The 115,343-nt window shown below is 60.1% G+C and carries 98 protein-coding genes and 1 pseudogene (2 of these 99 running past the window's edge); 45 read left to right on the forward strand and 54 right to left on the reverse strand.

The features are described from left to right. On the reverse strand, positions 1-766 hold the 5' portion of the coding sequence (locus LUA85_RS15230; RefSeq protein WP_231471104.1) for a LysR family transcriptional regulator. The gene continues 131 nt to the left of window position 1, outside the view; the window shows 766 of its 897 coding nt (coding positions 1-766); the start codon lies at positions 764-766; its stop codon lies off the left edge, out of view. Positions 767-972: 206 nt separating this feature from the next. Between LUA85_RS15230 and LUA85_RS15235 the strand changes: the two genes are divergently transcribed. Continuing rightward, complete coding sequence (locus LUA85_RS15235) at positions 973-1,725, forward strand: NYN domain-containing protein (protein ID WP_231471105.1); 753 nt, start codon at positions 973-975, stop codon at positions 1,723-1,725. A 92-nt stretch (positions 1,726-1,817) separates the two neighbouring features. On the opposite strand, the gene LUA85_RS15240 is transcribed toward LUA85_RS15235, so the two are convergent. Genes LUA85_RS15240 through LUA85_RS15275 form a run of 8 tightly spaced genes read right to left on the reverse strand, consistent with a single transcriptional unit; the run spans position 1,818 to position 17,782 of the window. Further along, positions 1,818-4,589, reverse strand: coding sequence for a DEAD/DEAH box helicase (locus LUA85_RS15240; protein WP_231471106.1), 2,772 nt, complete (start codon positions 4,587-4,589; stop codon positions 1,818-1,820). Positions 4,590-4,598: 9 nt separating this feature from the next. Beyond that, complete coding sequence (locus tag LUA85_RS15245) at positions 4,599-5,099, reverse strand: hypothetical protein (protein WP_231471107.1); 501 nt, start codon at positions 5,097-5,099, stop codon at positions 4,599-4,601. Then, positions 5,096-8,308 carry a hypothetical protein gene (locus LUA85_RS15250; RefSeq protein WP_231471108.1) on the reverse strand — a complete coding sequence of 1,071 codons (3,213 nt, stop codon included), beginning with the start codon at positions 8,306-8,308 and terminating at the stop codon, positions 5,096-5,098. Before LUA85_RS15250 ends, LUA85_RS15245 begins: the two co-directional genes overlap by 4 nt. Positions 8,309-8,320: 12 nt before the next feature. Beyond that, positions 8,321-9,310: a hypothetical protein gene (locus tag LUA85_RS15255; protein ID WP_231471109.1), complete on the reverse strand. Its 990-nt coding sequence runs from the start codon at positions 9,308-9,310 to the stop codon at positions 8,321-8,323. Beyond that, positions 9,310-12,054 (reverse strand): DUF499 domain-containing protein, encoded by a 2,745-nt coding sequence (locus LUA85_RS15260; RefSeq protein ID WP_231471110.1) that lies wholly within the window; start codon positions 12,052-12,054, stop codon positions 9,310-9,312. Before LUA85_RS15260 ends, LUA85_RS15255 begins: the two co-directional genes overlap by 1 nt. Next, positions 12,054-13,079: a WYL domain-containing protein gene (locus LUA85_RS15265; RefSeq protein WP_231471111.1), complete on the reverse strand. Its 1,026-nt coding sequence runs from the start codon at positions 13,077-13,079 to the stop codon at positions 12,054-12,056. The genes LUA85_RS15260 and LUA85_RS15265 overlap by 1 nt, the downstream gene beginning before the upstream one ends. Continuing rightward, positions 13,057-16,542 carry a YhaN family protein gene (locus LUA85_RS15270; protein ID WP_231471112.1) on the reverse strand — a complete coding sequence of 1,162 codons (3,486 nt, stop codon included), beginning with the start codon at positions 16,540-16,542 and terminating at the stop codon, positions 13,057-13,059. Before LUA85_RS15270 ends, LUA85_RS15265 begins: the two co-directional genes overlap by 23 nt. Beyond that, entirely contained in the window at positions 16,529-17,782 is a 1,254-nt protein-coding gene (locus LUA85_RS15275) for a DNA repair exonuclease (protein WP_231471113.1), read from the reverse strand. Before LUA85_RS15275 ends, LUA85_RS15270 begins: the two co-directional genes overlap by 14 nt. A gap of 235 nt (positions 17,783-18,017) precedes the next feature. Between LUA85_RS15275 and LUA85_RS15280 the strand changes: the two genes are divergently transcribed. The 6 genes and pseudogenes from LUA85_RS15280 to LUA85_RS15305 all read left to right on the forward strand — a co-directional run bounded on the left by LUA85_RS15280 (position 18,018) and on the right by LUA85_RS15305 (position 23,647). Further along, positions 18,018-18,995, forward strand: a complete 978-nt coding sequence (locus tag LUA85_RS15280) for an ArdC family protein (protein ID WP_231471114.1) — start codon at positions 18,018-18,020, stop codon at positions 18,993-18,995. Further along, a pseudogene (locus LUA85_RS15285) lies at positions 18,992-19,390 on the forward strand (DUF2958 domain-containing protein). Before LUA85_RS15280 ends, LUA85_RS15285 begins: the two are co-directional and overlap by 4 nt. Positions 19,391-19,528: 138 nt before the next feature. After that, positions 19,529-21,646: a ParB/RepB/Spo0J family partition protein gene (locus LUA85_RS15290; protein ID WP_231471115.1), complete on the forward strand. Its 2,118-nt coding sequence runs from the start codon at positions 19,529-19,531 to the stop codon at positions 21,644-21,646. A gap of 134 nt (positions 21,647-21,780) precedes the next feature. After that, complete coding sequence (locus tag LUA85_RS15295; RefSeq protein ID WP_231471116.1) at positions 21,781-22,287, forward strand: hypothetical protein; 507 nt, start codon at positions 21,781-21,783, stop codon at positions 22,285-22,287. A 71-nt stretch (positions 22,288-22,358) separates the two neighbouring features. Beyond that, positions 22,359-22,835, forward strand: a complete 477-nt coding sequence (locus LUA85_RS15300) for a hypothetical protein (protein WP_231471117.1) — start codon at positions 22,359-22,361, stop codon at positions 22,833-22,835. After that, positions 22,832-23,647, forward strand: coding sequence for a hypothetical protein (locus LUA85_RS15305; RefSeq protein ID WP_231471118.1), 816 nt, complete (start codon positions 22,832-22,834; stop codon positions 23,645-23,647). The genes LUA85_RS15300 and LUA85_RS15305 overlap by 4 nt, the downstream gene beginning before the upstream one ends. Before the next feature lie 176 nt (positions 23,648-23,823). On the opposite strand, the gene LUA85_RS15310 is transcribed toward LUA85_RS15305, so the two are convergent. Genes LUA85_RS15310 through LUA85_RS15320 form a run of 3 tightly spaced genes read right to left on the reverse strand, consistent with a single transcriptional unit; the run spans position 23,824 to position 26,333 of the window. Next, a complete protein-coding gene (locus LUA85_RS15310; RefSeq protein WP_231471119.1) occupies positions 23,824-24,378 on the reverse strand; it encodes a toll/interleukin-1 receptor domain-containing protein in 555 nt (184 codons plus the stop codon). A gap of 54 nt (positions 24,379-24,432) precedes the next feature. Beyond that, complete coding sequence (locus tag LUA85_RS15315; RefSeq protein WP_231471120.1) at positions 24,433-25,881, reverse strand: SIR2 family protein; 1,449 nt, start codon at positions 25,879-25,881, stop codon at positions 24,433-24,435. A 5-nt stretch (positions 25,882-25,886) separates the two neighbouring features. Next, positions 25,887-26,333 carry a TIR domain-containing protein gene (locus LUA85_RS15320; RefSeq protein ID WP_231471121.1) on the reverse strand — a complete coding sequence of 149 codons (447 nt, stop codon included), beginning with the start codon at positions 26,331-26,333 and terminating at the stop codon, positions 25,887-25,889. A 542-nt stretch (positions 26,334-26,875) separates the two neighbouring features. Between LUA85_RS15320 and LUA85_RS15325 the strand changes: the two genes are divergently transcribed. The 4 genes from LUA85_RS15325 to LUA85_RS15340 all read left to right on the forward strand — a co-directional run bounded on the left by LUA85_RS15325 (position 26,876) and on the right by LUA85_RS15340 (position 36,142). Next, on the forward strand, positions 26,876-29,179 hold the full coding sequence (locus LUA85_RS15325) for an AAA family ATPase (protein WP_231471122.1): 2,304 nt from the start codon (positions 26,876-26,878) through the stop codon (positions 29,177-29,179). Between the two features lie 306 nt (positions 29,180-29,485). Beyond that, positions 29,486-33,832: a strawberry notch-like NTP hydrolase domain-containing protein gene (locus LUA85_RS15330; protein WP_231471123.1), complete on the forward strand. Its 4,347-nt coding sequence runs from the start codon at positions 29,486-29,488 to the stop codon at positions 33,830-33,832. A gap of 11 nt (positions 33,833-33,843) precedes the next feature. Beyond that, a complete protein-coding gene (locus LUA85_RS15335) occupies positions 33,844-34,887 on the forward strand; it encodes a toprim domain-containing protein (protein WP_231471124.1) in 1,044 nt (347 codons plus the stop codon). Positions 34,888-35,206: 319 nt separating this feature from the next. Beyond that, positions 35,207-36,142 carry a DUF2493 domain-containing protein gene (locus tag LUA85_RS15340; protein ID WP_231471125.1) on the forward strand — a complete coding sequence of 312 codons (936 nt, stop codon included), beginning with the start codon at positions 35,207-35,209 and terminating at the stop codon, positions 36,140-36,142. 181 nt (positions 36,143-36,323) lie between these two features. Here LUA85_RS15340 and LUA85_RS15345 read toward each other — a convergent pair whose 3' ends face one another. After that, positions 36,324-36,674: a helix-turn-helix domain-containing protein gene (locus tag LUA85_RS15345; RefSeq protein WP_054109466.1), complete on the reverse strand. Its 351-nt coding sequence runs from the start codon at positions 36,672-36,674 to the stop codon at positions 36,324-36,326. Positions 36,675-36,721: 47 nt separating this feature from the next. On the opposite strand from LUA85_RS15345, the gene LUA85_RS15350 reads away from it, so the two are divergent. Next, the gene (locus LUA85_RS15350) at positions 36,722-37,204 is read left to right on the forward strand and encodes an NADAR family protein (RefSeq protein ID WP_054109467.1); all 483 of its coding nucleotides are present in this window, start codon (positions 36,722-36,724) and stop codon (positions 37,202-37,204) included. Here the strand turns inward: LUA85_RS15350 and LUA85_RS15355 are convergent. From LUA85_RS15355 to LUA85_RS15385, 7 genes are all read right to left on the reverse strand, one after another. Beyond that, positions 37,183-38,157, reverse strand: a complete 975-nt coding sequence (locus tag LUA85_RS15355; RefSeq protein WP_054109468.1) for a PfkB family carbohydrate kinase — start codon at positions 38,155-38,157, stop codon at positions 37,183-37,185. The genes LUA85_RS15350 and LUA85_RS15355 overlap by 22 nt on opposite strands. After that, a complete protein-coding gene (locus LUA85_RS15360) occupies positions 38,154-40,094 on the reverse strand; it encodes an HAD hydrolase family protein (protein WP_231471126.1) in 1,941 nt (646 codons plus the stop codon). Before LUA85_RS15360 ends, LUA85_RS15355 begins: the two co-directional genes overlap by 4 nt. After that, entirely contained in the window at positions 40,091-41,179 is a 1,089-nt protein-coding gene (locus LUA85_RS15365; protein ID WP_054109470.1) for a hypothetical protein, read from the reverse strand. Before LUA85_RS15365 ends, LUA85_RS15360 begins: the two co-directional genes overlap by 4 nt. Then, complete coding sequence (locus LUA85_RS15370) at positions 41,172-43,091, reverse strand: hypothetical protein (RefSeq protein ID WP_054109471.1); 1,920 nt, start codon at positions 43,089-43,091, stop codon at positions 41,172-41,174. The genes LUA85_RS15365 and LUA85_RS15370 overlap by 8 nt, the downstream gene beginning before the upstream one ends. Before the next feature lie 4 nt (positions 43,092-43,095). Further along, entirely contained in the window at positions 43,096-44,238 is a 1,143-nt protein-coding gene (locus tag LUA85_RS15375) for a hypothetical protein (RefSeq protein WP_231471127.1), read from the reverse strand. A 197-nt stretch (positions 44,239-44,435) separates the two neighbouring features. Beyond that, on the reverse strand, positions 44,436-45,119 hold the full coding sequence (locus LUA85_RS15380) for an RES family NAD+ phosphorylase (RefSeq protein WP_054109473.1): 684 nt from the start codon (positions 45,117-45,119) through the stop codon (positions 44,436-44,438). Positions 45,120-45,122: 3 nt separating this feature from the next. Further along, positions 45,123-45,521 (reverse strand): antitoxin Xre-like helix-turn-helix domain-containing protein, encoded by a 399-nt coding sequence (locus LUA85_RS15385; protein ID WP_197274702.1) that lies wholly within the window; start codon positions 45,519-45,521, stop codon positions 45,123-45,125. Between the two features lie 438 nt (positions 45,522-45,959). Here LUA85_RS15385 and LUA85_RS15390 point away from each other — a divergent pair, with 438 nt between their 5' ends. Then, positions 45,960-46,280 (forward strand): DUF736 family protein, encoded by a 321-nt coding sequence (locus tag LUA85_RS15390; RefSeq protein ID WP_006966713.1) that lies wholly within the window; start codon positions 45,960-45,962, stop codon positions 46,278-46,280. Positions 46,281-46,670: 390 nt separating this feature from the next. Here LUA85_RS15390 and LUA85_RS15395 read toward each other — a convergent pair whose 3' ends face one another. Together LUA85_RS15395 and LUA85_RS15400 are read right to left on the reverse strand one after the other, a co-directional pair. Then, positions 46,671-47,066: a type II TA system antitoxin MqsA family protein gene (locus LUA85_RS15395; protein WP_054109476.1), complete on the reverse strand. Its 396-nt coding sequence runs from the start codon at positions 47,064-47,066 to the stop codon at positions 46,671-46,673. A gap of 104 nt (positions 47,067-47,170) precedes the next feature. Next, complete coding sequence (locus LUA85_RS15400) at positions 47,171-48,451, reverse strand: site-specific integrase (RefSeq protein ID WP_231471128.1); 1,281 nt, start codon at positions 48,449-48,451, stop codon at positions 47,171-47,173. A 383-nt stretch (positions 48,452-48,834) separates the two neighbouring features. On the opposite strand from LUA85_RS15400, the gene LUA85_RS15405 reads away from it, so the two are divergent. Then, on the forward strand, positions 48,835-49,614 hold the full coding sequence (locus LUA85_RS15405; RefSeq protein ID WP_231471129.1) for a hypothetical protein: 780 nt from the start codon (positions 48,835-48,837) through the stop codon (positions 49,612-49,614). Positions 49,615-49,668: 54 nt separating this feature from the next. After that, the gene (locus tag LUA85_RS15410) at positions 49,669-50,187 is read left to right on the forward strand and encodes a hypothetical protein (RefSeq protein ID WP_231471130.1); all 519 of its coding nucleotides are present in this window, start codon (positions 49,669-49,671) and stop codon (positions 50,185-50,187) included. A 221-nt stretch (positions 50,188-50,408) separates the two neighbouring features. Here LUA85_RS15410 and LUA85_RS15415 read toward each other — a convergent pair whose 3' ends face one another. Together LUA85_RS15415 and LUA85_RS15420 are read right to left on the reverse strand one after the other, a co-directional pair. Next, positions 50,409-50,831 carry a hypothetical protein gene (locus LUA85_RS15415; protein WP_231471131.1) on the reverse strand — a complete coding sequence of 141 codons (423 nt, stop codon included), beginning with the start codon at positions 50,829-50,831 and terminating at the stop codon, positions 50,409-50,411. Between the two features lie 206 nt (positions 50,832-51,037). Then, positions 51,038-53,431, reverse strand: a complete 2,394-nt coding sequence (locus LUA85_RS15420; RefSeq protein WP_231471132.1) for a TonB-dependent receptor — start codon at positions 53,429-53,431, stop codon at positions 51,038-51,040. 364 nt (positions 53,432-53,795) lie between these two features. Between LUA85_RS15420 and LUA85_RS15425 the strand changes: the two genes are divergently transcribed. Then, positions 53,796-54,593, forward strand: coding sequence for an SDR family NAD(P)-dependent oxidoreductase (locus LUA85_RS15425; RefSeq protein WP_231471133.1), 798 nt, complete (start codon positions 53,796-53,798; stop codon positions 54,591-54,593). Positions 54,594-54,597: 4 nt separating this feature from the next. Here the strand turns inward: LUA85_RS15425 and pcaF are convergent, their stop codons facing one another. Then, positions 54,598-55,800, reverse strand: a complete 1,203-nt coding sequence (pcaF, locus tag LUA85_RS15430; RefSeq protein ID WP_231471905.1) for a 3-oxoadipyl-CoA thiolase — start codon at positions 55,798-55,800, stop codon at positions 54,598-54,600. A gap of 8 nt (positions 55,801-55,808) precedes the next feature. Continuing rightward, positions 55,809-56,519 (reverse strand): CoA transferase subunit A, encoded by a 711-nt coding sequence (locus LUA85_RS15435; RefSeq protein WP_231471134.1) that lies wholly within the window; start codon positions 56,517-56,519, stop codon positions 55,809-55,811. A 215-nt stretch (positions 56,520-56,734) separates the two neighbouring features. Between LUA85_RS15435 and LUA85_RS15440 the strand changes: the two genes are divergently transcribed. The 9 genes from LUA85_RS15440 to LUA85_RS15480 all read left to right on the forward strand — a co-directional run bounded on the left by LUA85_RS15440 (position 56,735) and on the right by LUA85_RS15480 (position 66,191). Beyond that, the gene (locus LUA85_RS15440; protein WP_231471135.1) at positions 56,735-57,484 is read left to right on the forward strand and encodes an SDR family NAD(P)-dependent oxidoreductase; all 750 of its coding nucleotides are present in this window, start codon (positions 56,735-56,737) and stop codon (positions 57,482-57,484) included. A 190-nt stretch (positions 57,485-57,674) separates the two neighbouring features. Then, positions 57,675-59,369: an FAD-dependent oxidoreductase gene (locus LUA85_RS15445; RefSeq protein WP_231471136.1), complete on the forward strand. Its 1,695-nt coding sequence runs from the start codon at positions 57,675-57,677 to the stop codon at positions 59,367-59,369. Between the two features lie 26 nt (positions 59,370-59,395). Continuing rightward, on the forward strand, positions 59,396-60,631 hold the full coding sequence (locus LUA85_RS15450) for a cytochrome P450 (protein WP_231471137.1): 1,236 nt from the start codon (positions 59,396-59,398) through the stop codon (positions 60,629-60,631). A 149-nt stretch (positions 60,632-60,780) separates the two neighbouring features. Next, complete coding sequence (locus LUA85_RS15455) at positions 60,781-62,013, forward strand: acyl-CoA dehydrogenase family protein (protein ID WP_231471138.1); 1,233 nt, start codon at positions 60,781-60,783, stop codon at positions 62,011-62,013. Positions 62,014-62,054: 41 nt separating this feature from the next. Beyond that, positions 62,055-62,570 carry an ester cyclase gene (locus LUA85_RS15460; protein ID WP_231471139.1) on the forward strand — a complete coding sequence of 172 codons (516 nt, stop codon included), beginning with the start codon at positions 62,055-62,057 and terminating at the stop codon, positions 62,568-62,570. Positions 62,571-62,651: 81 nt separating this feature from the next. Beyond that, complete coding sequence (locus LUA85_RS15465; protein WP_231471140.1) at positions 62,652-63,179, forward strand: VOC family protein; 528 nt, start codon at positions 62,652-62,654, stop codon at positions 63,177-63,179. 16 nt (positions 63,180-63,195) lie between these two features. Next, positions 63,196-64,596 carry a Rieske 2Fe-2S domain-containing protein gene (locus LUA85_RS15470; RefSeq protein ID WP_231471141.1) on the forward strand — a complete coding sequence of 467 codons (1,401 nt, stop codon included), beginning with the start codon at positions 63,196-63,198 and terminating at the stop codon, positions 64,594-64,596. Between the two features lie 24 nt (positions 64,597-64,620). Then, positions 64,621-65,199, forward strand: a complete 579-nt coding sequence (locus LUA85_RS15475) for an aromatic-ring-hydroxylating dioxygenase subunit beta (RefSeq protein ID WP_231471142.1) — start codon at positions 64,621-64,623, stop codon at positions 65,197-65,199. Between the two features lie 110 nt (positions 65,200-65,309). Continuing rightward, positions 65,310-66,191, forward strand: a complete 882-nt coding sequence (locus tag LUA85_RS15480; protein ID WP_231471143.1) for an AraC family transcriptional regulator — start codon at positions 65,310-65,312, stop codon at positions 66,189-66,191. Positions 66,192-66,238: 47 nt separating this feature from the next. On the opposite strand, the gene LUA85_RS15485 is transcribed toward LUA85_RS15480, so the two are convergent. Both LUA85_RS15485 and LUA85_RS15490 read right to left on the reverse strand, forming a co-directional pair. Beyond that, positions 66,239-67,108 carry a dioxygenase gene (locus tag LUA85_RS15485; protein ID WP_231471144.1) on the reverse strand — a complete coding sequence of 290 codons (870 nt, stop codon included), beginning with the start codon at positions 67,106-67,108 and terminating at the stop codon, positions 66,239-66,241. Then, complete coding sequence (locus LUA85_RS15490) at positions 67,105-68,175, reverse strand: maleylacetate reductase (RefSeq protein ID WP_231471145.1); 1,071 nt, start codon at positions 68,173-68,175, stop codon at positions 67,105-67,107. The genes LUA85_RS15485 and LUA85_RS15490 overlap by 4 nt, the downstream gene beginning before the upstream one ends. Before the next feature lie 89 nt (positions 68,176-68,264). Here LUA85_RS15490 and LUA85_RS15495 point away from each other — a divergent pair, with 89 nt between their 5' ends. The 3 genes from LUA85_RS15495 to LUA85_RS15505 are packed head-to-tail and all read left to right on the forward strand — an operon-like array spanning position 68,265 to position 70,322. Further along, entirely contained in the window at positions 68,265-68,456 is a 192-nt protein-coding gene (locus tag LUA85_RS15495) for a hypothetical protein (protein WP_231471146.1), read from the forward strand. After that, positions 68,398-69,696 (forward strand): cytochrome P450, encoded by a 1,299-nt coding sequence (locus tag LUA85_RS15500; protein WP_231471147.1) that lies wholly within the window; start codon positions 68,398-68,400, stop codon positions 69,694-69,696. The genes LUA85_RS15495 and LUA85_RS15500 overlap by 59 nt, the downstream gene beginning before the upstream one ends. Further along, the gene (locus LUA85_RS15505; protein ID WP_231471148.1) at positions 69,696-70,322 is read left to right on the forward strand and encodes an O-methyltransferase; all 627 of its coding nucleotides are present in this window, start codon (positions 69,696-69,698) and stop codon (positions 70,320-70,322) included. The genes LUA85_RS15500 and LUA85_RS15505 overlap by 1 nt, the downstream gene beginning before the upstream one ends. Before the next feature lie 8 nt (positions 70,323-70,330). On the opposite strand, the gene LUA85_RS15510 is transcribed toward LUA85_RS15505, so the two are convergent. Beyond that, entirely contained in the window at positions 70,331-72,721 is a 2,391-nt protein-coding gene (locus LUA85_RS15510) for a membrane-bound PQQ-dependent dehydrogenase, glucose/quinate/shikimate family (RefSeq protein ID WP_231471149.1), read from the reverse strand. A gap of 249 nt (positions 72,722-72,970) precedes the next feature. On the opposite strand from LUA85_RS15510, the gene LUA85_RS15515 reads away from it, so the two are divergent. The 3 genes from LUA85_RS15515 to LUA85_RS15525 all read left to right on the forward strand — a co-directional run bounded on the left by LUA85_RS15515 (position 72,971) and on the right by LUA85_RS15525 (position 76,313). Then, positions 72,971-73,471, forward strand: a complete 501-nt coding sequence (locus LUA85_RS15515) for a nuclear transport factor 2 family protein (protein WP_231471150.1) — start codon at positions 72,971-72,973, stop codon at positions 73,469-73,471. After that, a complete protein-coding gene (locus tag LUA85_RS15520; protein WP_231471151.1) occupies positions 73,468-74,262 on the forward strand; it encodes an SDR family NAD(P)-dependent oxidoreductase in 795 nt (264 codons plus the stop codon). Before LUA85_RS15515 ends, LUA85_RS15520 begins: the two co-directional genes overlap by 4 nt. A 71-nt stretch (positions 74,263-74,333) precedes the next feature. Next, positions 74,334-76,313: an FAD-dependent oxidoreductase gene (locus LUA85_RS15525; RefSeq protein ID WP_231471152.1), complete on the forward strand. Its 1,980-nt coding sequence runs from the start codon at positions 74,334-74,336 to the stop codon at positions 76,311-76,313. A gap of 262 nt (positions 76,314-76,575) precedes the next feature. On the opposite strand, the gene LUA85_RS15530 is transcribed toward LUA85_RS15525, so the two are convergent. Both LUA85_RS15530 and LUA85_RS15535 read right to left on the reverse strand, forming a co-directional pair. Further along, positions 76,576-77,787: a cytochrome P450 gene (locus tag LUA85_RS15530; protein ID WP_231471153.1), complete on the reverse strand. Its 1,212-nt coding sequence runs from the start codon at positions 77,785-77,787 to the stop codon at positions 76,576-76,578. A 33-nt stretch (positions 77,788-77,820) separates the two neighbouring features. After that, entirely contained in the window at positions 77,821-78,144 is a 324-nt protein-coding gene (locus tag LUA85_RS15535) for a 2Fe-2S iron-sulfur cluster-binding protein (protein WP_256448253.1), read from the reverse strand. A gap of 112 nt (positions 78,145-78,256) precedes the next feature. Here LUA85_RS15535 and LUA85_RS15540 point away from each other — a divergent pair, with 112 nt between their 5' ends. Further along, the gene (locus LUA85_RS15540; RefSeq protein ID WP_231471155.1) at positions 78,257-78,640 is read left to right on the forward strand and encodes a nuclear transport factor 2 family protein; all 384 of its coding nucleotides are present in this window, start codon (positions 78,257-78,259) and stop codon (positions 78,638-78,640) included. A gap of 71 nt (positions 78,641-78,711) precedes the next feature. Beyond that, positions 78,712-79,953 carry a cytochrome P450 gene (locus tag LUA85_RS15545; RefSeq protein ID WP_231471156.1) on the forward strand — a complete coding sequence of 414 codons (1,242 nt, stop codon included), beginning with the start codon at positions 78,712-78,714 and terminating at the stop codon, positions 79,951-79,953. A 127-nt stretch (positions 79,954-80,080) separates the two neighbouring features. Here LUA85_RS15545 and LUA85_RS15550 read toward each other — a convergent pair whose 3' ends face one another. The 10 genes from LUA85_RS15550 to LUA85_RS15595 all read right to left on the reverse strand — a co-directional run bounded on the left by LUA85_RS15550 (position 80,081) and on the right by LUA85_RS15595 (position 90,333). Beyond that, positions 80,081-80,863 carry a hypothetical protein gene (locus tag LUA85_RS15550; protein WP_231471157.1) on the reverse strand — a complete coding sequence of 261 codons (783 nt, stop codon included), beginning with the start codon at positions 80,861-80,863 and terminating at the stop codon, positions 80,081-80,083. Between the two features lie 40 nt (positions 80,864-80,903). Next, positions 80,904-81,734 carry an SDR family NAD(P)-dependent oxidoreductase gene (locus LUA85_RS15555; protein WP_231471158.1) on the reverse strand — a complete coding sequence of 277 codons (831 nt, stop codon included), beginning with the start codon at positions 81,732-81,734 and terminating at the stop codon, positions 80,904-80,906. Between the two features lie 101 nt (positions 81,735-81,835). Continuing rightward, positions 81,836-82,303, reverse strand: coding sequence for a nuclear transport factor 2 family protein (locus tag LUA85_RS15560; protein WP_231471159.1), 468 nt, complete (start codon positions 82,301-82,303; stop codon positions 81,836-81,838). Between the two features lie 15 nt (positions 82,304-82,318). Next, the gene (locus LUA85_RS15565; protein WP_231471160.1) at positions 82,319-83,446 is read right to left on the reverse strand and encodes an ecdysteroid 22-kinase family protein; all 1,128 of its coding nucleotides are present in this window, start codon (positions 83,444-83,446) and stop codon (positions 82,319-82,321) included. A gap of 30 nt (positions 83,447-83,476) precedes the next feature. Further along, positions 83,477-84,199 carry an SDR family NAD(P)-dependent oxidoreductase gene (locus LUA85_RS15570; protein ID WP_231471161.1) on the reverse strand — a complete coding sequence of 241 codons (723 nt, stop codon included), beginning with the start codon at positions 84,197-84,199 and terminating at the stop codon, positions 83,477-83,479. Positions 84,200-84,226: 27 nt separating this feature from the next. Then, the gene (locus tag LUA85_RS15575) at positions 84,227-85,036 is read right to left on the reverse strand and encodes an SDR family NAD(P)-dependent oxidoreductase (RefSeq protein WP_231471162.1); all 810 of its coding nucleotides are present in this window, start codon (positions 85,034-85,036) and stop codon (positions 84,227-84,229) included. A gap of 129 nt (positions 85,037-85,165) precedes the next feature. Further along, positions 85,166-86,443: an aromatic ring-hydroxylating dioxygenase subunit alpha gene (locus LUA85_RS15580; RefSeq protein ID WP_231471163.1), complete on the reverse strand. Its 1,278-nt coding sequence runs from the start codon at positions 86,441-86,443 to the stop codon at positions 85,166-85,168. 148 nt (positions 86,444-86,591) lie between these two features. Beyond that, positions 86,592-86,993 carry a nuclear transport factor 2 family protein gene (locus tag LUA85_RS15585; RefSeq protein WP_231471164.1) on the reverse strand — a complete coding sequence of 134 codons (402 nt, stop codon included), beginning with the start codon at positions 86,991-86,993 and terminating at the stop codon, positions 86,592-86,594. Positions 86,994-87,181: 188 nt separating this feature from the next. Beyond that, on the reverse strand, positions 87,182-87,565 hold the full coding sequence (locus LUA85_RS15590) for a carboxymuconolactone decarboxylase family protein (protein WP_231471165.1): 384 nt from the start codon (positions 87,563-87,565) through the stop codon (positions 87,182-87,184). Between the two features lie 113 nt (positions 87,566-87,678). After that, on the reverse strand, positions 87,679-90,333 hold the full coding sequence (locus LUA85_RS15595) for a TonB-dependent receptor (RefSeq protein ID WP_231471166.1): 2,655 nt from the start codon (positions 90,331-90,333) through the stop codon (positions 87,679-87,681). 291 nt (positions 90,334-90,624) lie between these two features. Here LUA85_RS15595 and LUA85_RS15600 point away from each other — a divergent pair, with 291 nt between their 5' ends. The 5 genes from LUA85_RS15600 to LUA85_RS15620 all read left to right on the forward strand — a co-directional run bounded on the left by LUA85_RS15600 (position 90,625) and on the right by LUA85_RS15620 (position 95,644). Then, on the forward strand, positions 90,625-90,783 hold the full coding sequence (locus LUA85_RS15600) for a hypothetical protein (RefSeq protein WP_231471167.1): 159 nt from the start codon (positions 90,625-90,627) through the stop codon (positions 90,781-90,783). A gap of 542 nt (positions 90,784-91,325) precedes the next feature. Further along, positions 91,326-93,866 carry a TonB-dependent receptor gene (locus LUA85_RS15605; RefSeq protein WP_231471168.1) on the forward strand — a complete coding sequence of 847 codons (2,541 nt, stop codon included), beginning with the start codon at positions 91,326-91,328 and terminating at the stop codon, positions 93,864-93,866. Positions 93,867-94,196: 330 nt separating this feature from the next. Continuing rightward, positions 94,197-94,790 (forward strand): hypothetical protein, encoded by a 594-nt coding sequence (locus tag LUA85_RS15610; RefSeq protein ID WP_231471169.1) that lies wholly within the window; start codon positions 94,197-94,199, stop codon positions 94,788-94,790. Continuing rightward, complete coding sequence (locus LUA85_RS15615; RefSeq protein ID WP_231471170.1) at positions 94,787-95,371, forward strand: cytochrome c oxidase subunit 3; 585 nt, start codon at positions 94,787-94,789, stop codon at positions 95,369-95,371. The genes LUA85_RS15610 and LUA85_RS15615 overlap by 4 nt, the downstream gene beginning before the upstream one ends. Positions 95,372-95,383: 12 nt before the next feature. Continuing rightward, positions 95,384-95,644 (forward strand): cytochrome C oxidase subunit IV family protein, encoded by a 261-nt coding sequence (locus tag LUA85_RS15620; RefSeq protein ID WP_231471171.1) that lies wholly within the window; start codon positions 95,384-95,386, stop codon positions 95,642-95,644. Between the two features lie 73 nt (positions 95,645-95,717). On the opposite strand, the gene LUA85_RS15625 is transcribed toward LUA85_RS15620, so the two are convergent. From LUA85_RS15625 to LUA85_RS15635, 3 genes are all read right to left on the reverse strand, one after another. Beyond that, positions 95,718-96,698, reverse strand: coding sequence for a nuclear transport factor 2 family protein (locus LUA85_RS15625; RefSeq protein ID WP_231471172.1), 981 nt, complete (start codon positions 96,696-96,698; stop codon positions 95,718-95,720). A gap of 60 nt (positions 96,699-96,758) precedes the next feature. Further along, entirely contained in the window at positions 96,759-97,568 is an 810-nt protein-coding gene (locus LUA85_RS15630) for an SDR family oxidoreductase (RefSeq protein ID WP_231471173.1), read from the reverse strand. Positions 97,569-97,649: 81 nt separating this feature from the next. Then, positions 97,650-99,098: a hypothetical protein gene (locus LUA85_RS15635; RefSeq protein ID WP_231471174.1), complete on the reverse strand. Its 1,449-nt coding sequence runs from the start codon at positions 99,096-99,098 to the stop codon at positions 97,650-97,652. A gap of 204 nt (positions 99,099-99,302) precedes the next feature. Between LUA85_RS15635 and LUA85_RS15640 the strand changes: the two genes are divergently transcribed. Beyond that, a complete protein-coding gene (locus tag LUA85_RS15640) occupies positions 99,303-100,124 on the forward strand; it encodes a VOC family protein (protein WP_231471175.1) in 822 nt (273 codons plus the stop codon). A 48-nt stretch (positions 100,125-100,172) separates the two neighbouring features. Here LUA85_RS15640 and LUA85_RS15645 read toward each other — a convergent pair whose 3' ends face one another. From LUA85_RS15645 to LUA85_RS15660, 4 genes are all read right to left on the reverse strand, one after another. Beyond that, on the reverse strand, positions 100,173-100,898 hold the full coding sequence (locus LUA85_RS15645) for an SDR family oxidoreductase (RefSeq protein WP_231471176.1): 726 nt from the start codon (positions 100,896-100,898) through the stop codon (positions 100,173-100,175). Positions 100,899-100,929: 31 nt separating this feature from the next. Continuing rightward, positions 100,930-101,586 carry a TetR/AcrR family transcriptional regulator gene (locus tag LUA85_RS15650; RefSeq protein ID WP_231471906.1) on the reverse strand — a complete coding sequence of 219 codons (657 nt, stop codon included), beginning with the start codon at positions 101,584-101,586 and terminating at the stop codon, positions 100,930-100,932. A 41-nt stretch (positions 101,587-101,627) separates the two neighbouring features. Next, entirely contained in the window at positions 101,628-102,875 is a 1,248-nt protein-coding gene (locus tag LUA85_RS15655) for an acyl-CoA dehydrogenase family protein (protein WP_231471177.1), read from the reverse strand. A 168-nt stretch (positions 102,876-103,043) separates the two neighbouring features. Further along, positions 103,044-103,820, reverse strand: coding sequence for an SDR family NAD(P)-dependent oxidoreductase (locus tag LUA85_RS15660; protein ID WP_231471178.1), 777 nt, complete (start codon positions 103,818-103,820; stop codon positions 103,044-103,046). Positions 103,821-103,960: 140 nt separating this feature from the next. Between LUA85_RS15660 and LUA85_RS15665 the strand changes: the two genes are divergently transcribed. Continuing rightward, positions 103,961-105,061, forward strand: a complete 1,101-nt coding sequence (locus LUA85_RS15665; RefSeq protein WP_231471179.1) for a CapA family protein — start codon at positions 103,961-103,963, stop codon at positions 105,059-105,061. A 3-nt stretch (positions 105,062-105,064) separates the two neighbouring features. Beyond that, positions 105,065-106,132 carry a phosphotransferase family protein gene (locus tag LUA85_RS15670; protein WP_231471180.1) on the forward strand — a complete coding sequence of 356 codons (1,068 nt, stop codon included), beginning with the start codon at positions 105,065-105,067 and terminating at the stop codon, positions 106,130-106,132. A gap of 26 nt (positions 106,133-106,158) precedes the next feature. Here the strand turns inward: LUA85_RS15670 and LUA85_RS15675 are convergent, their stop codons facing one another. Next, positions 106,159-106,989, reverse strand: a complete 831-nt coding sequence (locus LUA85_RS15675; RefSeq protein ID WP_231471181.1) for an SDR family NAD(P)-dependent oxidoreductase — start codon at positions 106,987-106,989, stop codon at positions 106,159-106,161. A gap of 134 nt (positions 106,990-107,123) precedes the next feature. Between LUA85_RS15675 and LUA85_RS15680 the strand changes: the two genes are divergently transcribed. Further along, positions 107,124-107,951 (forward strand): SDR family NAD(P)-dependent oxidoreductase, encoded by an 828-nt coding sequence (locus LUA85_RS15680; protein WP_231471182.1) that lies wholly within the window; start codon positions 107,124-107,126, stop codon positions 107,949-107,951. Positions 107,952-108,068: 117 nt separating this feature from the next. Here LUA85_RS15680 and LUA85_RS15685 read toward each other — a convergent pair whose 3' ends face one another. Then, positions 108,069-109,202, reverse strand: a complete 1,134-nt coding sequence (locus tag LUA85_RS15685) for a phosphotransferase family protein (RefSeq protein ID WP_231471183.1) — start codon at positions 109,200-109,202, stop codon at positions 108,069-108,071. A gap of 220 nt (positions 109,203-109,422) precedes the next feature. Here LUA85_RS15685 and LUA85_RS15690 point away from each other — a divergent pair, with 220 nt between their 5' ends. Then, positions 109,423-110,991: an NAD(P)/FAD-dependent oxidoreductase gene (locus LUA85_RS15690; protein WP_231471184.1), complete on the forward strand. Its 1,569-nt coding sequence runs from the start codon at positions 109,423-109,425 to the stop codon at positions 110,989-110,991. On the opposite strand, the gene LUA85_RS15695 is transcribed toward LUA85_RS15690, so the two are convergent. Both LUA85_RS15695 and LUA85_RS15700 read right to left on the reverse strand, forming a co-directional pair. After that, the gene (locus LUA85_RS15695) at positions 110,984-111,703 is read right to left on the reverse strand and encodes a TetR/AcrR family transcriptional regulator (protein ID WP_231471185.1); all 720 of its coding nucleotides are present in this window, start codon (positions 111,701-111,703) and stop codon (positions 110,984-110,986) included. The two genes, LUA85_RS15690 and LUA85_RS15695, sit on opposite strands and share 8 nt — an antisense overlap. 213 nt (positions 111,704-111,916) lie before the next feature. Further along, positions 111,917-112,726: an SDR family oxidoreductase gene (locus LUA85_RS15700; RefSeq protein ID WP_231471186.1), complete on the reverse strand. Its 810-nt coding sequence runs from the start codon at positions 112,724-112,726 to the stop codon at positions 111,917-111,919. Positions 112,727-112,853: 127 nt separating this feature from the next. Here LUA85_RS15700 and LUA85_RS15705 point away from each other — a divergent pair, with 127 nt between their 5' ends. Both LUA85_RS15705 and LUA85_RS15710 read left to right on the forward strand, forming a co-directional pair. Then, positions 112,854-113,267 carry a VOC family protein gene (locus tag LUA85_RS15705; protein WP_231471187.1) on the forward strand — a complete coding sequence of 138 codons (414 nt, stop codon included), beginning with the start codon at positions 112,854-112,856 and terminating at the stop codon, positions 113,265-113,267. Beyond that, on the forward strand, positions 113,264-113,767 hold the full coding sequence (locus tag LUA85_RS15710; RefSeq protein WP_231471188.1) for a nuclear transport factor 2 family protein: 504 nt from the start codon (positions 113,264-113,266) through the stop codon (positions 113,765-113,767). The genes LUA85_RS15705 and LUA85_RS15710 overlap by 4 nt, the downstream gene beginning before the upstream one ends. Here LUA85_RS15710 and LUA85_RS15715 read toward each other — a convergent pair. Together LUA85_RS15715 and LUA85_RS15720 are read right to left on the reverse strand one after the other, a co-directional pair. Further along, entirely contained in the window at positions 113,764-114,825 is a 1,062-nt protein-coding gene (locus tag LUA85_RS15715) for an alpha/beta hydrolase (RefSeq protein ID WP_231471189.1), read from the reverse strand. The two genes, LUA85_RS15710 and LUA85_RS15715, sit on opposite strands and share 4 nt — an antisense overlap. A 17-nt stretch (positions 114,826-114,842) precedes the next feature. Next, positions 114,843-115,343, reverse strand: the 3' portion of a protein-coding gene (locus LUA85_RS15720) for a VOC family protein (RefSeq protein WP_231471190.1). 9 nt of this gene lie beyond the right edge of the window; only the last 501 of its 510 coding nucleotides appear in the window; its start codon lies off the right edge, out of view; the stop codon is at positions 114,843-114,845.

Genomic DNA, 115,343 nt, shown 5'->3' on the forward strand with positions numbered 1-115,343 from the left:
GTTCCGGCCATGTCACGCCCTGCGAGGCTTCGGTTGCGATGGATATGAAGCGACCGACCGACACAATGCTCAGCACGCTCTCAAGGCTGGTATTCTGCACGATGATGTTCGGCCGCCCGCCCTGTCCGGTCAGCCGCGCAGCAAGCAGATTGGCAAGAGTTGGACCAATGCCGCCGCCCGGCACCACGAACACTTCGCGGCGCAGATCACTCCAGTAGATCCGCTCGCTGTCGAGAAGCCGATGGCCCGACTGCAAGGCGACCATCAGCCTGTCAGACCAGACCGAGCGCGCCAGAATGCCGCTCTCTTCCATCCCGGCAGGTGCCACCGCGACATCGATGGTCCGCGATTGCAAGGCATTCAGCAGCTTTTCAGGGGCGGCTTCCTCGCCATCGAACTGGACGTCAGGAAATCGGGTCAGATACTCGGAGAAGGTCTGCTTCAGATTGCCTGCCATCAGCGAGGAGCTGTAACCGACAGCGAGACGCCCCTGTTCGCCATAGCTGACCGCTCGCGCGGTGGTCTGCAGATTGTCGATGTCAGTGATGATGCGCCGCGCAGACTCAAGGAAGACCTGGCCCATCTCGGTTGGCTCAGCTCCCCGCGTCGAACGCGTAAACAACTTGATGCCGAGTTTGTCCTCAAGTTGCGTGACCCGTAGGCTCAGCGTTGCCTGCTTCATGTTGAGCGCCGTGGCAGCACGGGAAAAGCTGCGGGTGTCTGCGGTCAGAACGGCGTAGCGGAGTTGCCGAACCTCGATCGTCATGCTGCTATCGCTCCCCCATTCTCTTTCTTGCCGACATTGAGGCGCAATCAGACTGAAATCGCAATATAAATTCGCGATAGTGGAATGAGGTCAGAGATCGATCCGTAAATTTACTTGCCCAGTCAGATGGATGCCGGAATTTAACTTCAAATCTGTTTGATCTATTTTGGAGACAAATTTTAACGGCGGCGTGGTAAGGATTCGATATGTCGAATGAACCCCGTGCTCCACGTCTTGCTGTCCTCATCGACGCTGACAATGCCTCCTCCCGTATCGCTACCCGTCTGTTCGAAGAGATCGCCAAAATCGGTGAAGCCAGTGTGCGCCGGATTTATGGCGACTTTTCCGGAACCCGCCTCAAATCCTGGGCAGAGGTTCTTTCAACCCACGCAATTCGGGCGCAGCAGAACTTCGCCTACACCACCGGCAAGAATGCATCTGACATTGCGCTCGTGATCGACGCCATGGACCTGTTGCATACCGGGCGCTTCGACGCCTTCTGCCTGGTATCGTCTGACAGTGATTTCACAGGGCTTGCGGCCCGCATCCGCGAGCAAGGCATCGATGTCTATGGCTTCGGCGAGCAGAAAACCCCGGAGAGCTTCCGTCAGGCTTGCCGACGCTTCATCTACACGGAAAATCTTCTGCCGGAGGCTCCGACCTCGGAAGAGCCCGAACGCGCCGATCTGCGTCCTGCGACAGCCAAACAAGCCCCAAGCGGGGCCGCCCCGCTTATTCGCAAGGCCATTGCGCAGCTGGACGATGACGGTGGCTGGGTTCCCTTGGGCCGAGTGGGCCAGCGTCTCGCTGAACTCGCGTCGGATTTCGATCCGCGTACCTATGGTCAGGCCAAGCTCAGCGATCTCGTCGACAAGGCGGGTGCCTTCGAATCTCGGAGGACGGAGTCAGGGCATGTCCAAATCCAGCTGAAAAGCGTCAACGCGAAGGGCAAAAAATAGATTCGACGCCGCAATACCGTCCCTCATTTCATTTGCGTGGTTTGGACCATCTAACGGGCGGGCCAACTCTACAGGTGGGAAACCCTCGCGTTTTATCTGCCCGAAATTTCCACGTATCCAATTAGCTCGGCAGAATAGCTTCCATCACCAGTCGCCAGCCCCTTGTGTTTGAGCTCGCGTTGCAGAGTTGGCTCAACCACATTCCTGAATAGCTCCAGCCTTTCCTCGGCCGTCAGGAAGGGTTTGGCGACCGGTGCGTTCAGATACTGGGCCGACTGCCTTTCGATCGCAGGCATCCGGGCGCCGTCCGGCTGCACCGCAATTGTCTGGATTGTGGTCCGCCGCTCACCATTCGCGACAGCGGACTCAACAATCCAGAACGACAGTAGTGTGGGGCTGATGTCATCGCTTGATACGGAAAGGCCCAGTTGTTCTGGCGCCAGCCCTCTCCAGCGACCTAGTTCTTCCTGAACCAACGGGTGGTCCAAGCCGAGCAATTCGATGCCTTCCTGGCTCGTGGCGACATCGCGATCGAGCGTGAAACGCACCTTGCGCGACCCATCAACGACCGTCAGATCGTAAGTCTGATCATCCACCTTTGCGAGCCGTTGGTGTCGGTCAGGAAGAGAGGATGACATGAACTGGACGATCCGCCCCATGCCAGTCGAGACGTCTGAAAATGGCTGATACTCGTCGAGGCTGAATCCATCGAGGTCCTGAAACAGATCAAACACGACTTCCCGAGCCTCTCTGGCATTGGATAGCGCGGCCTCGAGTTCTACTGTGGTTCGTTGCAGGGTGGGGTCAGACAGCGCCTCCTGATAGACGCGGTCGTAGTTCAACCGTTCGGATAGCTGGCCCAAAATCTGGGCCCGCAGATCCTCAGCGACATTGCCCTGATCGTCAACCTTGCCCAGTGTCCGGGCAATCTCGGTGAGCTTGTCATCCAAGAGCAGGAATATCCGCCCCTCAATCGTGTCCGAAAGAACGAGATTATAGACCTGCGCAGTGTGCGCCTGGCCGTAGCGATGGATGCGCCCGATCCGCTGCTCCATATCCATCGGATTCCAGGGTAGATCGAAATTAAACAGGATACGGGCGAACTGGAGATTAATCCCTTCACGCCCGGCTGCGGTGCAGACCAGAACACGGGGGCCATCTTTCATCCGGAAGCGGCGCTCAGCCGCGGTCTTGGCGCCATGGTCGCCGCCGCGCAGCACGACAACGCCTTGGCCAGGATACGCTTGCTCGATCTCACGGGCGATCAGATCGACCGTACCGAGATAGGTCGCAAAGATGACGACCTTCTCGCCAGGATTTTGACGCCAAAGCGTTCCCAAACCATCCAGCAGCTTCTGGACCTTGGTCTCGCGTGATGGCGGGAACGATTCGAGCAGGTCCCCGATGCGCAGCCGTTCCTCCGGCAGATGAAGATCCACGACCGACGAGGCGATATCTTCGACATGCGACGCAGCGAACTCACTGCCATAGGGATCAGAGGCCATTTCCAGAGCATCGTCGTCGAGCTTTCTTGCAAGCCGATACTTGAGATCAGCCATCACTCGGTCGACTTCGCTGCGCCCCATCGGGTCGCGGCCGAGGTCCCATTCCAGATGGATCAGTTCGCGGGCTTCATCGTACAGTCGCTCGCGACCTTCGATATCGAGCTCGCGGTCGCGGAGAAGGGCTTCCCTGAGTGTCAGCATCAAGAGTCGACGCTTCAAGGTCCGGCGGACAGCAGCGAAGCTCGAAGCCGCGATCTTCTGGAAAATCGCCATCAGAAAGCCTAAAGCCCGCCCTTGGTTACCCGTGCGCTTGGCCAGATCGAAACCGTCCTCGAGATACTCCCGCAGCTTTTCGTAAAAGTCGCGTTCCTGCTCCTGCATTAGGAAAGACTCGGTGTGCACCCAGCGCCTGGCAAACAGCGGCTCACCGTCCGGCTTGCAGGCGTCCGCCTTTGTCCGGCGGTACATGACCGTATTCAGGCGGTGCCTGTGCTCCACCATCTCCTCGGGTCCGCCAAACAAGGTCGGATTGAGCAGCTGGATCAGCATCCAGAATTGGAAGTGGTTGCCCTGGTGAGGCGTGGCCGACAGCAGGAGGAGGTCCCGCGTATGCCCCTTAAGAGCCTCCGCCAGCTTGTAGTTTTCGGTCTTTTTGACCTTCCCACCGGTCCTATAGGCGGTAAGGTGATGGGCTTCGTCAAAGACCACCAGATCCCACCTTGGGGCGTCCAAAAGGCGCTTGATCCGATTTGGTCGCTTAAGCGTGTCGATACTCGCAATCAGCAGGTCATGCTTCGCGAATGCGTTGGTCTTTCGATCTGTGATGTCACCTTCTGAACCGAAAACCTCGAAGTCGAGATTGAAGATTTCGTTCAGTTCACGATGCCAGTTGTTCACCAGCCCTGCCGGCACCACCATGAGCGCGCGGTTGAGTTCTCCGCGGCTGGCCAGCTCTCTCAAGACCAGCGCGGTCTCGATCGTTTTGCCCAGTCCCACTTCATCGGCGATCAAAAACCTACGGGGTGATGCCGTCGCAATCCGGTGTGTAAGGACCACCTGATGCGGCAAGAGGTCGATGCGAGCTGACGTCAGCGCGGAGGCGCTCTCCATCAGCGGTAAGACATGCGCCTCGTATGAAAGCCAAGCCTCGCGCGCCCTATCCTCTGTGCCTTCAACCGATCGAAGAATCCGCTCGGTGCGAGAGAGCTCGAGCCGTACCGCAGTGATCGGTACGCGGCGCTCGCCGACACTGAAAAACGCGCGGAGGTAGCCGTCACGAGCAGGGTCAAGGACAACGCCTGGGCCAAATTCTTGATGCGTAATTCGTTCGCCGGGCTGTAATTGAGATGATGAATCCACGCGCTGACCTCAGGTAATTCGCAGGTGGAAGAGTCCGGCGGGCTTGGCACCATCACGAAGAAGGATTTCCTGCGGATATTCGTTAGCTTCGCCCCACAGGATGCGCCCAAAGGCCAAAAGGCTATCGGTATGAGGTGCCGCGCAGCGCCATTCTACGGAGTCTGTGGCAGGATGAAACTTGATGCGCCCGTACCCAGAGGGTAGCCAAAAGATAAGTGCGGCTTCGCTCTCATAATGCGCTTGGAACGAGAGGATCGCGTCTTTGACCGTTTCGCCCAGCCATGCTTCCGCATCGCCGGGCACCAGCAGGTCAAGGCTTCCCTCCAGTCCCGCGACGACAAGGGTGTCGTTGCCGTTGCTAGGCAAGTCTTCTGGCCAGTTTCCTGCCGACTGGAGGAATTGCCGCAGGCTCCAGACCTCGTTTGCCATACAGACCTGGTTGCGCGCTTCTTCATCCCAAATCCAGCTGGTGCCGCGTCGCTGCCAGACGGTGTCGAGTGTATGCTTCAAAGATCATACTCCTCGAACAGCGAGCCTTGCTGGGGTTTAGTTGCCTGAGACGCAGCCCAAGAATTGTAGATGGTCACGGCGCGCGATGCGGCATTACGGTTAGCTTGGTCTGGACCATTGCGTTGCAGCCATTCCAACAGCGGTTTCAGCGCTACGTGGGGTTTGAAGTTTTCGTTTTTTAATGTGTCGGACGCGTTGATCCCGCTGCCATCGAAGCACGACCCGATGAGCACTAGCGCTTGGTCCAGGTCTGATGTTAGCCGACGTTTATGCCTCCCCGACCAGTCACGGGCAAAGTCGAGCGGGTCCACGCGGGCGAAAACCTTGCTCTTTTCCGAGCACCAGCCACGCTGTTCGAATTCATCTGGAGTAGTGATCGAGCCCTTGAGAAACTTCTGGAGCTGGTCTCGTTTCATCTCGATGGCGGTGCCGAACGTGCGGAGGAACTGGCGCGTGATTGGCTCCGCGTTGACGGGGGGCGGTTCCTTGCCCTTGTCGGCGTCCTCATCGATGAGCTGGTTAATGCCGACGAGCGCATCCTTTACGGTGATCGGCCTCCCTTCGTCGACATAGACCTTGCCATAGTGACGAGAGAAATACTCCAGGGCCTTGCCTCGCCGGATCACCTGAATGTCAGCAGCAGGCAGACCTTCCTTGGCGTGATTTTCCAGCATCGCCTGCAACTGGCGCACGTCGGCCATTACCTCGCGCCGCATGCGCCCCCAGCTGACTGGTGTCGGCTCCTCCGTGCGTTTACGGCAAACGTGGATAATGTCGTACTCAATGGTCTTTGACCCAAACTCTCCGTCGCCTTTTGTCTCGTCAGAACGGATCGGATAGGTCGCCTCAAGATAGTAGCCTGCATCGAAAAGGGACTCGAGTACGGCAACCCACGGTTCGTCTTCGCTGTGGTGGAAGGTGAACGCCAAAATCCCACCCGGCTTCAGGATGCGATGTGCTTCATGCCAGCATTCGGTGAGGAGCCGCTTATAAAAACCGTCTGGGTCGTCAGGTTCTCTAGCTCGGTTCGCCACCGCCTCCAAAGATTTCGGCGTGTGCTCTGAGCCAAAATAATCAGGATACTTTTCTTTGAGCGCGAGTCGTAGCCATACATAAAAGAAGTCAGAGAGCTCTGAGTAATGCAGAAGTCCTCCAAATGGAGGGTCGGTTATTACAAGGTCTATGCTATGACTATCGAGCCAATTTATTTCTGTTGAAGAACCGCAGAATAGTTTCGGATTTCCAACAGAATCTCCCGGCCATGTTTTTATCGATTTCCCAGGAATTTCATTTGAAAGTGAAAAACTGGTCCTCTCCAAATTCTGCTTTGAAGTGGTTTCCCAAGGATTTTCTTTCCAATCCAGAGTCTCTTCAAGAGATGAAATGCACGAATTCCAATTTCCACGGCCGTAAGGAGCGAAAACGCAATTCTCGACAACTGTAGATTTTGGGTGATAATTGTTATTTGAAAACATTGGCTCAAGCTGGTCAGCTTTGATGTTCCAAATTGTAAAAAGGCACTGATTTCTGAGATACTGCTGAAAAACGCTTAGCAAATACTCCCGTACATTCCAGTTGTAATTTCCAGTCGTCATAATCGCTTTTAGTATCTGGGTGTGAACCAAAAGCTGGCGCGGATTGAACATAGTCCACCAATGGGTGAAGCCGTGGTTCGGAACCCCTCCCTGCAAATGATGGGTCATAAAACCATAAGGCAATTCTGATTTAGGCCAATAGGCAGCCAAATCTGTGTCCTTACGTTCCTCCCACTCGGACAGCGCAGCGTCGTACTGATCTGCTAGATTATGGTCGAACGGCGCAAAGAAACGCCCGCTGTATGACGCACCGGCTGCATCTCGCGCAGGTGCATATCCGTGAATGGCGTAGCCGGCCATAGGTCCCGTCTTGCCTGATGCCTTGACGGTGTCCAGAACATCTTGAACTGTCCCACATGCACCGCAGGCGTAGTTTGACTTCTTGGGAACCGTGCCAGTATCAGGTTTAAAGGTGACCCCAGTTTCGGGGCAGGTTACCTCAGCCGGGAGTTCGCCACGCACTTCCAGTAGACGGATTTTTGAGGCGCGTTCCTGATTCCACCTCGTGGATGAAGCTACATCATCTTGCGCAGCTCCTCCATAAGAACGACTGTTGGGATCTTGCTTCGGGCTGCCCGCTAGCCATTGAGGATGAACCAGAAGGCTCAATTCGACCTTTTTGTTGGTCGCCTTGCCAAGTTTAATAAGCGCCGTATGCCCGCAGTGTGGGCATACGACACCCCTTTTTCGATCAAGAATGGAATATGGATGTTCAGACGGTGCTACGAAGAGGGGCACGTCCGGGGCCATTCGCGCCGCACTTTCTTCGACATGAAATTCTTCATGACATTTGCTGCAAGTGTGCTCCCAGTGTTTCACACTGATGGATTTGACCGCCATTAGGGACTTTGTCATAATTGGAGTGCGGTGACCGCATCCCGTCACCTGACAGGGCCCATGTTTCGCCCAAAAAGTGTAGATGATTTCTGGACCTTCGTAACTATACTCTGGGCGCTGTTCCAGGGTCAACGACAGTGGATCAAAGTCAGCCGGCATTAAGCGTTTGGTTGGCAGATGTGTCCAATTTCCCTTCTCACCGTTTGGTCCATCACAATAATAGAAGGGCATGATTTGAGGCTTCACCACAGCCTCAATGTCGGCGAGCAGACGTTTGACCTCGCCCCGATTTGCATCGGAAAGCTCTTGCTTGACCACAAACCACGCCACTGGGTTCAGGTCATTGCCAACCATCTCCATTCCTAGACGGGAGCCCTCAACAAGCGTGGTGCCCCCCCCCATAAAAATGTCGGCTACCTTCAGGTTTTTAAAAGAACCCTTCTTTTGATAATTTGCGTAGTAGTTGTCCCAGACAAGCTTGGCCGCGTGTGACTGATCCTCTGGTGCCTCTGTGGCAGCTGCAATAAGCATGGCACGAAACACACTCGGCTGTCGTCGCGCCCACCATTTTGACATTTGGTAAATCGGCTTTTTAGTCCCACCAGAAGACGCTTCTATCGCAGACAATGAGTTTATTGTGACAATAGGGAAATCTATTTCCAAGCAGGTCTTAACGCGATTCGGATCATTAAAGTCGACGGTCCGAAGCGAGACAGCCTTGCCTGCGCCGACGGCCTTCGCGACTTCCTGTGCCAACAATTCTTTTTTCGATGCCATCTGGCGCAATCCTTACTTGGTAATTTCGACAAAGGGCGACAGCACTTCGAGGAGCGAGAGGCCGCCATGGGTCAAAGTGGGGTATCCGCCCTGGCTCTTCCATTTCCAACGGCCAACGGCGAGCCGGTGTTCGCCGTGAGGGCTGTGGATTTGAAGAGCGACTGGGGGAACGAAGGGCCCGGTTTCTCCGCCTCCCTTTGAACTGCGTCTGCTGGCAAACGTCGACTTCAGAAATTGGCCGACCTCGCCATCAGCATCTGGGAAGTAGCCGGTCGCGGCGTAGCCATGGTCAGACGTAATGACCAACCGACGACCGGTTGCGAGACGTTCAACGAACGACCAGAAATCGTCGCTTGTGAGCTGATTGGTGGCGTCACGAATCAAGGTATCGAGCCCCTGACCAGCAACAGCGCCATCATGAACCTTGCTGTCCGGCCAATGGTGCCAGAAAACCCAGTTTTTTACGCCGTTGATTAGACCCGCACAGTCCTTCCAAGGCATGTCGACGCATTCCGTCGCGGTCGGTTGGAGCCTATGCGCGAGACCTCCACCATTGTTTTGCAATTGGCTCCGGCTTCCAAAGCCGAGGGCCTTCGCAAATTCATTGGTTTCGCCGGGCAGCTCAGAGGCATTTGCGGAAACTTCATGGAGGGCAAAGCCTCGCTCCTTTGCACCCTGAAGAAGCCAAGGGAGTTCGCGCAGCGATAGGCCGTCCAAGATGAGCACCGCTTTGGCGCTGTATGGTTCCACCCACCAGCGTGCGAGGCGATCTGAATTGCGTTCAACGGTTGAACCGAAGCTTTGCCAAAGATCCCACGCGCTGGACGAAAGAAAATGATCGAGCGCACCGATTTCCCGATCGCGCTTGATTACTTCGCTCGGTGCATTGCCCGCAGCCAATGGTTTTGCCGCAATCTCGACAGCTTTGTCGATGATGACACGCCACGCATCTTCGTCCGAGCCTTTGACCAGACTCTCAAGAACGGTTGCCTCAAGCGCCATCAATCGTCCTCCTTCTCGAGGCTAATCTCAAACGTCATGCCATCTGGCAGCTTCTTGAGCAGTTCCTTGAGCTGCGCACCGTTTGCCGCTGACACTTTGATCGCCACCTCGGCGACCTTCGTGGCCGGACCAATGCCCCAGCCTTCGAGTTTGCCGATCAAATTGAGCGGTGAAGTTGCCGGATTGTTGAGAGGAATGCGAGGTTTGGTGCCGGGAGTCACCGCGCCGTCTCCGAAGATACCTCCTGAAGTTGGTCGCGTCTCACCGCCTGCGCTGATCCCACCGCCGAATGGATTGGGCGGAGGAGGGAGCCCATCACCGAACAGGCCGCCGGTATCACCTTCGCCTGGGGCCGTGGGTGTAACGGGTGCACTTCCACCCGTAGTGGGTACTGCCGAAGGTGGCATGAGAGACACCTCGTCAAGCTGCCGACCTGTGAACGAAAGCTTCGAGCGCAGCCGCCTCCACGCTGTCTCTTCATCTTCGCCAGGCTGCGTTTGCAGGATTTCCATGCCGCGCAGATTGATGGCGACCTTGCCTTTCGCGCAAAGACGAACGATGCGTTCCTTCATGGCCGTCTCACCGAGCCAGGGTATACAATCCTGACCTGCGGGACGCGGTTCTTGTAGTTCACGCAGCAGTTTGCCTACGGCCGAATTGTCGGCCGCAGCCTCCAAAATCAGATCTTCAAAATCTTCAGGCACGAACAAATCATTGACCAAGGCTTCCTCAATTCCCTCGGGAATCTGAGCTCCTTGCTTCTTCAAGCTCTCCACGCTGAAGGCGCATTGGCTCGGGTCTGCAAAATTCCAGCGATGCAAAACGGCGAAGCGATCAAAACGCTTCTTCAGCATGTCCCGCAACGCGCTTTGGAATTCCGTGTGGAGCTTTTTGTATTCTGGGTTCTGACCGCTCCATTCTTGCGCCTTCATTTCTGCACGTGCCAGGATCAAGAGGTCGCGATCCTGGTAGGCATTGAGTGAACCAGAACGCGGGAGCAGAAATCGGATCGTATTCCGCCGCTTCTGCAAATGATCCTTGAGCCAACGGCCGAGCGTGGCGGTGATGTTATCCGGCTCTTCTGGCAGTACCAATATTGGCAGGCGTTCATCCCAGCGTTCGGGCTGTTCCGCTTCATCGAGCGTTGACCATGGATCGGTCTGCCAAGACTTCGGCAACGCTATGACGCGAAATAGCTTGGCCACCTCATCTGTACCACCAATGACATAGCGCACTTGTTTGGACAGTTGGGCTTGATCGGACCCGTCGGTGAATAGCTTGTCGTTCCGCGCACAGGCCATCAATTTGGCGCGAGGGTTCTCTTCCTCGCGAAAAACAAGCCGAGGTCCATCTTGGTGGATGTTGAAGCTGTTCTCAATGATGGTCGACAGTTCGACCTGAAATGCGTTGTCATCAACCGCGTGATCGCGCGTGATATCGACTTGCAGCGTCGATGGCTCTGCACCCGCCAGATTGCCGACTGCAATGGATCGCAGCCACAATGCGCTGACAATTTCTTGAAGATGCGGAGCAACGCTGGCTTGGTTTGGTACCGCTTCCGTCACGGAAATGATGTTCTGCTGCGCTTTTGCCCGCAGGGTCCGGTGATGCTCATTCGATACCGAGTCCAGCAGAGCTCCGATGCCGGATGCATCGTCATCTAGTCGGAAATCTGCAGCCGTCAAAACTGGTGAGGCTTCGCCCCGGCTTTTAAACAGATTTGCCAAGATGCGAATCATATCGCGCGTCTCTTGCGCGTCAGTCGCAATCAGAACTTGCTCTTCGAGCAACCGCAAGAGGTGCGGCGCAAAAGGCCAAGCCTCAGTGAATTCGTTGCGCTTGCGGTCTTGCTCGGACGGCGGGATATCCTGCAACCGGAAATATTCCACAACATGCTGCGCGATCAGTGCCTCGATCGTTCCACTCGCGATCTGCAACCGGTTGTCAAAAAGGCGATGCAAAAGCATCCGCCGGCGATCTTGTTGGATCCGTTCAGCGTTGCCTCCAGCCTTGAAGTCGATAGCAACCGGATTGACGCGATGCACCTGCTGGTAAGCGTCGCTACCGCCGTTGCGGACGGAAATCACGAGGACCAAAAGATCGGGGCGGTCCTTGGCAATCTCGGATAAAATCTGAATGAAATTGAATGCCCAATTTTTCCATGGGTACTGCTTAGTATTCGTAAGCCCATCGTACCAAGTTTGGAATTCGTCTAGCAGCAGCATAGTTGGTGCAGCTTCCAGCAATTCAAGAATGAGCTGGTCGGATGGGATATCGGTCTTCGCCGCGCCCATACCTTCCCACTTGCCCTTGATGTAGGTGCCGTGCGGGTGGCGATCAAAGAGCAGGTCCCAAAGAAACTTGTAGCGCTGGCGGTGAAGGCTCTCACCAATCACCAGCATCCCGTCGCGCAACGCAATGCTTCCAATATGTGGATCGCCGAGCGTGCCTGCCCAAGAGTTTAGCCAAGCGCCAGTCGATGTCGCATCATTCACGGCGTGGTAGAGCGCAGCCATCAAGTGTGACTTACCGAGCCCACGCTCACCAATGACGACCACTGGCCTTCCCTGGCCTGGGCCGACTGCCTCAATACCTTTCAACAGATCGTGAGTAGGGTATGTGATATCGAGGAATTCCTGAGCAGCGATCTGGGTCGCGCCGGTATTGCTATCGTTTGAGAGCTCAATCGCGGTCCCCTTGAGGCGCTTGCTCTGAAATTCCCCCCTGAGAGTTAGCCCCAACATTACCGAATCCTTCCGCTCATCGAATTAGCGCCCTGAGATAGATTTGGGTCACTTAATAATACTATCTGTTGATCTTGTGGTTTTCGTGCTGATGGGTCGGTGTCTAAACCTAGCCGTTTCAAAGCGTAGTAAAGAAGCGCGCGTCTAACTGGGATCGAAACCCGACCGCTGTGCATCCCATAGTCCAGCTCGATCGCACGCTTTTGGGCCGCACTGAGCTCAGGATGCGGCCCAACAGCAAGTTCAACGATTTCCTCCCAGGCGATGTCGGACATTGCTTGTTTTTGGGGAGCGCGCGTCTGACGAGTGTCCAAAATGCGCGAGATTACAAAATCCCGAAATTCGCCGCTCTTTTCGCAACAGGATCGAGCGTGCCAGCGAAATCCATCGAAGGCTAATGCATGCGGTGCTATCCAACGCCACTCTGGATCCTGTGCAGACATTGACTGATACCGGACTTCAATCGCCTCCACGCGCCTGATCGCAATGAGGATTGACCGAAGTATGGTAGGGTCAATCCCGCGGGCTGGCGCCGGAGTTGCATCAAACACCGGCAAATTGCCGATCCAGGCATCATTTGGGCTGACGACGCCTTCAGCAACTGAACGGATTTGGGCTAAATATTGCGTAGAGTCTGGCTTCAGGAACAACGGGCTGAAACACGATGAGCGGACATAGGTCTTTCCGCTCTTGTCGTAGATCATGTTGTTCTCTGCCAATGCGATATAGCGATTGAGGTCACCTGACGCCTGATTGGGTGACACCCCAAACTTTTCGATTAGGTCACTTCGGTTGACGTGTCCCTCCCAGAACAGGCGGAACTCGATGAATTGAAGCTTCTGCTCCACACCCCATCGCAAACTTGGTCGTTCTTCGCCCATTGCCAGCCTTTGCCCACCTGCTTGAACCACCCAAAAAGTGGATGGATACAACAATAGGGGGCAAGGCGGCCTGTCCGCAACAAGTTTCTCTTTTGATTCAATATGGGCAAAAATCTGACGTTTACGAACCGCGTTCCAAGTCAATTATGTTGGCAAGGCCTTGTTGCGCCAGCGGTTCAGCAAGCGCCCGGACGCCGCGATGGTGTGTGAACAGCAGGACCTGGTTGGTCTTGCCAAACTCGGCGAGCAGGTCGAGCGTGGACCGGCTGCGCTCATCATCGAAATGCACCAGAATGTCGTCCGCAATGAAGGGCAGCGGCTCCGTCGCACTGGCATAATTCTCAAGACTTGCCAGCCGGAAGGCGAGGAAAAGCTGGTCGCGAGTGCCGTCGCTCATGGTGGCAACCGCAGCGATACCGCCATTGGTTCGCCGTCCAACCACGACTGGATGGCCTTTGTCATCGATATCGGTTTCGATACCGGCAAACTCACCGAGCGTCGTTGCCGTGAACAGTTCCCCGGCCCGCGCAATGAGCGGATCTTGCTGTTCTGCGCGGATCGTTGCCATGGCCGACGTCACCAATTCGCGCGCAACCGATAGCTCGAGATAGCGTTCGAGGGCGAGATGCATCTGCGCTGCCGCCGCTTCGCGTTCGGCAACGGCGTGATTGACCTCGCTCTGGCTCAGATAGGCAGCAAGGTCGTCCTTTGCCGCCTTCTCGGCGAGAATGGCTGCCTCGATTTCGCTCTCGATCTCGCTAGCACGCGATGTCTGCTCGGACAGTTCCGCGCGAACCTCATCGAGGTCGCGTTCATCCCATTCCGCCCGCAAGGAAGCGAGATCAAGCTTGTCGCCCACGTCCGTCGCGGTGCGTTCCGCCAGAGCGATCTCATTGCACAAAGCCATACGTGCTTCACACCGTGAAGCTGCGTCCAGAAGGGCCCCATCATCGCCGCCATCAAGTTTTGCCGAAGCCGCGAGCCGAGCCAGCTCCTCGCGAGCGGTGCCAAGGGCCTCTTGCGCCTGGTCGGCCTCGACCTTCGCCTCTTCAAAGTCGGGCAGTACCCCGTCATATTGCGTTTGCGCTGTTGCGTTGTCGGTAAATCGGGCCAGCACCATCTGCGCTGCAACCACACAGTCTTCGCCGATCTCGATGGCGAGTTCGGTCGCGAGGCTGCGGACATCCTTCGCAAGGCTCGTCTCGTCGTCGTCCATGCGCTTTAGCCGCTGGCGGGCCTGCCCTATTGCCGTAAGCACACCGCGTGCGCCCACCCATTCGGTGACCGCACTGTTGGCATCTGCCGGCGAAATGTCGGGTTTGAGCCCCAGTGCACCTGTTGCCGCAGGCCATGCCGCATCCCAGGCGGCCTGTGCGTCCGACAATTGTTGCACTTCCGCCTCAACCAGCTTGTGCTGCCGCGCCAAGTCCTCCCGGTCCCGCGTGTCCCTGCCATATTCGGCATGTGCTTGTTCGTGCCGGGAAATGGCGTTTTGCACCGCGCTGACCCGGGCCGCGAACGACAATGTGGTGTCGAGCTTGCGGCTCTGTTCGATTCGCTCGAGCAGCTCCACGGCCGGCGCAAGCTGGGCCTCTTCCAAAGCCAGTGCATTTGCCGAATTCCGCAAGCGTTCTGATTCATCCAGCACCAAATGTCGGGCCTGGGCAAATTGGAGCAGCGACGCCAGTTCCGGGTGTTTGACCAGAACTTGCGGAAAACTGTTCCCCCATTGCGCGATGCGCACTTCGCCTTGCGCGACAAGCGCGGCCGTCTCGGCCTCTGCCGCCGTGACCGCAGCCCTTGCCTCCGCGACGCGCCGCAACGCGAGTGCGAGCGATGCAGCCCGTTCTGCCTCTGCCGCGCGGCGATCGGCAAGCTCGTCCGCAGACACGATTGCCGTTTCCAGACCGTCAGCAACGGCAAGGCGAGTAGCGCCGTCATCGGGCAGCTGTCCCGCGACATATGCCGTCTTTATCGGCCTCCAGGCATCGGCGCGCAGGCTGCGCGCCTCGGCAAGAGAGGCATCACTTGCAATGGTCCCGGATGCCTGAAGCGCGCCAATCTCAGCCTCACCGGCTGGAATCTCGCGCTCGGCCTGTCGCTTCAGCTTGGCCTGATCCTCGATCTGCGAGGTCAATGTCTCGCGCGCGGCCTGCTCACTGCGAATATCGTCAACGCTGGGGCATGGCAGGGTGGCAAGCGCATCGATGGTATCGAAGCCAAGCGCCTTGAGCCGTCCGGTCAATGTTGCGCTGTCAGTTTCCAGCGCCTGCTGACGTGCCTGGTGCGCCGACTTCTGGGCCGCAAGGCTGGCAAAGGCCGATGACGACGCCTCGGGCGGAGCATCATGCCCCGCCAGGCGTGCCGCGTCCAAACGATTGTCAATCACCGCAAGCGAAGCCACCAATTCGCCAAGGCGCTTTCTGGCAGAAGCCAGACTTGGACGGCGCTCCACCATCTCGTCGGCAGCCGAGCGCACAAGATTGAGGGCAGACTGGTCCGGGATCAGTGGTGCAAGGTCCGCATCGGCCGGCAGGCCAAGCATCCGGCGCAGCGCCGCCAGTTGAGCCTCGCCGTCATCAATCTCGCGCTGACGATTGGCACGATCGGACCGGGCCTTGCTGACGTGAAGGGCGCGTTCGCTCAGATCACGCACCCGCTGTTCGGCGGCTTTGAGACCCGGATTCACCACCAGCGCATCAAGCCGTGCCTTCAGGCGGTCCCGCCGCTCGATCGCGCCTTCGAGCCGCGTTTCAGCCCCGTTGCGCTGGTCCAGAGCAGTCCGCATCTTGGCCGCGAAATCATCCGGGAAGGACGCGACATCGTCGTAGCCGACCAGATCCAGTGTAAAGTTGGCCAGCTGACGCAAATAGGGCACGACTCGCAGGACGCGCTCCAGCCGGGACGTCGATGCGCCGAGGCTGCGCCTCTCTGATCGCATGGCCTCGAGCTTTTCCGCGGCTGCGAGCGATGCCTTGCGCGTCTGCTCAAAGGTTTCCCGGGTCAGTTGCCCGCCGCGTGCCGTCTTTTCGGCTGCCTCGAATGCCGTCAGCTGCTGGTAGAAAACACGATTTACCGACCGCCTCGTATCGAAGAGCTTGTCCGCTTCGCCGTCGATCCCTTCGAGGCGAGATACCAGCGTGCGCAAGCCGCCGCCTGCTTCGACGATCAGACGCCCGATGTCGCCATCGGCGTGAAGCAATCGCTCCCCGCCGTTGCGCAAGGTTTCGTGGTTCAGACCAAAGAGGGTTTCGAACCGCTCCCGTGTGATGGCACCCAGCACCGGCGCAAGGACGGTGTCATCGAGCGCCGTTCCAGACAGGTCAGCCAGTGTCTTGCCGTTGCCCTTGCGGCGCTTGAGCGTCACCGTGCTACCATCCGCCATTAACATCGTGGCCCCGATGCGCATGCCATCGTAGCCGAACAAACTGCCGCGCTGGGTATTCTTGGGGATCGAGAACAGGAAGTCGCTAATCGCCTCAAGACAGGTGCTCTTGCCCGCTTCATTGGCACCGTAGACCACCGTGAGGCCCGCTGTTTCAGGAATGGCGAGCTCGCGACTGGCGCAGCCGCCATATTTCTCAAGGCTGAGTTCAGTCAGGCGCATGACCAGCCTCGCTGACTAGACTGCGCGCAAGGGCTGCGGCGCGCTCGGGTATCTCGGCGCGCATCTGCTCAATGAATGCATCGGCATGCGCTCCAGCGGGCAGTTTCGTCCGAATCTCGGCAAGCCGCGCTTCGAGAACTTGCGCAATCGCGCTGCCCTGGCTGAGGCGGGTCACTTCCTGATCAAGCTTTCCAGCCACCGTTGGATCGACGGCGTCCGGGGCTTCAGGATGGGCCGTTTCCAACCTCAGCTTTTCGAGCCACACGTCATCCGAGAGCGTTGCCAGCAGTGTTTCCACGTCCTCCCGGAAAGCGGTGCGCTCGAGGATCAATCTGGAATGGAGCGGTGTCGTTCCAGTCACCGTCAGGCGCAGGGCAATAGGCCGTCCATCGGCTTGCTCAGCGCCTTGGGCGATATGGCCGCGAATGAGATCCAGTAATTCGGGGTGTTCGCTCGTTCCCGACACATCAACTGTGATCGATGCCCAGCGCACCACATCCAGCGCGCGATGCTCAAGGCTGGTGACTCTGCCGTCATTGACCTTGACCAGGACGGCTCCCTTGGGCCCCGTCTCTCGTGGGTGCCGGCCCTGAAGATTGCCGGGATAGACGATGTGCGGGTGCTCCCCGAGCACGGCATGGGCGTGGACGTGGCCTAGCGCCCAATAGTCATAGCCATGATTGGTGAGCTGCTCGGGCGTGCAGGGCGCATAGCGGGCGTGATGACCTTCGCTGCCCGCACAGGCCGTATGGAGAACGCCGATATTGAACAGTGCTTCGGTTGCTGCCGGATATTCGCGCGCCAGATCTTCGGAGACGTCCGGGCGGGGGAAGCTCCGCCCATGGATCGCGACCCCGACATCATCGAGACGATGTGTGGCGGCCTTGGTCTTCGGAAAGACATGGACATTACCCGAGAGAGACAGCTTGTCGGCAAAACGATTGGCGGAGTCATGGTTTCCAAGGACCATGAACACCGAGATGCCGGCTTCGTCCAGCCGGCGCATTCCCTCCATGAAGTAAAGACCCGTCTGGAAGTTACGCAGATCGCCATCGAAAATGTCACCGGCCAACAGCATGAACCGGCAGCCCTCATCGATCGCAAGGGCCACCAGGTTATCGAAGGCCTCACGCGACGCCGCCTCGACGCGCGCGGCATATTCCGCAGATTTACCCGCCAATCCAAGTAATGGACTGTCGAGGTGAAGATCAGCGGCATGTACAAAGGTGAATTCGGTCAATCGAAGGCCTCCCGTCGCTAGCATGGCACGAACCACCCTAAAATGTCTCGATAAAATCGGTTCAGAGCATGTGGGGAAAGCCTTCCCCTGCTGCTGAGCCCGCTCGGTCTCATCAGACCCCTTCGTGCGGGACTGGCGCCCCGCAACGCCCCGCAAGAGGAAGAGGGCGGGATTGTCCCGTGACGGGCTGAGAGCGGCGAGAGAGGCTCGCTGTGGTCCGCCGCGGAGACCTGCCATGGCGCAACGACATGTCGCCCGCTCAAACCCTGAGCGGATCAATCTTTACCAGCAAATCACCGACCGGATCATCGCTGATCTCGAGGCTGGGCGCGTCCCATGGGTTCAGCCCTGGGGAACGGCCAAAGCCGGCATCGGCATGCCGCACAATGCTGTCAGTTCCCGCCGATACAGTGGCATCAATGTGCTTACCCTCTGGCATGCCGTCGTCTCCCGAGGGTTTTCGAGCCATGCCTTCCTGACGTTCCGGCAGGCTGCGGCCTTGGGGGGCTCGGTGCGTCGCGGCGAACGGGGGGTCGGTATCATCTACACCCGCCGGTTTGTGCCCAGCAGCGAACGTCGCCGAGCGGATACCGAAGGCACCGCAACCAGTGGCGGGATTCCGTTCCTCAAGCATTTCACGGTGTTCTCGGTCGACCAGTGTGACGACCTGCCCGAACATATCTGTCTCCCGCCGCCGCCCATCCCGGATGGCCTGATCCTGCCGCACGCCGAGGAACTGATCACTGCTACGGGCGCCGATTTTCGCATCGGTGGCCCGTCCGCTTTTTACAGCCCGTCGCATGACTATGTCGCGGTGCCGCGCCCCGACGATTTCCATGAGCCGATCAACTGGCATCGCACGGCTTTTCACGAGCTGGGCCATTGGACTGGCCACGCCACCCGGCTTGGCCGCGATCAGACCGGCAGCTTCGGCTCCAAGGACTATGGCCGCGAAGAATTGATCGCCGAAATGGCCGGAGCCTTCGTCTGCGCCGCACTTGGGATTGTGCCAAGCGTCCGCCACGCTGACTACATCGGCTCGTGGCTCCAGATTATCCGGGAAGACAATCGCGCCATCCTGCGCGCCGCCAGCGCTGCCTCCAAGGCGGCAGATTATATCCTCGCCTATCGTGACACCGCATCGACTGGCCTTGATGTCGCTGGTGAGGACGAAGTCGACGGCTTCGACCTGGAAGGGAGGTTGGCGGCATGAACCTCCTCACCCCCGAAATCCGTGCGGCCTTGCTCGCGAACATGCTCGCGCGCCGCAATGCGTAGGCACAAGGCGAACGAGAGCCTGATCCGGTTCCCGTTGTCCGCTTCTTCAATCCGCTTGGCGCGGCCACCTGGCTTGCCACCGAACTCGACGAGGACGACATCCTGTTCGGCCTTGCCGATCTCGGCCTTGGCTGCCCTGAACTCGGCAGCTTTTCGTTGCGGGAATTGCAGTCGCTGCGCCTCCCGTTCGGCCTTGGTATCGAGCGGGATATCCTCTTCGACACCGCGTTGCCCATATCGGCCTACGTCGCGGCGGCCCGTCAGGCCGGTTCGATCCTGGGCGCTGAAAAGCTGCTGAGGGAACGCGCCATGCCAGAAGGGTATGGCTGAAATCTGGTGGCCTGGCGGCCTGCCAGATCGCGGGTTGGTCCGCCTGCGGCGGCCCTAGAGGAAGAGGAAGGCATGGCCTTCGTGACGGGCTTGGAAGCCGAGAGAGTGTCTCGCGGCGGCCCGTCATGGAGACCTGCCATGGCCAAACAGCCTGCAAAAATTACCCTCAGCCCGTCGCGTGACATTCCCTTCGACCAGCTGATTCTGTCACAGTCCAATGTCCGCCGCGTGAAGGCCGGCGTGTCGATCCCCGAGCTTGCTGAGGATATCGCGCGCCGGACTCTGCTACAGAGTCTCAACGTGCGCCCGGTGCTTGATGCGGAAGGTCAGGAGACCGGCATCTTCGAAGTTCCTGCCGGTGGCCGACGCTACCGTGCCCTTGAACATTTGGTGAAACAGAAGCGCCTGGCGCGCACGGCTCCCATTCCCTGCATCGTCAAGGCGGCGGACAATGACGTTTCGGCGGAAGAAGACAGCTATGCCGAAAACGCGCACCGAGAACAGTTGCATCCGCTCGACCAGTTCAGGGCAATGCAAGCCATGGTCGACAAGGGTAGCGCCGCCGAAGACATCGCCGCGCATTTCATGACCACGCCCGCTGTCGTCCGCCAGCGTCTCAAACTGGCGTCGGTCTCGCCCAAACTCCACGACATTTACGCTGAGGACGGCATGTCGCTGGACCAGTTGATGGCGTTCACCGTGTCCGAAGATCATGAGCGCCAGGAGCAGGTGTGGGAAATGCTCACCCACAGCTTCAACAAATCCGCCGCCTACATCCGCCAGCGCTTGACGGAAAACAGCGTCCGGGTTGCCGACAAGCGGGTGCGGTTCGTGACCGTCGATGCCTATGTCGCGGCAGGTGGCGGCGTGATGCGCGATCTGTTCGAGGACGATGACGGGGGCTGGCTCACCGATCCCGCACTGCTCGACCGCTTGGTCGACGCGAAACTTGCCGCCGAGGGCAACCGCATTGGCACTGAAGGCTGGAAATGGGTGGCGACTGCCGTCGACCTGCCATGGAATGCGACCAACGGACACCGTGAGATCGTTGGCGCAGAATTACCCATGACTGAGGATGAGCAGGCAAGACTAACGGCGCTTCAGGCTGAAATCGAGCAGATCGAGACCGAATGGGCCGACGACCCCAACGTGCCGCAGGACGTCTATGCGCGGATCGAAGGGCTTGAAACGGAAATCGGCCAGCTGGTCGACCGGCCCATGGTTTTCGATCCTGCCGAAATGGCAATCGCCGGTGCCTTTTTGACGATCGAGGCGGATGGTTCGCTTTGCATTGAACGGGGCTACGTCCGAGCCGAAGACGAACCGGTGGCGGAAGTGGGCGGGGAAGACGATGGCTCCGGGGTCGATCCCGTTTCGGGCGAGCCAATACCTGGCGTAAACCACAGCGGGACCGCACCAAGCGCCAGCGGTTCGGCATCTATCGGAACTGATGAAGAAGATGCCGACGATGACATCCTCAAGCCGTTGCCCGACCGGCTGGTTGCCGACCTGACCGCCTGGCGCACACTCGCGTTGCAGGATGCCTTTGCCCAAAGCCCCGCCACCGCCTTCGCGACGGTGCTGCACGCGCTCGTGCTCGACACCTTCTACAGCTCCAGCCGCGAGAGCTGTCTGCAACTGTCGCTCAACCGGGTGTCCTTTGCCAATCCACCTGCAGGTCTGCGCGACAGTGCTCCCGCGCGGGCCATCGCCGAGCGCATGAAGCGCTGGGAGGATCGACTGCCGGAGTCCGACAAGGAACTTTGGGACGCGCTTCTGGCCTTTGACGCCGATGAGCAGGCCAGTCTGTTTGCCCATTGCACATCGCTGGCGGTGAACGCGCAGGCCGAAATCGTCCCCAAATACGACAATGGCCGGGTGTCGACGCACAGCGTTGCACGCCGCATCGCTCACAGCCATGTCCTGGCGCATGCCGTTGGTCTTGATGTCGTGGCGGCAGGGTGGAAGCCCACAGTCGATGGCTATTTCCGCAGCGTGACCAAACCGCGCATCCTTGCAGATGTGACCGAAGCGCGCGGGGAGCAGTTCGCTGGCATGATCGATCACCTGAAAAAAGGCGACATGGCCCGCGAAGCGGAACGGCTGCTGGAAGATGCCCACTGGCTTCCAGAGCCGCTGCGGACGCCCGACGCCGACGATGGTCATGGCGCTACGCCTGACGTTGATCGTGAAGGGCTCGAGCTACCCGCGTTCCTTGATGATGACGAGGCGGCTTACGCGATCGCCGCCGAATGATCCGAACCGCGCGGGTTCAACATCTCGATTGTTTTTATCTCACTCAGGCCCGGCCACCGCGCCGGGCCGCCTCTTTTTGAGGAGACCTCACATGCCGCAAACCAGTGCTCCCGTGCCCTGCTGGGGAGGACGCCATGGCTGACTATCATTCACCAACGGTCGTGCAACCCGACATACCAGTCGCGGCGATGACCCCGCTCGAACGCCGTTTGCTGTGCGAACTGTTTGAACATGAGGGCAATAACCAAACGGTCTACTTTTTCGCCAGCGATAATGTCGCCGACACGGCTTGGATCGCGACCGCTGAGCTGGTCGAATTGCTCGGTCAGGATAATGGCATGGTCAGTCGCATCGCTGACGTAGTGCGCGCGGAAATCGCCAAGGGTGATCTTGGCGAAGACGAGTTCGAGCTCGATTTCTCGATGATCGGCTACGATCTGATCTTCCAGGACATTGTCCGGCGATCGCCTGACCTTGACCATGTGCAGATCATCGCAGCGTGGACCTGCACGAAGATGCGGCCCGACGGCTTTGGCGGGATGGCGACCGTCATAACGGCTGACGAGGTCCATTCGATGTCGACCGCGTCCTACATCGAAGAGGTGCTCGGGCGTTTGGGCGAGCCACCGCCCTCCACCTGAAATTTCCCGTCCAATCATCCCACGAAGCCCGGCCAATGCGCCGGGCTTTCGCGTTTTAAGGAGACCTGAAAATGTCAGCGCAATACATCTACGACACCGCCCCCTTGGGCAGCCTTATCCGCTATTCGAATGGCGAGCCGCGCCCGCCTGAGCGTTTTCGCCGCAAACTTGCCGCTTGGAAAAACGACAACGGCACCGGCCGGCTCGTTGAACGCTACCCCGGCCAGGTTACCGACAACTACCGTTCGCCGGCGCATTTCATGCTCCATCTGGCAACCTACGGCAGTCAGGGCGTCATCGTCATGACCGTGCGCCGCGCCTACAGCGTCGAAAGCCCGCTCAATTTCGAGATCATCGACGTGCCGAAACCTGGGCAAGTGCGTGTCTTGACCACGTTTCGGGATAAGGACGAATTGCGCCACCTCGCGGCCGACATGACATCGGCAGAAGCATGGATGCGCAACAATCCCTATTCCGGGATGCGCGCCGAGATTGTGACCGATGCTGATCTGGCCGTTCTGCCCACTGAACTCAGGAGGGCGGCATGAGCGACATCATCGTCGAACATGGCACGACCAGCGACGGATTGATGGCAGCGCGCGTTGACGGGCTCGCCTATATCGCCGTTCCGCTCAAGGTAGGCTTCTCGATCGTGTCCGGCTGGAAGCTCAACCGGCCGATTTGCGAATGGTCCCGGTCAGACGTCTATTGCGCCGAAGGCGCCGTGGCTGATGAAGTCTCCTTCCGCGCCTATATTGCCGACATCGCGCTGCATGTCCGCCAACGCAACGCCCTCGGCCGCGTCGATACGATCCTGCGTGTTTCCACGCCTTGGGGCATGTCCCAATCGGCGACCATCTACGCTGAGGGGATCGTCTTTCATTCCACTGCCGGTCATGGCGGCTTCAAGCTCGACCGGGCACGCAATGCGGGGATGCATCCCGCGTTGCGACTATCTGGCGGCTGGTATGAAGAAGACGCCGAATGGGCGCTCGTCGCCGCAGGTTACCCGGACCTGTTCACCTACCGCGAACAGGCGATGGCGGACAGGGCGTTACGGGATTGGTATCCTGACGCTTGGGAGGCCGTCCATGGCCGCACGTTGTCAGCGGCGGAATCATTCACTCGCGACCGCCAGCAGTTTGCCCGACGCCACGCAAAGGACTGGATAGTGATTTCTGCCGTTCGATCATCCAATCATCTTGGCATGGTAGAGGCGCTGGCCACCGTCGGAGGGGATCGGAATAGCCAAGAAACGCGACGATTTCTGGTGCGGGTCGGAGAATATGCGGCCGGACGCCATGGGTTTGTTATTGTTCCAGCATTCCACCAAGAGATGACATGCTTGGGGATTTTCTAACGGCAAGGTGTGGAACAGAGCTGCCAGTTGGCGCAGCGAACCGGAACATCCGGTTACGCCGACACCGTTCGTTCGTGAATCCGCTTAAATCTTTTCCTAGGCCCGGCCTGCTGGCCAGTCGGGAAAGTCTGGTATTATGCGAGAACATCATGAAGCCGCCATTGGCCTCGCCCCCCTTACGGGCCGCGCAACCAATCACTCAGTGGTATCGCGCTGAAACGACGGTGGTCGAGTACCATCCACAGAGGATCGGTCCGGCCCTTGATGTTGCCCCACACAATCCGGTGATAAAGACCGAGATATTCCCACGACGCCCAATCGGGTTCGGAACTGTTTTCAGCGGCCGGGAACAGGGCAATCTTGTCCAGGCCCTTGTAGCCATCCGCTACGCCAAGCTCCCACGGCACCCAGCGGCTATCCTTGCTATTGGCGCTCGCCAGAAGAACAAATCGCTGAGTTTGCCGGATTCTGGACTTCAGGATACCTGCAGTTTCCTCGCTCGTGTAGGGTGGCATCTCTGGATCGATCTCGTCGATATAAACCCGGGCTCCATGGCCTTCGAGCACCTGAATTGCGCCAACGACCAGCTCCTTGTCCTTGCTCGAATGCGACAGGAAGGTCGCGCTCTCGAGTGGTCGAGAACTGGCGGATTTCCTCAGGCTCGCCTGCTCGGTGATGGTCAGATCAGCCGCATATCTGCGAAGTTCAGCCTTGGTGACAAATCTGATCACGTAACGAGCCCCAACTGTCTGTCGATGAAATCCTCGCCCGATATCGAACCGGAGCTAGCCAGCTTTGCCAACCCGCTTGAGAATGGTGGCGACAAGATCGACAAGATCGCCGGTGCTGGTCGATGCGTCTGACAGCGCTCGCAGTTCATCATCGGTTGGCCGCTGCGCGCCAAAGCCATCACACGCGAGACCGGAGCCAATCATTTGCTCTGTAAGTTGTCTGGCGGCCCCGCCAGTCGCGCCAATCGGCAACAGGAAGGCCCCGGCAGCTTCGGCCAATCGGGCCTCCTCAAGCACGCCATCGGCAATGACTACAGTACCGTCAACGGTCTTGGCCCCCCCGACAAAAATCACAGCCCCTGACAACCGTGCCAATTCTTCACGCAAGGCGGTCCATTGAGCTCGGTTCGCCGGTTGACCCGCTAGCGGCTGCGGGAAAGGGCGTGCGATCAGCCGGCGCTCGAGATCCCATCCGCCGCCCGCGCGCAGCGTATCGAGAAACCCGGAGATCGTTGCCGAGCCAACAACCAGCCCAGCGCCGCTAACTAGGGAGCGCCCCAATTTGCCTATTGCCCGGCCGGCACCCTCTGCAATCGAGTAGATTCTGGCGGTTCCGCTATCGACAGGTTCGGTGGGCCAACTGCCGCTTACCCATACCCGGTTCATAGCTACCCGCCGTTCGACTGCACGCAGGAGTTCGGGAACCTCGGAATAGTCGTCGATTTCCACGGCCACGAGGCCATAGCGCCGCAAATCCTTGGCCCAAAGCCGGTGCTGGGCCGAGCGCGCCTTGAATTCCTCTTCGGTCTTGTAGTCCCCTTTCTGAGGCGGCCTGACAATGGCAAAATGTTCAGGCGGAGCCTCCGCAAAGCTCTCCCGAATGAGGGACAGGACATGTCGGACATTGGGGTCGGTAAAGCTCAGCCCAACGAACAACATCGACATGCTGGTGAGATGAGCTTGCAGCAGAGGCAGATAAGAGCCGCGCGTTGAACGATAGAGCTCGTAATCGTCTGTCGAAATGACAACATCATCGAGGCGGTCAATGGAACCGTGCATCTTGTAAAGCCGCGTCGCTCCAGGCGTAGGCCGAAGCGCCAAATCTTTCGTTCCGGAAATCGGATCGATCGGTCTGTCGATTGCTTCGAACGCTCTTTCAACGAGGCGGTCGTAGTTCGTCGTCCAGATATGCCGAACCGGAAAACGCGCGATGATCCTGAGTGACTCTGGCACATCGAGGTTCTTCCCGATCTGCTCTTTCAATACATTACGAACGCGCGTCGCGCCGCCACTTTCCTGAATGCTCCACTGCGCCAGCGCAGCCAAGTCTTGAACGTCGCTGGACCCGACCCCCAATTCCTCGCCGATTTCCCGCAGCAATTCAGCCCAAGAGGGATAACCCGCGCCCATTGAGACGCCGGCACCAATGAACACCGCACCGGCTTCATTTACCAAGGCATCAGGAAATTCCTTGAGGAACCGGGCCTTTGCGGTCTTCATCATGTGGCCTATTTGCCCGCGGCCTTTGCGGCTTCCTCGATCCGCAGCTTCAGCTTGTCATGACTGACATATTTGAAGACTGGGGTGCTAGCATTGACTAACAAAGCAGGAGTGACACCAACGACATCAGTATTGCCGTTCTTGTCCTTCAATTCGTGAATCTGGATGCCGAGCAGCCCGTTGCCGCGAGCTATCGACTGATTGATCTCATAGTTGATGTACTTTCGGCCAGATGTTGCGCCGCCGATGCAGACGACGGTGACCGAGGTGTTTTTGAGGCCCTCGTCGATCATGGCCTTGATCGCGGCATCGCCCTTCTTCTTGGCTTCTTCCCAGAGCGAGGCGTCATGAAAGCCAGCGGCGGAAGCCCCGACAATCTCCCCGATGTTGCGAATTTGATTTACGCGCCAGATATCACGCTGATAGTGAAAACTGAAAAATACGCGGCGAGCCATTTTGTCCCTCGATGCTTGAATTCCCCGTGATTGCGCAACATAGTGGCGACTGCTTGGATGTTCCAGAGAGCTGGGGCGTATTTTCTTTAGCCGGGACCATACCGGGTAGAAAGCTTTGCACTGAGGTGCAAAAGGCTTGTTAAACCGCATAAGCAGCTAAAACCCCAGCCCGCAACCCAGCGAGTAGTCGTTCCCCTGGCTAAACGCGAGTTTGCAGCCCAGTGCAGGGCCAATGCCCGATGAGATGTCCAACTCGCGCTTGCAGACGGCTGTTAACGGGAAGACTCATCGGGCCTCATAGCGGCAGCGAAGTCGGCGCGTGCTACTGGAAGGTCATGGGACAATACCGTCGATCCGAACGAATGGATTGAATGACGGCTTGGATGCCTGAAGCAGCCGTTACCCGATAAGCACAGGTCCTGCCGCAGATGGGCAATTTTTGTATGCACGAGCCTTTTTCTCCACGAGAACCGATTCAGTGGGCAATGCGGCTAGAAGCAAGGTGCGCAGACGGCTAGATCGGTTGCAGGAAGTACTATTTCTTGGGGGCGAAAGTGCTAATTTCAATTGGGGTTTCTGGCGAGGCCACATATCCTGCCGCAGGTGAGACACTCACTGACCTCAAGAAGATCAACTATCTCTTCGGTCACAACGGCTGCGGTAAGACGACTATATCCCGCGCCATCCACGATCCTTCGGCCCGTGCCGGCTACAACGTCACGTGGAAAGATGGCCGGGCAATAGCGACCCTTGTCTACAACGGTGATTTCGCCGAAGCCAACTTCGGAGTGCAGATGAAAGGCATCTTTACGCTCGGCGAGGATTCGACGAAAGCCGTCGAGGAGATTGAGAACCTGCAGCAGCAGATCGGCAATCTAGATCGCGAAATCGGCGGACTACGCCAGAAGCTCGAAGGTGACGACGGCACTGGAGGTTGCCGCAAGGATCTCGCAGACGCTCGCTCGCTGCTTGACGAGGCTTGCTGGAAATCTCAGCAGGCACACAAGGCGGTGTTCGAGGAAGCCATGACCGGCCACCGCCAGGGAAAGGTCGCCTTCTGCAACAAGGTGTTGAAGGAGGCAGCGGAGAACAATACCGACGTCGAAACCCTAGAGGATCTCACTGCGCGCGCCGCGGCCGTTTTTCGGGATGCGGCGCCGCCAGAAGCCTCTATCCAGCCGATCTCATTAACCGCCTTTCCCATTTTGGAAAAATCGGCAATTCTTAGACGGAAGGTTGTCGGCCGTGACGATGTCGTCGTCGCCGCCCTGATAGGTCGCCTGGGCAACAGCGACTGGGTCAAGCAGGGAGTGGAATATCTTACGGCGGCGGACGGCTCGTGCCCATTCTGCCAGCAGGTTGCCCCGGCGAATCTGCTGGTAGACTTGAACGCATTCTTCGACGAGCAATATGAGGCGGATCTCTTGGAGGTCACACAACTGTCCACGCGGTACGAAGCGGCGACGAAGGTCGTGCGGGAACGCCTTGATGCCCTCGTAGCCTCGCCTGGCAGGTTCATCAATCCGGAGACGCTCACCGAGCGCTACCATGCGCTGAAGACGGCGTTCGAACTCAACCTCGAGCGGTTGGTAGCGAAGCGTCGCGAACCCAGCAGCGAGATTACGCTCGACGATACGAAGGAGTTCGCCGACGCGATCAGCGATCTTCTGATGCAGGCGAACACGGCGATCGATGCATACAACGAAACCATCCGTGACCTGTCAAAGTCGAAACGCACCCTGACCTCGCTGGTATGGCGTTTCATCGTCGAGGAGCGCCGGACCGACCTAACAACCTATGAGGCGTCGGCGACCAAGCTTGGCAAGATGATAGAGGGCCTTGAAGCTAAGATCGCGGAAAAGAGGGGCGAGCGTTTCCGGCTCGATGTCCAGTTGAAGGCCAAAGAGGCCAGCATCACGAGCGTCAAGCCGACGGTTGATGAGATCAACCGAATTCTCGCCTCATTCGGCTTCACCAGCTTTAAGCTAGCCGTCGCTGGGGAGCGCGGGGATATGTACCGAATCGTCCGCCACGATGGTTCAGACGCCGCGAAGACGCTGAGCGAAGGGGAGCGGTCGTTTATCACCTTCCTTTACTTCTATCACATGCTAGCTGGCAGCACGTCCGGCACAGGCACCACAGTTGATAAGGTGGTGGTATTCGACGATCCCGTCTCAAGCCTCGATTCCGATGTTTTGTTCATCGTGAGTGCGCTCATCCGGAAGGTGATCGGCGATGTTCGCGCCGGAAAGGGCTGGGTCCGGCAAGTCTTTGTACTCACGCATAACATCTATTTTCACAAGGAGGTGAGCTACGATCGGGATCGCCCCCCATCGGGTTGCCGACGGGATGAGTCGTTCTGGGTGGTGCGGAAGCGCGATAACTTCTCGTCGCTTCACCACTACGCGTTCAATCCGGTAAAAACCTCCTATGAGCTGCTCTGGGAGGACGTGCGCAATTCCGAGCGCGCCAACCTTACCATCCAAAACACTGTGCGGCGGATCGTAGAGAACTATCTCGTCGTTCTCGGCGGCTGGCGACAGGATGCCATTGTTGCGCTATTCAACGGACGCGACGCCCAAGTCTGCGCTTCATTGTTCTCATGGATCAATGACGGGTCCCACAGCGCGCACGACGACATCTACCTCGCAGCCGACGACAACGCCGTCCAAAATTACCTTCGCGTGTTCGAGCAGGTCTTCGAGAAAACCGGCCATATTGCTCACTACAGGATGATGATGCGGATCAGCAACGAGAACGAACCGACGGAGGGCGACGTGAATCCGGTCCCCACCCGAGCGTCACTTCCAGCGAATGGCACACCATTATCTGCCCCAGCGGCGTGAGGCGGCGGCGATCGATTACATCTGTGTCAACCTGGGGGACCGCCCGCTTGGCGATGTAACAACGGCAGCTTCGGCAAGGAGCTGACGTTCGTGATGGTTGATCTGAGCGACATGTCTGGTCGAAACCTTCCGCAAAGCAAAATTGATGTACCCATCGTTTGTTGCAAGCAATTTTCGGTAGCCTCCGTGGATGTAGGGTAGCCGAATTCAGAGGCAGAGCCTTGCCGGGAGCGGGCGAACCGCCCGGGTTTGAGAGAGAGTGTCTGGGCGTGATCCGCCCTTCCTGCTCTCCCGGAGATCCCACCAATGGCCCATATCCTAACGGACGCAGCGCTTGGCGCTGCGCCGCTCGCCCCGCATTGCGCATTTGATGAGCGTGCGCGTGCGCTGCTAACCGCAGCCACCTCGCTTCTACCCCTACTCGAAACCGGGCAGCTTGTTGAATCCGCCTGCCTGCGCGATGCGATGTCGGTAGCCTTTGGCGGCACCGATGCTGAAGGTGCATGGGATTGGAAGAGCGCCTACGATGCCTGTGAGGTTGCTCAAATCCTTTTCCTGCGCCGTTTTGGCCCGGCAATCTTGTCACGCAGCGGCTCCCGATCTCGCTCCCTTGCGCTGATTGAGCGGGTAGCGGCTCTTATGCCAACCCACACCCGGCGCTCTGAAACCAGCCAGGCCTTGCAACAATATTCGACGCCCGCTGGCCTGTCCTTCGTCGCCGTTGTCGCTGCTTCGATCGGCGCAGGCGAAACTGTGCTCGAACCTTCTGCTGGCACAGGCATGTTGGCGATCCAGGCCGAACTGGCCGGTGCACAGCTCGTGCTGAATGAACTCGCTGAAGGCAGGGCAACACTGCTGTCACGCTTGTTCTCGGGCGTGGCTGTCAGCAGACATGACGCCGCGTCGATTGATGATCGCATGCCCATTTCGGCACGCCCGAGCGTTATCCTCATGAACCCGCCATTTTCGGCTGTCGCGCATGTTGAGCGGACGATGAAGGACGCCGCGTTTCGTCACATCGCTTCCGCCCTGGCCCGGCTCGAGAATGGGGGCCGGCTGGTGGTCATTACCGGCGCTGGCTGTTCTCCTGATGCTCCAGCATGGCGCGATGCTTTCATCCGGTTGCAGGGGACCGGACGTGTGGTCTTCACCGCAGCCATCGACGGCAAGGTCTATCGCAAGCACGGCACGACGATCGACACGCGATTGACGGTGATCGACAAGCTGCCCGCTTCCGATCCCACGACTTTCGTTCCAAGTTCAGGAACCGCTCCTGACACAGCGACCTTGCTCAAATGGGTCGAAGCGCAGGTGCCGCCGCGCGGACCGATTGCCCCATTGCCCGGTGCAGGACTGCATTGCGCTTCTTCGCCGTCGCCCGCGAGCCGCGCGGTTGCTCGGACTGCCCAGATCAATCCCTTGGTCGATGCCGATGCGCCTGAACTCACCTATTCAACTGCTGACTGGTCTCCGCCCGAGGGGCAACTCGGTGACAGCATCTACGAACGATATGGACTTCAATCGGTCATCATTTCCGGCGCATTGCCGCACCCGACGCCGCTGGTTCAATCGGCGTCGATGGCCTCGGTGGCCCCGCCCAAACCAACCTATCGCCCGCACTTGCCCGAGCACCTGTTGGGTGACGGCGTGTTGTCCGACGCGCAGCTGGAATCCGTAATCTACGCTGGCGAGGCCCATACCGGGCATCTGGCAGGCGCATGGACCGTTGACGAAACATGGGATCTGGTCTCGGCGGCAGCTGAGAAAAACGATGCTGCCGTCCGCTTTCGCCGGGGCTGGTTTCTGGGTGACGGCACGGGCGCGGGCAAAGGCCGTCAGGTCGCAGGCATCATCCTCGACAACTGGCTCAAAGGCCGCCGTCGTTCGCTCTGGGTTTCGGTATCGGACCGCCTGCTAGAGGATGCTCAGCGCGACTGGTCGGCTTTGGGGCAGGAACGTCTGCTGGTGACGCCGTTGTCACGCTACCGGCAGGGTTCACCCATCAAGCTGACGGAAGGCATCTTGTTCACGACCTATGCGACCCTGCGTTCGCAGGAGCGGGGCGCCAAGGCGAGCCGGGTCCAGCAGATCGTCGAGTGGCTTGGCCGTGACTTTGACGGTGTCATCATCTTTGACGAGGCGCACGCCATGGCCAATGCCGCAGGCGGAAAGGGCATGCGCGGCGATGTCTCGGCTTCGCAGCAGGGACGGGCAGGCCTGCGGCTGCAACATGCCCTGCCCAGTGCCCGCATCGTCTATGTCTCGGCCACTGGTGCCACGACGGTGCAGAACCTTGCCTACGCCCAGCGACTCGGGCTGTGGGGCGGCGAAGACTTCCCTTTCGCCTCACGCGCCGATTTCGTGGCCGCGATTGAGGATGGCGGCGTTGCTGCCATGGAGGTGCTGGCCCGCGATCTGAAGGCGCTCGGCCTTTATGCTGCCCGTTCATTGTCATTCGACGGTGTCGAATATGACCTGCTCGAGCACCAACTGACCCCTGAGCAAGTGCGGATTTACGATTCCTATGCCGGGGCATTTCAGGTCATTCACGCCCATCTCGATGCGGCGCTCGAAGCCTCCGGCGTTACCAGTGCATCCCATGGGACATTGAACGCACCGGCCCGGTCGGCAGCGCGATCAGCGTTCGAGAGCGCCAAGCAACGTTTCTTCAATCACCTGATCACCGCAATGCAGACGCCAAGTACCATTCAGGCGATCCAGCGCGATCTTGAGGCCGGTCACGCCTGTGTGGTCCAGATCGTATCGACGGGCGAAGCGTTGCAGGAACGCCGTCTTGCCGAAATCCCGACCGACGAATGGGATGATGTTTCCGTGGACATCACGCCGCGTGAATATGTGCTCGACTATCTCGCGCACAGTTTTCCTGTGCAGCTCTATGAGCCTTTCACCGACAGCGAGGGCAATCTCGCGTCGCGGCCCGCATTCGACGCGGATGGCAACCCCATCCTCAATCGCGAAGCCTGCCGTGCCCGTGATGCGATGCTCGAGCGGCTTGCCGCTTTGCCGCCTGTGCCCGGCGCGCTTGACCAGATTGTCCAGCATTTCGGGAGCGATGCGGTTGCCGAGGTGACCGGACGTTCCCGTCGTATTGTGCCCCGCGCCAACAGCGATGGTTCAGTCCGCTTTGCTGTCGAGAACCGGCCAGCCTCTGCCAACATCGCTGAAACCCATGCGTTCATGGATGACAAGAAGCACATCCTCGTCTTCTCCGAGGCTGGCGGCACGGGCAGGTCCTATCATGCCGACCTTGGCGTGAAGAACCAGCGCCGCCGCGTCCACTACCTGCTCGAAGCAGGCTGGAAGGCCGACACCGCCATTCAGGGCTTTGGCCGCACCAACCGCACCAATCAGAAGCAGCCACCGCTGTTCCGCCCGGTATCGACCGACGTGAAGGCGCAGAAGCGCTTCATCTCGACGATCGCCCGAAGGCTCGACAGTCTAGGGGCGATCACGCGCGGCCAGCGGCAAACCGGCGGCCAGAACATGTTCAGCGCCAGCGACAATCTGGAATCCTACTATGCCCGCGATGCCCTGCGCCAGCTTTACCAATTGCTGGTGCGCGGCAAGATCGATGGCTGTTCGCTCGGGCAATTCGAAACAGCCACCGGCCTGTCGCTGCTCGACAGTGACGGCGGGCTCAAGGACGAGCTTCCGCCCATCACGACCTTCCTCAACCGGATGCTGGCGCTCACCATTTCCATGCAGGACATCCTGTTCGAGGCCTTCGAGGGTCTGCTGACGGCCCGGGTCGAAGGCGCAATCGCCAGCGGCACCTATGAAATGGGCCTCGAAACCCTGCGCGCCGAAAGCTTCTCGGTCTCCGACCGCAAGACCATCTACACCCATCCCGGCACCGGTGCTGTGACCCACCTCCTGACCATCGAACGCAAAGACCGGATCGAGCCGGTTGTGCTCGAGAGGGCGCTGGCCATGGCAGTGGATCGCGATGCCGAACTGGTGATCAATACCCGGTCTGGGCGCGCGGCAGTCAAATTGCGCGCGCGCAGCCTGATCGACGATGATGGCGGCATTCACCCGCGCATCCGCCTCGTCCGGCCTTTGGAGGCGACCAATATTCTCGCCGAGGTGTTCGCGACCAGTCATTGGGAGCCGGTGGACCGTGAGCGGTTCAGCGAAGTCTGGCAGGCCGAACTTGCCGACTTGCCTGAGTTCGAAACCTCGACCCTGCACATTGTTTCAGGCCTGCTGCTGCCGATCTGGCGGCGACTCCCCAATGAATCGACCCGCGTCTACCGCCTGCAAACCGATGCTGGCGAGCGCGTGATCGGCCGCAAGGTTTCACCCGCTTGGGTCGCCACGGTGATTGAGCAGGACACGGCGTCCGTCGTGCCTGCCGACGCTTGGGCGATGCTGTGTGCCGGAGATGCCAAACTGCATCTGGCCGAAGATCAGACGCTCGCTCGCGTCCGCGCCATGAATGACTGGCGGATCGAACTGACAGGCTTCAACGATCTTGGCATCGAGCGATTGAAGGCAATGGGCTTGATCTCCGAGATCGTCTCGTGGAAACTCAAGCTCTACATACCGACAGGGGCTGTCGGGGTGGATGTGCTCGCCAAGCTGCTGGACCGGTTTCCGATCCAACGGATCGCGACACGCAAAGCCGCCTGAAGGAGCCCCGCGTGGATAGTCCCGCCACCGATATCGCCCGCCGCCTTGCCGCCTCAGCTGAGGCGGTCTGCCGTCGTTACCTGTCCAATGGTCGCCGTGAAGGCCGCTACTGGCTGGTCGGCGATGTTCACAATTCGCCAGGTCGCAGTCTCTACGTCCGATTGTCTGCGACAACCGAGAGCCGGGGAGGCGCAGGCAAATGGACAGACGCGCAAAGCGGCGACCATGGCGATCTTCTCGACATCATCGCCGCAAGCTGTGCCCACCAGACCATGCGCGAAACGCTCGACGAAGCCCGCCAATTCCTGAGTCTGCCGCCGCCTGATGAGATCAAGCCCCGAAACCCGACCATACGCAAAGCGCCGACCGGCACACCAGAAGCGGCCCGGCGCCTATGGGCCGCCTCAAAGCCGATCACGAACAGCATCGCAGCGCGTTATCTTGGTCGCCGGTCGATCATCGATCTGTCCGGCATTGATCAACTGCGTTTCCATCCGCGCTGCTACTATAGGCCTGCTGAAGATGATGTCCCCGGAGTGCGGGAGGCATGGCCCGCCATGATCGCTGCAGTCACCGACAATGAGGGCACCATCACGGGGGTTCACCGCACTTGGCTTGATCCACAATCCCACGACAAAGCCGCTGTCGCATATCCACGACGCGCCATGGGGCACTTGCTCGGCTCGGGCGTCCGGTTCGGCAAAGCGGACGGTGTCATGGTTGCCGGTGAAGGCCTCGAAACTCTCCTGTCGTTGCGGCAGGTGATGCCATTCATGCCCATGATCGCAGGACTATCGGCCGCCCACCTCGCTGCCATCCAGTTCCCTGCTGCGCTGCGCTGCCTCTATGTCGCGCGCGATGATGATCCAGCCGGGGCAACGGCATTGTTGACCTTGACCGAGCGATGCGAACCGGTGGGCATTGCGGTCATACCGCTTGAACCCCGGCTCGACGATTTCAACAGCGACCTTACAGCCTATGGCCACGAGCGACTGGCAGCGGCCATTCGGGTGCAGCTCAGTGCCGCCGATGCCGTGCGGTTTCTCAAAGAATGAGCGAAGTTGGCCGGTAAGCGGGGGATTTTCCGGGGCAGTGGTGCGCATGGCCACCTCTCCCGGTCCTTGAAGGTCGCCACGCCCTCGGCCTTCGGGAGGGGGCGACTGCGGCAGCGGACACGGGCACCGCAATGGCTGCGCTGCGGCTATTTTCCGCCGGGGCTGCGCCCCTTTGCATCGCGAAACAAAATAGCCTTTCTTCGCCATCCTACGCTGGCGCTCCGGCCGCGCGTTTCCGCGCGGTGCAGACCCGTACCCGCAGCCGCTGGTCGTCGCCACGAAGGCCGCGAGAGGCGCGGCTCAGGACACGGAGACCATCATGGCAAGCGCCCCAGATCTTCCCCTTGAAGATACCACCCCCGAACTCGGCTCAACCGCCTATCTCCTTCAGGAAATGCAACTCTACGGCTATCGGCCCTTCGAGGACGAACCCGATGGCAGGCCGCTACCCGATGCCCGCCTTGCCGGTGGCGCGGTCGCCGACATGTTCGACGGGCTTGTCTCAGCTTTGATCGACACCCGCATTGAACCCGATCTCGAAGACCTGCTCTGGAACGTCGTCAACATCTTCCACCGCGCCGGCGAGAAAGTCGAACGCGATCTTGACGACAATGAACAGGCGCAAAAACGCCTTCAGCGCGAACAGGATGGCAGCGAAGTGCGCTCGGTCGAACTTGAGCGCCAGATCGCCGAAGGCATCTCGCTCATCGAACGCCGCGACACGATGGAATTCTTCCGCGAAGCCGCCGCCGATCAATTCCGCATCCACGCCCGCAAGGCCTGGACGCCTCGCACCGGATCCCGCGTCAACCGCAAGGCCATGACCTCAGCCATCATCGACAGCCGCGACTTCCTCGACAAACGCGCCAGAGAAAATGCCCGCGTTCTGCTGCCCGAAGGCACCCGTATTGCCTTCACCGGTGGCCCCGATTGCAACGATCACTCGGCAATCTGGGATGTCCTCGACCGGGTTCATGCGCGTCATGCCGACATGGTCTTGCTCCACGGCGCCACACCAACTGGTGCCGAACGCGCCGCCGCCTGCTGGGCCGACACGCGCCGCGTGCCGCAGGTCGCCTTCCGTCCCGACTGGAACCGACACAAGAAGGCCGCTCCGTTCAAGCGCAACGATCGTATGCTCGAAGCCATACCCGTAGGTCTGGTCGTATTTCCCGGCACCGGCATCCAGGACAATCTGGCTGACAAGGCGCGCAAGATGGGCATTCCGCTCTGGGACTTCCGCGAGAAGCGATGAGGCAGTTAGCTTTGTTCACTCTAGCTGAGAATGGCAGGTTTCCGATTCAGAAACTGAGATGGCTTCGTTGTTATGCGCGAAGTGCAATGTCGGTTGCCGACCCAAATCAAGCCATTCCAAGGCCGATGTCAGAACCACTGGTCTAGCCGCAACACACCTTCCTTCGAAGCGATAACACAACCTATTCGGTGCGGATTTTCAGATCAGCAATCGCGTCCAGTATACGTGTGATGACCTGCGCGCCTTCAGGAGTGTCATCCCAGATTTTGCGCATGCTAGACATCGCCTGGGCCCATTCGGGCGCAATTCCCGAATGATTGGGCTCGAGGCGCGGCACCTTGATCTCGAGCGCTTTGCAGACTTGCACGACGTTGTAACTGAATGTCTTGAAGCGGCCCTCGCAAATGCGACCCACCTGGCTGGGGTGGACAAGGGATATTCTTCCAAGTTCAGCGTAGGTGAGCCCCCTCGACGCGCGAGCGTCGACGATTTTCGCCTTCAGATCATCAAGCTGCTTGATTGTTGGCTTCATGCAAATTAGCATGCATATAATCAAGTGAATTTGCAAGGAGGTCGCGAATGGACGAAATTCGGTTCTATCGGGCCAGCGAAAAGCCCTACGGGGCGTTCAGCAATCTCTATCGTCGGGACGTGGAGTTCGAGGGCGAGACGTTCGTCACAAGCGAGCACGCCTACCAAGCCGGCAAGGCCCGCAAGCCGGAAGTGCGCAAGTGGCTAATGTCGGCGCCTTCGCCTTCGCTACTCGCGATGGCGGCGCACGGGCTGTACTACTGGGATGTCGCCCCTGGCTGGTCGACATCCAAGTTCGACCGAATGCGCGGCGTTCTCCGTGCGAAGTTCACCCAGCACGCCGACCTACGTGAGTTGCTGCTATCGACGGGCGATGCTCGCCTCGTGGAATCCGCCACGGTGGACAACGAAGTAAATCGGCTCTGGGGCGAAGTGAACGGATCGGGCAAGAATATGCTTGGGGTGCTCCTGATGGAAATCCGCGAGGAGCTGCGGCAGGAGGCTGAAGGCTACCTAGTCGCCGCTGAATAGGTCCGACGCTCGCCCAGCACTGCGCGAGCATAGTTTGGTCCGCAGTGCTTGAAGAGGCCACGCGCCCCCGCAAACGCGCAGTTCTCGGCGGCCAGACGTTGGCCGGCCACGATGCCTTCGATCAGCACCGAGGCGCATAGCTCTTCGGCCCGGATGCCTGACGAAAGCATCCAATCGATCACGCCGACGCTGACCATGTCACCCGATCCGCAGGTGTCGAGGACGGATGGGGCGTCAATCGCCGAGCACCAGACGGCGTTGTCATCATGCCGGACCTCGAGCCCCGCTGCGCCGTAGGTGACGATACGGACGCAGTCGTGGTGCAGATCGGCCAGCTGCGAGCCTAGTCGGTCGACCGAGTATTTAAGGATGGAGACGAGGCCGAGCGCCTCAGTGAACATGTCGTCATGATCGACATCCGAGGGCTCGAAGAAAACGATCGCACCGGATAGACGAGCGGCCTTCATGGCACGCAGGATGCTCGCAGAAAGACGGTCAGCATAGAACACGTTACACTGCGTGAGGACATGGAGCGCCGACGCCACCTCGTCCTCTCCGATCGGAACATAGCGCGGAAGCTCTTCGCTCGTCTCCGGACACACGAAAGTGAAGTCGTGGTGGCCGGACGCTGTGTCGAGTTCCTGAGCTATGATGGGAGAGCGTGTTCCCGACTTGAGATGGATGTGATCCACGACGGCACCGGCCTTGACGAACTCGGCAACCAAGCGACCGCCTTCGATGTCGTCACCCAACATCAGCAGAGGTACAACATTGCGATGGAGCATTGCCAGCGAGACAAGAACGTTGCCGCAGGAGCCGCCGAGAGCCTCATCCGTCAGATCGCCGTCAGCGTAGATTCTGTCGAGCACGGTGAGCCCGGTCCCTGCGACGTCGAAGAGGTATTGAAGGTGAGTCGATGTGCCCATGTTCTCGTTTAGTATTCCTTCAATCATTGCCTGTCGAGCTTCAGCGCGGACACATCCAAACGAATCTCGCCAGACGATGATGCCACCAAAGCACTTAACGCTCTGAGAAGTGCCGTCGGTCCGGTTATCGTGCTGCCGAACAGGGACCAGCAACCGTTCGGCGCGCCGCATACCTCGCCGACGCTGATGCCGTAGGCGTGCGACAGGAGCGCGTGGTCGTTTCCCGAAGACGAGCCGCTGTCACCGAAGCAGAGTACTCCCTTTCCATCGCCGGCGACGCTACGGATCGCCTCGACTACCGTCGTCTTTGTCGAAGACGACGGTATAATGTCGAAGCTGTGCCCGGACTCGGATATTCTGACTTCTCCGCTTTCGATTTGGGGACAACGCGCAACATCGAGCGCGAACCGGAACGGGTAACGCAACCTATGCCTATCTATGCAGATCTGAACCGGGCGAGCCTTGAAGGTCTTCACCAAGAACAACTCGTCCTGTTTGTTCAGCCAGGTTACGGTCGCGGCGATGGCGGGATTGGCGGCTGGCGGATCGAGGTCGATATCGACGTCTGCAGTGCGGATGTGCCCGCCGTTATAGTATCCGATGATTATAGAGGGCAGGACGTCTGGGGGAAGAACCTTGCGCAGATCATCGCCAGCGGAACCGCCCCGTCCTGTCGCGATGCCGATCTTGACCCCTAAGCGATGCAGTCGAACAAGCTGGTCGATGATCGCCTGGTCGGGGACCTTGAAGCGATCTTCAGTCGAAACAATTGTCCCATCATAGTCGAACACGACGCCGCCCACGAGTGCCTGCTCCAGGTCTTGAAAGCGTGCGGAGCAAATCGTCAGAAGGCTCAGATTCTCCGGCGGGGCAGAGTCCGCCTTCGCTATGGCAGCACGCTTATGACGGACGCTGGCAGGAAGCTCATGAGCAAGCGTCTCTAGAGACCTGTCGTCGTAGATCGCCCTTCCGAACTCACCGATACCTGGTTTGCCGGGGTCGATGCTCAGGACGTCGCCAACCGCCTCGATGACTGCCAGTCCGTCGATGAGGCCGAGTATGTTCGCGAGCCTTCCGCAAGTGCCGTAGTCGATGCTCACGCGTCGCAGGCCTTCGGGAAGGGCCCCCTCGATCGCTCGCCATGTCGAGCGCGACGAGCTTCCGGTCAACGCAAGCAGAACCGTTTCGTCGGTTCGGTGGTGGAACCACGCATGCCGACCATGCGCGAGATTGCGAAGGTCGGTGGTCTGAACCGGACAGATCGATGCTTCCCAGAACGACGTGTCGAGTAGACAGGCGACAGGTCGAAGCAGAGTGTCACCTGCGATGACAAGGGTGTCCGACTTTCGAATGCCCTGCCATTTCTCCGTGAGGCGGATCCGCTCGCCGGGATTGCGCGAGGCGGCCAGCCGCGCCGAGATCACCTCCAGAGGCGATGGGCTGGCGACCGATTCGCGCGACACCATTGCGCTGGCCATCAGAAGACTAGCCGTCATCGAGAGCAGGGAGTGGGTGGCGAGATAGCCGTCCTTCTCGTCGGCAACTGGCACAACATGAACGTGTCCGCCGCACTTCGATACCAGCGCGGCCGCAGCGCCCGCGGCGTTGCGAGTGACGATGTTTATGTCGCGGCATCCACGATCGATGGCAGCTTTGGCGGCGGCACTGACGTCAGGATTGTCGCCGCCCGCGCTGAACAGCCAGACCGGAGTCGATGCGAGAGCGAAGTGGTCGGTGACCACTTGCATCGGCGTCGCGACCGACGTTAGCCCAAACCCAAGCGAGTCCCGGCACCTGAGGAAGTATTCCGCAGCGACAACCGATCCGCCAGATCCGACCGCCAACGCGCCCCGAGCACCGCCGCGGGCCAGTGCCGTGGCAATGGAAGATGGGTCGAAGCCAGCTATCATATCGAGGGTGGCTGGCAGGGCGTCCAGCTTCGAGCTGAGCCTCGGCGTGCTCATTCGGAGAGATATCCTGCATAGAGCGGACCGGAGAGTACCAGGTGCACAAGCATGTCTGGAGGCCCTCCAATCGACGACTTTGTGGCGCTGAAGTCGTAGCTCTCCGTTTCAACGTATTGGACCGACATGCCGTGTTCGATCGCTGCCATCATGGCTCCAGCGGCGAGAACTTTGCTGCCCAGCGGCGAGAGGACCATCCGTGGTTCGTATGTTCCGTCCATCGTCCGATCAAAGCGCTGCTTTAGGGTCGAGAGCGTCCTATAGCAGTCGAGTGGGTTCTTTTCTGACGCGTAGACGATGTCGCGTGGATCGATCTCCCATTCGTTGACCAGTTCGTTCTGATACTCGGTGAGCAGGTCGTCGGCGCGGCGAGGGTTGCGCGCGGGGAAAGGAAGAACCGGGCAGATTTTATACCAGTTGCCGGGAGTAGCACCAATCTGCGTCAGCGTTGAGGCCCTGCCGCGCGCTAGCTGCGGGATCCAGATTTGCGCAGCATCCAGCGAGCTCATTCCTACGTCGGGAGCGAAACCTTTGACCGGACTGATCCGGCTGGACGGCACGCTCGAAATCAAATCGTCAAGTTCAGGGTTGGAAACGATCATGAGGTGGAATGCGCGCGCTTCGTCGGCCTCGCATTCCTCCAGAAGCAGTTTGGCCGCCGGAAATCCGATACCGATCGAAAGGGCGCTTAGGTCGAGGATGACATCCGTAACGTCGGAGGCAATCGGATTTGCCAAGATCTCGGCGACCACCCGCGCGCCGCCGACAGGAGCGCCGTCGTCGGCGAAGACGTCGATCTTGAAGATTTTCGATTCCGGCACAATCGCTTTCAGAGCGGCCTCGTTACCCTCAGCCCGCTTCACTAGTTCATCGGTGGCGCCTGGCCTCTCCTCGCGGATGTAATAGGCTGTGAGGCGGTCTCCGAGTGCATCTGCCAGCATCTTGGAAACGCGTTGAGAGCGTGGGTCGAAACCGGCCGCCGCGACCAGCAGGACCTTCCGCTTTGGATCGTTGAAGTAGTCGCCAACGAACGCGTCAACGTCTTGATCGAAGTTGGTGATGCAGTTCGACCAATGATTACGCATTCGCCAGGCCCGCAACTTCCCGCAGGTATCCTACCCGCTTCTCCAGGAATCCACCCCGGTTGTAGGTGAGCCCGTGAACTAGGCTGACCGTGCCCGTGAGTTCGATCAGCGCCCAGTGCTTGCCGCCTTGACCATAGTCGCGCTCGATCGTGATCGCGCCGTTGGCGATGGCATGCTTCAACACCGCACCGAGCTCGTCGTCGAGGGAGAGTTCCTGCAATTCCTCTTCGAGGATGCCGATCGCGTTCGCGCCGGCACCGAGGGGAGCGTTCGGCAACAGAGATTCGGACACGCAATCTCTAGCGATCTGGTCGACCATGCTGCGTACTCGGGCGGCATGGGGGAAGGCCCAGCCGTCCATGATCGCGCGCGCCTTGTCCGCAAGCACCTTCTGCTGGACCCTCGCCGGGAGCGGCAAATCCTCGTTGCGGATGGCCCGGGTCTCGATATTCGCCACTAGCGCGCCGGCGAACTGGAGGAATATTTCCGCATTCTCGTTGCTCGCGTCGCAGATGTCATCGACCCCGAAATGGAATGGCCGTCCAAGCTCGTGATAGAGGTGGAGGCGAGCACCATGCGCTACATCAGAGTCAGCTTTCAGCGGCGTCTTCGGATCGGGATCAAAGTCCTCGAAGAGAGAAGGGGCGGAGCGCGCTATACGGACGGCATATCGGTGGATCAGGATCCGCACCATGGCGAGCGCAACTTCCGGTCCGTCGTCGTAAGACCGCGAGCGTTTGAGGTAATCGGCCACGATCGCGTCGATCTCCTTGCGTCTGGAATCCGCGACGCCGAGCTTCACCTGCTCCCGGGCGATCTTCTCGCTAAGCGAGCGGATTTGAGGGGCCGTGACGCTCGGCGGCTCTGATGGAAGCAGCCGCTCGATGTCGGTTGCCCCACGGTTCCGGAGCGCCTCGACCAGCGGCAGATAACGTTTTGCCATGTCCTTCGCCATCGTTCGGAACTGACGCCTGGCGGTGTCCTTCTTGCCGTCCTCCACCACTTGCATGCGGATGTCCACGAAGTCTCGCCCTTGAGCGCGCCCGTGCGAAGGTTGAGCGCCTGGCGATCGAAGCACCGCTCCCGGGCTGAGGGCGTCGAGCCGCATCATCATCCATCGCCCGAAACGCATTTCTCGGTGCGACAGCGTCTCGAACATCTCTTCGAGCTGATCGTGGTGCAGCGCGTGTACGTCGTCCAGCATCACCAGCGGCGTCACTTCGATCAGATCTCCTTCCCATTCGATCCTGATCCGCTGAATGGCGTCGAACGGCGCGTATGGGGCGGTCGCCTCCTCGGGCAGGTCGCCGAGCTTGGGCGGTCGCAGGCCGGCGCCGATGGAGTAAATCGCGCGCTGAACGGCGAGCGCCCTATCCCGGACGCCTACGGCGGTGAGGCCGCCGATCTGCTCCAGATGCGCCTCGTATTCCGCTCGCGGCACGAAGGTGATCCCGTCGAGGCTGCGGGTTTTATTGGCTGTTAGGTTCCGAATGAGGCCAAGCATGGCTCGCGCCTGCACCAGCCAGAAGGCAAGCTTCGTCTTCACTGCGGGGTCGTAGGGAAGTTCCCAGAACTCGCGGTATTCAGATTCCATCGGAACCCTCACGGCGGCGACATGCGGGATGGCGTTCTGGAGAAATCCGGCTTCGGCGAGCGCTGCGGCGAGGGTCCGGTTGGTGGCGTTGGTGCGGTCCTTCAAGATTGCCTCGACCATTTTGAACTCGGCGAGGGTCGCCAGCATCGTCTTTCCACTGCCCGGCGAGCCGATAATGCGCACCGGCACCTCGAACATGTCGTCCTTGTGCTTATTCTTCGCGAGAAACGTGGTGAGCGGAGAAGGGCTGACGATCGACAGAAAGGAAGCGTCGTCGCGGACGTATTCTGTTGCACGACGGAGGAATGGGTTTGCCATATGATTACCCGTGACGGTCGCGACGGAGGAACAGCGGGCTCATCCGACGACCCAGCTTGCCCTCTGTTTCGGCCCATAAGATCGGGACCGAGTTGTTGGGCGTGTTGTGTTCGAGGATCAGCGGAAGCCCGCAGTTCGCGTATCCATACTTCATGTCGTCCTGGCCTGCTTCCTTGCAGTGCTTCTCAAGCCGCATGAACAGCTCGTGATCATAGTAGGTGTCGCACAGACCTAGATAGGGCCCGTCTTCCGGTTTCGAAGGCGTCATCACGCCGATCGTCGACTCAATTGAGCCTAGTCGGAGGTCCGTCGGGAGGCGAAGTCCTTCGGTGATGAATGCGTCGCCATAGCTGCGGTCGGTCAGCTTCTCGGCCGCCTCTACGATGCGCTCCTCCAGCGCGTCTCGAGCCTGAGTTGTTGAAATGTAGTGGTGGATATGCAGCGTGTACCCCGTTGAAAGGGGGAATTTGTCTCCGAGATGCTCTCGCGCGTCTTTGACGATCTTCTCGAACTTCGCGAGCTTCCCCTTTGGCGCTCCGCCGCCGGGAAACCGGATAAAGGTGGTGCCGGATGCCGTGAAGTCGTCGATTAGGTAGACGTCGTCGAAACGCGCCTGATCGTCCTTCATCTCCTCTTTGAGATCCTTGCCCAGCCCCTCCCACTTGTCGAGATCGACGTTCATCATCGGGACGACCTGTTCCTGCGACAACCGACCCGAGTTGGCGCGCCGCAGAACGTCGATGCGACTTCCGTCGCTGAGACCGACAAACAGGCAACGGCGAAGTCGATCAGAAAACGCTTTGCTACCCTCTGCAGTCGCCCACACCCCGTAGGGCTTGACGTCCAACGCGCTGGCTACCGCTTTGCGCAGGTATGGTGTTACGATCTCTGGGATGAAGTTCTCTATGACCCGCTGCATCTCCGCGGTAGAAATGTAGACGAGCCGCTGCCGCACCATCCCATAGGCGATCTCCCGGTCGGTCTGATCGAAGTGGCGTAACCACGAAACAAGGCTCTCCAAGAATCGTACGCCGGCTCGGAAGTCTGAATAACCATCATACTTCATTGAGGACATCAGGCGCAGCCAAGCATACTCACTTGTCGCTCGCTCATTATCCCAACCCATCACGCTGGCGATTAAATTCAAGGCGAGTGTGTTTATCATAGTTGCTCGGCGTAAACCTCGTTCTGATAGTGCGCTAGACAGTAAATTTCATAGAGTTCAACCACCGTGCCAATTTTGGCGATAGCGCCCTTCGGGGGAGCCGACTGCGTTGACGACAGCCAAGGGGAAGTTTTTGGGCGGCGGAGCGGCTGAGATTTGGGCGCGAACCTGCCAACACTTCAACTTTCCAGAAACCGCTTCTCATAGACGGTACCGATTCCGCTACCATCCCAAACATAGCACAGATGCCGTTCCTGCCGACAATTCGACAACCGCCGGGGCCGGAACACAGCGGCACATTCTCCGCCGGGATTGCGGACGCTTTCATAGACAATCCCGTCCGACCCGGCATCGCGCAAGGTCCGCGCGGTTTCCTGAGACACGGCATAGCTGCTCGGATGGTACAGAGCTGGCAGCGCCTCCCGTTGCCCACGGATGTCGTGAAGGTTCGCGGCGAGATCGACGGCATAAACCCGCATGTCGAGTTCCTGCGCCGGTTCGTCGGTAGCCTCGAGGAAATGCGTGCGGTGATGCCTGGTTTCGGCAATTGCGGTTGCCAGTGTCATTCCAGCATAGAAGACGCCGTAGCTGCCGTCGGTGAAGCGGTCGCCGACCGGATTGAGGTGGGTGAACGCCGCCATGATCGGCGAGGAACCGGGGCCTGAAACTCGGTCCTCAGGCGGCACGAGCGACAGCTCGCCTGCCTCGTCGCGCAGGCGGTCATTGGTCATCGCCTCGATGGCATAGACCGCTTCAAGATCGGCAGGATCGGCAACTGCCTCGAACAGCGAGATCGGCGGAAATCGGCTCGGGATGATGCGGTAGCAGGGTGTCCAGCGGACTTCAGACGTGGGAATGTCCACGGGTCAGCCGCGCTGCCCGTCAACATACTGACGCACGACATAGAGATCGGCGACATTGCCCGACATCATCCGGTCAAGCGCCGAGGCGCCGCCGAAAACCTGCGCCTTGTTGGGTTTGCGCACCCACTCATCCGCCGTCTTCGGCAACAAGATCTGCAGGCCTTTGTAGATGCCCATGACATAGGAAATCCGTTCCAGCGCATCCTTGGGCAGCGCCGCGACCACGCCGCGCTTCCAGGATTGGAAGGTCGAGCGGCTCTCCAGACCGAGCAAGCGCATCTGCTCCTGCTCTTTCAGGCCCCAGGCATCAGCGATGCGGAAAAATGTCCGCAGGGCCGGACCCGTCAGATCCTTGCGATCAAGTCCCTTTGCGGGCGCATTGGCTGCAGCTTGGATACCCATGTCGGCACGTCCTGTCATGGCTTCATGTGCTTATATTCTGCACAAAAGTCAATATGAGAGCTGATATTGCACAATCCGACCTGTGTAATGCAGCGAGAGCCCACTGCTGTTGCCCGTCCGCTGTCCAAGGTGACGACGCCTCTCGATCTGCCGTTGGCAGCATTTGACGGATGATTGCTGCTGCGCTCCATCCAGTGATCCGGTGGGGAGGAAGCTTCCGACTTTTGGTCGATGAAAACGGAGATTGCGGACTGACGTTCGTTCTCCGGTGGCGCGAAAGCCACCCCTGTTTGTCGCCTGTCTGCGGGTCTCGTCACGCCTAATGCCGTCAACCCCGTGCGGGGTTCGCCCTTCGCTGACGCTGCGGTGACGGCGGCTCCCGGCCCCTTCTTTTGGCGCCATCGGGGATGGTCCCCGACCACCTTTAGGAGAAACGACATGGCTACCATCGCAAACCTCACCGTGAAGTCCGACGACAGCTTCGAAGGCAACCTCGCAACGCTGACCGTCTCCGCGCCAATCGCGATCATCCCCAACAACCGCAAGACCAAGGACAGCGAACCCGACTACCGCATCGTCAGCCGCAAGAACGGCTTCGAACTGGGCGCAGGCTGGAAGCGCTTCTCGCAGAACACCGGCGCCGAATATGTCTCGGTCTCGCTCTCGGCTCCTGAATTCGGCACCATCTATGGCAACATCGCCAACGCTCCCGGCGATGACCCTTCGAAGAAGGTCATCATCTGGAACCCGCCGAGCTAAGGCGTCAGCGTCGGCCCCGCCTTCGTGCGGGGCCGAACTAACGCCAGTGCAAGAAAAGCAGCATGTTCGACGCCAAGCGCATTGCCTGGAAATAATGGGCGATGCAGAGCGAATAGCGACTATGACGGCGTCTGCATCGACATATAGGTCTCGCGCGAATTGGACGAGATCGTCGGCTTGCGCGCGCTTGGCACCGATCGCCTTGCCAGCCAGATGTATAGTCGCGGAATTATCTCGCATCTCACATGCGCGATAATTCCGAAATCTGGGGCGCGCCGAGCTGGGGCATCGGCCCTGCCTTCGGGCGAGACCATTTCTGCTTGGTCCCGCTGCACGTCCGAAATACGTGTACATTTTTCGGACAGCGCCCTGGAAGCGCCTCCTGTCGGCCTACCGCCGGATGTTCCGGAGAGTTGTCACCTCTTCCGGATGGCGATCAAGAATCTCAATCAAGCCGACCGCAGCTTCGCTGGGCTGCATTGTACCACGCTCATACTTTTGGAACGCTCGCCGTCCGCCTCCAATGATCCTACCCGCCTCTTCTTGCGTGAGGCCAAGCTTCTTGCGCACGGCTTTGACCCGTGCGGCATAGGCCGCTCGCAACTCGAGATAGGCTTGATCTATCGCTTGAAGTTCAGCGCCCGAATGGATGGAATCGCCATCGCCTTCAGGATACCAGCCCGGCACCTCCACTTCGAGTGACAACGAGCCAACGCTCAGCGTTTGTATCCGCGCGTCACGCCGAAGCACCTCACCGGTTTTGGGATGAATCCGAGTCTGACCCATCTTCAAACCTCCTTGCCCGATGTTGATCGAAGATCGTTCAGCATCTCACCTGCAAACCCCAGCGCGAAAAGTTCTCTCTGGCTTCCGACAATACACCTTCAAGGTTAATTTTCAACTGCCGCCGTTTGTCTGACCGGGCGCAACGATGCAGCGCCTTCAGCCAGCAGGCGGGCTATCTCGTCTGACGTTTTGCGCACCGCCAACTTCAGTGCTTCGTCGATATGAATATAGTCCTGCGTCACGTTCTGCGAAGCATGCCCAAGCATAGCCCGTATCGTCAGTTCCGTGAATCCGAGTTCGCCCGCGATGCTGCCGAAAGTGTGGCGAAGGGTATGAAGTGTTGCGCCCTCAATTCCCGCCCACTGGCAAACTCTCCGGAAACAGGCTGGTGCAGCCTGGTATGCGCCAGCGCCCGTCATTGACGGGAACACGTAGGGGTTACCAACGATCTCAGGTTGAGCGAGAACGACCTTCAGTGCTTCTGGGCCGATCGAGCGGACCTGAGCATCGGTTTTGGTATCCGGGAAGGAGACAAACCCGCCCTCCGCATGCACCCAGGCGCGCTTCATCGACTGCGCCTCTTCCCGTCTGTATCCTGTCAGCGCAAGTGTCCGTACCACTGCAAGTGCTGTCGGATTTTCGCCGTTACGCTCGCCATAGGCAATGGCTTTACCGAACGCGACGAGTTCCGCAGTGCTGAGTCGCCTCGTCTTCTTGTTGATTGCGAGTTTCTTGGCTCCTCTGGTTGGGTGCTCCGCAATCAGCCCCTTGTGCTTGGCATGACCCAAAATGGCTTGCAGCGACCCGAGGCATCGCGACGCGACGCCAGGTCCGCCAGCGGGCCGACCACCACGGCCTTTACCTCTAGCCTTGGCAGTTTTACCGTCCCGGACATCAGCTTGCATCTGCTCGACATCCGCGATTGTCAGCCTTTTCGCCATGCGATGGCCAAGAATCGGTTTGATGTGCGTGTTGATCCTGCTTTCATCCATCGCGAGCGAGGAGGCCTTGATTGGACGGTTCTTGCGGCCAAGAATGTTACCGGCGCGGGCTTCAACCAGATACCAGTCACAGATCTCGGCGACGGTCATGCCACTGCGGGCCTGATGAATTGCCTCTGCTGGGTCCTGACCACCAGCAACTTCGCCAAGCTTGATCTTCGCCAGATCCCGAGCTTGCTCCGTCGTAATGACACCATAGCGGCCGAGATTGATGCGCCGCTTGATCCCTTCGATGTTGCGGTACTGAACAATGAAGGTCTTGAGCCCCGACGGAAGCGCCCGCAAGCCGAAACCCCGAATCTCGCTGTCCCACAGGACGGCCTGTTTATCTTTAGGCGGCGCGAATGCGTCCACATTGCGCTTGTTCAACTTCGCTGTCGGCATGTTTGACCCTCCATTTGGAGACAAAGATTTCAGAGGGGTGCTTTGTCTCCATTTTGTCTCCAGATTTAAGCGTTTCGAGGGTATTATGGGCGGAGGCAATCGTAAAGGGGAACATCATAAATATCTGATTTAGCGTAGGTAATCGTACTTGGGAGGGTTTGGGAAAAGTGGCCGAAATATTTTGCCAAGGTTGGGGTCGAGGGTTCGAATCCCTTCGCCCGCTCCAAAATTCTGACATAAAATCAATGATATAACCGCCTTGTGCGGTCCTGTTCCGGCAAGGCCCGGTTTCAAAACAAGGACCGGCAAAGGACGTGTCGAACAAGGACGATGCCCACAAGTGGCGGTCGCAAATTACGACGACTGTGCGATACATCGTTCGTATGAGGGGCTATGGCAGTATCAAGTTCGGTCGGCGTGACGCGCTGAAGGCGATTGGCGGGGCTACTGCGATTGTCGCCACAATGCCAACGAAGGCCATTTCGCAAGGGCGTCGAAAAATGCGTCAATTCCCGCCGTTCGAACTTCAGGCTTCGGCGGCGGATATGCTGTCGTTACGCGCCGGGGTTCGGGGGTATGCGACGGACGGTGTTGGGCCATCGCCTAGCATGGTTTGGATAAAGGCGGCGAACGATACGATGCTCGCTGTCGGCGTCGATTCTCGCGACTTAGAATTTAAGTTCGAAGTTTTCACGTTGGCGCTCGAAACCGAACAGGCTCTGGCGCATCGTGTCTTGACCGCGCCGCCGGTCAAATTACCCGACGACGCCCCCGAAATGATGAAGCAATGGGCGAGTATGCCCCGCGTTGCGCCGAAGCCCCCAGCGGACTTTAAGCCGTGGCCATTCGATGCTTGGCGCGTCGAAGTGCTTCGGCGAGCGGAATATATCATCGGCGACCTTCAACCGCCGCCCGAAACTTTCGGCAATGATCCCGTCGCACAAAACCCCGCAAGGCCGGGCGAAGTCCCGCCGGAAGCATGGGCGGCTTGCGACGTAGCGGTTGGATTGCTTTTCAGTGGTTCCGGCGGAAAGCGGTTGATGGTCGCCGTCGATTGGATGCCCTTCAATCTAATCGTGACGCAGGACGAACCGGCCATCGTGGAATTTATCGAATCGTGCGCGACAATCGACGTTGAAGAATATGTGAAACGTTTGGCGTAGCTGAAGATGGCAAAGTCGAAGGATGATAGCCGACGCCGGTATGTGACCGAACCGTTGGCCCGCGCCGAAGTGCTGCAACGCCTCGCACCGCACTTCGAATTTATCGAAGAAGTCGAAGCCATCAACGCCGATGGCCACGCGCTGCGAATTGACGCCGTAGCGACATGTCGCACGAACGGCTGGACGTTCGGTTGGGAGTTCAAGAAATCGCACTTGTTCAAGAGCGAGTTCGCCGACGCAATGCGGCAAGCCATCCACTATCGGTTCTCTCGCATCACCGACGCCCGCCTGCCTGCCCACAAGGGATTGCAGTTGCCAGCCGTTGCGCTGTTTCCCGATTGGCTTGGCGAACACGACGATGACGTGACGAACTACGGCAAGGAAGCTGAAGGTATGCGACTGGTCGGCGCTCAATTTCGCGTCGGCACGATGCGCCAAACTGGCGACAATAAGTTCGCCTTCATCATGGGCCAGTCCGCGATTTGGCATTCATCATCGGGTTGGACGAAGAACGCGGACGGCGTGTTGCACGGCAAGCGTGGGCTAGGTTCTACGCGCAAAAAGGACAGCTAAAATGCGTTCGGTCCTTTGCCCGTCCTTACCAGAATTGCGCGATATAGCATTCGCGCGAACATGCGTCTGAAAATACGCCGATAATTGCGACGTTTGACCGCTATTCCGTCACCTATGTAGGGTTGTGGAATGTAGTGCGGCTGAAAAACCCGGCCAACGCTGGAACATACGTTGACCGGGTTTCCGACGCGACGGGCAAGGGAAGGACAAAACCGCCGCGCCTATGGGGTGAACTTCAGTGCCGCCACTTCCTTGCGACGAAGCTTGAACAGCGGCACGACGACGACCGGCGCGTTGGGGTCAAGGTCGTCGGCCCCGGCAAGCCGGATGGCTCCCTGTGGGGTCGTGGCGGGTCCAGGAGAGGCACGAAGCTTAGGACCGGCCAACCCGTTGCCGTCCGCGCCGTGCCACGATGCCATGCCGCTTGCCGCCGCCTGTTGCGTGCTGAACAGGATGCTGGCCAGCCGCAAGGCTGTGCGCGGCTGAAATGGCGGGTCGCCCAAGTCCGCCGAATCTGGCAGCGAAACGTCCGCCGCGTCGTCGAACGAAATCAGCAAGGGCAGCGCGTTCGGGTGATAATCGCAATCGAACGGTTCGGCGAAGTTGACGGGTAACAGTTCGGCGAACCGGCCCTTCGCAAGCATATCGTCGTGACGTTCAACGACCGGCTTGCGCGCGCCCAACAGCCCGCGACGTGGCGCACGGCGCTTAGGATAACGCCCAAAAGCGTTCCATCATCCTTGCCATGCTCTGACATGGGCGGGAGCTTTGGGGCCGGCTGGGATGAAGGACAACCCACCGGCCACTGAAGGGCCGATGGGTTTCCTGACCGCACTGTCAGAACGTAATATCAGAACCTGTAGGTTGCCGAGACGCCGTAAGTGCGAGGGGCATTGACGCTTGAAGTGGCAATGCCGACAGACTGGTAAAGCCCGGTGAACGGGGCGTCGTAATACTTTACCTGCGTCAGGTTCTGGCCCCACACAGCTATTTCGATGTCAGGTTGTTCGAGATTGTAGGTGATCCGCGCGTTCAGATTGCTGTGGCCTTTTACCAGGCCAAGATCGTTCAGCCGCGTGATAATGGCAGGCGTGAGCGCCGGATTGGTCGGATTGAAGCTGTTTGCATAAAACGCGAAAGTCGAGATGTAGGAATAATCGGCATGCAGCGATAGCCTGCCATTGGGCACGTCCACTTTCTGCGTTGCACCGATCGACCAGGTCCACTCCGGGGCCTGGGTAACCGTCTCTCCGCTGCGGTCGTAGAACGGTGTAGCGGGAACGCCGGTGGGGGCCAGGAAACTGCCTGGCACATAGCGCGAGTGCAGATAGGCGACGTTTCCGGTCAGTTCCATGCCCTGCCACGGCAGAATCGTGGTTTCCAGTTCACCGCCATATTGGCGTGCATCGCCTGCGTTGATCTGGAACTGCGTGGTGCGCCCGTTGATGATCGGGTTGACGTTTGCCTGAAGGGCGCTGCGCCAGATATGGAAGGCCGACAGGTTCAGCCGGACATGGCGGTCGAACAGGTCGCTCTTTATGCCGGCTTCGACATCCCGCACCGCTTCGGGGCTGATCGATTCCAGCCCCGGCGCGGTTGCGCGGAAGTTGATGCCCCCCGCGAGCGAGGCGCCGCTCGTCTTGAGGTAGACAAAGGTGACCGGGCTGACCTGATAATCGACGCTGGCCAGCCAGGCGGGGTAGGAGAAATTGCCGCCGCGCGCATCGTTGCAGCCGCCTGCCGGATCGCGCATGGTTGCCGTGGGAACGAACCCTGAAACCACGGCGCAAGCGGAATCGCTGAAATCGGGCAGGACGCTGCCATTGCGGCCATGACGCACCGCATTGCGGCTGTCCCACGTGTACCGGATGCCGCCCGTGATCCGCAATTCACTGGTAACCCGGTAGTTCAACTGGGTGAAAAGCCCGCGCGAGATCGATTTGTAATCGGTTGAATCCCGCGCGAAGGGGAATGGGTTGCCGCCAAAGAATTGCTGGTCGGATACGGTATCTTCAACGCCGCTTTCCTGAAAATAGATGGCGCCGACGATCCAGTCCAGATCCCCCAGCTTGCCGGAGGCTTGCACCTCCTGGCTGAACTGCTTGTTGGAATAATCGCTGGAGAAGCTGACGCCGCGCGCGGGGCTGCCGTCGATATCCACGTTGGTGATGCTGCGCCCGGTGCGATAGGCGGTGATCGACTTCACCTGAACACCACCGAAATCGATGTCCAGATTGGCGTTGAGGCCTTTTCCGACCACTTTGCTGCTTGGCTCATCGATGACGGAATTGCCGCTCGCGCCGGTTCCCACGGGAATATTCAGCGTGGTGTTGAGGAAAGACCCTGCGCCGACGGCACGGCTGTAGCTCTTGTAAAAATCGTCCTTGGTGTTGACGAGTGACGTGCCGAAAAACGCACTGCCCAGGCCAAAGTCGTCGGAAATCTGTACCGACGCCAGACCATTGTCCTGATAGTTGGTATAATCGCCGCTGATCTGCAACTTGAGAGGCAGTTCATCCGGCCGCCAGAGCAAGGTGCCGCGCGCCTGGTAATTGCCCTTGATATCATTCTCACGCCGGCCGGTTGCCAGATTTTGGACATATCCATCACGCTTTTCATAGCGGCCTGCAAAGCGTGTCGAGACGGTTTGGCTGAGCGGTATGTTGACAACGCCTTCCGTCATATATTGCGAGTAATTGCCCACGCCGAGCTTCAGGTAACCCTCGAATATCTCGGTTGGGGCCTGCGTGGTGATATTGATCGCGCCGCCGGTGGTATTGCGGCCGAACAGTGTACCTTGCGGTCCGCGCAACACTTCGGCGCTGGCAAGATCGAGGACGCCGGAGTTCCCCATGATCGGGCGGGCCTGATAGACGCCATCGATATAGATGCCGACAGGTGAATCGTTGCCCGATCCGGGATTGGCCTGGCTTTGGCCACGGATCGAAAAGGTCGCGACCAACGGCCCGGCCGTTCCGCCGCCGAGCGAGGCGAAGCCCGGCGTTGTACGGGTAAGATCGCCGAGACGGACGATCTGCTTTTCCTGTATCTGGACCGCCGAGATCGCGGTGACAGCCACGGGTGTGCGCTGCTGGTTTTCCGAGGACCGGCGGGCCGTCACCACGATGTCTTTCAGTTCCTGGCCGTTGGCGTCGGTTTCTGCGGTTGCAGTGGATTCGGCCTGGGCATGAACAAGGCCCGGAGCGCCAATCAGGGCGGCTGCCCCCAGTATGGATCTGCTCATAACTGAATGGAAACGCATAAACCCTCTCCTCTTCCGCATCAGACCAATTGGTTGGTTTCGCTTGCGGGACGCGGACAGGGAACACAAAGTCCGCCTGCATGAAAGAGGTTGTCCTACGGGCTTATCAATTGTCCGGTCAGAGCAATTGGGCAATTGCCCTGTCGGGCAGGTATTTATTTTGCCCTGCAAAATTTATTGTGATGACTAACGGATATATGATGCCGATTTAATGAATATGCATTGGAATTTGTCTTCTGAAAAATGCATTTGTCCTGTCAGAAACAATATTATCATTTGGCCGCTTGCGTGAAGCCCCTACCAATGCTGCCGGGGTTCAAGCGGCAATTGCGCAGGAGACGATACAATGAAGCGTTTCGCGGGACGGGTCGCTTTGGTCACAGGGGCGTTGCGGGGCATTGGCAGGGCGGCTGCCGATCAACTGCATGCCGATGGGGCCACGGTGATTGTTTCGGATATTGACGACCCGCAGCAGGATGCGGCGGCACGGGTCGCCCGCGATCTTCCCGGCGCGCAATATCTGCAACTGGATGCCACCAGCGAAACCGCATGGCAGGCTGCCCGCGACCGTGTGGTCAGCGATTACGATCGGCTGGACATATTGGTGAACAATGTCGGCGCGGAAACCTCGTCTCCGGTACAGGAGATGGAACTGGCGGTCTGGCGGCGCATGATGGTGATGAACGTCGAAACAGGGTTTCTGGGGGTGAAGACCTTTCAGCCGCTGCTCGCACAATCGGGCAATCTGACGCCCTATGGCTCCAGCATCGTCAATGTCAGTTCGATGATGGGGCTTGTCGCGCTGCCCAACACCTCTGCGTACAGTACCGCAAAAGGCGCGGTGCGGCTGTTCACCAAATCGATCGCGGTGGAATTTGCCAAAGCCGGAGTGCCGATCCGCGCCAACAGCGTCCATCCGGGCTATGTCGATACCGACATGCTCCGCAATGGCCTGTCGCGGGTGGCGGTGGAAGCCGGAATGGAAAGTGGCGCGCTGGTTGCCCTGACCGAACAGGGCGTTCCCATGGGCCGCATGGCCAAACCCGGTGAAATCGCCAGGGTCATCGCCTTTCTGGCCAGTGATGACAGCAGCTACATGACCGGCGCGGAATTGGTAGTGGACGGAGGAATCACGGCGATGTGATCGCCTATACCCTTTCCAGAATCAGCCCAATGCCCTGCCCCACGCCCACGCACATGAAGGCCATGGCATAGCGTCCACCGGTACGCTGCAATTCCTCGACCGCCGAAAGGGTGATGCGCGCGCCCGACATGCCCAGCGGGTGCCCCAGCGCTATTGCCCCGCCATTGCGGTTGACGCGGGCATCGTCGGGCGCGATCCCCAGATCGCGCAGGCACGCGATGGCCTGGCTGGCAAAAGCCTCGTTCAATTCGATCACATCGATCTGGTCCATTTCAAGGCCGCTGAGGCGCAGCAGCTTGTGCGCGGCCTCGACCGGTCCCACCCCCATGATCTGCGGGGCGATGCCTGCGGCCGCCATTGCCACGATCCGTGCGCGCGGGCGCAGACCATGGCGGTGCGCGGACGCTTCAGAGGCGATCAGCATCGCCGCCGCGCCGTCGTTCAGCCCTGAGGCATTGCCCGCCGTGACCGTGCCACCGGGCTGTACAACGGGCTTCAGGCTGGCAAGGGCGGCAAGGCTGGTGGCGCGCGGGTGTTCATCCTGCGCGAAGATCACCGGTTCTCCGCGCACGTGCGGGACCGTCACGGGCACGATCTCTGCGGCGAGCCTGCCGCTGATCTGCGCTGCGGCAGCCTTTTCCTGGCTGCGCAGCGCGAAAAGATCCTGCTCTTCACGGCTAACGTGCCACCGTGCGGCAACATTCTCGCCCGTTTGCGGCATTGTATCGACGCCGTAAGCGGCGCGCATGGCCGGATTGATGAACCGCCAGCCCAGCACGGTGTCTTCCAGCTTCTGAGTGCGATCAAGCGCCCCTTGCGCCTTGCCCATGACGTAGGGCGCGCGGCTCATGCCCTCGACGCCGCCCGCGAGGATGAATTGCGCATCGCCGCTGCGGATGGCCTGTGCGGCAAGGCCGATGGCGTTCAGCCCCGAACCGCACAGGCGGTTGACCGTGACGGCGGGCACCACTTCGGGCAGGCCAGCCAGCAGCACGGCCATGCGGGCAACATTGCGATTGTCCTCGCCCGCCTGGTTCGCGCAGCCCAGCATGACATCATCAAGCGCAGCCCAATCCACACCGGGATTGCGTTCGACGAGCGCCCGGATCGGGATCGCGGCCAGATCATCGGTGCGGATGGTGGCAAGCGCGCCGTTCAAACGGCCGATCGGCGTACGAATGGCATCGCACACGAATGCCTGATTCATGGCGGCCATTACGCGCTTGCCCGCTGGCGCACAGTCCGGTTCTCGATGCGCTTTTCGTTTATCGTCGATCGGACGATACGCTGCACATAGATGCCGGGCGTGTGGATGTGATCGGGGTCGAAATCGCCCTCGGCAACGATTTCTTCCGCTTCGACCACGGTGATCGCTGCTGCGGTGGCCATCACCGGGTTGAAGTTGCGCGCGGTCTTGCGGAACATCAGATTACCGGCCGGGTCTGCCCGCCACGCTTTGATGATGGCCAGATCGGCTTTCAGCCAGCTTTCGCGAACATAGCGTTCTCCGCCGAATGTCTCGACCGGCTTGCCTTCAGCCACCACTGTTCCCACGCCCGTCCGGGTATAGAACGCAGGGATACCCGCACCGCCCGCGCGGATGCGTTCGGCCAGCGTACCTTGCGGGCTGAGTTCCAGCGCCAGTTCGCCTGACAGGTACTGTGTTTCGAACAGCTTGTTATCGCCGATGTAGGATGAAATCATCTTGGCGATCTGCCGGCTTTGCAGCAGCATCCACAGGCCAAAGCCTTCGGCGCCGGCATTGTTCGAAATCACGGTCAGCCCGCGCACTCCTGCGGCCCGGATTTCGGGAATCAGGCTTTCGGGATTGCCACTTAGCCCAAATCCGCCCGCCATGATCGTCATCCCGTCAAACAGCAGGCCGTCAAGCGCGGCGGCAGGGCTTTCGTATATCTTCGATGCCATCGTCCATTCCCATCGTCACAGGCCTGCGATTAGCATGACTGCCCGTCCGCATGTTTGGCATTCGTTATCGCGTGGCGGACAAGGATCGCGCTGGAGTAACATCGTGCCGGGCAACCGGCGGCAGCCAATTGACAAGAGTTGCGGCCTGTGGGTGAAAGTCCCCCGACAACAACCACCCCTGCGAGGGCGATGTGGTGTATTGGGGAGAAGCAGTCGTGCTTGAAGGAATGGGCATTCTGATAACCGGCGGCGCCAGCGGCATCGGGCGGGCGGCGGCAGAACTGTTCGTCGATTACGGAGCCAGGGTTGCCGTGGCGGACATCGACGTGGCCTCTGCGCAAATCGCGGTGGATTCCATCGTGGCGCGTGGCGGATCGGCCATCGCGCTTGCGGTGGATACGTCGAGCGCGCAGCAGGTGGACCTTATGGTCGAGCAGGCGGCCGAATGGCTGGGGCGGATTGATGCCGCCTTCAACAATGTCGGCATAGCGCATCCGCTGCATCCGATAGACGAATTGCCGCTCTCCGTATGGCAGCGCACCATGGACATCACCGCCACCGGCACGCTGCTTTCGATGCAGGCAGAATTGCGCCACATGACCAAGGCAGGCGGCGGTGCGATCGTCAACACCGCGTCAAATTCCGGCACACATGGTACGCCGATGCTGGGCGGATATGGTGCATCGAAGGCCGCTGTGATCAACCTTACCAAAACGGTCGCGGTGGAATATGCATCACGCGGCATCCGCGCCAATGCCATCTGTCCGGGCGTGATCGACACGCCACCGATTGCCGCGCTGGCGGCGGCAGGCACCGATTTTTCGCAGATCATCAATGCCCCGATGGGGCGCATCGGAACGGCCAGAGAAGTTGCCGAACTGGCCGCATGGCTGTGTTCGGGGCGTTCGTCCTATGTCACGGGTCAGGCCATCTCCATCGACGGCGGGCAAACCGCTACGCCCTGACCAGTGGGCAAGGTAACCCCCTGTCAACAGCCTCTAATGTGGCTTTGATCGGACATCGCTGTCGCCAAGCGAAGATTGGGCCTTCCGGCAGTTGCAGTGCGCCCCGCCCGGCGTCTTAACTCGCCCTGAAATTGCGCGGCGGACAAGTCCCCCAAGGGAATGGCCGCGCCACGACGGGAGAGCGTGAGCGATGGCCGAACAGGTATGGGATCACGAATGCGATGTGCTGGTTATCGGATCGGGCGCTGGCGGGCTGACCGCGGCGGTGGTGGCCGCCGATCAGAAGGCGCACGTAATCGTTATCGAAAAGGGCAAACTGTTCGGCGGCACTTCGGCAACATCAGGCGGCGTCTTGTGGATTCCGGCCAGTTATCTGGCGCAGCAGGCGGGCGCCAAGGACAGCGTCGAAGAAGCTTTTACGTATGTGAAGGATCTGACGGGCGATGAAGGCTCTGACGACCTGATCCGTACCTATGTGACGCAAGCGCGTGAAATGCTGCGTTACATGATGCAGCATAGTGATGTTCAATACAGCGCGATCCCCTATCCCGATTATCAAAGCCATCGCACTGGCGGAAAGAAGGGGTATCGCAACCACGATGTCACCCCGCTTGATGGGCGGGTGCTGGGCGATGATCTGGAACGGTTGCAACGCACCCACCCATCCAACATGCTGTTTGGCAAATATGTCTGGAATACCGCCGAAGCTTCGAAGCTGATCACACGCACGCCGGGCTGGATGAAGGCGATGGCGAGCACGCTGTGGCGTTACTACAGCGATGTGGGCCAGCGCCTGAAATCCTCACGCTCGCGTTATCTGACTGGGGGCAATGCCCTGATCGGGCGGCTCAAGCTGTCGCTCGACAAGCGCGGGGTGGCAATCTGGACGGGCACCGGGTTGCAGGAATTGATACGCGATGCAGACGGCCGGATAACCGGAGTCATTGCCCAGCAAGGCGGGCGGCGCGTGGCCATCGGCGCAAGGCGCGCGGTGATCATGGCGGCAGGCGGGTTCGAACGCAGCAAGGATTTGCGGGCGCGCTACCTCAAAGCCTCGCCCAATACCGACTGGAGCGGATCGCAGCCTTACAACACAGGCGATGCGCTGGTTGCGGCCATGGCCGTGGGCGCAGCGACGCAGCGGCTGGATTCCGCCTGGCGGGCGCCCACCGTGCATGTGCCGGGCGAAGACCGCGCGCGGCCGCTGTTCATCGAACGCTCGCTACCCGGCGCGATCATCGTGAATCAGGCCGCAAAGCGTTACATGAACGAGTCCACGGATTATCATCTGGCCGGGCAGGCGATGGTCGATAACGATCTGCCGGGCGCGGGCACTTCACCTTCGTTTGTCATCTTCGATGCCGTGTTCAAATGGCGCTATCCGATGGGACCGGTGATGCCGATGCTGCCGGTGTGGATGCTGCCTCGCGCGGTTCGCTCGATCCTCTATTCCGATGCCACGATCGGCGGCCTTGCCCGCAAGCTGGATCTGGACCCGGCGGTGCTGGAACAGACCGTGTCGCGCTTCAACGCTTCTGTCGAAAATGGCCGTGACGAAGATTTCCACCGGGGCGAAAACTTCTACGATTCGCTGTTCGGTGATCCCAGGTTGCCGAAGAACCCGGCACTGGCTCCGGTAAGTAAGGGGCCGTTCTACGCCTTGCGCATATACCCCGGAGACATCGGCACGAATGGCGGGCTGGTCACCGATACGCATGGCGTGGTGCTGGATCAGGCAGGCAAGCAGATCCCCGGCCTTTATGCCACCGGCAATCTCGTCGCCTCGCCCATGGTGCGGTCATATCCCGGCGGCGGGGCCACGTTGGCACCAGCGATGACATTTGGCTATCTAGCCGCGCGCCACGCCATGGGCGCCAACAGTTGAGCGCGCCTTCAGCAGGAGCAGACGAAATGAGCAATGGCGTTGCCGCACCAATCCGTTCGGTCATCCCGGATCATGTGCCACCAGAACTGGTCTTTGATTATCCGCTGATCGTATCGCGCAAGACTACCGAAAACCCGTTTGACCGGATCGTCCCCGAAGTCGCCACATGGCCGGATGTGTTTTACGCGCCTGGGGCAGTGCCGACAGGCGATGCGGCGTGGGTGTTCCGCCGCGCCGCTGATCTTCGGCGGCTGTTCAAGGACACCGAAAACTTCACAGCGCGGGGGTGGGCCAGTTTCAGCGGGCTGATCGGCGATAGCTGGTATCAGGTGCCGGTCGAATATGATCCGCCCGAACACGGACCGTTGCGGTCGCTGCTGAACCCGTTGCTGTCGCCAGCCCGGATGATCACGCTGGATGCAAAGGTCCGCAATTACGCCCGCCACTACATCGCGCTGTTCAAGGACCGGGGTCATTGCGAATTCATGAGCGAGTTCGCCTTCAAATTCCCCATTGCGGTCTTCCTTGAATTGATGGGCCTGCCGCAAGACGATGTCGAACAGCTGCTGGCCTGGGAAATGGGGCTACTGCACGAACCCGATGTGATGAAGATGGCCGACGCAACCCGGTCAGTGCGCGATTATCTGGAAGTGAAGCTGGCCGAGAGCGCCAGGAATCCGCGCGATGATTTCATCAGTTTCATCGCCACGGCGCGGCTGGCGGATCGTGCGTTGAGCCGGGACGAGCAGGTCGGCATGGCGTTCAATTTCTATACCGGCGGGCTTGATACGGTATCGACCAACATCGCGCTGCATTTCCGGCATCTGGCCGAAAACCCCGAACATCAGGCCACCTTGCGCGCCCATCCCGAAAGGATACCCTTGGCGACCGAGGAATTGCTGCGGGCTTATGCTGCGGTCACCACATTCCGCATCTGTACCCGCGAAGTGGTTATAAATGGCGCGCGGATCATGCCCGGCGACCGGGTGGCGCTGAGCACCACGCTGGCCTGCCGGGACGAAAGCAAATACGAAAATCCGCACGAAATCCGCCTTGATCGCGGGCCGCAGCATGAAGGCTTCGCCTTTGGGCCGCACCGCTGCGTGGGGATGCATCTGGCCCGCCGGGAGATGCACTGCGCGCTGGAAGAAGTGCTGGCGGCGATCCCGCAGTTCGGGATCGAACCGGGTGCGACCATTGTCTCGACACTCGGCCCGATCATTCAGCCAGAGACATTGCCGCTGGTGTGGGAACCCCGTTGAGATGCGGTCAAACAGCACCCGTCCGCTGCCCTACACCGATGGCCGATATACTACGATGGCTGCGATTGCGCAGAAAACGGGGCGGCCAATAATAGAATTGACCGGGTGCATGGCATCCGGGTTCTTCGACTGACCTTTGAGAGGCTTTCATGCTTAAAATTGCGCCAGCGTCTTCCACGCCGAACGAGATCAATGGATTTGATGAACAGGCTGGTGAAGACGCTATTCAGGCCGCAATCGGTCTGCGAGGACTGCTGCGGGCAGAAGCCGAAAAGGGCGATGTGCAGCGCTACCCGTCGCAACGGGTGATCGATGCGCTGACCGAGGCCGATCTCTGGGCTGTTGCGGTGCCCAAGCGGCTTGGCGGGCGCGGCGCTTCGGCCACGGCGCTGACCCGCATGGGGGCGGAACTTGCCAAAGGCGATCCCTCTGTTGCCTGGGTATCGCAGATCATCAACGGCACCACATGGGTAACCTCGATCGGGCCGGATGCACTGCAGGACGAAATTTTCGCCGATGGTGTGCCGCGCATTGCCGGTGCCTTCAATCCGCCGGGCACGGCAACGCCGGTCGAGGGGGGATATCGCGTGACTGGCGCGTGGCCTTATGCTTCTGCCATCCGGCACACCCAGTGGAGCCAGTGGGGAATCAAGATCGTGCATCCCGATGGCACCGAAGTGCCCGGCAACTTCTGTTACATTCCCACCGATCAGCTGGTTATCGAAAACACCTGGTTTGTTACCGGCCTGCAGGGCACCGGATCGGATACGGCAGTGGCGAACGACCTGTTCGTGCCGGAAAACCGGGTCGTTCATGCCGCAAGGTCGTATAACTTCGTGGAACCGGGCAAGCGCAATTATGGCGCGGCATCCGATTACTTTGCCCAGATGGCCTTTGTGCACCGCACGATGACCGGCACACCGCTTGGCGCGGCGGAAGGTTTGCTGGCCGCGGTTGGCGAGACGGCCAAGGCCAAGCCGATGGTCGGCACTATCTTTGCCCGCCAGATCGATTCTCACGTGATCGTCAAGGAAATCGGCGAGGCGGCCATCAAGATCGATGCAGCCCGTTTGTTGATCGAGGATGCCACGGGCGTGATCGATGCGGCAGCGCTGGCCATGCGGGTACTGACCGAGCGTGAGCGCGCCCGCAACAAGGCGCAAGCCAACTATGCGATACAGATACTGGGCGAAGCGGTGCATTCCCTGATGAACATCGCCGGATCAGCCGCATTCAACAACGCCAATGTCGCCGCGCGATACTGGCGCGATTTCAACATGGTGGCGCGCCATTTTGGCAACATCCCGTCGGTCGGTCACGAAGTCTATGGCCGGTCACTGATGGGTGTGACCCCCAACGCCGTGCCGCCATTCATGTATTGAAACCCGGTATCGCACGATTCAAGAAAGAGGATGTGAAAGCAATGATCGACAAGGAACTGTTTAACCACACGCCAGAACGGCGCTCGCAAGTGGTGCAAGGGCTGACCGACAAGCAGGCCAAAATGGCCAATCACTGGATGGACCTGTTCGATCACGCCTTCAATGTTGGCGATTTCGTCAAGATGGATGAATTCTTCCATCCCGACATGACCTACAGCAATCCCAATCGTCTGGATCTGGGACCGTACAAGGCGTGGAAGACATCGCCAGTGGCATTGTACAAGACGTTCCCGCCTTCGGTCTACCGGGTGCTGGAAGCCTATGGCAAGGGTGAGGACAAGATCTGCGTGTTCTGCAACCATCAGGGTGAGCAGACCGGCGGTCCCTACATGGGCATTCCGCCCGTGGGCCAGAAGATCAATGTTCACTGGTTCTCGGTGCTGACGTTCAAGGATGACAAGATCATTCACATCTATTCGATCTCGGACGTGTTGAGCATGCTGATCGATATTGGCGTGATCGCCAAGGACAAGCAGCCGGTCGATCCCTACAAGTAAGTCCGCTGTGGGCGGGCGATCTGGCAAGGATCGTCCGCCTGCCACAAAGGGGGCGGCAGACCCCCGTTCAGGAGAATGACGATGTCAGATGCGGCAGCGCGGTTTGTTGGCAAGCAGTTCGATCAGGTGGCTTTCGTCGTCGATCGGCTGGAGCCTGCGCAGGAAAAGTTCGGTGCACTTTATGGCATTTCGAACTGGAATGTGTGGCGCAACCTTGCCGACGGGCAAATCAACAAGGCCTATCGCGGCACCCCCGGCGATTACCAGTTCAGCTGCGCTTATGCCTATGTTGGCGATCTGCAGGTGGAACTGTGCCAGCACGATGGCGGACGCAGCATTTACAAGGACTGGCTCGACACGCGCGGACCAAGCCTGCACCATCTCGGTTTCCGGCTGGATACGCGCGCGGAATACGAAGCGGCTGCGGCAAGCTTCGTGGCCCAGGGCGCGCCACTGGCGATGGGCGGCGAGATCGAGAATACCGGCGTATGGGCCTATTTCGACACGGTCGACCAGCTGGGCTGCTATACCGAGCTTTACTGGTCAGCCCCGCATGTCCTGAAGATTTTCGAACAGATGAAACGCGGTGAGCAGGTTTCGCTCACGTGACCCGATGGAGCATGGAATGAGCGCGAGCAATGGGGCTGAGGAAAGCGGCGCGATGCCACGTCTGAAAGATGGAACGCTGGTGCGCGATCTGTTCGATCACGGCAAACGGCAGGTGCAGTTGCGTGTGCATCACGATGCCGAAATCTTCGATCTGGAAATGGAGCGGATTTTCGCAAAATCGTGGCTGCCGGTTGCCCATGAAAGCGAAATTCCCAACCCCGGTGATTTCGTGCGTCGCTACATGGGGCAGGATTCCTGCCTGGTCGTGCGCGGTGACGATGGCGGAATTTCGGTTCTGCTGAATGCCTGTTCGCATCGCGGCATGGCGTTGTGCCGTGAAGAAAAGGGCAAGGCGGCAAACTTCAAGTGCCCCTATCACGGTTGGGCGTTCAGCAAGGAGGGCCGCTTCATGGCGGCACCCTTCGAAAAGCAGATGTACGGCGACCAGCTTCGGCGCGATACAGAGGATCTGGGGCTGGTTACCGCCAAGACCGGAATGCTGGCGGGCATGGTCTTTGCCAACTGGGACCACGAGGCCGAGAGTTTTCAGGACTATCTCGGCGATTTCGGATGGTATTTGCAGGCTGCGCTGGAAAGGACCAATCGCGGCCTTGAAGTTGTGGGGCCGCCGCAGCGCCACATCATGCGCGCCAACTGGAAGCTGCTGGCCGAACAACTGGCCGATGGCTATCACGCACGCGCCTTGCACCAGTCGGCCGGCGATATGGGCACGCTGGGGCATAACCCCAACGATCCGGCTTCGTGGGGGCTGATCGGCATCAATGTCAGTACGCCGGGCGGCCATACCCTGCGCTGTATCGACATGCGCCTGGCCTACAACTTCGAAGGTCTGTCCGCCGAAGCTTCTGCGAAGGAGCGGCTGGCCGCGATCCCGCCACCGGGTGCCAATCCGGCCATGGTCGCGGAATTCGGACAGAATCTTACCGACGGCCAGATCGCGCTGATCGCCGATACCCCGCCGCTGGTGATGGGCCTGTTTCCAGGCACCGATTTCTTCACGCTGATGAGCGTCAGCGGATCCGAAGACGGCAGCCACGGACCGGTCATGGTCGCGCGGACGTGGATTCCGCGCGCGCCCGATCTGTTCGAAATGCTCACCTGGATACTCGTTGAAAAGGACGCACCCGAAGACCTGCGCGAGAAGACCAAGCGCACGACCGTCCGCAACTTCGGGATCAGCGGCTATATCGAACAGGACGATGCCGAAGCGTGGCAGGGCATCCAGAAAGTGGTGCAGGGTCCGGTCGGACGCAAGTTGACAGGCAAGTATCAGGCACAGCTCGGGATCGTGAAGCCGGACGATTTTCACGGTGGCGGCGATGTCCACGCCGGTTTCAGCCGGGATGATGCGCAATGGGCATGGTGGAAACGCTATGCCGAAGTGATGAGCAACTGATTGCAAGAGTGGAGTGCCTGACCGGTGACCGAGAATTTGAAACTTGCCGAGCCAGTGGAGGCAGACGTACCGGTTTTCGGCGCGGGACGGCGGCTGCGCGCTGCTGAACCGCGCTATCTGGAAGTGCTGGACTTCCTGTGGGAAGAGGCAGCGATCCTCGATCGCGATGATCTGATCGGCTGGAAAGCCATGCTGGATGAGGCCATCGTGTACCGCATGCCGGTGTGCGTCACGCGCAAGCGCCATAGCGGCGAGAGCTTCGAGACGCCGACGATGCATTTCGACGAGGATTATCTCTCGATCGCCTTTCGCATCCGGCGCTTTGTCGAAACGCAGGCCTGGGCAGCCGATCCGCCCACCCGCACCCGGCGTTTCGTAACGGGGGTGCGTGTATGGGAAGGGGCAACGCCGGATGTCTTCGACGTCACCAGTTCGCTGCTGCTCGTCCGTTCGACAGACGATGATTATCGCACCGATATCGTGACAGCGGAAAGGTTCGATCGGATCCGGTTTTTACCCGATGACACGCCGCTGCTGCGAGACCGCAAGATCGTTGCCGATCAGACGACGATCGGGACGCACAATCTTGCAGTGTTTCTTTAGGTTGGCGCACCTGCAAGGGCAATCGAAAGAGGTTGCCCTTTCGGGAACCTTTGTGCCATCAATCCCGGCAAAACATAATGGTGTGGGCCAAGTCCATCCGGGAGAGTCAGATGATAGTTGATTGCTTGCCAAAGCCCAGCACTTTGGCCGGAACGGTTGAGTGTGAAGCCCGTGGTCCGACCAGCGTGATCCAGATCAACCGCTATAGCTGGGATGAGCCGCGAGAGGCGCTGTTCAAGCCCGACACCCCGATTGTCGATATTGTCCTGTCGCGCCGGAAGGCCAGCCTTGATTGCTCGTTTCTGGAGCTGTCGCGGCCGGAATCGCGCCGGGTGGGCGATATTCTGTTCATGCCACCGGGCTATACCCTGCACAGTCGCTGGGATCGCGGCGCTCGCCGGTCGATGTGCTGCGTGTTCGATCCGGCCAGCGTGACCGATCTGTTCGATTTCGACTGGGGCGATCGCAAACTTGTCGCCAGCCTGGGGATCGACAATGCGATCATTCGCGGCACGATGATGCGCCTGGTATCCGAAGCGCTGGAGCCGCAATTTGCCAGTGCCCTCCTGATCGAATCGCTGTGCACGGCGCTGGCGGTGGAATTGCGCCGGCATTTCGACATCCTCGACAAGGATGATGCGCCGATCGAAAGCGAGGGTGGACTGAGCCACAACGAATTGCACCGCATCCGCGAAAGTCTGGAGGATGAGGACGCTTCGAACCCGACCACGGTGGCGCGGCTGGCTCAGGCCGCAGGGATGAGCGTGCGCCATTTCTCGCGCCTGTTCCGCGCCTCGACCGGCGGAACCGTGAGTGAATATGCGGCACAAGTGCGGATCGAACGCGCGATGCGCCTGTTGTGCGAAGAGCGGCTGCTGATCAAGGAAATCGCGTTTCGCTGCGGATTCCAAAGCTCGTCCAGCTTCTCGTCCGCCTTCCGCCGCGCCACGACCCTTACGCCGCAGCAATACCGCGCGGCCCGCTTGAATTGATCTTCTGCATCTGGCCGCACCCTGTTGTGATGCGGCCAGATGCCGCCTCAGCCCTGTTGGTCGTCGAGCACGAAGGTATGGTCGAGCGATACCCATGGCCCGTTTACCGGGCGGCCTTGCACTTCTTCGGCATTCGCATGGACAACATAGGGCTGAATCAGCGATTCCTTGACGCCAAACACCACATCGGAATCAAGATAGGCATCGCCCTGCGCAAACACGTGCGTCACCAGCGGCCGGCAACCGGGCGCGGTGATCTTGAAATGGATATGTTCCGGGCGCCATGGATGGCGTCCCTGTGCCGCCAGCATATCGCCCACCGGGCCATCGGTCGGGATCGGATAGGCAGCGGGCCTGCGCGTCCAGAAATGAAAGGCGCCATCTGTATCGGCGATAAAGCGGCCGCGCCCGGCCAGCCCGCCGGTCTTGTCCATCTGCTGGACATCGTAGAACCCCGCCTCGTCCGAATGCCACACGTCGATGATTGCGCCTGCTGCGGCCGCGCCCCCGGATTTGCGCACCCGGCCCGAAACCAGCATTGGTAGCCCCTCGATCGCAGCGCCCATATCCTGGCCAAGCCCGAATTCGGGCGGGGGCACGTAAAACGGGCCGAATACCGTCGTTTCGGTGACATCGCCTGTAACCGGGTTGTTGATGGCATCGACAAGGGTGGAAACGCCCAGAGTGTCGGACAGGAGGATGAACTCCTGACGCTTGTCATCGCACTTCTGGCCGGTCGCGGTCAGGAAGCCGATGCCTGCTTCCCATTCTTCAGCTGAGGGGCGGATTTCGCGCACAAACGCATGCAGATGCCGGACCAGCGCCTCGCTGATATGGCGCGCCCGTTCGCTGCTGGCCCCGGCCATTCTGGCCACAACAGCGTCCGTAATGCTGCTTTCGTCAAATTCACGCATCATGTTTCCTCAGGCAAGGGCGGCGATCCGGCCCACGCGCGGCGCAACAGCGCCATCAGGGGATCGCGTTCGATGGGGCGGGGGTTGGGATAGGGATTGGCCGTGGCAAGATCGGCGGCCTGCGCAATCCCTGCTTCGGGCATCCCCAGATCGCGCAGCGCCGCAGGTGCACCCAATTGCCGGCAAAGCGCAAACATGCCCAGCGCCGGCGGCTGATCGGTGCCCAGCGCACGAGCGATCCGGCCCATCGCATCGCCTGCCACGGCATTGTACGCAATGGCATGGGGCAGCACGATGCTGTGCGTTTCTGCATGGGGAAGGTCAAAAGTCCCGCCGAGCGTGTGGCAAAGCTTGTGATGCAAAGCCATGCCAACCTGGCCAAGGCAGGTCCCGCACAGCCACGCCCCATACAGCGCCTGTTCGCGCGCGCTCCGATCCTGCGGGTCGGTGTGCAGGCGGGGCAGGGCTTGGGCGAAGCTGCGGATGCCTTCTTCGGCCAGCAGCGATGTCACCGGGTTGGCATCGATGGCATAAAGCGCCTCGACGGCATGGGCGATGGCATTGATGCCGGAAGTAACGGATGCGGCAATCGGCAGGCTTAGTGTCAGATCCACATCATAGATCACGGCGCGGGGCTGAATGACGGGCTGGCGCTGAGTCACCTTGCGGCCTGCATCGGTTTCGCCCAGGATCGGGGTCATTTCGGAACCGGCATAGGTCGTGGGCACGGTGATCTGGGGCAGACCGGTACGCAATGCGATGGCCTTGCCCAGCCCGATTGTCGATCCGCCGCCCAGCGACACAATGCCATCCACCCCGGCTTCGCGCGCTTGTGCGAGCGCAGCCTGCGTCACAGTCACGGGGGTATGCATGGTGGCTTCGGTAAAACGGGTGACGGCAACTTCGCCCAGCAATTCGTCTGCGCGGTCGGCCAGCGAAATCTGCTGAGGCGTGGTCAGCACGATGGCGCGGGTGATGCCCAGCCGGGCCACCTCTTCGCGCAGATGAACCAGACTCCCGCTGCCGAAGCGGATACGGGTCGCCGCATTTTCGAATTGAAAGGCCTGCACCTGAACTCCCGCGATTGATAGCCGGACGATAGGTTGCATGGCGGCTGCGCTCAACACCCGGCACGGCGCTTGACCGATCCTGAAGTGCCTTGTCCGATCGCCTACAGGCCGCCGCGTTGACCCCCGGCCATGGTCAGCCGATCTCCGATGGCGAACATGGCAAGGACTACCCCACCCGTGACAGCCCCACCCGTGACAGCCCCAACCGTGACAGCCCCAACCGTGACAGGCGCTATCAGCGATACACTCGCCAGCAACTCCCCTGCACCGAACACCTTTGATGCAGTCAGCGCCACGTATGGCGCGGGCGGCATGGCCGATCCCTATCCCTTGTATACCGCCGCGCGGCGCGATGAACCCGTGATGCAGGGCGACATCCTGGCCCGCTTCGGCATTCCGTCGCAGGCAGACTATGCCAATGTCGGGCGGCAGGTGTTTACCGTGTTCCGCCACACAGATGTCGAGGCGGTGCTTGGCGATGATGCCACCTGGTCGAGCGATCTTCTGGCCGATGGGTTGGGCCAGTTTCTGGGCGAGATGTTCCTGAGCGCGCGCGACGGGCCATCGCACCGGCAGTTGCGCGGCTTGCTGCAAACCTGCTTTGCCCCCGATGCGCTGCGGCGCTGGAAGGAAAAGCTGATCGTGCCGCTAATCGAGCGGCAGTATGGTGAGCGGATCAGGGCGCTGGGCCGTGCCGAACTGGTGCAGGATATTGCGCTGCCCTTCCCGATTCACGCGATCTACACTGTGCTGGGTTTTCCCGATGATCCGGCGGCGATGGCGCGATTTGCCGATCAGGCACTGCGCATCCTGAACGGCCCGCAGATTGATGCCGACAAAGCCGAGGCCGCCATGGCCGGTGCCTTTGCCGCCGCTGCCGAACTGGACGAAAGCGTGAAGGCAATCGTCCAGCAAAAACGCGCGGCAGGCGCGGCGGGTGACACGATGATCGAACGGTTGATCCACGCCGAACTGAATGGCGAGACGTTCACCGACGAACAGATCGCGGGCATCGTGCGGATGATGCTGCCTGCCGCCGCCGAAACCACAACCCGTACCGTGGCCAACCTGTTCACCCTGCTGTTCGAAAATCCGGCGATGCTGGGCCGGGTGCGCGCCGATCGCGGGTTGCTGGGCAAAGTGATCACCGAAACGATGCGGTTGGAACCCGTGGCGGGTTTTCTGGCCCGGCGCGCCACGTGCGATACCGAACTGGGCGGCGTGGCGATCCCGGCAGGCGCCGCAGTGTCACTGGTGATCGGTTCGGCAAACCGCGACGAGACTGTGTTCGAAAACCCCGATACCTTCGACATCGCCCGGCCCTTTCGGCGCAGCTTCGGTTTTGGGCATGGGGTGCACATGTGCCTGGGGATGCCCATCGCCAAGCTGGAGCTGGAAGCGATTGCCAATTTCCTGCTCGATCTGCCGGGCCTGCGGCTGGACCCCGATTACCCGGCACCGGTCATCAGCGGCTTGCAGTTCCGCAATCCGGGTGCCGTCCATATGCTGTGGGACGTGTGATGACGATGGACCCCGCGATTGCCGCTTTGCTGACCGAACTGGAAGCGCGCTGGATGCGAGAGCAGGCTGAACAGGCCAGCCTTTCCAAAGCCGATGCCTATGCAAGGGTGGACGATTATCTGCTGCCGGTCGGGCCGGAAACCGGGCGGTTGATGAACGATCTGATCCGCGCGCTGCGCCCTGCCGTCGTGGCCGAGATCGGCAGTTCCTATGGCTATTCCACGCTTTGGCTGGCCGAAGCGGCCCGCGCGGTGGGTGGCAGGGTGATCTCTTTCGAAATTCATGCCGGGAAGATCGCCGCAGCAAAAACGATGCTGGCCTCTGTCGCTCTCGATCCCGTGGTGCACTTTGTCGAGGGTGACGCGCTGGCATCGCTTGAAGCGTTCGATGGCGAGATCGGCTTTGTCCTCATCGACCTCTGGAAAGACCTCTACATCCCCTGCTTCGACAGGATTGCCGACAAGCTGGCACCCGGTGCCATCGTGATTGCCGACAATATGACATTCCCGGCTGAAAACATCGGCAATGCCAATGCCTATCGCGCCCGCATCCGTGCCGACGCGCGCTTTGAAAGCGTGCTTCTGCCGATTGGCGCAGGGATCGAAGTTACCCGACGTCTTCCTTAGCCGAGGCCTTAATCCGGCAGGGCATAAGCGATGACATTGTCACCGGCAGGCGATCCGATTGCCCGATAGCCGCCCGCGACCACGACCACCATCTGGCGGCCACTTCGCGGTGACAGATAGGTCATGGGCGTGGCGTGGCCCCCGGCGGGCAAGCGCGCGCGCCATAGTTCGAGCCCGGTGGTAACATCATACCCGCGCACGAAATGATCCAGCGTACCGGTCAGAAATGCCACCCCGCCCGCCGTTACGATCGGGCCGCCCAGCGTAGGCACTCCCGGTGCAAACGGCAGCGGTAGCGGGGTCAGATCGCGCACACTGCCATTGGGCCTGCGCCACACCACTTTGCCGGTGCGCAAGTCGATCCCGGCCAGAACGCCCCACGGCGGTGCCTGACACGGCAGGCCCAGTGGCGACAGGAAGGGCATGATGTTGACGCCATAGGGTGCGCCGTCATTGGGGCTGTTGCCGAATTCCCCGGTGCCACCATTGGCGGCTTGGCGGGCATAGTCTGCGCGAGGGATCAGCCGATCAACATAGGCCATGTAATTGGGCGCGGCGATTGCCACCTGGCGCACCGGGTCAACCGCGATGCCGCTCCAGTTGAACACGCCCAGATGGCCGGGATAGACCAGCGTGCCCTGCACCGAGGGCGGCGTATAAGGCCCTTCGTATCGCAAACGCCGAAAGGCGATGCGGCAGCGCATCTGGTCGAACGGAGAAAGGCCCCACATGCCGCTTTCGGTTTCGTGCGGGTGGGCAAGGAGATTGAGCGCCGACACAGGTTGGGTGGGCGCTGTATAATCCCCCGGCACCGCCCCGCCCGGTACGGGCACTTCGCGCACCGGCAGCACAGGCTTGCCGGTGCGCCGGTCCAGAATGAAGATATTGCCGGTCTTGGTCGGCTGGACCAGTGCAGGCACTTTTCCGCCGGGCAGATCAAGATCGAGGAGGACCGGCTGTGATCCGACATCCATGTCCCACAGATCATGGTGGACGGTCTGAAACGCCCAGCGCAATGTGCCGGTGCGGGCATCAAGCGCCACCACCGAGGTTGCCAGCCGGTCCACCACAGGGGTACGCGCACCGCCGAACGCATCAGGTGTGGCATTGCCCAACGGTACATAGATCAGACCTAGCGCGGGATCATAGCTCGACAGGCTCCAGCTGTTGGGGGAATTGTTGGTGTAAGTAGCGCCAGCGGGTAGCGGAGCGGTGGAATGCGGACGTCCCGCGTCCCAGTTCCACACCAGCCGCCCGGTCCGGCCATCATAGGCGCGCAGCACACCCGATGGTTCGCGGACCGAGCGATTGTCGTCCACCTGCCCGCCGATCACGACCAGCGCGCCTGCAACCAGCGGCGGTGAGGTGGAGTAATATATTCCCGGCTGCATTCCGCCCATGCCAAGCGCAAGATCGACTGCGCTGTTCCTGCCGAAATCGGCACAGGGCTTGCCGCTTTTCGCATCCAGCGCAAACAGGCGCGCGTCAGGTGTGGGCAGGAACAGGCGCGCGGCGCAAGGAGCGGTATCGCCCGGTTGCTGAGGCGGCAAGTACGAGAGACCCCGGCAGGTCAGGAAAGGCGCGCTGGCGCTGATCGCGGCTTGGGGATCGAACCGCCACAGTTCGCGGCCGGTTTCTGCATCCAGGGCAATGGCCAAAGCATGAGGCGTACACAGGAACAGCGCCTGCCCGATCTTGAGCGGCGTAACCTGATTGGTCACCGACAGCGGATCGCCGCGGCGGGGCAAATCGCCTGTGTGATAATGCCACACCGGTTTCAGGCGGGCGATATTGGCGGGGGTAATCTGGGCGAGCGCAGACCAGTGCCGCCCGGCAGCATCCCCGCCATAGGCAGTCCATTCGCCATTGGTCCCGGCATCTGCAAAGGGGGCTTGGGGCAGGACGCCGTCCACCGTCTGGGGGGCAGATATCCAAGCGGCGATGGCGATCCCGACGGATGCCACGATGGCTGCTTGCATGGGCAGCGCGGTAAACTTTCGCCCCTCGCCATGCTCCATTCGCCTGCGCACCGGTCGCACCAGCAGCAGGATGCCAAACAGCACCAGCAATCCCCCGCGCGGTGCCAGCTGCCACCAGTCCAGACCGACTTCGGCCAGCGCCCAGACCAGCGTTGCCAGCAAGATAAGCGCATAGACCGGCAGCGCCGCCACGCTGCGCAACATGATCAGCACCGCCATCACCAGCAGCGCCGCACCTGTCATGATGTAATAGGGCGATCCGCCCATTTGCAGCAATGCCAGCCCGCCGATGCCCATGTCAGCCCCCGCCGCCGCCAGCAGCAGCGCCACCAGCAGGCGCAGCAGTTTGCCGCCCCTGACCGCGCGCTGCGCACCAGCGGCGTTATCCGACGGGGTTGTGGAGGCGGACGGTTGCGGCACCTGCGTATCCTTTTTTGGTATGGCTGGCCCTAACCGATTGCCGCGCGTTGCCGAATGCCCACGGGCCGGTTTGGCCGATAAGGCATAGCGATGTCCGCACCGGCACTGCGGCGCGCACGTCGCACGTCGGACAAGGATCGCTTGTGCAGGTCATGCACGGGCAGATGGCTTGCGGCTTCGCCTCGGCTGGGCCTAGCTACGCCGCAAGGTTCGGCCAGACCGGACTTGTGGTGGAGAGGCAGGCAGCCAATGGGTGCAGTTCAGCCCGTAGATCTGGAAAGCGTATGCGCCGTTCTGGCGATACACACGCTGAAGGCGCGGTATTTCCGCGCTATCGACACGCGCGACTGGGCATTGCTGCGCACACTGTTCACCCCTGATGCCACGCTGCATTTCACCGAAGCGCAGAATGCACCGCTGGGGCTGGAAGCCTCGATCAGCTTCATCGCCAGCGGGATGGAAGGCAGCACCAGCGTCCATCACGGCCACATGCCGGAAATAGAAATCATCTCGCCCAAGGCGGCGCGGGGAATCTGGGCGATGGAGGATCGGCTGTGGTGGCAGCCGGGCAGCGCCAGTCGGCTCGGCCTCGCCACGTTGCAGGGCTGCGGCCACTATTACGAGACTTATGCACACCATGACGACGGCTGGCGGATCAGTTCGCTGCGACTGGTGCGGCAATGGGTCAACGCGGTGCCCGCTACGGAAATCAACGACAATGGCACACAGCATCGGGAAACAACGCAATGAACAGGCTTGAAGGCAAAGTTGCCATCGTAACAGGTGGTGCGGGCGGGATCGGTGCGGCCACGGCGCGGCGGCTGGCGCGCGAAGGCGCAAAAGTGCTGGTGGCCGATATTGCAAAGGACGCCGCCGATGCGGTTGCGGCTGACATTGGCGATGCGGCGCACGGCTTTGCTTTCGATGCAGCCAGCAACGATTCGGTGGAAGCGATGGTCGAAGCGGCGGTGGTGCGCTTCGGCCGGCTCGATATTCTGCACAACAATGCGGCTTATGTCGGCGCCGATCTGGCGCGGGATTCAAAGGTCACCGATATTCCCTATGACTTGTGGGACAAGACCATGGCGATCAACCTGCGCGCCTATTTTGTGGGTTGCCGGTTTGCCATCCCGCACATGGCGCGGACAGGTGGCGGGTCGATCATCAATACCGCTTCGGGTTCGGCCTTTCTGGGCGATCTGGCGCGGGTCGCTTATGGCACGTCCAAGGGCGCGGTCGTGTCCTTGACCCGCTATGTCGCCACCCAGCATGCTGCCGAAGGCATCCGCTGCAACGCGATTGCGCCGGGCCTGATCATGACGCCGGCCTTCGCCAATTCCGGCCAGACCAATATCGAACCCTTCATGAAGCAGATCCTCTCGCCGCGCGTGGGCGCGCCGGACGATGTGGCGGCAGCCGTCGCCTATCTGGCGTCGGATGAGGCAGGCTATGTTACTGGCACGGTGCTGCATGTTGATGGCGGGCTGTCCGCGCATCAGCCCTATGTGGCGGATTTTGAAGCGATGCTCGCAGGCGGGTGAGCCGCTGCCTCAAATCAATTCGTCGGCACCAGCAGCCAACAGACGCCGCTGGGCCGACATGGGAGACAATGATGGCCCTGAAACTGGTATATGAACCGCTGACGATCAAGGGTGTCGAGATCCGCAACCGGATCGCCCGCCCCGCCCACGGCACGATGCTCAGCCACTATGGGACCATTACCGACCGTCTGATCGATTATCACGTGGCCCGTGCCAAGGGCGGTGTGGGCCTGTCGATCCTTGAAGCGGCAACGGTGCATCCATCCTCGGTGCTCAGCCTGTCGAATATGGATGATAGCGTGATCGGCGGTTATCAGAAGCTGATGGCCGCCATCCGCCCCCACGGAATGCGCGTGTTCCAGCAGATCTGGCATGGCGGGCATATCTATCCGGTGATGGACCAGTCACCGCCATGGGGGGCATCGGCCGTGCCCAATCCAGCCACCGGGATCGTGCCCAATCCGATGGGTATCGCCGAGATCGAGGAAGTGATCGCCGCCTTTGCCGCATCGGCCCGAAGGTGCCGCGAAGGGGGTATCGACGGGGTCGAAATCCATGCCTCGCATGGCTATCTGATCATGCAGTTCCTGAACAAGCTGACCAACCAGCGCACTGACCGTTATGGCGGATCGCTGGAAAACCGGATGCGTTTCCTGCGCGAAATCATGCATGCAGTGCGCGCAGAGGTGGGATCGGATTATCCGGTGGGCATCCGCGTTTCTGTCAGCACCGGAGCCGGGGGGCTGGACGAGAACGAAATCAACACCGTGGTGCGCGCCCTGCGTGACGAGGATTTCATCGATTTCCTCGATGTCAGCTACAGCGACTATTACAATTTCAAATTCGTGGCCGCGATGGATCAGCCGATGGGCTACCAGATTGAATCTTCGCAAAAGATCACCGCAGCCACACCCGAAGTGCCGCGCTTTGTCATCGGGCGGTTCCGTACCCTGGACGAGGCCGAGCAGGTTCTGCGCGATGGCATTGCCGATATCGTTCACATGAACCGCGCCCACATTGCCGACCCGGATATTGTGCGCAAGACGCAGGCCGGGCATCCCGAACAGGTCCGTGCCTGCATCGGCTGCAATCAGGCGTGCTGGCAGGCAACCAACCTGGGCTATCCGATGTCGTGCACGATCAATCCGGCGGCCGGGATGGAAGGCACCCTTGCAGAAGATCTTGTGGCGCCCACAGACACACCGGGCAAGGTCGTGGTCATCGGTGGCGGGCCAGCAGGGATGGAAGCCGCGCGCATTGCCCGGCTGAAGGGGCATGAGGTCATTCTGGTGGAAGCCGGGCCATCGCTGGGGGGCCAACTGGTACTGGCCCGGCGCGCGCCCTTCCTGCACACCATCGGCGATATCGCGTTCTGGCTGGAACAGGAAATTTACCGTCTGGGCGTGGATGTGCGCACATCGAACTACTGGGACGCTGAAGACGTCGTGGCCGAAAATCCCGATCATGTGGTGATCGCCACGGGTGCCCTGCCGCGGGACAATGGCGTACAGTACCGCTATCCGGCAGAACCTGTTCCCGGCTTTGCCACCGCGCGGACCGTGTCCGCCGTCGAATTGCTGGCCTCACCACAGATGGAGCTTGGGAAAACGGCCGTCGTGTTCGATGATGTGGGCCATTACGAAGGGCTGGCAGCCACCGAATACCTCCTTGCCAGGGGCCTGAAGGTGACGTTCGTGACGCGTTTCGAAACGGTGGCGCCGCTGCTCGATTCCGTCACCCGCGTCGATCCCGCCTATCGCCGCTTTGCCGAAACCGGCCGGTTCGACCTGATGATCCGCAGCCGTATCGTGAGCCTTGGCAATGGCGTGTGCCAGGCGCAGGCCTTGTATGAAGGAACTAGCCGCAACATCCCCGCAGACATCACGGTTTTCATCAACGCCAAGCAACCGCAGCGCGACATCTATGACGCCTTGCGGGAAAAGGGCTTCGTCCAGGGACAGAACCTGACAATCGTCGGCGATGCGCGCGCGCCGCGTGATCTGCAATTCGCCATTCAGGAAGGCCACCGCCTGACGCGGGCCATGGTGTGAAACGGCACCCGCGTTCGCGGGGCAACCATGCATCCAAGGTCTGGCAACAGGGGCAGGTGAAGGCACGGGCGCAGCACACTCTTCCAGTTGCGCCTGCCGTTGCCTGAAGGCTCCGCCAGTTTCCGTGTGCTCCGGTCAAGGTCCGGGGCTTGTCGTAACCACTCATCGCCGGGCGCCTCACCGTCCGTCCCCACAGCCGCCCAACCCCGTTTGATCGCGCTGCTGTGCGACGCCCCGAAAGGCACCCGGTGCTACATTCAGGTTATCCGCTGATCCGTGCGCGCAGGGTCAACGGACTGCGCACGAGATTGGAATAGGCGTAGGTCGGCGGAGCAAGGATTTCGACATTGAGATCGCGGGCTAGCACTTCCTCCCACAGGATGCGCAACTGCATTTCGGCGAGACGCGCGCCCAGGCAGCGATGGGGTCCCATGCCAAACGAGATGTGCTGGCGGGCGTTAGGCCGATCGATCTGGAGAAGGTCCGCATCGGGAAAGACGCTTTCATCCCGATTACCGGAGATATACCACATCACCACCTTGTCACCTGCCGATATCTTCTCACCGCCGACCACGACATCGCAGGTCGCCGTGCGTCGCTGGTAGATCACCGGAGTCTGGTAACGGATGATCTCGGCTGCAGCATTCCCTGCCAGCGCCGGGTCTGCCTTCAACTTTCGCCATTCGTCTGGAAATTGGCTGAAGCCCCATGCGCCACCGGACATCGAATTGCGCGTGGTGTCGTTCCCGCCAACCAGAAACAGCCCGAACAACGCGCATATCTCGTCGAAAGAGGCCGAACGTACGCCCTCGTCATGCGCCAGAAGCGAAATGATATCGTAGCTCTGCGGCTCCTTCTGGCGACGCTGCCACAGATCCATCATCGTCAGATAGAAGTCCTGAAGACCGGCTTGGCGCTCCTCTTCGCTACGGACGGGGCTTTCAGGATCGTCGAGGTCCGCTGTCAACACATTGGACCAGTGTACCAGCTTGTGCCGCTGTTCGACCGGATAGGCGAACAATGTTGCCAACATCATCGATGTCAGTTCGATCGAGACCTGTTCGACCCAGTCAAACTCTTCGTTGCGCGGCAGTGCGTCCAGCACCTTGCCGGCACGATCGCGAATCAGGCCTTCCATTTGCGCCAGGCTCTTGGGCGCGACCACGGCAGTCACATTCCTGCGCTTCTGCGTGTGTACCGGCGGGTCCATCTGCATGAACGAGGCCGCGACACGGTCTTCGATCGTAACGCCGCCGTGAAGATGAGAAGAGGAAAATGATAGCGGATCGGTGTCGACACGGATGATGTCGGCATAACGGCTTATCGACCAGTAAGGACCGCTTCGGCTCTCTGGACAGTAATATACAGGATGCTCGGCGCGCAGCCGGGCGAATAGAGGGCGCCAGCTATCATCGCGATAAAGCTGCGGATGGCTGACATCCAACGCGTCTGTGGCTTCCATGACCTGCTGCATAATGGCCTCCTCGTCTTTTTTGTGTCGTTACGGTTATTGGCCTTCCGGCACGTCCACGATCAATCCGTCATGAATCGCGGTCAGGTCGATCTGGCAGGCCAGCCGCGAATTGGGCCGGGCGTCCACGGGCGCGCCGAGAATCATGGCTTCCTCCATCGAGCCAGGCTCGACATTGCCGATTCGCTCCGCCCATGCGGGATCGATGTAGACATGGCATGTGCCGCAGGCGCATTGGCCGCCGCAATCTCCGGGGATGCCGTCGATACCATTAGCCTGCGCAACCCGTAGAAGATTGTCTCCCACGCTGGCCGTCACAACTCGCTCTCCGGTTTCGGCATATCGAAAGGTTATATGCATCTCTCTCCCACTTGTAATTTATGGCTGTCAGTATGTATAATATTCATAGATAAAGTCACTGCAACTGACTTAAAAAATGTACTGACAAATTGGGACAGGATGAGGGGAGCCGATGGATCACGAAATCGAACGGAATCGCGATGTCGCGCTGCGGCTGGTGAAGGCGGTTGGGTCGGGCGACATGGCGACCGTTAAAAAGCTGGTTCACCCCGAACTCGACTGGTGGCTGAACGGCATGGGGCATCTCGATCACGATGCATTCCTCGCTTCGCTGCACATGCTGCACAGCGCGAAGACGGGCGGTTTCACCGTCGTTTCCGCCACTGCCGAAGCCGACCGCGTCGCCGTGGAGATGGTGGGGCATTTCGAATATGAGGACGGCCGCGTCTACGAAAACAACTACTGCGAATTGATGACGCTGAAAGACGGTCTGGTCCACCGCGTCCATGCCTTTTTCGACATCGGGGCGGCCGAAAAGGCTTTTGCGACGACCTGAAGACAAACGTCGGCCCTGCGGTTCGGGACGGATTTTCCGAAAAGTGGGATTGCACCTTAAGGAGAAGCCAGATGAGCACGGCATTGTCGTTCGACGTTCCCGTTTTTGCCGAGCTTGACCCGCTCGATCCCGATCAGGCCGCCAACCCCCACGTCCTGCTTGCGCAGGCCCGGCGGAACCATCCCGTGTTCTTCATGCCAAAATACGGCTGGTACGTCGTAACCCGGCTGGAGGATATCACGCGGATCGCCAACGATCCCGAAACCTTCTCGAACCGGATGTTCGTTACCGTTCCCGATGTTCCTGAAGGAATGCGCGATCGTCTGCCGCAAGGGTTTCCGATGAAGGTGCAGCTTGCTGCGGCCGATCCCCCGCAGCATGGTCGGCTCAAGCGCTACATGCAGGCCGCTCTATCGCCCAGAATCATAGCCCGTCACGCCGACCAGATCCGTCAGATCGCGCATCAGCTGGTCGACGAAATGCTGCGCAACCCGGATCGCCAGACGAACCTCGTCACCGCCTATGCCGATCGCATTCCGATGATGGCCATTGCCGCGCTGCTCGATGCGCCTGTGGACGATTATGATCGCTATCGGCAATGGGTCGACGCCTCGCTTGAACTTATCACCACCAACCCGTCACCCGAAAGGCTGGAAATCCTTGCAGAAACGCTGGTGGATTTCGACAGCTTCATCCGCAAGCTGATCCACGACCGTCGCGAACGCCCCGGCGAGGATGCGATCTCGAAAATGCTGGCCGCAGGCGACGCCGATGATGCGCTTGGCGAGGAAGAGGTTCTCGGCCTGGTCAGTTCGATGCTGCTTGGCGGAACCGACACGACCGGCACCGCCATCGGCAATATGGTATGGAGCCTGCTAACTCATCGTGACCAGTGGGAGGCCGTGCGGGCTGACCGCAGCCTGCTTGCCATCGCGTTCGAGGAAAGCGTGCGCTTCCGGGATCCCGGCCGCGGGCCGATCCGGCTTGTCACACGGGATACCGAGATCCGGGGCGTACCGATCCCCAAAGGGTCGCTGGTCCAGCTCTGCACGATGGCAGCCGATCATGACGAGACCGTGTTCGACCGGGCCGACACCTTCGACATCTTCCGCAAGGATCTGAAAATCTCGCCGACCTGGGGCCGCGGCATCCACATGTGTGTCGGTCGTCTGCTTGCCCATCTCGAAGGGGAGATTGCCCTGGAGACGTTGCTTGATCGCATCCCCGATCTCCAATTGGTTGGCGATGGCGGCCGCGTGTACACACCCCAACTGATGATGCCCACATTGCGCAGCCTGAATGTCAGCTGGTAACGCTGATTGGACGGGACGATCCTGTCGCCCGTCCATTCCGCGCTTCGCCTATTGATCGTGCCAGCCTGTAGCCCCACGACTTTGGGAGGCATCGCATATCACCCGATGCGTGATGACACGGCCGGGTTCAGTGTTTCAGATGCTCGCCGCGATCTTTCATCTCGGTGCCCGCGGCCTTGATCCGCGCGCGGGCGCGTTCTTCCCCGGCCAGCCCTGCCGATGTGGGATGATGGATCGCATCCTCGGTGATGCGGTCGGTCAGGATGTCCCAGCAGGTCACGGCGAGTGAAGCCTGATCGATATGCGGGCATTCCAGCAGAGCACGAGAACGCCACAGTGAACGCGCGCGATCATCGGACAGGCGCCAGATGCCCACGTGGTCGTGTTCCGGGCTGAATTCGACAAGCTGGGCGTGAGGATCATACGCCAGCAACGCGCCGGTGATTATCCCTTCCTCGCGGAATCGCCCCGGCAGGTAGTGATCGTTGTACCAGTCACGCAGCTGCGCTTCGTGGCCTGGCTTTGCCGTGATCTGTTCGACGATCACGCTGCCGGTCTGGAACGTGCGCGGGGCCTTGTCGCGATATTGCAGCGGATAGTAATGAAAATCGTCGAGCCGCGAAATGTCGATGGAATCCTCGATCACCATGCGCGGCGTCAGCGCATTGTCGATGTGTTCCTGCACAAAGCGTTCGGCATCATAGACTTCGTACAGCGCCAGATACTTCGACGTGAACCGGCCACCGGGGAATTCCTGCACCTGCTCGTTCGAGAGAATGAAACGCTGCTGCGCAATCGACCCGCGATAGCCCAATGCATCGCGGGTGTGGATGTTGGTGTACCAGTCGTTGAAATCGTCGTCTCGCCCCTCAACGGGATTGGTGAAGACGACCAGCAGCGCCTCGATCATCGGTTCTCTCCCTCAGGCAGTCATGCCGCCCTTTTTGTTTTCAGCCAGCCACGAAAAAGTCCGTTGGACGCCCCATTTCCGCCGTCCATGTGCGCGGTTGCTTGCCGTCGATGTCCTTGATGCCATACTTCTGGCCCAGCTCGGCACCGATCAGCGCCTTGCCCGAAAGCGCTTTGCGGTCTGGATCGGCAAGAAGGCTGGCGATGACCAGTCCGGTGAACTCCGGCGTCTCGAATTCGGGCAGGATCGCGCGCAGCGGTTCGGGGAAATACTCGTCCGGGATCAGCTTGAATTCGTCGGTGCGTACATAGCCGGGCCAGTAGGACACGATCGAAACGTCGGTATCGGCAAAATCAATCGCCATATCATGCACCATCTTGTCGGTCCCGGCCTTGGCAGCGCCATAACCCGGCCCGACGAAGTACGACACCGCGCCATAGAACGAGATATTGGCGATGAGCGAAGCACCGGTGCGGATCATCAGGGGCGCGGCATAATACGCTGCCACGTAATCCGATCGCAGCCCGACGACGATCATGTCGGCCAGCTTGAGATCCTTTTCCCAGAATGGTCCGGGCTTGGCCAGTTCGTCGCCATAAACGGCGGCCGCGTTGTTGAGCAGCAGGTCCAGACGGCCCTGTTCGCGTTCGATCTGGTCGAACACGGCCTTCACTTGCGCATCGTCGCGGTGGTCGCACACGATGGCAATGCCTTTGCCGCCTGCGGCATCCACTTCGGCGGCGGCGGCCTTCAGCGGCTCTTCGCTGCGTGCCGTAAGGTACACGGTCATGCCCTTTGAGCCGAGCGCGCGCGCGGCTCCGCGTCCCACGCCTTTGCTTGCACCTGTCACCAACGCCACGGTATTTGTCATAGGGTTATCTCTCGGATCTTGATCGCGCGGCAGATTGCCCACCTTTACGCGAAGCTATGCGCCGCGCGGCGGCGGTGTCCCTGCCCGCCGATAGGATGGCGTCAGGACAGGTCCGGCCCGGCCTCGGTGCCTTCGAGAATATTGATGTAAGTACGCGTCAGGTGCAGCGAGGCAATATACCACTTGCCATCGAGCAGCGTGTACGTTTCATGGTAATGTCCGCGCGCTTCCAAATGGAAGCCCGGCATCTTCACGATGTCCTCCATCGCCCAGATCGCCTTGGCGCTGGTGGCCGAGGTTACTTCGATAATCGGCGAATGCACCTGATGCACGGTGTCGGCATTTTCGAGCATCTGGGGCATGAATGTGCGGATGGCGGCACTGCCGGTGATGCGGGGCGTGGGATTGGCGGGGCGACCGCGCGTTGAAACCGATTGATCCACGTCCATGATCGCGTCGGCGGTGAACAGCCCGGCATAGTCATCCCAGTGCTTCAGGTCGATGTGAAAGCAGTAGCGGGCCTTGAGGTCCTTGATAGCCTCGCGGATGGACAGTTCTTCAAGCGTCATGATCGCAACTCCTGTTCAGCCCAGCGCCCGAATGAGCGCGCCGGTATCGTGATCCTCAAACGCCGTTGTCAGACGCAAGTGATTGAGAACGCTGATTTCCCAGCCGTAATTCGCAATATTGGTGGTGAGCCAGCCAATATAGACGCCCCACACCAGGCAGCGGCGGTATTCGTCCCAGGTTTCATCGAAGCCGGGCACCTCAGTCACGCCATAGGCCTGCAACCGATCGAGATAGAAGGTCAGCAGATCGCGTTCGTTGTCGCGGCGCACGTCGATCGGCAGCGCGGTCGTGATCAGGTAGTTCACGTCGTGCATGTGGTGCCCGCGCACGGTCAACTGCCAATCGAGCAGTCCGGCGCGGCCATCGGGCAGAAGATAGGTATTGCCGATGTGGGTATCGCCGTGGAGCACGGTATGCGGCAGGGTCTGCTGGTGCTGGTGCAGCCGCGCAACGCCCCGGCGCAGTTCATCGCCCGATGTGCGCAGGCGGGCGACCATCTCGCGCTTGAAGTTCTCGGTATCGATTTCGTGCTGGATCGCCTGAGGCACGAACTCATGCATGAACGTGGCGAGTTCGCCCTGCGTATGCGTTTCAAGAAAACCAAGGTCACTGGCAAAACGCGGCGATTTCCAATAGCGCGCATGCAGCCGGGCGAGCACATCGAGCAGCGCCCGCACTTGTTCCAGCGTGTTCTTTGCCAGCACATTGGGGAACACGGCACCCTGATCGGTCAGGTCGCCCAGCAGCAGTGCAAAAGCCTGCGTGGATGGATCGTAGGAACCGCCGAGCGTGAACGGCGCTTCGATATCGGTCACTTCAGGCCGCAGCACGTTGTAGAAACGCACTTCGTTCTGGTAGAGCGGACCGATCATGAAATCGGGCGAGCGGCCCAGCTTCAGCACCAGATGGCGCGGCAGATCCGCTGGCGCTCCGGCGGCGTATTCCACATCGAGAAACGCGCGCGCAGCGGTGGAGACCATGCCATCGCCGTAGCGTTTGGCTTCCTTCACCCGCACATTCGCGATGCGCACGTCGGGCCGCCACGGCGCGATGATCGCGTTCAGCGTTTCGGCGCTATACGCTTCAGGATCGAAAGGGATTCCCCCGTCAGGAACGATGCCGTTTGGTTGTGGACTACCCATACATTCTTCTCCCAATCGCGCCTACGTCCTTCAGCAGATCATTGCGCCGTCAATCAGAAACTCGGCCCCCGAAACATAGCTTGCATCATCAGAAGCGATGAACACCACCACGCGGGCAAATTCGTCTGCGCCGCCGACCCGGCCCATGGGGATGAGGGCGGCGGCATTTTCGCGCACCGCGGGAACGAGCGATGGCGTTTCGATGGCGCCAGGCGTCAGGGTGACGACGCGGATGTTGTCGGGCGCCAGTTCCTTGGCACCGAGCCGGGTCATCCCGCGCACACCCCACTTGGACACACCATAGGCAAAGTATCCGGGCAGGCTGGTGAAGGCGAGGCCCGACGCGATATTGATGATCGCCCCGCCGCCATTGTCCTTCATCGGCCCGCGCACGGCCTTCATGCCCAGGAACGAACCGACGATATTCACGTCGAGCATACGGCGCATGAAAGCAGCGTCGGTATTGTCGAAAGTGTCGGACTTGGTCAGCCCGGCATTGTTGACGAGAACGTCGATCTTGCCGAACTTTTCCAGCGCTGTTGCCACCACATGGCTCCAGCCGGCTTCGTCCGCCACGTCATGTTCGATCGCGATGGCATTGGCGCCGATTTCCTCGGCAACCTTGCCGCAGGCTTCGCCGGCAATATCGGTAATGACGACTTTGGCACCCTCTGCAGCGAACATCCGCGCCTCGTCCGCGCCCATACCGCTGCCTGCGCCGGTGATGATCGCAACTTTGCCTGCAAGCTTCATATAATTTCCTTTGCGTGGAGTTCGCGGTCAGTTCAGCGTGGCGTGCGATCCGCCATCGACGCGATAATTGGTGCCCGTGATGTAGGATGCATGCTGGCTTGCCACGAAGCAGATGACCGCAGCAATTTCCTCGACCCTGCCCGTGCGACTGACCAGACTGCGCCATTGCCTGGCAAAGCGGCGCTCCAGTGTGTCGATATCGGTTTCTTCCCAGCCATTCGCCTTGCCGATGATTGGCAGGTTGGATTTGAGCGCCTCGGTCAGCACGTTGCCGGGGCTGACCGTGTTGACCGTGATGCCGGTATCGGCCAGCGATTTGGCAAGGCCCACCGAAAGGTTCACCAGCGCCGCCTTTGACGGGCCATAGGTGGGAAATTCGGGCGGCGGTTCGGTATAGGCACCGCTCGCAATGTTGATGATGCGGCCCCAGCCTGCGGCCTTCATGCCCGCCACGCTGGCACGGATCGTGCGGACCGCAGCAATCACGTTGGCTTCATAAGTCGCAGCCCACTGCGCGGGTGTGGCATCTGCCCAGACCGGGGCGAATGGTTCATACTGCCCCAGATTGTTGATCAGGATATCAATTCCGCCGAATGCCCCAAGCGCGGCCTGCATGACAGCCTCGGCGCCCTCGTCGGTGGAAAGATCGCCCAGGGCGATCTCTGCCGTGCCACCGGACGCCACGATTGCGGCGCGCACTGCTGCGGCCCGGTCGGCATTGCGACCGTTGATGACCACGCGAACCCCTTCCTCGGCAAGCATTTTTGCCGTTGCGGCCCCGATGCCCGACGTGCTGCCCGTCACCAGCGCGCGCTTGCCTTCGATACCCAGGTTCATCCACTCATCCCCGTCCGCAGTTTGTGCACTGCCAATGCAAGTGTGCCTGCCCCGTTGCGAGGGCAGGCACGCCTATCGTTGGTCTGGCCTGTCTGGAAAAACTGCACCCGACACCGGGTTGCAAACACTCTATTCGGCAGCGATCCGGGCTGCTTCGGCGTCGTTTGCTGCGGCTTCGGACACTGCGGCAAGATGCTTGCAAAGCGCTTCCTGTTCGCCGAACTGTACGATTTTCTTCGCGCCGCTCTGCATCACTTCCTGTTGCTGCACCAGGGCAAGGTTATCTTCCATCAGCGTGTCGCGGTTCAGCGCCAGCGAATATTGCACGGCGAACTGGTTGCGCAGGCTTTGCGGCTGTTCGAAGTGGTAGACCGCTTCCCAATAGCACTTGTCCGCAGCAATCGGCCAGAAGCGGTGCAGCCACCAGCCACCCAGCGAAAGGTGGAAGATGAAATGCGGATAGAGCACATACTGGTCATTGCCCCACAGGTTTGACCTGATGGGATTGACATCATTGTGCCCGGCAAAGGTTTCTTCCGGCTTTTCCTGCGCGCCGGTATCGGCGATCACCATCTGCTGCGCGTTCATGAACGAAAACGCCTGCACCAGTTTTTCAGGTGACAGTTCATAATCGGGATTGCGCGGAACCGAGTTCATGCGATGCGCGCCGAGAAATTCGACATGGAGCGGATGAACGTAAGGATTTTCCTTGGAAGACAGCATCTTCGACACGGTGCGGGAATGCAGCGCACGGACATGATAGGCTTCGCACTGGGCTTCGATCGCCAGCTTCCAGTTGGCATCGATCATCGATCCGACACGCGCGGTATAAGGATAGCTGCCGAAGGGCACATTCTTCAGCCGTTCGGTCAACGGGCCGAGAAACTCCATCAGCGGTTGCGTGCCCTGCGCATCAAGGTTGATGAAGATCATGCCTTCCCACGTTTCGCACCGCACCGGGGAAAGGCCGCTGGCCTTCTTGTCGACGTGGGGGAAGCAACCTTCATCGGGAATGTTGACGAGATCGCCTGCGGAATCGAACATCCATGCATGATAGGGGCATGAAAACCTGCCACCGCGCCCCTTGTCGTCCCACACCAGCTTCATGCCACGATGCGAACAGATGTTGTGGAACGCACGGATTTCCATGTCCTTGCCGCGCACAAGAATGATCGAGGACGAGCGGACCTTGACATCGCGAACCACCCAATCGCCCGGATTGGGAATTTCAGCGGTTTCCGCGACATTGAGCCAAACCCGGCCGAAAATTTCCCTCTCCGCCTCGAACCGTTCCTGCGAGGTATAAACCGAAAGGTCGACCTGCCCGGTTTCCATGATGAAGGCGTCGGGCGTCAGCGGGCCGGTGCCAAGATCGAACGACCGAAGAACAGGCTGTTCCATTCCCATGATTTCTCTCCTCGGTTCGCCACCGGTTTCACGCACCTAATCAGGTGTATGCGTTCCAGGCTGGCCCCTTCTTTGTGCATGGAGCCTATAGAGCCTCCGCAAGGTTTTTCCCAACCCTCAGCGTTGACGCGCAGTCCAACACACTCTTTTAGATCATGCCTTCACCCGGTCGGCCAGCCTTTTTGGTCAGCTGCGCGGTATCGAAATACTCGTCGCCGCGAATGATCAGGTCGTCCTTGATCTGTGCGATGAAGCAATAGGGCGACGAAATCGCCTTGTCATCCAGAATGCCGGTCATCGTTGCCTGAAGCACGAAACCGTCTTCGGTGATGGTGATCCGCGCGTCCTCGTTTTTCTGGTCCTGGAACATCGCGTGAGCCGCTTTCAGTGTTTCGACGAATTCGGCGCGCGTCCGGTCCTGCGGATCGAAATTGTACCACATCACGAAATCTGGATGGAGCACGGTCTGGAATTTCTCGACGTTGTGTTCTTCTGAAACCGTCGCCCAGAAATTGGCGAGGCGCATGGCCACTTCACGATCGACCGCCACCTGTCATCTCCACTGTAAATCTTTATTACTGACGCCACCGTCCTGTTATTTTGACAAAACAGCACCTGCCACAGGGCAGGTCTTGCAACTGCGCCGATGTGTGCAGCAATTTTGGCGATATAAACCGAAAAGCACAAATTCCGGTCAAACCGATGCGCACCATGCCGCAACGGTTTGACCGGCCAGCATCAATTTGCTGCTGCAAGATCCGCTGCACGCTTGCGCGCAGCATCGATCCCGCGAACCAGCGCGGTGGTATTGCCCGCTCCGGCATAAAACAGCATCAGCATCTTCATTTCTTCGAACTGCTCATCGGTGATTTCACCGTTTACGATCGCGCCCGCAATCTGGATTTCAAGCAGATCCGCCCGCCCCAGCATCGTCGTCGCACCGATGACCATCAGCCGCTTGTCGCGAATGGAAAGAGCGTTGGCGCCCCAGATGTCGCCGAACAGGTGCTCGACCGTTTCGTTCAGGTAGTCCGAACGCGGAGCGGCTTCGACCATGCTCGAAGAACCCTTGCCATAAACGGCATCAAACACTTCGATACCCTTGGCCCATTTATCGGTCATTTTAAGATCTCCCTTCAAATTCATATGGAAAGAGGCGGAGCATCCGTGCCGGATACCCGCCTCTTTGCCAATTCATAAAAGTGATCGGCGCCGTGAAGACCGCCGCCCTGGCCCTAGCGCTCTCCCGATCGGCCAAACCGTGCGCGAAGCTGCACCCCGACCACGCGCGGATCGCCGTAGATGTAGGTGGTGGTCCCCAATTGCGAACTGATGAGATTGCCAGATCCGATGACAAACGTCTTGTTGAACACGTTCTTGGCGTAGATCGAAAGATCGACCGGGTTGCCCATCAGGTTGTTCCAATCGAGCCGCAGATTGCCGATTGCATAAGGTGCCTGATCTTCTGCGGAGAGCGCGAAGACGGAGTCATCCGAATGCGCGTAGCGGCTCTGGTAGGAAACATTGCCGCTCAACACGAATTCCCCGGTATCACCCGCATCGTAGGCATAACGCGCTGCAACGTCGAACTTGTGCCGCGGCGCACCCGATATTGCCGTGTTGATCCGGTCGATGACCGCGCCATCGGACGGACGAACCACCACCCCTGGAAAGCTCAGGAATTTCGAATCGAGAAATGCGTAATTCGCATTCACCGTAAAATCTGACGAAAGGCGGATGACTTGTTCGATTTCAATGCCGCGCGAACGAAGTTTGGCAGCATTGATGATCTGGTTCGACGTCGTCTGGCCGTTGAAGAACGAGGAAGCGCGTTGCAACCCGCCGTAATCCGCCTGGAACACGGCCAGATTCGTACGCATGCCAACGGCGCCCAGTTCATAGTCCGCCTTCAGGCCCAGTTCGTAGTCGGTAACCGTTTCGGGACCATAGTAAGGAACTGCGGCAGCGACTCCGTTGCTGGCAGGAACAATCGACTGAATGTTGATTCCGCCCTCCTTGAAGCCCTTGCGCGTGGTGCCGTACACCAGAATTCCGGGTTGGATTTTCCAGTCGAGCGAGAGGGTATAGCTGTCTGCCGTCTGCTTGAGATTGGCAGGAATGCCGTTGTCGCCCGGAACCGGCTGAATTCCGGTGGTGGGAATAATCCGGGCATTCACGGCCAGAAGCCGCGCCTTTACGATCGAATGACGGTATCCCCCGGTAAAGCGCACATTTTCAAGGCCGAAGTCAGCAAAATCGATCGTGGCCTGTCCGAAGAAGCCGGTCTGCGATTTCCGGTAATCACGATTATAGCCCGTTGAAATTCCGGGCAATCCCGATGGAACGGTGAACGCACCTCCCAGAGTCTGGAACACCGCAGGATTGTTGTTGTACTGGTTGGTCTTGGCCACTTCGGTGAAGTAGCCTATCATCCAGTCGTGCTTGTCATTGATCTGGCCCGAAAACTGGGCCTCTTCGGAATAGACATCGCCCCACTTGTTTTTGCCACCGCCATAGTCGTCGATCTGGGCAGGGCCGGTGCAGGTAAATCCGACGCAGTTCGGATTGGTCACGTTCAGGACGTTATAGACCACGCCACTGCCTACCCCGCCCTGAATTTCACGGATCGCAGTGGATTGCAGGTTCCGCGTGGCCGAGAAGATGTTCTTGAACGACGTTTCGCCCAGAAAGCCCAGTCTGCCGAAATCTATCTGCGTGGTGTTGATGAACTGCTGGACGTGCGAATGCAGGAAGTTGTCGCGCGTGGTGGCAAGTTCACGCACGCTTCCGCCCGCGGCAAGGCGCGCAGCTTCGCTGTCAAGGCTGGCACGGACATTGTTGATCAGCGCAAGGCGGGAGTTAAGACAATTGGCAAAGGCAGCGCTGCCCGCAGCAGTAATCTGGCCGCACAGGCCGGCCACTGAAATGAAGCCCAGTCCCCCGGCTTGTGCAGGGTCCTGCGTGGTCAATCCCAGAATGCCGCCGGGACGCGTATCGAGCAACGAACCCGTGACGGTAGACCCGCCGGGAATGCGAGGGTCGACCACGAGCCGGGCAAGGCCATTCGGCTCGTAATTTCCAAGGACGGCTGCCGTGCCATTTTCCGTAATGTTGTTGTCAGTGAAAATCGCGGTATTTGAAAACCAGTCCGTCGGCCGCACAAGCAGCGAAATTCGGTATGATGAACGGTTGCGATCATCAAGATCCTGGCCCGTCGTATTGCTGCGGGCATAGCCATCATGATAGCTGTAATTGGCCGCAACTCTAAGCGCAATCCGGTCATCCACGATCGGCACGTTCACCGCCCCCGTGAACTCCCGCAGATTGTAATTGCCAAGATTGGCCTCGACGAAACCATCGAAATCGCCAGAAGGCGCCTTGGGCGTCAACAGCACCGCACCGGCGGTGGTGGACCGTCCGAAAAGCGTTCCTTGCGGACCTTTCAGGACCTGGACCGAACCCAGATCATAGAAAGTGATATTCGAACCGCCGCTGGCAGAGTTGGTCTGCTGCGGCACGTCGGCAAAATACGTGACCACCGATGGCGAACTGCCGAACGTGGCTCCCTGGCCACGGATGAAGTAGAGCACATCGTTGCGCTGCGCACTGCCTGCAGTTGCAGCGATGCCCGGCGTGGAATTTGTCAGATCATAGGGGGTGGCGATGGCTTTTTCGCGCAACATCTGCTCAGTTACAGCCGTAATGGCCACCGGAACCGACTGCTGGCTTTCAGCGCGGCGACGCGCGGTAACCACGATATCGGTAATGGCTGTTTCGGGCAGGTCCACCGCTTGTGCAGACGTTGTTTCCTGCGCATGCACACCTGCTGAAAGGCACACTACATTTGCTGCACAAGCAAGCAGATGCAGCTTTATTCGAAAAGCTTTCATGGCATTCCTCACCAATTATGGTTCTGTCGATTTTTCAATGGAATTGGGCCAACTGGCGACAAGGCGCCTGCCTGATCGGACGCTTATTCAGATCTCCCTCATCGCCTGCCGACTTTTCTTGCCGCTCAGCGCTCCGTTGCCTTGCAATCTAGGCAAAATATCAGGCGTGTGAGGCCTATCCCCTGGCAGGCGAATATGCATTCCGCAAAATTGTGCATGATTATCCCAAGAGCAAATGGCGGGCGGTCACAGCTGCGAAATTTGTGTAGCGCGCCATGCAAAAGAAAAGGAATGACCGATTGGCAGGCCTCCGATCCAGATTTCCGCAATATCCTTCAACGCATTGAACGCGCCGTCAGCGCGGCGATCAAACCCGGCGAAGGCGCGCGCGCAGAAATCATTAACGATGAGGGGGGAGTGGTTGCGCGATTTCGCCCGGCCAGAAGCTGATCCGTGGAAAGCATGCCCTGTGACACATCCGGCACAGATATGCAGCGCCGGTCACCCCCACAGACCAAGTGTGACATAGCAGCAACACTCAACGCTTCAGACTGGCCGCCTGAGGTCGATTCGAGACCGTGCATGATGCCTGTTATGCAGGTGGCGGTGTGCTCGAAGTCCCGCAGCTTCATACTGATAAATAGTATAGTCACACCTGCGCATTCGACACGAACTTATTTGGATAACAGATGGTTAGCTTGAACCCTCACCATCGTCGAGTGCAGCAGATTCATCGCCGTCGCTCAGCGCCAGCAAAAATGTATTTTCCGCCAAGCGAATGAAATTGCTGTTTCGCGACGGTCTATGGCAGGATGGCTACAGAGTTGGGAATGCCTTGTGGTGACACGTTCCATTAGAGTCCGCGCCATAAGCATTCTTGCTTTGGAAGTGGCCAGACTGGCTTGAAGCGTCTGAAATGAACGTGGTCCAGTCGCCACGCAAAAACTGCCGGGCACATCGATGTCCGCGCTTAGGGAAGGGAGACTACCGTGATGAGGAATTCAGCATACAATCGTATTCTGCTCGCAACCGTTGCACCGGTTGTGGCGTTTGCGATGACCAGCGCTGCGCATGCGCAGACCGCGCAGGATGGCGCGCAGCAGGCCGAAGAATCGACCGGCGGCCTTGCTGACATCGTCGTGACCGCACGTCGTACCAGTGAAAACATCCAGACCGTGCCTGTCGCGGTTACTGCACTTAACGCGGAAACCCTTCAGGAACGCCAGGTGCTGCAGGTTACCGACCTTGCGCGCACTGCACCAAGCCTTTCGATCGGCACCGGCGGCACCGGTCCTGCCACGATCGTCTATCTCGCCATTCGCGGCCAGGCACAGAACAGCCCGAATTCCTATTCTGACGCGGCGGTCGGCATCTATATCGACGGTGTCTACGTCGCACGTCCGATCGTCGGCAACCTTGGTTTCCTCGATGCGTCCGGCGCGGAAGTGCTGCGCGGCCCGCAGGGTACGCTGTTCGGTCGCAACACGACCGGTGGTGCGCTCAACCTCACCACGATGCAGCCCCAGCTCGATATTACCGAAGGCTACCTCAAGGTTGGCTTCGGCAACTATTCGCAGAAGGTAACCGAAGGTGTTCTGAACCTGCCGCTGACCGACGAACTGGGCGTTCGCGTTGCGGGCCGTTACAATGACCGCGATGGTTATTATCCCAACCTCTCGACCGGCGAAGCCAATGGCGGGATCAAGGGCGAATACTATGCTCGTGGCTCGCTCAAGTGGGCGCCAAGCTCGGTTCCGCTGACGCTGAACCTGTCGGGCGACTACATGAACTATCGCGACACCGGCAACCCGGTTGCCGTTGCGGCCATCAATCCGGCAGGTCCGAACGCCAGCTTCTACGGCATTTCGCAGGGTGTGCGCTCTGGCGCTATTCCGGGTTCGACACCAATCCCGTTGTCGGCAACGGTTTCCGTGCCTGCATCTACTTTTGCAAGATTCTCGCAGGGTCCGATCGGTCCGATCACGCAGTACCTGAACCCGGAGTTCGCGACGGATGCACAGCGGGCAACGCTGCTTTCGCGTGATTGGCGGGTAAACTACGGTGCGCCGTTCACGGGCGATCCTGCGATTGATGACAGCGGTACGTTCAATGAAGCCTATTCGTTGACCGGCAATCTCTCGGTCGATGTTGGCGACGTGACGATCAAGTCGATCACCGGCTATCGCAATTCGAACACCACCAGCAACCTCGATCTGCTGGGCACGAACACCGGTGCGGGCGCCTTCATCAGCACCTACAAGCAGCATCAGTTCAGTGAAGAACTGCAGGTTTCCGGCAATGTCGGAAAATTGCAGTACATTTTCGGCGGCATCTATTTCCGTGAAGCTGGTACTGAACAGTCAAGGTCGCAGATTTTCTATGCTTCCCCGGCTGCAAGCGGTGGTGACAACACCTTTGGTTCGTTCGTCTCGACCTCGAAGGGTTTGTTCGCGCAGCTCTACTACAATGTGTCTGACGCTGTTCGCCTTACCGGTGGTCTGCGTTACACGTGGGACACGCGCGAAATCGATCGTCAGGGCACCGCGCCGAATGTTCCCCGTCCAGGCCAGGCAATCACCTGCCAGGCAGGCGTGAACCAGGGCAAGCCAGCGCCAACCGGCCTGCAAGCTCCCAACAGCGGATGCCACGATGTGGGCACGGCAAAGTTCAGCTATCCTGCCTGGACTGCCGGTGTTGACGTAAAGCTGACCCCGGACGTGTTCCTTTACCTGAAGACCAGCGGCGCATCCAACTCCGGCGGCTTCAACGCGCGTCCGGTTCCGCCGCCAAACTCCAGCTCGTTCAAGCCGGAAGACGTGCGTGACGTTGAAGGCGGCATCAAGGGCCAGTTCTTCAACAATCGCGTACGTACCAACCTTGCCGTGTTCCACGCATGGCAGTCAAACGTGCAGCGCATCATCAACACCACCTTTGTTGATGGCGCCGGCGCTACACGCCTGACCCAGTTCGTGACCAACGCTGGCAAGGCCAAGACGTATGGCTTCGAATTTGAAGGTACTGTCGTCCCTGTGGATGGCCTTGAGATCGGCGGCAGCGTTGCCTATCTTAACGCCTCGTACGTGAAGGGCAGCCGTATCGAATCGCAGCTGGTCGGCGGAAAGATTGTCCAGGTTGATCGTTCGGGTGAACCGATCACCCAGGCGCCGAAGTGGACGGCAAACGCCTCGATCACGCAAACGTTCGAGATGGAAACCGGCAAGCTCGTCCTGCACGGTGACTATTCCTACATCGGCTCGCGTTACTTCGACTTCTTCACGACCGGCGATCCGGCGCAGGAAGCCGCAGTGGCAATCGCGAACGAAGCCTCGCGTGTGCGCGCCTATGGTCTGATCAACCTGCAGGCCAGCTACACGTTCAACGACCCGGCTATCGAAGTTGCGCTGTGGGGCCGGAACGTCGGCAACAAGGCGAACTTCACCAACGTGTTCAACAGCTATACCGGCCTTGGTGCCACGGTGCAGTTCCAGGGTGCCCCGCGCACTTACGGTGCAACGGTCAAGTACAGCTTCTGATCTGATCTGACACGCTGAAGCGGCGGTCGCTTGGTGCGGCCGCCGCTTTTGCATGTGCGGCAAACATCGGTGCGAGGACGGCGGGAGCGGCCGGAATCCGTCAGGCAAACCCTGTCGTCCGGCATGTTTCAAGCGCAATCGAGTCATCCACTTTTCAACATCGGTCCAGATGCCTTGCCCGTGGTCAAAGGCTTCTGGAGAAAACAGGGGAGTGTTGGAGAGATGAGAAGCGGTGCCTTGAAGTTGAGTGTTTTTGCCGGTCCATTATGGGGAACATTGTTCTTCATCGCCTTGTGGCCGCTGATGCATATCTTTCCGCCATACAGCCCGATGTTGTCAGCGAGCGATGTTGCCGCGCATGTTCGCGAATACCAGACAGGTTATCTGGTCGGCGGCATCCTGCTGATGACCGCGTCGGCAATCGTCTGGCCGTTCATCGCGATCATCCTTCTATATCTCAAGAAGATAGAGCGTGGTTTCCCGTTGTGGACCACCGTAACGGCGCTGGTGTTCACTTACGGCCAGGTCACGGTGTTCTTGTGCGGCCTTGCCTTTACCATGGCGGCGTTCCGGCCCGATGCATCCGATGAAGTCATCCGCATGTGGAGCGATCTCGGCATGTTCCTGCTGGTCATCCCGGCGATTCCCGGCACCACGCAATACCTGGCAACGGGCGCGATCATTCTCCAGGATGACCGGCCTCGCCCCATTCTGCCGCGCTGGTATGGCTACCTCAACATCTGGGTCGGAATTCTCAGTGCGCCGGGCGCGGTCGTGGGCCTGTTCAAGATTGGACCGTTCGCCTGGAACGGCGTGGCCGCCTTCTGGATTCCGGCCGTTGTGTTCGGGGTATGGATCACCGCAACGCAGATCGTCCTGCTTTCGGCAATCAAGCGCAATGCGCTGCAGGATGATCAACCGTGAGTGCTGCCGAAGGCAAAGACTCAAACCTCTCCGGGCATGTCCCCGGAGAGGTCGGCTTGTGGGTGCTGATATTTGGCGACCTGCTGGTTTTTGGCGTACTGTTCGTGACCTATGCCGTCGAATTTGCAACCAATGGCACTGCCATAGCGGTTTCCCAGGCCAAGCTTGATCGCGGGCTGGGACTGGCCAACACGGTTCTTCTGCTTACGAGTTCGTGGTGCATCGCGCATGCGGTGATTGCGGCACGAAAGGGGCTGCCTCACACGCGGCGAATGATCTGGGCTGCTCTCGCGCTCGGCGTGGCGTTCGTAGGTGTGAAGACCGTCGAATGGGGCCATCATATTGCCAATGGTGACACGCTCAACAGCAGCAGCTTCTTCACGTTCTACTTCATGTACACCGGGATTCACCTGCTGCACGTACTGATCGGACTGGGTGTGCTGACATGGCTTGCCCTGCGCTGCCAGACGGACGGACGATGGACGGGGTCGTTTCCCACGCTTGAGGGGAGCGCTGTGTTCTGGCACCTCGTGGACCTGCTGTGGGTGATGATCTTCGCGCTCATCTACCTGCTGCGATAGAAGGGGTACGCTATGACCTGGTATTCGAAGCGTCTGACCCTGTTCTGGCTCCTGCTTGTCGTCGTCAGCATTTTGTCGTTTGAATCGTCGTTGTTCGGTTCGAAGTTTGCCGCGGCGATCGTTGTCGTGATCGGTCTCATCAAGGCAACTATCGTCGGACGCGAATTCATGGAGATCCGGGAGGCGCCTGTTGCCTTGCGCCTGCTGTTCCTTGCGTGGGTTTTGATCCTCGGCGGGGTTCTCCTGACGATCCTTTACGGTCTCCGATACTGATCGGCCGCTGCGGCGGAGAAAAAAGGGGGGCATCCATCAGGATGCCCCCCTTTTTGTTCGCCAAAGACGACGATCAGTGCGTGATCTGCGCCTTCATGGTCTTGGCGTCAGTCACGTAGGACACCATTTCGAGGAAGCTGTACCACTTGCCATCGACGCGTCGCATGCAATCGCTCTGCCGCAAGGCAACATTGCGCTTCGAACCGTCCTTCATCGTGAGGGTCAGTTCCTGCGTATCGATCTGCACCCCGAACGAGCCATCGGAATCGACCTCGAACATCGGCATCTCCAGCGTGATCCCGGTATAGCTGCCCATGATCGGGGCGTAGAAATCGGCGATTTCCTTCTTCCCGATCAAAGCCTTCGGGCTGAACGCATCATACAGCAGCGTGTCATCGCCCGGCCCATAATACTTCATCAGCTTTTCAAGCCCGACAGAAGCACCGCCAACGTCCATGAACTCCTTGATCTCGGCCTTTGCCTTTTCAGGCGTGGTTGAAACCGGGGCGAGTGGCTGGGCCGACCATGTAATCGTGCGGGGCTGGATCGGGGCGGCAGTCAGTGCATTCATCGTGGCAGGATCGACCGGGAACGACATATGTTGCTGGACGACGCGCCATTTGCCGTTGATCTTCTTGAACGCATCAAGCACGCGCACATTCATGGCAAACTTGGTGCCGTCCTTCATCTCGGTATGATAGGCAACCTGGCTGGCGACGCAGCCGAAGGTGCCATTGGTTGCCACGATCATTTCGGGCGTGGTCTTGTTCAGCGATTTGATCGCACCCAGTTGCGGTGCGAACCCGGCGCGGATGGCGTCCTTGCCCTTGAAAATGCCCGGCGCAAACAGATCGAGCACAGTGGCATCATCGGCATAAAGCGGCAGGATCTTGTCCACGTCCAGTTCGGTCGCGAGTATTTCCTCCACTTCCTTGATCGCGGCAACATCTGCCGGAGCGTTGAACACGGGCTGCGGCGTGGATTGCGCCGAGGCGCCCGTTGCCGCAATTATGGCTGCACCTGCCGCCATGGGCAGGAACCTGATAGCTTTCATGGTGCGTTCTCTTTCACGGTCTGTCATTGTGAGACTTGCAGGCAATAAACAGGCAGGCAATCAATGGTACGCCTGCATGAAGCCACCATCGGCGACGATATATTGGCCGACGATATAGCCGGCATCCTTCGAGCACAGGAACGCCACCAGCGAGCCGACTTCTTCGGGACTGCCAAAGCGATTTGCGGGAATCCGGCGCAAAAACGCTTCCATGAATGGTTCGAATTCCATTCCGGCATCGGCGGCGCATTGTTCGAAGAACGCGCCATAGGCCTCTCCAGTATCGATGAAGCCCGGTGCCACGGTATTGACCGTTATGCCAAAGCGCCCAAGTTCGTCGGCCAGGCTGCGGCTGAGGCCGAGACCCGCAGGCCGCACGACATTGGCCAGCACATAATCGAAGTTCAGCACCGAAGCGCGCGCCGGCGATTTGGCCGCGCCCGACCCGATCGTGACGATGCGGCCCCAGCGGCGTTCTTTCATCGCAGGCACGACGGCCCGCGCAAAATGGCGGAAGGCCTTGACGATATTGGCATAGGCTTCGTCAAAGTCGCCATCGTCAAACGCGTCGAATCCGCCGGGAGGCGGTGCCACGGGTGTAAAGATCGCGATATCGGGCGCAGCGAAGGCCTTGGTCGCTTCGGCGACGATGAAATCGTATGAGGCCAGATCGGTGAGATCGGCAGACACGCCCACGGCGGTGCCACCTTTGGCCGTGATCGTGGCGACAGTATCGTCGAGGCCCTGCTGCCCTCGCGCAACCACCACCACGCGAACACCCTCTTCGCCCAGCCGCTCGGCTGCGACCCGGCCCATGCCTTTCGTGCCACCCGTTACGAGCGCCACTTTCCCCTTGATCCCCAGATCCATGTTTTTTCTCTCTCGCTGGCGCAAATTGATGCGCGCAATGTGAAAGTGAGCGGCGGAATACCGCCGCTCACGTCACGCCTTTCAGGCAAAAGCCAGTGCGGGATCACCCACCCGGTCCATCCGGCCATCCAGCAAAGGTTCGACCTTCATCAATGCGAGGTGATCGGCAGGTGCACCGGGTCCGGCAATGATAAGGCACTGCCGCAACAGGCGGCGGTGCATCAGCTTGGTGAGCGCAGCGTCATGTTCCGGTCCGGCTGTGCGGATGAACGCAACAAGCTTCTTGTCGGCATCGGCCAGATCAACCGGGCGTTCACCCAGCAAAGTTTCCAGCTCGGCAAGGTCGGCGTCTTCTGCCCAGCGACGATAACGCGCCTGATTCAGCAGATATTCCGGTACGCTGGCAAGAATGCCACGCTGCCAGCTGGCAAAGGTTTCGCTGAGCGGAAGACGGTGAAGGTCGGCCGCCAGCTTGGTCAGGGCCATTTCTTCCAGCGGCGACGGACGCGGATCGGGAAGGGTCAGTTCGTCCAGTTCGATGCCTTCCACTTCGGCAAGCGCTTCCAGCATGCGGCGCCCGATAAAGGCGCATTGCACAGCCGCTTCCACCCAGTCGCCACCGGGATCGGTGCGCCCCAGGGCAAACAATGGGCCGAAGTAACCGACGCCGAGAAACGCCACGGTGTGATAGGCAATGACGTCCAGATCGAGCGGTTCGCCCAGCGCCTTTTCGTAATGGCGGAACAGCGATGGCAGATCGCCCATGTTTTCCACCGGATGGCGGCCGCGGAAGCAGGCAAGATCATGCGAATGATCGCCCAGATGACCGATTTCGACGTCGATCACGCACGTCAGATCGGGTCCTTCGGACAGGAACTGGCCGCAATCGCCCGTCACCAGCGAAATGCGTGTGCGGTGCTGCGGCACGTTGCGGCGCAGCCAGCGCGTGGCAAATTCCATCGGCGGATCGACGATGCCCTGCTCTTCGTACATCGCATGGAAGCGTTCATAGTGCTGTAGCGCAAGCTCGGTCGGGCCTTCCGGCCTGGAGCACCCGATGGCTTCAAGCGCCGGGACCGGGATCTTGTGCATGGCCGCCAGCTGCTCCATGTACTGAAGCGATGCCGACCAGCGGTCGGGCGTCATCGTCGATGCGCTTTCCACCGCTTCCATGACCAGGCCGGGATCGCGTCCGCCGCGCACCCAATCCATGACGATGGCTGGCGGATCAATGCAGAAGCCACGCTGCGGCGGCACGGGAATATCGTGTGCGGCCAACACATTGAGCAGGTTCATCTCATGAACGTGAGCATAGGGATGGGCCGCCCAGACGCGGTCTGCCTTGAACAGGTATTCGCGGGCCTCGCCCTTGTCTTCCATGCTTACGCGCCAGACCGGGCGCCAGCGGCGCTGCCGTTCGATGCGGGTAACCTTGCCGCCCAGATTGGCTTCGGCCCAGCGGGTTATCCGCTCTAGCTGGTCAGCGCTTTCGGAAGCGCCGCGGTTGGTGGGATCTTGTGCCTCTGCCATCTTGCTCTCCATGATTTGGCACCGGACGGGATTCTTCGTTTCCCTGTAAGGCCGGAACCGCCCTTCTCCCCGATGATACGCATCGCGCCTGAGGGGCTTTCCTACCAAAAGGCGGGGCATGGCCTTGTAATGCCGTGCCTAATTCCGGCGCAGCAATTGATCGGCCGCGAAAATGTTCAAGCCGACGGGTATGGGAGAATGCTGATGGTGCCGAAGTTCTGCCGCATGGCGTGGCGAGTCGACGATATGGATGATTTTACCCGGCGGATGGGTGAATTGTTCGGCTTCACATTTTTTACGCCCGGCCTCATCGCCGAAGTCTATCCCGACGCCACGTTCAAGGTCGGCTTCGGTGAACATGGGATCGAGCCGATTCAACCCGGCGCCGAAGGTCTGGGCTTTGCCGAGGGCGACCGCTTGATCGAGATCGCGGTGGACGTGGCCGATGCGGAATCGGTGCGCGCGCGCCTGAAAGCCGCAGGCCATGAACCGATCGCGATCAGCTATCTTCCGGTTCCGGCGGTCGACGAATATCTGTTCGGCCGGGATTTCCACGGCATCCAGTTCCTCGCGTGTACGGAAGGGGTGAACGAGGCGCAGATCCGGTCGGAACTTCCGTTTGCTGCCCTGGATGACGCCAAGCCGCCAAAGGTCGGCTGCGTGACGCTGGTTTCTGAGGATATCGATGCGCTCGCCGCAAGTCTGAAGCAGTGCTACGACATGGAATTCCACCCCTTTAATCCTGCGGGCTTCGGCCGTCGCGGGCTTTCGGGCACCCATCGCGTCCGCCTGATCGAAGGCCCTTCGGCTCTGCTCGATGGGAATGAAAGCGCGCTGGTTTCGGTGGATATCGTCCATCACGATGTCGAAGGCGCGCGCGCCACGCTGGAGGCTGCGGGATATTCGGTCCGCCATCGCCAGCAACTTGCCAGTGGCGGTTTTGCATATTTCTTCGGGCCGACCGTTCAGGGCTTCCCGCTATCGATCTATCCTGAATCGGCTGATGCGGAAATGCTTGGCCTTTGATGATTATCCGGCGCCAGCCAGCAGCACCGCTGGCTGGCGCCCATGCGATCAGAAGCCTTCGTGTGCTGAATAGACGTGCACACGTGCGGCATTGGCGCGTGGCGGCTGTTCCAGAATATACAGCACGGCCCGCGCGATATCATCGGGATCGAGCGCGGGAATGTAACTGTCCCACGCCGGTTTGCCCTCTGCCTTCATCGGCTCGAATATCTCGGTACTGGTCGTGCCCGGCGCGACCAGCCCGACTTTCACGCCGGAACCTGCCAGTTCGATCCGCAGTGAATCCGTAAACATTTCCAGCGCCTTTTTCAGGCCGCCATAAATACCGCTTCCTGCCGCGGTGATGTTGGCGCCGATGCTGGAGATGTTGACGATCTGTCCTTGCCCTGCGGCCTTCATCGCGCGCGCAAACAGATAGCAGCTGCGCACCACCGATTCGTAATTGATCGCGATCATTGGCTGAAGATGGGCAAGGTCGAACTCCTCGACCGATCCCACGTGCAACACGGCAGCGTTATGAACCACGATATCGGGCGTACCGTAATATTCCTGCACATGGGCCAGTAGCTTTGCAGGCGCTTCAGGTTGCGCAAGATCGATGGCCAGATAGCCGGTCTGGCCGCCCAGGTCCTGTGCCAGTGCAGCCAGCCGCTCCTCGCGCCGCGCCGCCAGCACCACGGTCGCCCCGGCTTGGCAAAGTCTGCGCGCAATGGCCTCGCCAATCCCGGCTGAGGCGCCGGTCACGACGGCAATCTTTCCGTCCAGTGATCCCATGATTTCCGTCTCTCCCACTCACCGCCGCACTTCAGGCAGCGAGATCGGGGGACCACCAGCGCAAGATGCCCGCACCTTCCGAAATGCGGGCCAAGGCGGAATATTTTGCCTGTGCAAAGACATCCGTGGTCATGCCCAGGCCCGCGAACGTGCAAGCCAGCATTTCATCGATGTACCGTGCCGGGTCATCCGATGCCCGCAACAGCCTGCGGCGCGCCTCGATCGTCATCCCGACGATCAGGTCAACCGCGATATCGAGCGAACCGAAGTGCATCTGCCCGTTGTCGCGCGCAGCGCGCAGCGCGTCGCGGACCAGCGCATCCTGCGCGCTGGCCCGCGCAAAGTAATCGACATAATCCACCCGGCAGGTGAACCCGCCCCACCGTGGATCATGCCACGCGCGCAGCATCGTGATGGCCGAACCACCAATGGCCAGCACCGCCGGGTCGGTTTCAGCGGCAAACAGCGCCCGGAAATCGGCGATCATGCCATTGGCAAGGCTTTCGCCCAGTTCATCGACGGCTTGTTCGATCGATGTGAAATATTTGTAGAATGTCCCCCGCGATACGCCTGCTGCACGTATCACGTCATCGATGACCAACGCCGTATTGTCACGGCCTGGCTGATACAGTTGAAGCACAGTTTCAAGCAGCCGCGCCCGCATCCGGTCACGGCGTTCGGCTGCCACGCGCAAGCGCGCATTTTCCCCGTTCGCGGGTGGGCGCGAAGTCACGCTACGATAGCCCACGCCGGGACAGGGCCGATATCGGGCAGAAGGCGCAAATTCGATGGCTGGCCGGTGAGCGCACGTCCGTAAAGCTCGGTCGAAAGATGGCTGCTGAGTGCATTGTGACGGCTGCCCACATTGAGATCGCGCCAGAGCCGTTGCAATGGATTGTTCAGAGCGAACGCGCCCGGCCCCGCCACGTCCAGCAGCCGGTTCCCCGCAGTGCGCAGCAAGCCCATGGCAAAGCCGCAATCGGCCTGAACTTGCGCCTTGTCGAACCCCGTCAGGACACGCTGTGAAGCAGTATCGTCCATCATCCCCGCCGCGCGGCGGATATGCATCCATGCCGAATCGATCTCAAGCGCCGACTGCCCGATCATCGCGCTGAGCGTCTGGGACGCGGCCTGCGTTTCATATGTCCAGCCCACCACGGGTCGGGTTCCGGCGGACTTCACGACGGCGCGAAGGATGGCGGTGGCGGCACCAAGCATCGGGGGAAGGACGCCCAACGGGAACAGCGATTCCATCGGCCACAGGTCGCGCGGTTCCAATCCCGGCATCGCCAGCAGGACTTCTGCCGGTGGACTTTGCGACGGGCGCAGGATCAACGCTTCGGGCACGAACAGATGGTCGGCCACAATCGTATTGCTGCCCGATCCGGCCATACCCGCCACATGCCAGTCATCGAGCAGCGAACAGGCTGGATCGCGCAAATCGACGAATGCCATTGCCATTTCGGTAACGGCGCCGTCCGCATCCAGGAGCTGAACCCCGTTCAATCCCCAATCGGCATGCCGGGACCCGGAACCATAGCCCCACTTGCCGGTCACGGAATAACCGCCCGGCACCGGCTTTGCCATGGCGGTCGGCGCCGATGCACTGCACAGCAGTTCATTGCCCGTGCGAAAAACGATGTCGGTCACCGCAGCGGGAAAACCCAGCACGGTGCCGGTCACACCGGACAGCAGGCAAAACGCCCATGCCGTGCCGACGCAACCCTGCGCGAGTTGTGCCACCGTTTCGATATGGGTCAGCAGCGTTCCGCCCGGACCTCCGGCACGGCGTGGCGCGGTGATGTGGAACAATCCGGATTCACGCAATGCGTCCATCACCGGCGGCTGGATACGGCCTTCACGCTCACAGGCCTGCGCATGTTCGGCAAGCAGCGGCACCAGCGCGGCGGCAACCGGCACCGGATCATGGACGCAGGAAACAGCGGGACGGGCGATAGTGTCTACAGGCGATGGCATGGGCAATCCTCTCCAATCCATGAATCGCCCATATTATGAAATGACAATAATGTCACTCAAAGAAACACATGCCTCTGGATCATTCAGAATGGCCAGTGGCAGCTATCGCGCACTGCGCCGCGAGAAGCGGAAAGCGTGACCGCAATCGCGGCAAAAACAGCCGAACGTCTATTGCGCGGTCCACCCGCCATCGATGGGCAGAACGTGGCCTGTGACCATGCTGGCCTGATCGGAACACAGCCAAACAATACCGGCCGCCTGTTCATCGCAGCCGATCGCGCGCTTGATCGGCTGGTTTACCACCTGTTCGCCGATCAGCACCTTGGCGTATTCATCGCCGAACTTGTAATAGGCGCGCGTCGGCGTGACGCCCGGCGCGATGCAGTTCACGCGGATGCCGCGATCGGAATAACTGACCGCCGCAAACTTGGTCAGCCGGATCACCCCGGCCTTGCCCGAACCGTACCCTGCCCCGCCAAATCCATTGTGAATCATGCCCGCAAGCGAGGTGACGTTGCAGATCGCGCCGCCGCCGTTTTCGACCATGTGCGCGATCTCGTGCTTGAGGCAGATGAAGGTCGAGCGCAGGCACATTGTGATGGTGTGGTCGAACGCCGCAACCGGTTGCGTGTGGAGGTCCGGCCCTGCTGAATCGGGATGGGCATCGCCCACGACGTTTGCGGCCAGATGCAATCCGCCGAACTGTTCAACGGTCTGGCGGACAAGCGCCTCGACTTGTGCCTCGTCCGTCGCATCGGCGTGGAGATAGCGTGCGACAAATCCTTCTGCGCGCAGGGCTTCGGCGCGTTCTTCGCCCAGAGCATCGTTGATGTCTGCCAGCATCACCGCGGCACCTTCGCTGGCGAAAGCGCGGGCAGTGGCGGCCCCGATTCCATCGGCACCCGCTGTCACCAGCGCGACCTTGCCCGAAAAGAGTCCTGTCATTTTTCCCGTCCCCACCCGCTGATTTATTTGTTCATCAGGCCTGCAATAATGTGTTTCGATATGCCTCAACCGGCCACACGATAGGGGCACGTTCCCGTCACGCCTTACAGCTTCACCGCCATATTGAGAGGAACAGCTAGATGGCCCAGGGAACATTGCGCCTGTTTGCGGTCGGTGATCTGCAACTGATGACGCGCGAGCCACCGGCAGACCTGTTTGCAGCGGTCACGCCAGTTCTTTCGGCGGCGGACGTGACATTCGGCAACTGCGAATGGCCTTATGCCGAAGAGGCGGGTGACACGCACCCGGTGGAAGCGCACATCAACGACGATTTCGATCTGGGCGACCTGTTCGCACCCGGCGCGCCGGAAAGCATTGCGATGATGGGGGCTGCGGGCTTCAACGTGATGTCCGTCGCGAACAATCACACCATGCACGGCGGCTATCGCGCGTTCCTGCGCACCATTGCGCTGCTGGAGGAATCCGGCATCGCCCCGGTCGGTGGCGGGGATACCATCGCCAGCGCGCGCGCGCCGGTGATAATCGAGCGCAACGGCCACAAGATCGGGTTTCTGGCCTGCACGTCGGGCTTCCTGCCCGGAGCCCATGCCGGACGCCGAACGCCGGGAATCGTGCCGCTGCGCCGCCATACTTATGCCGAAAACAACAGCTGGCACGATTGGGGGGTGGAGCCGGACACGCGCACGCTGGTCAATCGCGATGATCTGGCCGCGATGATCGAAAGTATCACCGCCCTCAAAGCCCAAGTCGATGTGGTGGTGCTGAGTTGCCACTGGGGCATTCTGGAGCACGTATCGGCCATTGCCGATTACCAGCGCGAAGCGGCGCGCGCGTTCATCGATGCGGGCGTCGATCTGATCGTCAGCCAGGGACCGCTGCCGATCAAGGGTTTCGAAGTTTATAAAGGAAAGGCGGTCCTTTATAATATGGGCAAGTTCGCGATGATTTCGCCCTGGTCGCGCGACGAGACGCCTTCGGGCATTTCAGCGCCGCTACTGGATGAAACCAGCCGGGGGCTGGCCGCCTCCGTCACGATTGCGGACGGTACGATTACCGGCGTCCAGATCGTGCCTGTCTATCTTGGCAGCAGCGGTCGCCCACAGATATTGAATCCGGGCGAGCCATACTATGACGCCATTCTTGGCGTGGTGGCCGAACGTACCGCCGCTGCCAAACTGAACGGTTCGATGGACGCCGATGGCCGAATTGTGCTGGGTTGACCGATGACAGACACCAAAACCTCGATCCACACCGAAGATGCAGTCGAACGCCTGGGCCTCTGGCTCTCGGCGCGCCTGCCGGGTTCCCCCTCGGTCGAAGTTACCGATGCCGTTGAACCGGCGCAGGGCTTTTCCAGCCGCACCATCCTGTTCGTGGCGCGCTGGCACGAAGATGGCAAGGCGGTCGAACGCCGGCTGGTCGCCCGGATCCAGCGCGATGTGTCTGTGCCGATGCTGGCCGATGTGTTTCATCAATACCGGATAATGCGCGCGATTGCCGCCAATTCATCGGTCAAAGTCCCCAACATCGACTTTGCCGAACGCGATCCGACAATACTTGGCGCACCGTTTTTCCTGATGGACAGGATCGACGGCCGGGTTCCCCCCGATTTTCCAAGCTATCACCAGGAAGGCTGGGTCGCCGATCTTCCCACTGGTGACCGCACCCGCTGCTGGTGGAACGGGATCGAGGAAATGGCGCGGCTGCACCGGATCGACTGGCGCTGCTTTTCGTTTCTGGCCGAAGGCACCCGGCGCGCGCCCGATGCCGTATTCTATCTCGATCAGTTCGTGGGGAAATGGTTCGACTGGGCGCGCAACGGACAATCTTTCCCCATCATCTCCGAAGCGCTCGCTTATCTCAAAGAACACGCACCGCTTGCGGCGGAATCAGGACTGGTGTGGAACGACGCGCGGCTGGGCAATACCATGTACCAGACACATGGCACCGAAGTTGTCTCACTCTTCGATTTCGAGGTGGCGACGCTTGGCCCGCCCGAAGTCGATCTGGCTCACTGGGTCTATCTTGACGAAGTGTTCAGCGAGAATTTCGGTGTGCCCCGCATGGACGGATTGCCGCGGGGGGCAGAAGCGGTGGCCGGGTTCGAGCGGATCTATGGGCGACGGATGCCGCAGTTCAGCTATTACATGGCGGTCGCCGCGCTGAAGATCCTGATCCTGTCGGTGCGCAATTACGGCAACGACAAGGACATGGGAGCACCTGCCGCCCTGCCTGATTTTCTGGTAGACCGGCTCGCCCACTATCTTGCGGAATTCAAGGCGGGGCGCTGAAAAAGATCAGCGACCCGCCTCACGCGTCAATCCTGCTTCAACATACCCGCCGATGACAGCTTCATCACATCGGCAAACGGCGCAGCGTGAGACGTCATCCCGCCATCGACCGCCAGCGTTGCGCCGGTAATGAACCGCGCGGCATCCGATGCAAGGAACGCGACCGGGCCGGCAATATCCTGCGGATCGGCCACGTAGGGCGTCAGGTGATGGGCGGTGAACAGTTCGATCATTTCCGGGCTGATCGATGCAGCCAGCGGCGGGGTCATCACCATGCCCACGACCACCGAATTGGCGCGGATGCCCTGCTTGCCATACTGCGTGGCAACATTGAGCGCGAGGTTGATCAGCGCCGCCTTGGATGCGCCATAGGCGGGCATGCCCAGATCGCCCTGAACGCCGCGCCCCGATGCGACCATCACGATGGACCCGCCGCCACGCGCAATCATGTGCGGGATTGCGGCCTTGCACAGCAGGGCGGGCGCAATCGTGTTGACGCGCAGTGTGCGTTCCCACGTGGCCGCGTCCATGTCGGCGATGTTGGCGTCCTTGGCCAGCGTAGCGGCATCGGTCACGGCGGCGTTGTTGATCAGGATGTCCAGCCCGCCGAACGCGCTGATAGCCGCATCCACAAGCAATTGCGCTGTTGCAGGATCGGCCAGATCGCCAAACGCCGAAGTGACCTGCCCGCCTGCATCGCGGATAGCCTGCGTTGTGCCCGTTGCACTTTCCGCGCGGCTTGCCGCAACCAGAACCTTGGCCCCCTGCCGTGCCAGTTCGTGCGCGATTTCAGCCCCGATGCCGGAGCCGGCCCCCGTCACGATCGCCACTTTCCCGTCCAGTACGCCCATGTGCATCTCTCTTCCTGATTTGTGATCGCAGACTTTCATTGCTTCGCGCGCAAGTGTGCCTATCGTTTTATAGGTGCCGGGCCTGCGTGACACATTCTCTGTGCCCGCACAATTTCGGGCCGAGCGTTCAGGAGACAAGCATGATCAAACCCCTCAGCGACCGCGTCGCCATCATCACAGGTGCGGGGCAAGGCATCGGCGCCGAAGTTGCCGCCGTGCTGGCGGATCGTGGCGCGACGGTGATCCTTAACGACATCATGGCCGACCGGGTTGAGGAGACCGCAGCGAGCCTGCGCGCCCAAGGGTTCCGCGCGGAAGCAGCGGTGTTCGATCTGACCGACGAAGACGACATTGCCCGCGCGGTTGGCGCCATCGCTGCAAAGCATGGCCGAATCGACATCGTGCACAACAACGCCGCCTTCCAGACCAACGAACAGCGCGCGCGCGATCTTGATGTGATCAACCTCCCCGCCGATGCGTGGGACAAGGCTTTCGCCGTCAATGCGCGCGGGCCGATGCTGCTATGCAAGCATGTGCTGCCCACGATGATCGCGGGCGGCGGCGGTTCGATCATTCATTCTGCGTCGGGATTTGGCCTGCTGGGCGAAATGACGCTGACCGCCTATGGTGCCAGCAAGGCGGCCCTGATCAACCTTGGCCGGTTCATCGCCACCCAATATGGCAAGCAGGGTGTACGTTCGAACGTGATCGCCATCGGCTTTGTACTCAGCGAAAACGCGATCGATTCCACCCCGCAGGCGGTCAAGGACGTGCTGCTCGCGCACCACCTCAACCCCGAACTTGGATCCCCGCGCGATATCGCCAATGTCGTCGCGTTTCTGGCGTCGGACGAATCACGCTTCATCAACGGCGCGATGATCCCCGTCGATGGCGGCTTCACCGCGCATCAGGCCAGCATGGTCGATTTCCAGCGCCTGTTTGCAGAAGCAGGCAGCAACCAGCTTTAAGGGGTGGCGGTAGTGCGATGCCCACCCCGCTGCGACTAACGCCTCCTTCGGAGACGTAAGTCTCGCTCCCCTCCCGCAAGCGGGAGGGGTTGGGGGTGGGCTTTGCGTTTCGGAAATTCAGTCGGCGGCTTCTTCCACCGGCGTCAAGTTGCGCATGAAATCGCGGAAATCGTTGCCCAGTTCGGGCAGCGGCAGTCCCAGCTTTTCGGCGATGTACAGGGTCATCAAGTTGTTGTCGGCAGAAGTGTTGGTCGCCGCGATATTGCCAAGCGAAACCTGCCGGTCGAACGCGCCCACTGCCACCAGCGCCATACGCAGCGCCACGACGACATCGTAGTAATCGAGATTGCCGACCTTGCGGCCCGCTGCCTTTTCATAAATCGCCACGGTTTCATCGCGCGTGGGCAGGCCTTCAAGCCTGGTCACGCCAAAACGACGGCTGAACAGATCGTCGAAATAGAGCCACCATGCCAAATCCAGTTCACGCGGGCCTAGTGCCGCCAGTTCCCAATCGATCAGCGCGGCAACGCTGCCATCGGGCCGCCACATCACGTTGGACGGCGTCGGATCGCCCCACAACACGCAGGTATCGGTATTGTCCGGGCGGTTTTCCAGCACCCACTGCATCGCCGCATCCACGATCGGCAGCTTGCGCCCCTGCCCGCGCGCGGCATGCCAATCAACCAGATAGCCGAGGTATTGTTCAAGCCCCGGCGCGCCCCGGTCAGGACGATTGAGGAATTTGAAACCATCCTGCCAATCCACTTCGTGCAGCTTTGCCAGCGCAGTCAGCGCGTTGGTAAAGTGCGTCAGACGTTCGGCCGGGGTACGTTGCGTCAACCAGCCTTCGACATTGTAGTTCGGACGCTGCGTTGCCGCCTGGCCTTCGACGCGGCCCATCACCAGAAACGGCGCGCCCAGGATCGAGGCATCGTCTTCCTTGCCCACCCACGGCGGCACCGGAAGATCGCCGCGCGCATCAAGTGCGGCCATCATGTTGGCCTGAAGCTTGAGATCGCTTTCGAACACCACTTCGAACGTCTGCGGCTGGCGACGGACCACCAGTGTGCGGTGAAAGTGCTGCCCTGCTTCGGTATAGTCTACATCGACGAAGAAGATTTCGGCCGAAAAGCCGGAGCCGAGCACGACATCCATCGGTGCGACTGTCAGGCCTTCCCACGAAGGCTTCGTATTCACCAGCCAGCTGGTCAACCGATCGTGGACTGTCTTTGCGTCCAGCTTGACCGACATTGCAATTCCCTTCCTGTCACTTCCAGAATTTACGCGAATCGCGCAAGGCTGCGACGATCCGGTATCTGCACCGCAGCAAAGCGCGCGTCACAGTTCCCAAAACAGCGTCACGCTGGTCTGATGACCTGTCTTATGGAAGGCGCGTCATCAAACACTCCGTAATCATGCTGCCTACAACAGCGGTCGCCAATTTTGCGTACCGCTTGCTGGAGAGCCTGAAGTGACCGAAGAAGCAGATGTCGTCATCGTTGGTGCAGGGCACAACGGCATGGCCGCAGCGGGCTATCTGAGCCGCGCCGGAAAACGTGTCATCGTGGTCGAGCGTCTTGGCAAAGTCGGCGGGATGACCAGCGCGGGCTACATGATCCCCGAAGCGCCCAGCCATCTCGTCACGCCTTGCGCGGTCGAATTGCTGTTCGTTCGCGGCAGCGGGCTGATCGAGGAACTGGAACTGGAAAAGCACGGGCTGCGCTGGGTCGATCCCGATCCGACCTATGCCTATCTCGATCCGTCGGGCGCCAGTGTGTGTCTGTTCCGCGATCCCAAGCAGACGGCCGAAGACATGGGCCGCCTGAACCGTCAGGACGGTAAGAATTATCTGAAGTTCCTCGATCTGCTCAACGGGTTGATGGACATCGGCTTCCCGATGATGATGGCAGAACCCGGCAGGCCCGATCTGAAGAACCTGGGCAACATGGTGGGCAGCCTGGTGCGCAACGTGAAGCTGAAGAACGAGCTTCAGATTCTGGCGGCAGGAACGGCGGACCAGATTGCCTGCGAATGGTTCGAACACCCGGCCAATATCGCCTTGCTCACCAACACGGCCGCAGGCGCGGGTCCGGTTGATGACGATGGCAACGGTGCTGCCTACATGATCCTTGCAGCGCTGCACCGGCTGGGCACGGGCAAACCGATCGGCAGCCTGCAAAGCTTTGCCAATGCCATGGCCAAAAGCATCGAGGCTTCGGGCGCCAAGATCCTGCTGAATGCGCCGGTTGCCGAAATCATCATCGACGATGGCGCGGCGCGGGGCGTACGCTTGGAAGATGGCCGTATCATCAAGGCGAAAGCCGTGATCGCCAGTTGCGATCCACGCACTGCCTTTGCCATGACCACGCCCGGCAAGGTTGAGCGCCGCCTGCTGGAACGTATCAAGCATGCGCCGGCAAACCGATCGAATGCCGCGCCGTTTCTTGCCAATATCGCAATGTCGAAGCCACTGACGCTGAAGCGCCATCAGGACATGCGCCACGATGGCGCGGACCTCAACAAGGCCGTCGGCTATATCGGTACGCCCGAACAGGTGCGCGAAAGCTTTGCGGCGGCACGGCGCGGCGATATTCCCAAGGAACACGCCGTTTCAGTCACGCCGCTTTCGAACACCGATCCTTCGCAGGCACCGGCGGGCGGCGGTCTTGCCTATATCTACGTACCAGGCATGGCGGTTGATGCGCGCGAAGGCTGGACGCAGGAAGTGAAGGACCGCACGATGCGCGATCTGATCGCGCAGATGTCGGAATACTATGACGGCTTCGATGCCGAGGTCGGCCGTTTTGTGGAAACCGCGCGCGATCGCGAAAAGCGGCTCAATGCCACGAATGGCTGCGTGACTCACATCGATTTCGGATCGCTCCGATCGGGTCAGAACCGCCCTGCAACCGGATTCGGCAGCCCCAAGCCTGCCGTGCCGGGTCTGTATATCGGCGGCGCCGGTGCACATCCGGGCGGGGGAATCTCCGGTCTGCCGGGCAAGATCGCTGCCAAGCGCATCCTGCGCCAGATCAAGTGACGGTGACGGCTTCGGCCGGATGATCCTTGCTGGAATTGCTGGTCGGGCCAAGCAGCCCGGCCAGCAATGTATCGGCAAATTCCGCGACCCGACGAGGGATCGCTTCAGGGTCAGCCTCCGCGCCAACGCCCAAAGCGTCGAGCATGGGCATCGAGGCGAAATAGAAACCCACGCCCTGAACCAGCATGGCCATGAATGCCGACGACGAGATCTGCTGGATCGGTCTGATAGCAAGCACTTCTGCAAACAGAGCGTCGAGGCTTTGCTTGAACGGGTGGATGTACAGCGCAACAAGATAGTCGAGCCGCCATGTACTGCGTCGGCCTTCGGCATGGCTTATGCCGATGAAGCTGGGGTTTTCTGCCGCCCAACCGCAAAACCTGTGAACCAGCAAGCGCAGGCGGCTTTCAGGATCGAGATCGTGGCGGGCAAAGACCGTGAACACCGGCGCGCCAAATTTCGCGACGCGCCAGTCCACGGCTTTGCGCCAGAGATCGGCTTTCGACCCGAATCGCACATTGATCAGATTGTGGCTAACGCCCAGACGCTTGGCCAGATCACGAACCGTGGTGCCTTCATACCCCGATTCTGCAAAGCATTCGAACGCCAGGTGCAGCACACGCTCTTCAGGCACGGCGCTGGCCGCATCGGCGGGCGGGCGGCCACGCCGTCGGCCGATGAGCGCATCAGTATCTGGCGCAGCCTTGCTCATGCCAGGTATTTTTGCATCTAAATTGACAAGTGTCAATTTGGTGACGGAATTTCACGCGAGGCGAGCACATCAGGTGTTGCCAAAGCGATGCAGCCACCCGCCTGCCCTCTTTGCAACTGCCCGGCCCCGGTGCAAGCCAGGGTTCAGGCCGTGGTGCCACCGGATTGAGCGACGCATGTCACCACGGCCTGAAAACCTCAATATCTGAAAACCTCAGTAATAGATTTCCATGCGTCCGCCATCGACCAGCATGTACTGGCCGGTGATGTAGCTGGCGCGGGCAGAACACAGGAAGGCGCACAGGCCGGCCACTTCATCGGGATTGCCAAAGCGCTTCATCGGAATACGGTCGATCAGGCCTGCCATGAACTGCTCATAGGTCTGGTTCACTGCCTTGGCGCATTCGCGGAAGAAGGCTTCGTACTGCGCGCCGGTATCGATAAATCCGGGCGGGACCGTGTTCACGGTGATGCCGAATTCTGCCAGTTCATCCGCCAGACTGCGGCTGAGGCCCAGCGCGGACGGACGCAGGGTGTTGGCCAGAACATAATCGAAGCCCAGCGTGGCGCGGCGGCCTGGCAAGCGGCCATGGCCCGATCCGACCGTGACGATGCGGCCCCATCTGCGCTCCTTCATTGCCGGCGTCACCGCGCGCGCGAAGTGGGCGAAAGCCTTGACCACATTGTCGAAGGTGGTCTGGAAATCCTCGTCGGCCATGTCTTCAAACCGTCCAGAGGGCGGGCCTACCGGCGAAAAGATCGCAATGTCCGGCGCGTCGAACAGCGCCGTCGCCTCTGCCACCATGCGCGGATAGCTATCGAGCTGCGTCAGGTCGGCACTGACGCCCCCTGCCTCGCCGCCTGCGGCGCGGATCGCCGCGACCGTCTCGTCAATCCCGGCCTGTCCGCGCGCGACAACCACCACCCGGCAGCCGTTGCGCCCCAGTTCTTCGGCAATCGCGCGGCCAATGCCGTGCGTCCCGCCGGTGACCAGTGCGGTCTTTCCTGCAATTCCCAGATCCATCACACTCTCCCATGTTGTTCGTGCCGACAAGGGGCGGCTGCCGGCGCAGTCTCGCACCTGCCAACGGTCAGGCGCGGGCGGGCGGCACGGCGCGCATTCTCTTGCAAAACAGGGGAGTGATGCCGCAATGCCGCTCGATCACGTCAATATCCGCACCGCCCGGCTGGAAGCATCCATCGCGTTTTACGGCGATGTCGTGGGCCTGCGCATGGAACCGCCGCCGGGGTGCGCGAACATGGCCAGCGCCGCATGGGGCAAGGATGCGGGCGGTCAGGCCGTGGTCCACCTTGTCGGTGCAGACCGCGAAATCGAAAACGGTGGCCCGGTGCGCGGCGTGGCGCAGCGCGGCATGATCGACCACTTCGCACTGCGCTGCATTGACCGGGAGAATCACATCGCCCGGCTTGAGCGATCCGGGCTGGCGTTCGAACGGGCCGATGTTCCGGCCATTGGCATGCATCTGGTGTTCGTGCGCGATCCCAATGCCATCCTTGTCGAACTGGCATTCCCCCTTGAAACCCTTGCGGAGAACGCAGCATGAGCGCGCCCGATGAAACAGCCGACAAACTGGCAATAACCGAACAGCTGGCGAACTATGCCCGCGCGATGGACCGCATCGACCATGAACTGGGCTATGCCGTGTGGCACCCGGACGGCACCGCGCGTTATGGTGCGATGTTTGAAGGGACGGGACGCGCATTCATCGATTGGGTTTGTGACACACACGCGCAAATGGTCGCGCACGTGCACCGCGTGACCAACATCCTGATCACGCTCGACGCAGATCACGCCGCCAGCGAAGCCTATGTCCACGCCACGCTGCGATTTGAACAGGACGGCGTACTGCGGCAGGGCAACGTCTATGGCCGCTACCTCGACCGCTGGTCCCGCCGCGAAGGCCGCTGGGCCATCGATCACCGCGAATATGTGCAGGACATCGACGAAATCGTCGCCGCCGGCCCGCCTCTGGTCGGCGCGTTCGGCGGACGGCGCGACCAGGACGATCCTTCCTATGCGGTGTTTGCGGGCGTCAAGCCCTAACCCGCCAGCGCCCTTTGCGCTGCCACGCCTTCACCCCAGTTGTGGATGCGCGCCCAGAACTGGGTGCGGGTGTGGGCGAAGTTGTGCATGTGGGCCATGCGCGGGCAGACGTAGAGCTGGATGTCGATTGCGCTTTTGAACGCCTTGGGTTCGGCCCATGGATCGGGCACCACGTCGCGTTCGCCCACGCCAATGAACACGGGCACACGGATTGAGGCCGCCTCAAGCGCCACGGCACCGGGCGCTACCATGGTGATGCCGCAGGCAGGCGTTGTGGCCGAGCGCCATTCGGGCAAGGGATCGACCAGTCCGGCAGATGCCTTCATGTCCAGCGCTACGATGTCGGCGGGTTGATCGTCATAGTGGAACGACCACTGGAAAGGATGTTCCCCTGCTTGCGCCGCCGCTTGCAGTGCTTCTGCATCGCCCAATTGCGGGCCGGTTGATGCTGCCAGCTGGGCAAGGTTGTAGATCTTGGGCGCGCCCGGCTTGCTGCGGCGCGAAACCCATGGCCATGCGGCTTCGGGCTGGCCGGGCCGCGTTGGAACGATGGTATGGATACCGCTGTAACCGAGCACACCGACGCCATCGAATGTTTCGTGATTGCCTTGCGCCACCACCGCGAAGCATCCACCCATCGACTGGCCAATGCCGAGGCATGTCGCATTGGCAATCGGCGGCAAACCCTGCGCCAGCGTACCCGTCGCGATCTGTTCCATCACATGGCGCACAGTGGCGTCATTGCCCGCCGCGATCACATCCAGATCGAGCAGTTCGTCGGGCGGAATGGTCGATTCACCAAAGCCCAGGTGATCGCAGGCAACGAAGATCCACCCGCGCGCGGTGTGGTATCCGGCCTCGCCGCCGCCCTGCCCGTCTGGCATGTCGAAGCTGTAGTAACGGCGGTTGTAGCCGCCGCCGGGGAACGCGAAGCACACCACCGGCGGATTGGACAGCGCGCCATCATCCGGCAGAAAAACCGTCACGGCCGTGTGTGCAGGCATGCCGATGGCGACGGCATCGGTTACGTCGACTGTCAGTTCGATGGGATCACGCAAGGCTGGTCTCCGATAAATCAGGTGATGGCGGCAGGATAAGTGGGCGTTGCGCCAGTGACCTGGACATAGAGATCGGGTGCCATCCACACATGCTCGACATAATGCCCCAGCGTCTTGCGCTCGTCGGTATAAATAAAGCGCATCACATCTCCCAGTGCGCCCTGGAATGCAATGGGGTGTCGCGCCAGATCAAGCGAGGCGACATGGGCATCCCAGTTGGCCAGCGGTCCATCAATGCGGATGCACACGTGGTGAAACCGGATGGCAAGTTCGCTGCCGCCCGGCAGGACGTCCTTGAACAGCGGGGCTGTATCGCCGATCGGTTCGATCAGTTCGATTTCCACCCCGCCAACGCGGGCAAGGCCGATCTTCAACTGTGGTCCGCTTTCATCCGATCCGGTGCCGACATTGGTGAATACATAAAAACCGGGTGTGTCGAATTCGCTGCGGAAAACCTCGATAGCGGCGTCGATGTCGTTGGTGACATAGGCCACCTGGCTGTGCTGGGTGTTCGGGCG

The organism is Novosphingobium sp. CECT 9465, from assembly GCF_920987055.1.
Taxonomy (GTDB): Bacteria; Pseudomonadota; Alphaproteobacteria; order Sphingomonadales; family Sphingomonadaceae; genus Novosphingobium.

What these genes read in the sequence shown, in the direction of transcription:
- LUA85_RS15635 (WP_231471174.1), bottom strand. Translation starts at nt 99,098, where the DNA reads ATGGCAGAGGCACAAGATCCCACCAACCGCGGCGCTTCCGAAAGCGCT.
- LUA85_RS15630 (WP_231471173.1), bottom strand. Translation starts at nt 97,568, where the DNA reads ATGGATCTGGGGATCAAGGGGAAAGTGGCGCTCGTAACGGGTGGCACG.
- LUA85_RS15695 (WP_231471185.1), bottom strand. Translation starts at nt 111,703, where the DNA reads ATGAGCAAGGCTGCGCCAGATACTGATGCGCTCATCGGCCGACGGCGT.
- LUA85_RS15295 (WP_231471116.1), top strand. Translation starts at nt 21,781, where the DNA reads ATGGCTGACTATCATTCACCAACGGTCGTGCAACCCGACATACCAGTC.
- LUA85_RS15370 (WP_054109471.1), bottom strand. Translation starts at nt 43,091, where the DNA reads ATGGCAAACCCATTCCTCCGTCGTGCAACAGAATACGTCCGCGACGAC.
- LUA85_RS15260 (WP_231471110.1), bottom strand. Translation starts at nt 12,054, where the DNA reads ATGTTGGGGCTAACTCTCAGGGGGGAATTTCAGAGCAAGCGCCTCAAG.
- LUA85_RS15550 (WP_231471157.1), bottom strand. Translation starts at nt 80,863, where the DNA reads ATGATCGAGGCGCTGCTGGTCGTCTTCACCAATCCCGTTGAGGGGCGA.
- LUA85_RS15575 (WP_231471162.1), bottom strand. Translation starts at nt 85,036, where the DNA reads ATGAACCTGGGTATCGAAGGCAAGCGCGCGCTGGTGACGGGCAGCACG.
- LUA85_RS15330 (WP_231471123.1), top strand. Translation starts at nt 29,486, where the DNA reads ATGGCCCATATCCTAACGGACGCAGCGCTTGGCGCTGCGCCGCTCGCC.
- LUA85_RS15660 (WP_231471178.1), bottom strand. Translation starts at nt 103,820, where the DNA reads ATGACAGGACTCTTTTCGGGCAAGGTCGCGCTGGTGACAGCGGGTGCC.
- LUA85_RS15625 (WP_231471172.1), bottom strand. Translation starts at nt 96,698, where the DNA reads ATGAAAGCTATCAGGTTCCTGCCCATGGCGGCAGGTGCAGCCATAATT.
- LUA85_RS15675 (WP_231471181.1), bottom strand. Translation starts at nt 106,989, where the DNA reads ATGCACATGGGCGTACTGGACGGGAAAGTGGCGATCGTGACGGGGGCC.
- LUA85_RS15710 (WP_231471188.1), top strand. Translation starts at nt 113,264, where the DNA reads ATGAGCGCGCCCGATGAAACAGCCGACAAACTGGCAATAACCGAACAG.
- LUA85_RS15480 (WP_231471143.1), top strand. Translation starts at nt 65,310, where the DNA reads ATGATAGTTGATTGCTTGCCAAAGCCCAGCACTTTGGCCGGAACGGTT.
- LUA85_RS15640 (WP_231471175.1), top strand. Translation starts at nt 99,303, where the DNA reads ATGGTGCCGAAGTTCTGCCGCATGGCGTGGCGAGTCGACGATATGGAT.
- LUA85_RS15350 (WP_054109467.1), top strand. Translation starts at nt 36,722, where the DNA reads ATGGACGAAATTCGGTTCTATCGGGCCAGCGAAAAGCCCTACGGGGCG.
- LUA85_RS15360 (WP_231471126.1), bottom strand. Translation starts at nt 40,094, where the DNA reads ATGAGCACGCCGAGGCTCAGCTCGAAGCTGGACGCCCTGCCAGCCACC.
- LUA85_RS15400 (WP_231471128.1), bottom strand. Translation starts at nt 48,451, where the DNA reads ATGCCGACAGCGAAGTTGAACAAGCGCAATGTGGACGCATTCGCGCCG.
- LUA85_RS15255 (WP_231471109.1), bottom strand. Translation starts at nt 9,310, where the DNA reads ATGGCGCTTGAGGCAACCGTTCTTGAGAGTCTGGTCAAAGGCTCGGAC.
- LUA85_RS15460 (WP_231471139.1), top strand. Translation starts at nt 62,055, where the DNA reads ATGATCGACAAGGAACTGTTTAACCACACGCCAGAACGGCGCTCGCAA.
- LUA85_RS15405 (WP_231471129.1), top strand. Translation starts at nt 48,835, where the DNA reads ATGAGGGGCTATGGCAGTATCAAGTTCGGTCGGCGTGACGCGCTGAAG.
- LUA85_RS15365 (WP_054109470.1), bottom strand. Translation starts at nt 41,179, where the DNA reads ATGCGTAATCATTGGTCGAACTGCATCACCAACTTCGATCAAGACGTT.
- LUA85_RS15390 (WP_006966713.1), top strand. Translation starts at nt 45,960, where the DNA reads ATGGCTACCATCGCAAACCTCACCGTGAAGTCCGACGACAGCTTCGAA.
- LUA85_RS15355 (WP_054109468.1), bottom strand. Translation starts at nt 38,157, where the DNA reads ATGATTGAAGGAATACTAAACGAGAACATGGGCACATCGACTCACCTT.
- LUA85_RS15560 (WP_231471159.1), bottom strand. Translation starts at nt 82,303, where the DNA reads ATGACGCTTGAAGAACTGTCCATCCGCGAGGCTATCAAGGACCTCAAG.
- LUA85_RS15685 (WP_231471183.1), bottom strand. Translation starts at nt 109,202, where the DNA reads ATGTCGGTCAAGCTGGACGCAAAGACAGTCCACGATCGGTTGACCAGC.
- LUA85_RS15415 (WP_231471131.1), bottom strand. Translation starts at nt 50,831, where the DNA reads ATGCTTGCGAAGGGCCGGTTCGCCGAACTGTTACCCGTCAACTTCGCC.
- LUA85_RS15565 (WP_231471160.1), bottom strand. Translation starts at nt 83,446, where the DNA reads ATGGGTAGTCCACAACCAAACGGCATCGTTCCTGACGGGGGAATCCCT.
- LUA85_RS15680 (WP_231471182.1), top strand. Translation starts at nt 107,124, where the DNA reads ATGATCAAACCCCTCAGCGACCGCGTCGCCATCATCACAGGTGCGGGG.
- LUA85_RS15385 (WP_197274702.1), bottom strand. Translation starts at nt 45,521, where the DNA reads ATGGGTATCCAAGCTGCAGCCAATGCGCCCGCAAAGGGACTTGATCGC.
- LUA85_RS15645 (WP_231471176.1), bottom strand. Translation starts at nt 100,898, where the DNA reads ATGGGATCACTGGACGGAAAGATTGCCGTCGTGACCGGCGCCTCAGCC.
- LUA85_RS15505 (WP_231471148.1), top strand. Translation starts at nt 69,696, where the DNA reads ATGACGATGGACCCCGCGATTGCCGCTTTGCTGACCGAACTGGAAGCG.
- LUA85_RS15420 (WP_231471132.1), bottom strand. Translation starts at nt 53,431, where the DNA reads ATGAGCAGATCCATACTGGGGGCAGCCGCCCTGATTGGCGCTCCGGGC.
- LUA85_RS15620 (WP_231471171.1), top strand. Translation starts at nt 95,384, where the DNA reads ATGACCTGGTATTCGAAGCGTCTGACCCTGTTCTGGCTCCTGCTTGTC.
- LUA85_RS15485 (WP_231471144.1), bottom strand. Translation starts at nt 67,108, where the DNA reads ATGATGCGTGAATTTGACGAAAGCAGCATTACGGACGCTGTTGTGGCC.
- LUA85_RS15610 (WP_231471169.1), top strand. Translation starts at nt 94,197, where the DNA reads ATGTTGTCAGCGAGCGATGTTGCCGCGCATGTTCGCGAATACCAGACA.
- LUA85_RS15315 (WP_231471120.1), bottom strand. Translation starts at nt 25,881, where the DNA reads ATGATGAAGACCGCAAAGGCCCGGTTCCTCAAGGAATTTCCTGATGCC.
- LUA85_RS15665 (WP_231471179.1), top strand. Translation starts at nt 103,961, where the DNA reads ATGGCCCAGGGAACATTGCGCCTGTTTGCGGTCGGTGATCTGCAACTG.
- LUA85_RS15270 (WP_231471112.1), bottom strand. Translation starts at nt 16,542, where the DNA reads ATGCGCCTGACTGAACTCAGCCTTGAGAAATATGGCGGCTGCGCCAGT.
- LUA85_RS15555 (WP_231471158.1), bottom strand. Translation starts at nt 81,734, where the DNA reads ATGACAAATACCGTGGCGTTGGTGACAGGTGCAAGCAAAGGCGTGGGA.
- LUA85_RS15580 (WP_231471163.1), bottom strand. Translation starts at nt 86,443, where the DNA reads ATGGGAATGGAACAGCCTGTTCTTCGGTCGTTCGATCTTGGCACCGGC.
- LUA85_RS15450 (WP_231471137.1), top strand. Translation starts at nt 59,396, where the DNA reads ATGAGCAATGGCGTTGCCGCACCAATCCGTTCGGTCATCCCGGATCAT.
- LUA85_RS15435 (WP_231471134.1), bottom strand. Translation starts at nt 56,519, where the DNA reads ATGGCATCGAAGATATACGAAAGCCCTGCCGCCGCGCTTGACGGCCTG.
- LUA85_RS15520 (WP_231471151.1), top strand. Translation starts at nt 73,468, where the DNA reads ATGAACAGGCTTGAAGGCAAAGTTGCCATCGTAACAGGTGGTGCGGGC.
- LUA85_RS15525 (WP_231471152.1), top strand. Translation starts at nt 74,334, where the DNA reads ATGGCCCTGAAACTGGTATATGAACCGCTGACGATCAAGGGTGTCGAG.
- LUA85_RS15570 (WP_231471161.1), bottom strand. Translation starts at nt 84,199, where the DNA reads ATGAAGCTTGCAGGCAAAGTTGCGATCATCACCGGCGCAGGCAGCGGT.
- LUA85_RS15540 (WP_231471155.1), top strand. Translation starts at nt 78,257, where the DNA reads ATGGATCACGAAATCGAACGGAATCGCGATGTCGCGCTGCGGCTGGTG.
- LUA85_RS15320 (WP_231471121.1), bottom strand. Translation starts at nt 26,333, where the DNA reads ATGGCTCGCCGCGTATTTTTCAGTTTTCACTATCAGCGTGATATCTGG.
- LUA85_RS15605 (WP_231471168.1), top strand. Translation starts at nt 91,326, where the DNA reads ATGAGGAATTCAGCATACAATCGTATTCTGCTCGCAACCGTTGCACCG.
- LUA85_RS15700 (WP_231471186.1), bottom strand. Translation starts at nt 112,726, where the DNA reads ATGGATCTGGGAATTGCAGGAAAGACCGCACTGGTCACCGGCGGGACG.
- LUA85_RS15515 (WP_231471150.1), top strand. Translation starts at nt 72,971, where the DNA reads ATGGGTGCAGTTCAGCCCGTAGATCTGGAAAGCGTATGCGCCGTTCTG.
- LUA85_RS15250 (WP_231471108.1), bottom strand. Translation starts at nt 8,308, where the DNA reads ATGGCATCGAAAAAAGAATTGTTGGCACAGGAAGTCGCGAAGGCCGTC.
- LUA85_RS15545 (WP_231471156.1), top strand. Translation starts at nt 78,712, where the DNA reads ATGAGCACGGCATTGTCGTTCGACGTTCCCGTTTTTGCCGAGCTTGAC.
- LUA85_RS15595 (WP_231471166.1), bottom strand. Translation starts at nt 90,333, where the DNA reads ATGAAAGCTTTTCGAATAAAGCTGCATCTGCTTGCTTGTGCAGCAAAT.
- LUA85_RS15655 (WP_231471177.1), bottom strand. Translation starts at nt 102,875, where the DNA reads ATGCCATCGCCTGTAGACACTATCGCCCGTCCCGCTGTTTCCTGCGTC.
- LUA85_RS15705 (WP_231471187.1), top strand. Translation starts at nt 112,854, where the DNA reads ATGCCGCTCGATCACGTCAATATCCGCACCGCCCGGCTGGAAGCATCC.
- LUA85_RS15395 (WP_054109476.1), bottom strand. Translation starts at nt 47,066, where the DNA reads ATGGGTCAGACTCGGATTCATCCCAAAACCGGTGAGGTGCTTCGGCGT.
- LUA85_RS15425 (WP_231471133.1), top strand. Translation starts at nt 53,796, where the DNA reads ATGAAGCGTTTCGCGGGACGGGTCGCTTTGGTCACAGGGGCGTTGCGG.
- LUA85_RS15290 (WP_231471115.1), top strand. Translation starts at nt 19,529, where the DNA reads ATGGCCAAACAGCCTGCAAAAATTACCCTCAGCCCGTCGCGTGACATT.
- LUA85_RS15535 (WP_256448253.1), bottom strand. Translation starts at nt 78,144, where the DNA reads ATGCATATAACCTTTCGATATGCCGAAACCGGAGAGCGAGTTGTGACG.
- LUA85_RS15670 (WP_231471180.1), top strand. Translation starts at nt 105,065, where the DNA reads ATGACAGACACCAAAACCTCGATCCACACCGAAGATGCAGTCGAACGC.
- LUA85_RS15600 (WP_231471167.1), top strand. Translation starts at nt 90,625, where the DNA reads ATGACCGATTGGCAGGCCTCCGATCCAGATTTCCGCAATATCCTTCAA.
- LUA85_RS15345 (WP_054109466.1), bottom strand. Translation starts at nt 36,674, where the DNA reads ATGAAGCCAACAATCAAGCAGCTTGATGATCTGAAGGCGAAAATCGTC.
- LUA85_RS15305 (WP_231471118.1), top strand. Translation starts at nt 22,832, where the DNA reads ATGAGCGACATCATCGTCGAACATGGCACGACCAGCGACGGATTGATG.
- LUA85_RS15300 (WP_231471117.1), top strand. Translation starts at nt 22,359, where the DNA reads ATGTCAGCGCAATACATCTACGACACCGCCCCCTTGGGCAGCCTTATC.
- LUA85_RS15280 (WP_231471114.1), top strand. Translation starts at nt 18,018, where the DNA reads ATGGCGCAACGACATGTCGCCCGCTCAAACCCTGAGCGGATCAATCTT.
- LUA85_RS15445 (WP_231471136.1), top strand. Translation starts at nt 57,675, where the DNA reads ATGGCCGAACAGGTATGGGATCACGAATGCGATGTGCTGGTTATCGGA.
- LUA85_RS15465 (WP_231471140.1), top strand. Translation starts at nt 62,652, where the DNA reads ATGTCAGATGCGGCAGCGCGGTTTGTTGGCAAGCAGTTCGATCAGGTG.
- LUA85_RS15340 (WP_231471125.1), top strand. Translation starts at nt 35,207, where the DNA reads ATGGCAAGCGCCCCAGATCTTCCCCTTGAAGATACCACCCCCGAACTC.
- LUA85_RS15470 (WP_231471141.1), top strand. Translation starts at nt 63,196, where the DNA reads ATGAGCGCGAGCAATGGGGCTGAGGAAAGCGGCGCGATGCCACGTCTG.
- LUA85_RS15590 (WP_231471165.1), bottom strand. Translation starts at nt 87,565, where the DNA reads ATGACCGATAAATGGGCCAAGGGTATCGAAGTGTTTGATGCCGTTTAT.
- LUA85_RS15235 (WP_231471105.1), top strand. Translation starts at nt 973, where the DNA reads ATGTCGAATGAACCCCGTGCTCCACGTCTTGCTGTCCTCATCGACGCT.
- LUA85_RS15455 (WP_231471138.1), top strand. Translation starts at nt 60,781, where the DNA reads ATGCTTAAAATTGCGCCAGCGTCTTCCACGCCGAACGAGATCAATGGA.
- LUA85_RS15530 (WP_231471153.1), bottom strand. Translation starts at nt 77,787, where the DNA reads ATGCAGCAGGTCATGGAAGCCACAGACGCGTTGGATGTCAGCCATCCG.
- pcaF (WP_231471905.1), bottom strand. Translation starts at nt 55,800, where the DNA reads ATGAATCAGGCATTCGTGTGCGATGCCATTCGTACGCCGATCGGCCGT.